Here is a 113,482-nt window from a genome sequence, read left to right on the forward strand (position 1 = left end):
AGGGCGATTCAGTAGCACGCTCAAGACCCGAAGCGGAGTGATCTAGCCATGGGCAGGTTGAAGCGGAGGTAAGACTTCGTGGAGGACCGAACCCACCAGGGTTGAAAACCTGGGGGATGACCTGTGGTTAGGGGTGAAAGGCCAATCAAACTCCGTGATAGCTGGTTCTCCCCGAAATGCATTTAGGTGCAGCGTCGTGTGTTTCTTGCCGGAGGTAGAGCACTGGATAGGCGATGGGCCCTACCGGGTTACTGACCTTAGCCAAACTCCGAATGCCGGTAAGTGAGAGCACGGCAGTGAGACTGTGGGGGATAAGCTCCATGGTCGAGAGGGAAACAGCCCAGAGCATCGACTAAGGCCCCTAAGCGTACGCTAAGTGGGAAAGGATGTGGAGTCGCAGAGACAACCAGGAGGTTGGCTTAGAAGCAGCCACCCTTGAAAGAGTGCGTAATAGCTCACTGGTCAAGTGATTCCGCGCCGACAATGTAGCGGGGCTCAAGCGTACCGCCGAAGTCGTGTCATTGCAGCAATAAGCCCCAACGGGTGCTGTGATGGGTAGGGGAGCGTCGTGTGCCGGGTGAAGCAGCCGCGGAAGCGAGTTGTGGACGGTTCACGAGTGAGAATGCAGGCATGAGTAGCGATACACACGTGAGAAACGTGTGCGCCGATTGACTAAGGGTTCCTGGGTCAAGCTGATCTGCCCAGGGTAAGTCGGGACCTAAGGCGAGGCCGACAGGCGTAGTCGATGGACAACCGGTTGATATTCCGGTACCCGCTTTGAAACGCCCAATATCGAGCCCATTAATGCTAAGCCCGTGAAGCCGTTCCGGACCCTTCGGGGAAAGGAAAGTGGTGGAGCCGGCGAACCAAGGTGGTAGTAGGTAAGCGATGGGGTGACGCAGGAAGGTAGTCCAGCCCGGGCGGTGGTTGTCCCGGGGTAAGGGTGTAGGCCGTGTGATAGGCAAATCCGTCACACATTAAGGCTGAGACCTGATGCCGAGCCGATTGTGGTGAAGTGGATGATCCTATGCTGTCGAGAAAAGCCTCTAGCGAGTTTCATGGCGGCCCGTACCCTAAACCGACTCAGGTGGTCAGGTAGAGAATACCGAGGCGTTCGGGTGAACTATGGTTAAGGAACTCGGCAAAATGCCCCCGTAACTTCGGGAGAAGGGGGGCCATCACTGGTGATCGGATTTACTCCGTGAGCTGGGGGTGGCCGCAGAGACCAGCGAGAAGCGACTGTTTACTAAAAACACAGGTCCGTGCGAAGCCGTAAGGCGATGTATACGGACTGACGCCTGCCCGGTGCTGGAACGTTAAGGGGACCGGTTAGTGACCTTTCGGGGTTGCGAAGCTGAGAACTTAAGCGCCAGTAAACGGCGGTGGTAACTATAACCATCCTAAGGTAGCGAAATTCCTTGTCGGGTAAGTTCCGACCTGCACGAATGGCGTAACGACTTCTCGACTGTCTCAACCATAGGCCCGGTGAAATTGCACTACGAGTAAAGATGCTCGTTTCGCGCAGCAGGACGGAAAGACCCCGGGACCTTTACTACAGTTTGATATTGGTGTTCGGTTCGGCTTGTGTAGGATAGGTGGGAGACTTTGAAGCCGTGACGCCAGTCATGGTGGAGTCGCCGTTGAAATACCACTCTGGTCGTGCTGGATGTCTAACCTCGGTCCGTGATCCGGATCAGGGACAGTGTCTGATGGGTAGTTTAACTGGGGCGGTTGCCTCCCAAAGGGTAACGGAGGCGCCCAAAGGTTCCCTCAGCCTGGTTGGCAATCAGGTGTTGAGTGTAAGTGCACAAGGGAGCTTGACTGTGAGACCGACGGGTCGAGCAGGGACGAAAGTCGGGACTAGTGATCCGGCGGTGGCTTGTGGAAGCGCCGTCGCTCAACGGATAAAAGGTACCCCGGGGATAACAGGCTGATCTTCCCCAAGAGTCCATATCGACGGGATGGTTTGGCACCTCGATGTCGGCTCGTCGCATCCTGGGGCTGGAGTCGGTCCCAAGGGTTGGGCTGTTCGCCCATTAAAGCGGTACGCGAGCTGGGTTTAGAACGTCGTGAGACAGTTCGGTCCCTATCCGCTGCGCGCGTAGGAATATTGAGAAGGGCTGTCCCTAGTACGAGAGGACCGGGACGGACGAACCTCTGGTGTGCCAGTTGTCCTGCCAAGGGCATGGCTGGTTGGCTACGTTCGGGAGGGATAACCGCTGAAAGCATCTAAGCGGGAAGCCTGCTTCGAGATGAGTATTCCCACCTCCTTGAGAGGGTAAGGCTCCCAGTAGACGACTGGGTTGATAGGCCGGATGTGGAAGCCCAGTAATGGGTGGAGCTGACCGGTACTAATAGGCCGAGGGCTTGTCCTCAGTTGCTCGCGTCCACTGTGTTAGTTCTGAAGTAACGAACACGCCCCCCACTTGGTCGGGGCGCGGCGGTTCAACTTCATAGTGTTTCGGTGGTCATAGCGTTAGGGAAACGCCCGGTTACATTCCGAACCCGGAAGCTAAGCCTTTCAGCGCCGATGGTACTGCAGGGGGGACCCTGTGGGAGAGTAGGACGCCGCCGAACAATCTTTAGCCTCAACCCCCGGACCTTGTCCGGGGGTTGAGGCATTTTTGCGATGGGTTACTTTTGGCCAAGGATTGACCGGGCCATGACATTTCTCGATCGTTGTGTCACCCTTCGTGCGCACTCCGAATCCGGGCGGCCGGCTCCGCCAGGCCGCTTGGGTTCCCCCCACCCACAACGCAGTGGCAAGGAGGAGCGACATGAAGTACACCCCCACACTGAGTGGATTGGCCGCGCTGGTGATCGCGGCCGGCATCGGTGCTTCTACGACGGCGTATGCCGACACCACCGAGGACCTCAAGGTCGACGGAGTGATCGTCGTCTCGGGGAACACCTGTAGCTGGACCAACGCCAGCAGCAGTGCGAATCCGCCGAGCGCGCTCACCGTGGACCGGGCGACGATCAACAAGCCGGGCGGCAATCTGGCCTGCGGCGGGGGCATCAGTGCCCAGCTCAACAACAACCCGGCCTTCACCTTCGACGACGCCGCCGGTACGGCGAGGACCGACGCCATCGACATCACCGGCAAGCAGTCGTTCGTCTCCTGCCGCTACAAGGCGACGAACATCGTCTGGAATCGTGACGGTGCCAGCAGGAAGTACCTGAACACGCCGTTCACGGCCACCAAGGTCTCAGGCTCGTTCCTCTGTCCCGGCTCCTTCAGTGCCGCGGCCGGGGAGGCTTCTGTCGTATTCCGTTGATCCAGTGATCGGATCGGTGGCCGGTTCTGGGTTTCCCAGGGCCGGCCACCGGTCGTTGGGGGCACTACAGGCGGCCGGCGGCCTTGAGGGCGAGATAGGCGTCCGCCAGGGCGGGGGCGAGGTTCTCCGGGGTGGCGTCGACGACTGTGACGCCGTAGCGGCGGAGCTGGTCCGCGGTGCGGTGGCGCTGGGCCTCGGCCTGGGTCGCCGCAGCGGCTTCGTAGACGGCGTCGATCGTGCCGCGGTTGGTGGCCATGCGGTCGGTGTGCGGGTCGGCCACGGAGGCGACGAGCACGGTGTGGCGCTGCGTGAGCTGCGGCAGGACCGGGAGAAGACCCTCCTCGATCGGGGCGGCGTCGAGGCTGGTGAGCAGGACGAGGAGCGAGCGGCGCGGGGCCCGGGCCAGGGCCGTCGCCGCGAGGCCCCGGGCGTCCGTCTCCACGAGTTCGGGCTCGATCGGGGCCAGGGCGTTCACCACGGCGGGCAGGACGTCGCCGGCCGAGCGGCCTTGTACCTGGGCGCGGAGGCGGCGGTCGTAGGCCAGGACGTCGACTCGGTCGCCGGCGCGGGAGGCGAGGGCGGTGAGGAGAAGGGCGGCGTCCATCGCGGCGTCGAGGCGGGGGACGTCGCCGACACGGCCGGCGGACGTGCGGCCGGTGTCGAGGACGATCAGGATGTGACGGTCCCGCTCGGGGCGCCAGGTGCGGACGGCGACGGTCGTCTGGCGTGCGGTGGCCCGCCAGTCGATGGAGCGGGTGTCGTCGCCCGGGACGTACTCGCGGAGGCTGTCGAACTCCGTGCCCTCGCCGCGGATGAGGACGCTGGTGCGGCCGTCGAGCTCGCGGAGGCGGGCCAGCCGGGACGGCAGGTGCTTGCGGCTGGTGAAGGGTGGCAGGACGCGGACGGTCCAGGGCACCGTGTGGCTGCCCTGTCGGGCGGCGAGGCCTAGGGGTCCGTACGAGCGGACGGTGACGCGTGCGGCCTGGCGGTCGCCTCGGCGGGTGGGACGCAGCGATGTGGTGATGCGTCGGCGTTCGCCTGCGGGGACGTTCAACTTCTGGCGGGAAGCGGCCTGTTCGGTGCCGGGGAGCCAGCTGCTGGGCGGCCAGGCGTCTCGGATCCGGGCGCGGAGGCGCCGACGGGACGGGTTGGTCACGGTGAGCTGCACTTCGGCCCCGTCACCCAGTCGAACTGTTGTGTCACCACTTCGGGTGAACTGGAGCGTTCGCACTGGCGCGGCCATCGCGTAGTCGCACAGAATTGCGAGTGAGAGGGGCGCGTTCACCGCGAGCACCCCCGCCCAACTGGGGGCGAGGATGCCGACGGGGAGCGATCCGAGGGCGGCGATCAGCGCCGTTCGTCCGGTGAGGGCCATGGGGCGCCGTTCTCAGCGGGGTACGGGGACGTGGGCGAGGATCGAGTTGATGACGGAGTCGGCGGTGACGCCCTCCATCTCGGCCTCGGGCCGCAGTTGGACGCGGTGGCGGAGAGTGGGCAGCGCCAGGGCCTTCACATCGTCCGGGGTGACGTAGTCCCGGCCGGTGAGCCAGGCCCAGGCGCGGGCGGTGGAGAGCAGGGCGGTGGCTCCTCGGGGGGAGACGCCGAGGGTGAGCGAGGGGGATTCACGCGTGGCACGACAGATATCGACGACATAGCCGGCGATCTCGGGGGAGACCGAGGTCTTGGCGACGGCATCGCGGGCGGCCTCGAGTTCGGCGGGGCCGGCGACCGGGCGGACTCCGGCGGCCTTGAGGTCGCGGGGGTCGAAGCCGTTCGCATGCCGCGTCAGGACGTTGATCTCGTCCTCGCGGGAAGGCAGCGGGACCGTCAGCTTCAGCAGGAAGCGGTCGAGTTGGGCCTCGGGGAGCGGATAGGTGCCCTCGTACTCGACGGGGTTCTGGGTGGCGGCGACGAGGAACGGGTCGGGCAGGGGACGGGGGGTTCCGTCGACGGTGACCTGACGTTCCTCCATGGCCTCAAGAAGGGAGGCCTGGGTCTTGGGAGGCGTGCGGTTGATCTCGTCGGCGAGCAGCAGGTTGGTGAAGACCGGGCCTGGCTGGAAGGAGAACTCTGCGGTACGGGCGTCGTAGACGAGGGAGCCGGTGACGTCGCTCGGCATCAGATCGGGGGTGAACTGGACACGCTTGGTGTCGAGTTCGAGCGTGGCCGCGAGCGCGCGGACCAGCAGCGTCTTGGCGACGCCGGGGACTCCTTCGAGGAGGACGTGACCCCGGCAGAGCAGGGCGACGACGAGTCCGGTGACGGCGGGGTCCTGGCCGACCACCGCCTTCGCGATCTCGGTGCGCAGGGCCTCCAGGGAGGCGCGGGCGCTGTCCGAGTTCGTAGCGGTCTCGGGGGTCGGGGCGCTCATGAGGTGCGTACCTCTCTTTCGAGGGCGTCGAGTTGGTCCGCCAGGCGGATGAGAGCGGCGTCGTCGGCGGGAGCCGGGCCGAAGAGGAGGTCCCTGGCGTCCGTGGCGCTCCCGGCGAGCCGCGCGGAGAGTGCGGGGAGCAGGGTGTCGGGGGCATGGGCGTCCTGGGACGAGACGCCGAGGAGAGGGGCGATCCGGGTGCGGGTCGCGGTGCGCAGGACGGTGGCGGCGCGGTCACGCGCGTTGCCCTTGCGGTAGAGGCGGGCGCGGCCCTCGGTGGCTTCGGAGGCGCGGACGGCCACCGGGAGGGGTTCGGTCACCAGCGGGCCGAGGCGGCGTCCTCGCCAGACGGCGGCGAGGACGGCGGCGAAGGCGAGTTGAAGGGTGCCCCAGAGCCAGCCCGAGGGGACGAGTGAGAGGAAGCCGTCGGTGGTGCTCTCGGGGGTCCGGCCCTCGGGGGTGCCCTCGGTGGCGGACGGATCGGAGAGGGAAGGGAGGTACCAGACGAGATGAGGGCGGGAGCCGAGGAGTTGCAGGGCGAGCGAGGCGTTGCCCTGCTGGTCGAGACGCTCGTTGAGGAGGATGTCGGGGGAGCCGAGGAGGACGGTGTCGCCGCCTCCCGCAGCCGGGAGGACGACCAGGGTGGGCAGTCCGTCTCCGGGGTAGCAGGCGGTCGAGCCGGTGGTGTCGGTGCTGTAGCGCTCGCCGCCGATGTCGACGCGGCCGGCACTGACGGCGGCGGGAAGGGAGCAGCTGGGTTCACGGCCCGTCACCGACGTGCTGGTGCCGGCGGTGACGCCGGGGGCCAGGGTGTCGAGCGAGGCGTGGCCGGCACCGACGAGGACGGTGCGGCCGCCGGAGTCGTTCATGGCCTCTTGCAGGGTGGACTGCTGATGGCCGGTCAGCAGATCCGGTGTGGTGACCAGGAGGGTGCTGTCGGACCCGGTGGCGGCGGTGACCTCGTCGAGGGTCGTGACCACCTGGACCGTGACGCCCTGGGCCTTGAGGATCTCGGCGACGGCGCGGCTGCCGTTGGGGTCGGCGGAGCGGGGATCGAGGTGACCGTGGTGGTCCGTGGAGCGCACGGTCGCCAGGATGACGCCGCCGATGACGATCAGGCCGAGGACGAGAAGGACGCCGCGGGCTCGGCTCCAGATCTGGCGGGGGCCGAGCGAGGTCGAGGTGGCGCTGGTGCGCGGCCGGCTCATTCGAGGGCTCCCGCGGCGGCGGTGTCGAGCGTCGGCCTGGTCCGCTCCAGAGCGGTGTCGAGTTCCTCGATGCGGCGGTACGCGAGCTCGTCGGCGGTGCGGCCACCGTATGTGACGTCGTCGAAGGAGCGGGCCGCGGCGCGGAGCTCGTCGGAGCGCGAGGGCAGGCTGCGTGCCGCTTCGGCGGCGGCCTCGTCTGCCGTGCGACCAGGGCGGGGGTCGAGGAGGGTGCGCTCCTCCAGGGAGCGGACGATCGCCCGCATCCGTTCCTGGAGGGCCTGGTTCCAGCGGCCGGCGGCGGCGTGCCGGGCGGCGGCGGTCCGGTGCTCCTCGGCGGTGCGGGGGCCGTCGTCGAAGAGGGAGTCTCCGGTGGCGGGGGTGCGCTGCGGTGTGCCGAGCCGCCACCAGAGCGCGCCGACCAGGGCGAGCACGACCACGACGATCGCGAGAAGTCCGAGCAGGCCGCCGGGGGTTGCCCCCGAGGCGGCGTCGAAGAGTCCGCCGACCCACTTCCAGAGGTGGTCGAGGCCGCGTTCGAGCAGGCTCGGGTCGTTCTCGTGGTACATCGGTTTGGACAGTTCCCGCTCCGCCGCCTCCCGTGCGGGGACGCGGGGTACGTCCACCGGTACGTCGTCGGTGCCGCGTTGCGGCAGCCGCGCCGTGGTCATGCCCCCCGTGTGGATCACCCCGTCAGCCCCCGGTGGCCGGGTCGCCGGGGGCGGGGCCGTAACCGGGGACGCCGGCGGCACGGGCGAGTTCGAGGTCGAGGGCCTCGCGACGGATGCGCTGGTCGATGTAGAGGAGGACGGTCACACCGGCCGAGATCGGGTACGCGATGGCGTTGGTGACGACTCCGCCGATGCCGGTGATGATCAGGAACGTCCAGCCGAACTCCGGGGTGGAGTCGGAGAGCAGTCCGCTGAAGCCCTCGCCGTCGGCGGCGATCCCGATGATCGCGAACGGGATGGCGATGATCATCGCCATGATGAAGAGCAGCAGCTGCGTGAGCAGGGTGATGCCGAAGATCCGCCACCAGGAGCCCTGGACGAGCTTCGCCGAGCGCTTCAGGGACGAGACGATGCCCTGCCGTTCCAGCATGAGGGCCGGGGACGCCAGGCTGAAGCGGACCATCAGCCAGACGATGGCCACCATGCCGCCGAGAGCGCCGAGGGCGACGAGCAGTCCGCCGGCGGCGTCTCCGACGAGGGTGCCGGGCAGCAGGGCGACGAGCATGATGGCGGCGCCCATCAGGGGCAGCAGCAAGGTCAGCCCGAGCAGCTGGAGCAGGCGGGGACGGGCCTCGCGCCATGCGGCGCCGATCGACACCGGTCGCCCGAGGACGGCGCGGCTGATGACGACCGTGAGCAGGGCGGCGCTCACGAGGGTGGCCATCAGGAGGATGAGGATCGCCGGGACGGAGGCGACGAGGCTCCTCTGCAGGGTGTCGCCGAGCTGGGCCACGGCCTCGCCCGGGCTGGCGTCCGGGTTGATCTCGGGCGGCGCCGGGACGAGGTAGCGCTGGACGAGGATGTCGGCGATCTGGGAGATCACCGCGACGGTGACCGTGATCGCCAGGACCGTGCGCCAGTAGGTGCGCATCGTCGACACGGCGCCGTCGAGGATCTCGCCCATGCCCAGGGGACGCAGGGGGATCACGCCGGGCTTGGCGGCCGGCGGCTTGCCCCAGTTCCCGTACGGGGGCCGGCCGCCCCAGCCCTGGCCCGGTCCGGGGGTGGGGCCGGGTGCCTGGGCCTGGCCCGGGACGGGGGCGGTCGGGGGGGACCACTGTCCGGCGGGCGGCTGGTCCTTGGACCACTGGGGGGCGGAGCCGTTCGCGTCACCGGGCGTCGTGGGCCGGGGAACCCCGGAACCGTCCTGGCCGTCGGAGGGAGCAGATCCGGGCGAGGTCCAGCCCGGAGTGTCGTTCACGGTCGTCCACCTCGAGGAATGGTCGCGGGGCCGGCTCGGAGAGCCGACGCGGTCTCAGTGGCCGATCCCCGTGCGGGGCGGCGGGCCGTGAGCCATCGTGCCACGAGGGGCCCGCCGGTGGGCGGGGGCCGGTACCACCTTCTGACCTTGGTTCCGACCTCGTCGTCGGAGCGCCAGGGGTCAGACCGGGCGGATGCCTGACCAGTGCCCACAAACCCCGCGAGCCTGGGGCTACCCGGGGCGACCGTAGACGTGGCCCCTCACCAGGGGGCCCTCTCCAGAGGCGACGCGGCACTCGCGCCTGTCTGGCGGTCGGGGGCGAAGGTCAGGAGCATGGGGAGATGATCCTTGTCGTCTTCCGGGCCGTGGGGCGGGGGCTGTGGCGGGTTCGGTCGTGGGACTGGGGTGGGTGGTCGGGGTACGGTTCAGGACGGCCGACGGGGGCTTTGGGTCCATGTCTGACATCAGCGCCCACGGACAAGGGCGGCCTGCGGTGGACGATCACGGACGTTGCCGCTGGTCAGTGAGGTATCTCACCAGCCGCCTTGAGACTGATACGGAAATGGGATGATGTCGATATGAAGGGACGCGTTCTTGTCGTCGACGACGACACCGCACTGGCCGAGATGCTCGGCATCGTGCTGCGGGGTGAAGGGTTCGAGCCGTCGTTCGTCGCGGACGGCGACAAGGCGCTCGCCGCATTCCGCGAGGCCAAGCCGGACCTGGTGCTGTTGGACCTGATGCTGCCCGGCAGGGACGGCATCGAGGTGTGCCGGCTCATCAGGGCCGAGTCCGGTGTGCCCATCGTCATGCTGACCGCCAAGAGCGACACCGTCGACGTGGTGGTGGGTCTCGAGTCCGGGGCCGACGACTACATCGTCAAGCCGTTCAAGCCGAAGGAGCTCGTCGCCCGTATCCGGGCGCGGCTGCGGAGGTCGGAGGAGCCCGCGCCGGAGCAGCTCGCCATCGGCGACCTGGTCATCGACGTGGCCGGTCACTCGGTGAAGCGGGACGGGCAGTCCATCGCCCTGACGCCGCTCGAGTTCGACCTGCTCGTCGCCCTGGCCCGCAAGCCGTGGCAGGTGTTCACCCGTGAGGTCCTGCTGGAGCAGGTCTGGGGCTACCGCCACGCGGCCGACACCCGGCTGGTGAACGTACACGTCCAGCGGCTGCGCTCGAAGGTCGAGAAGGACCCGGAGCGGCCGGAGATCGTGGTGACCGTCCGCGGTGTCGGTTACAAGGCGGGGCCGAGCTGACATGAGCGTAGGCAGTACTGCTCCGAAGCCCGGGGACCCGGGAGTCCGGACGGGGCGGGCTGCCGGACCGGGACGGGGGGGCTCGCGATTCGGCCGTCTGCTTCAGGACGGGGCACCGGGTGGTTCGGCCCTCCGGCTCCTCGCCCGCTGGGTGCGCCGCCCGCTGCTCCCCGCCGTCCGGCTGTGGCGGCGGAACATCCAGCTGCGTGTCGTCGCGGGCACCCTGCTGATGTCACTCGGTGTCGTGCTGCTGCTCGGCCTGGTCGTCATCGGCCAGGTCCGTAACGGTCTCCTCGACGCGAAGGAGAGGGCCGCCCAGAGCCAGGCCGCCGGCGGGTTCTCCGCCGCCCAGGACAGGGCGGCGACCACGCCGACCGGGCCGGGCGGGCAGGACCGCGGGCGCGCGGGTTCCTCGCTGACCTGGCGCTCCACGCTGGTCGAGCAGCTCGCCAGTGGTGGCCAGAGCGCGTTCAACGTGGTCGCGCTCTCCATGGAGGACTCCGACGGGCCCGCCAGCCGGGGTGCGCGCGCCTCCGGCGAGGTCGATCCGGACACCAGCATCCCCGGCGACCTGCGGCACTCCGTCGCCCAGGGCGCGGGCACGTTCCAGAAGTACACGCGGATCCACTACACCAACGGCAAGGAAGCCGAGCCCGCGCTGGTGATCGGCAAGCGGCTCAACGATGCCGAGGGCACCCAGTACGAGCTGTACTACCTCTTCCCGCTGGCCCAGGAGGAGGACTCCCTCACCCTGGTCAAGGGCACCCTGGCGACCGCCGGACTGTTCGTGGTCGTGCTGCTCGGCGCCATCGCCTGGCTCGTGGTGCGCCAGATCGTCACCCCCGTACGGATGGCGGCCGGGGTCGCCGAGCGGCTCTCCGCCGGCCGTCTGCAGGAGCGGATGAAGGTCACCGGCGAGGACGACATCGCCCGGCTCGGTGAGGCCTTCAACAAGATGGCGCAGAACCTCCAGCTCAAGATCCAGCAGCTGGAGGAGCTCTCGCGGATGCAGCGGCGGTTCGTCTCGGACGTCTCGCACGAGCTGCGTACGCCGCTGACGACGGTACGGATGGCGGCCGATGTCATCCACGAGGCCCGCGTCGACTTCGATCCCGTCACCGCCCGCTCCGCCGAACTCCTCGGCGACCAGCTGGACCGCTTCGAGTCGCTGCTCTCCGATCTGCTGGAGATCAGCCGCTTCGACGCGGGGGCGGCGGCCCTGGAGGCCGAGCCGATAGACCTGCGCCAGGTCGTACGGCGGGTGATCGGCGGTGCCGAGCCGCTCGCCGAGCGCAAGGGCGGCCGGATCGTCGTGGTCGGCGACGAGCAGCCGGTCGTGGCAGAGGCGGACGCCCGGCGGGTCGAGCGGGTGCTGCGCAACCTGGTGGTCAACGCGGTCGAGCACGGCGAGGGCCGGGACGTGATCGTCAAGCTGGCTGCGGCCGGCGGAGCCGTCGCGGTGGCCGTGCGGGACTACGGGGTGGGGCTCAAGCCGGGCGAGGCGACCCGGGTGTTCAACCGGTTCTGGCGGGCGGACCCGGCACGCGCGCGTACCACCGGCGGGACGGGCCTCGGCCTGTCGATCGCGGTGGAGGACGCGCGGCTGCACGGCGGCTGGCTCCAGGCCTGGGGAGAGCCCGGCGGCGGCTCGCAGTTCCGCCTCACCCTGCCGCGCACCGCGGACGAGCCGCTGCGCGGCTCCCCGATCCCCCTGGAGCCGGAGGACTCGCGGCGCAACCGCGAGCAGGACCAGGCGCGGACCCCCGCCCAGGGGCGGGCCGGGGGGGAGCCTCGGGAGAACGGCCGGCGCCAGGTGGCGCTGCCGGTACAGCCCGGAGGGGACCGTCCCGCCCTGCCCGTACCGCCGCGGATGCCGCCGGCGCCGCGGGCCACGGCGGACCCGACGGCGCTGCCGGGCAGCGGTGCCCGGGTCGTCGCGCGGGCGGCGGCCGAGGCCGACAGCAGTGAGGCGAGGGCGTCGACGCACGCCGAGGGGGAGGACGGGACACGTGGGCGCTGACTTCCGAGGAGAGCGGAAGGCGGCCGACGACAGCGGGGCCGCTGCCGCGCGCTCGTCCGCCCGCCCGGCGCGGACGAGCCTGCTGCTGGCGTGCGGCGGGCTGCTGGTGGCCGGCTGCGCGACGATGCCCGACAGCGGGGACGTCCAGCAGGTGAAGGCGTCCAACCCTGGCGACTCGCAGGTCCGGGTCTACGCCGTGCAGCCGCGGGAGAACGCGCAGCCCGACGAGATCGTCGACGGCTTCCTGGAGGCGATGACCAGTGACGATCCCGGTTTCGCCACGGCCCGGAAGTATCTGACGAAGCAGGCCGCGCGGACCTGGAAGCCCGACCAGAGCATCACCGTGCTGACCACCGCACCGGACCGTGAGCAGGCCGACCGGCTCGCCGACGCCGAGAACGAGGGCCGCTCCTATCCGATCCGCGGCCGGCAGATCGCGACCGTGGACGCCCGGCACGCCTACCAGCCGAGGAACCCGGCCGAGTACAAGGACTTCATCCACGTCGTGCAGCAGCCGTCCGCGGACGGCAAGGGCAGGGAGTGGCGCATCGACCACCTGCCGCCCGGGCTCGTGCTCAGCGAGGCCGACTTCCAGCGCAACTACCGCTCCGTCAACACGTACTACTTCGCCTCCGAGGAGGACTGGGTCGTCGCCGACCCGGTGTACATCCGGCAGCGGCAGGACCCGGTGACCCGGATGGATCCGGTGACCCAGACGGTGAAGGCGCTCCTCGAAGGGCCGACGAACTGGCTGAAGCCGGCCGTCGATTCACGTTTCCCGTCCGGTACGGAGCTGAAGGACGGTGTCACCACGCTCGCGACGGACGACCAGTCCACGCTGAAGGTGCCGCTCAACGCCAAGGCCGACCGGGTGGGCGGGGAGGTGTGCCGGCGGATGGCGGCTCAGTTGCTGTTCACGCTCGGCGATCTGACGTCCGTACGGGTCGAGCAGGTGGAGCTCCAGCGGGGTTCCGACGGCGGGCGGCTGTGTGTGCTGTCCAAGGCGCAGGCCGAGGAGTTCGCGCCGGTGCGCGACTCGGGCCTGGCGGAGAACCCGTTCTTCGTCGACGAGCACGGCGCGCTGAAGACGCTGCCGGTCGGCGGCAAGGAGGACGCCGAGCCGGACGCGACGCTGGGGCCGTTCGGCAAGGGCGCGACGCCGCTGCGGTCGGTCGCGGTCGACCGTGACGAGAGCCGCGCGGCCGGGGTCGGCAAGGACGGGCGCGAGCTGCGCGTGGCATCGATCCTCACCGACCACGAGCTGCACCCTGCCCTGGTGACCAGTACCGCGGCCCGGCCCGAGGACCGGCTGTCCGCACCGAGCTGGGACGGCCGCGGGGACCTGTGGGTCGCCGACCGCAACCCCGCGAAGCCGCGGCTGTGGATGGTGCCGGACGGCGACGGCACGCCCGTGGAGGTACGGGCGCCCTGGCTGACGGCCGGCGCGCGCGTGGAGTCGCTGAGGGTCTCGGCGGACGGCGTGCGGGTGGCCATGGTCCTGAAGGAGAAGGACGGCAGTACCGCCCTGAAGATCGGGCGGGTGGAGCGTGAGGGCGACGGGACGGGGGCGACCGTGTCGGTCGCGGACCTCCAGCCGGTGGCGCCGCGCATGGAGGCCGTCACGGCCGTGTCCTGGGCCGGTCCGAGCAGGCTCGTGGTGGTCGGCAAGGAGGCCGGCGGGGTCCAGCAGGTCCGCTACGTCCAGACGGACGGGGCGACCTCGGCGACCTCGGTGCTGCCGGGGCTCAACGGGGTGACGGCGGTGGCCGCGCCGAACGACGACAAGGCCCCGGTGGTCGCCGACTCCGGCAACGACGGCATCGTGCGGCTGATGCCGGGCGCGAACTGGCAGCGCCTGGTCAAGATCGCGGGCTCCTCGCCGGTCTACCCGGGGTAGCCACCCGACCGGGCGAACCGGGGAAGCCGCTGCCTCTGGTCCCGGCCGTCTGTTGTCCACAGGGCCGTTGTCCACAGGGGTGGCCGGGCCGGTCCGGCAGGAGGACAGTGGAGCCATGCGGGGGTGGTGGCGCGAGATCGCCGGACTGGTCCTGCCGGTCGCCTGCGGAGGCTGCGGCAGGCCCCGTACGGAGTTGTGCCCGTCCTGCCGGGCGGAGCTGACCGACCGGGGGCCGCGCCGGGTCCGTCCGCTCCCCGAGCCGGCCGGGATGCCGAGGGTGCATGCAGCCGCGCCGTACGCCGACACCGTGCGCTCCGTGCTGCTCGCCCACAAGGAACGCGGCGCGCTCTCCCTCGCCGGGCCCCTCGGGTGCGCGCTCGCGGGCGCCGTGGAAGCCGCTGCCGGGCACTGTGAGGGCCCTGGGGTGCTCCCCCTGTTCCTTGTACCGGTGCCGTCGTCCCGTCGCTCGGTGCGGGCGCGTGGCCACGATCCGACCCGGCGCATCGCGCTTGCCGCCGCAGGCCGGCTGCGCCGTCAGGGTCGGGCCGCTCGGGTGACTCCGGTCTTGCGGCAGCGCCGCGCGGTCGCGGACCAGTCCGGGCTCACCGCCCAGGGGCGGTTCGCCAACCTGGCAGGGGCGCTGGAGGTCGTGGCGGGCGGCCGGCGGCTCGTCGAGCGCGGCCGGGTGGTGCTGGTGGACGATCTGATGACCACGGGCGCCTCGTTGGCGGAAGCGGCACGGGCACTCGGTGCCGTACATCCGCCGTTCATTTCGGGATTGGACGGAGACGGAATGGAGAGGCGATTCGTACAGACCGCGGCGGCGGTGGTGGCTTGTTCGCCATCGTCGTTCGATATAAACCGGAACGGACTGGCGACTTGCATCGTTGCAGGTGATGAGAGGTGAAAACACCCGTACGGAGGTATGTGGCTGCAGCGGGTGCCGACACCCGACCGAACGAGCTATGTTCGGTTGTGAGGAGTGGCGAAGGCTACGCCTCACCGAATGCACGGGTGCGCCTACAGGACAGGAGTTCAGGGCGAATTAACCTCAAGTTGGTGGGGTGGGGATCTTGCCGACTGGGGAGGAGGAGGTGAACGTCGCCAAGTCCGAGGCTCCGGCATTCACCGGAGTCTGGTGCAAAGGGAGAAGCTCAGCGGCACAGGAGCCGATCTGAGCGATCCGGGAACGGAGTTCTGCGTGGACATCGTCGTCAAGGGCCGCAAGACCGAGGTGCCCGAGCGGTTCCGCAAGCACGTGGCCGAGAAGCTGAAGCTGGAGAAGATCCAGAAGCTCGACGGCAAGGTGATCAGCCTCGACGTCGAGGTGTCCAAGGAGCACAACCCGCGGCAGGCCGACCGGTCCGACCGTGTGGAGATCACCGTCCATTCCCGAGGCCCGGTGATCCGGGCAGAAGCGGCGGCAGGCGACCCGTACGCAGCGCTGGACCTTGCCCACGGCAAGCTCGAGGCACGACTGCGCAAGCAGCACGACAAGAGGTACACGCGCCGCGGCAGCGGCAGGCTGTCGGCGGCCGAGGTCGCCGATGTGGTGCCGGGCGTCGCTCAGCTCAACGGAAGCGGCGAGCTGGTCGGCGAGGAGTCCGGAGCGGTGCCCACCACGATGATGGGCTCGATCGAAGTGCAGGGCGAAGGCCCCCTGGTGGTCCGCGAGAAGACGCACAGGGCCGCCCCGATGACCCTCGACCAGGCGCTCTACGAGATGGAGCTCGTCGGTCACGACTTCTATCTGTTCGTCGACTCCGACACGAAGCAGCCGAGTGTCGTCTACCGGCGGCACGCGTACGACTACGGCGTCATCCATCTGGAGAGCGACCCGCTCGCCGAGGGTGGCGGCGCCGGTGGTGCCCTCGGCGGCTGACCCACAGCCGCAGGACCACACCCATATCTGTCCGTCACGGTGCCCCTGGAGCGCCCCTTGCGCCCCCAGGGGCACCCCCGTGCTCCTACGGGAGCACCGCGTCGTCGCCCGGGCATGAAATCATGGCCTGCACGCCAACCTCTGGTCCAAGAGCAGAGGTTGAAGGACCGAACACGAATTCAGGCCACGGCCTTCAGGGGGAGGAACGATGGCGGACAGCTTCGGGCCGGTGCACAGCGGGCGGGAGTCCGATGGCGCGGCCCTCCCCGAGGGATCGGATTCGGACAGCGGGGACTCCCGCAAAGAGCCGATCCGGGTCCTTGTGGTGGACGACCATGCCCTGTTCCGCCGGGGCCTGGAGATCGTCCTCGCCCAGGAGGAGGACATCCAGGTCGTCGGAGAGGCCGGTGACGGGGCCGAAGCCGTCGACAAGGCAGCGGATTTGCTGCCCGACATCGTCCTGATGGATGTCCGGATGCCCAAGCGGGGCGGCATCGAGGCCTGCACGTCCATCAAGGAGGTGGCGCCCAGCGCGAAGATCATCATGTTGACGATCAGCGACGAGGAAGCCGATCTCTACGACGCGATCAAGGCGGGTGCGACCGGGTATCTCCTCAAGGAGATTTCCACCGACGAGGTCGCCACCGCGATTCGCGCGGTGGCCGACGGCCAGTCGCAGATCAGCCCCTCGATGGCGTCCAAGCTCCTCACCGAATTCAAGTCGATGATCCAGCGCACGGACGAGCGCCGGCTCGTTCCGGCGCCGCGGCTGACCGACCGCGAGCTGGAGGTCCTCAAGCTCGTCGCGACCGGAATGAACAACCGGGACATCGCGAAGGAGCTGTTCATCTCCGAGAACACGGTGAAGAACCACGTCCGGAACATCCTGGAGAAGCTGCAGCTGCACTCCAGGATGGAGGCCGTCGTCTACGCGATGCGGGAGAAGATCCTCGAGATCAGGTGAGGGCCGCCCGTGGGGGTGGGGTGAGGGCCGCCCGCGCGGTCAGGTGAGGGCCGCGGTCAGGGCGGGGGTCAGGTCCGGGCGGTTCGTACGCTCGATCCGTACGGCGTCACAGCCCACCCACTCGGCCGCCTCGCGCAGCGCCTGTGCCATCGGGCCGACCGCCTTGGCGGTGTCCAGCGACACCTGCCGGGCCACGAGCGTGCCGCCCTCGCGCGCGGGGTCGACCCGGCCCAGGAGCTTTCCGCCCGAGAGCAGCGGCATCGCGAAGTAGCCGTGCACACGCTTCTGCTTCGGCACGTACGCCTCCAGGCGGTGTGTGAAGCCGAAGATCCGCTCCGTCCGCGCCCGCTCCCAGATCAGCGAGTCGAACGGCGAAAGAAGCGTCGTCCGGTGGCGGCCGCGCGGCTCGGTCGCCAGCGCCGCCGGATCCGCCCAGGCCGGCTTGGACCAGCCCGCCACCGTGACCGGGACCAGACCCGAGGCCTCCACGACCGCGTCGAACTGCTCGGCCTTCAGCCGGTGGTAGTCGGCGATGTCCGCGCGCGTGCCCACGCCCAGCGCCTCGCCCGCCTGCCGCACCAACCGGCGAAGGCACTCGGTGTCGTCCAGGTCGTCGTGCAGCACGGTGTCCGGGATCGCCCGCTCGGCCAGGTCGTAGACCCGCTTCCAGCCCCGCCGCTCCGTGCACACCACTTCGCCGTACATCAGCGCCCGCTCGACGGCGACCTTCGACTCGGACCAGTCCCACCACTCGCCCTTGTTCTTCGCGCCGCCCAGCTCCGTCGCGGTCTGCGGCCCCTCGGTCCGCAGCTGCTTGATCACCGCGTCGTACGCACCGTCGGGCAGGTGGTGGTACCACTGCGGACGGGAGCGGTAGGCACGGCGCCGGAAGGCGAAGAGCGGCCACTCCTCGACGGGCAGGATGCAGGCGGCGTGCGACCAGTACTCAAAGGCGTGGACGTCGGTCCAGTACGCCTTCTCGACCGTCGTACGGCCCACGGCGCCCAGGCGGGCATAGGGAATCAGCTCGTGCGAGCGCGCCAGGACGGAGATCGTGTCGAGCTGCACCTGGCCCAGGTGGCGCAGGACGCCCCGCACCCCCGCGCGGCGGTCGGGCGCGCCCAGGAATCCCTGGGCGCGCAGGGCGATCCGGCGGGCTTCGTCCGCGGACAGTTCGGCGACGGGCGGCGGCACAGTGGTCATGATCCGCACCCTAGAGGGCGGCACTGACACTCGTGGGCCGGACCGGAAACGCCGGTTCGGGGGCTGGACCCGGGAGCCGCTCAGGCCCTGGGGGCCGAGAGCCGCTCGGGCCTGGGGGCCGGGGGCGGTCAGGCCTGGGACCCAGGAGCGCTCAGGCCTCGGACTCAGGAGCCGCTTCGGCGTCGGACCCGGGGCCGCTCAGGCCTCGGGGCGGGGAGCCGGCAGGTACGGGAGGGGGCTGGGGAGGCCGAGGTCCGAGGGGAGCAGGCCGCCGACCCAGGTGTCCCGGAGGACTCCCTTGTTCGGCAGCGCGGACCGCAGGACGCCCTCGATCCGGAAACCGGCCTTCTCGGCCGTCGCCCGCGAGCCGGTGTTGCCGACCTCGGCACGCCACTCCAGACGCGTACAGGCCAGGTCGGTGAAGGCCCAGCGGGCCAGGGCGAGGACGCTCTCCGTCATGTAGCCGCGGCCCCGGTGCTCCTTCGCCGTCCAGAAGCCGATCTCCCAGCCCCCCGCGCGCGGGTTGTGCAGCGCGACGGCGGCCAGGATCGGGCCGCCCTCCCGGAGCCGTACGGCGAACGAGTACTCGGAGTCGTTGCGCCAGCCGTCCGGGACGACGCGGTTCAGGAAGAACTCGGCGTCCTGGATCCCGTACGGCGACGGCACCGTCGTCCAGCGCTGGATGTCGGGGTCCTGGCAGATGGCGTGGACCTCGGCGGCGTCCTCCGGCCTGAACGTGCCGAGGGTCAGGCGATCCGTGGTCAGTGTCGTGGGCTCCATGACGGAATTCTGGTGACCGGACCGCCCTGGAGCGAACACTTTTCGGATCCCGGAAGCCCCCGCCCCGGAACGAATACTTCCGGATCCCGGAAACCCGGACGGGGAAACGAACACTTTTCGGGCCCGGCGGCACCTTCGGCGCGTCTCGAGCGTTCTCATTCCGGGCAGCGGTGACGCTCCGGACCTTCGGGCCTCCCGGCGCGGCGGCGGTCTCGCTTACGATGGCCGTTGCGGTGGGGACCACCTGCCGTGCCCGCGCCCGAGTCCATCACACGACCCAGTGCCAGGCCCGACCGGCAAGGAGACCAGCCTCAGTGTCCGTCTTCAACAAGCTCATGCGTGCAGGCGAAGGCAAGATCCTGCGCAAACTGCACCGCATCGCGGACCAGGTCAACTCCATCGAAGAGGACTTCGTCAACCTCTCCGACGCCGAGTTGCGGGCGCTCACCGATGAGTACAAGCAGCGGTACGCCGACGGTGAGAGCCTCGACGACCTGCTCCCCGAGGCCTTCGCGACCGTCCGCGAGGCCGCCAAGCGCGTCCTCGGCCAGCGTCACTACGACGTGCAGCTGATGGGCGGCGCCGCCCTCCACCTCGGCTACGTGGCCGAGATGAAGACCGGTGAGGGCAAGACCCTCGTCGGCACGCTCCCCGCGTACCTGAACGCGCTGTCCGGCAAGGGCGTGCACCTGATCACGGTGAACGACTACCTGGCCGAGCGCGACTCCGAGATGATGGGCCGCGTCCACAAGTTCCTGGGCCTCAAGGTCGGCTGCATCCTCGCCAACATGACGCCGGCCCAGCGCCGCGAGCAGTACGCCTGCGACATCACGTACGGCACGAACAACGAGTTCGGCTTCGACTACCTGCGCGACAACATGGCGTGGTCCAAGGACGAGCTCGTCCAGCGCGGCCACAACTTCGCCTGCGTCGACGAGGTCGACTCCATCCTGGTCGACGAGGCCCGTACGCCGCTGATCATCTCCGGCCCGGCCGACCAGGCCACCAAGTGGTACGGCGACTTCGCCAAGCTGGTCACCCGCCTCACGCGCGGCGAGCCCGGCAACCCGCTCAAGGGCATCGAGGAGACCGGCGACTACGAGGTCGACGAGAAGAAGCGGACCGTCGGCATCCACGAGTCCGGCGTCGCCAAGGTCGAGGACTGGCTGGGTATCGACAACCTCTACGAGTCGGTGAACACCCCGCTCGTCGGTTACCTGAACAACGCCATCAAGGCCAAGGAACTGTTCAAGAAGGACAAGGACTACGTCGTCATGGACGGCGAAGTCATGATCGTCGACGAGCACACCGGCCGTATCCTCGCCGGCCGCCGCTACAACGAGGGCATGCACCAGGCGATCGAGGCGAAGGAAGGGGTGGACATCAAGGACGAGAACCAGACGCTCGCCACGATCACCCTGCAGAACTTCTTCCGCCTCTACGACAAGCTCTCCGGCATGACCGGTACGGCCATGACCGAGGCCGCCGAGTTCCACCAGATCTACAAGCTGGGCGTCGTCCCGATCCCGACGAACAGGCCGATGATCCGCAAGGACCAGTCGGACCTGATCTACCGGACCGAGGTCGCCAAGTTCGCCGCCGTCGTCGACGACATCGCGGAGAAGCACGAGAAGGGCCAGCCGATCCTCGTCGGTACGACGTCGGTCGAGAAGTCCGAGTACCTCTCGCAGCAGCTCTCCAAGCGCGGCATCCAGCACGAGGTGCTCAACGCCAAGCAGCACGACCGTGAGGCGACGATCGTCGCCCAGGCCGGCCGCAAGGGCGCCGTCACCGTCGCCACGAACATGGCCGGCCGAGGCACCGACATCAAGCTCGGCGGCAACCCGGACGACCTCGCCGAGGCCGAGCTGCGCCAGGCGGGCCTGGACCCGGTCGAACACGTCGAGGAGTGGGCCGCGGCCCTCCCCGGCGCCCTGGAGCGGGCCGAGAAGGCCGTGAAGGCGGAGTTCGAGGAGGTCAAGGAGCTCGGCGGGCTGTACGTCCTCGGCACCGAGCGCCACGAGTCGCGCCGGATCGACAACCAGCTGCGCGGCCGTTCCGGCCGTCAGGGCGACCCGGGCGAGTCCCGCTTCTACCTCTCGCTCGGCGACGACCTGATGCGCCTGTTCAAGGCGCAGATGGTCGAGCGCGTCATGGCCATGGCCAACGTGCCGGACGACGTGCCGATCGAGAACAAGATGGTCACGCGCGCCATCGCCTCCGCGCAGTCCCAGGTCGAGACCCAGAACTTCGAGACGCGTAAGAACGTCCTGAAGTACGACGAGGTTCTCAACCGTCAGCGTGAGGTCATCTACGGCGAGCGCCGGCGCGTCCTGGAGGGCGAGGACCTGCACGAGCAGATCCAGCACTTCATGGACGACACGATCGACGACTACATCCGCCAGGAGACCGCCGAGGGCTTCGCGGAGGAGTGGGACCTCGACCGGCTCTGGAACGCGTTCAAGCAGCTCTACCCGGTGAAGGTGACCGTGGAGGAGCTGGAGGACGCGGCCGGTGACCGCGCGGGCATCACGGCGGAGTTCATCGCCGAGTCCGTCAAGGACGACATCCACGAGCAGTACGCCGCCCGGGAGAAGTCCCTCGGCTCGGACATCATGCGTGAGCTGGAGCGCCGCGTGGTCCTCTCCGTGCTCGACCGCAAGTGGCGCGAGCACCTCTACGAGATGGACTACCTCCAGGAGGGCATCGGCCTGCGCGCGATGGCGCAGAAGGACCCGCTGGTCGAGTACCAGCGCGAGGGCTTCGACATGTTCACCGCGATGATGGAAGGCATCAAGGAGGAGTCCGTCGGCTACCTGTTCAACCTGGAGGTCCAGGTCGAGCAGCAGGTCGAGGAGGTCCCGGTGCAGGACGCGGCCCCCTCCCTCACCAAGGACGCGGTGCCGGCTCCCGCCGGGCGTCCGGAGATCCGCGCCAAGGGCCTGGAGGCGCCGCAGCGTCCGGACCGGCTGCACTTCACCGCGCCGAAGGTGGACGGTGACGGCAGCGTCGTCGAGGGCGACTTCGTGAGCGAGGACGCTGCGGCCGGCGGGGACGGGCTGACGCGGGCGGAGCGCCGCAAGGCGCAGAAGAGCAGCGGCGGGCGTCGCCGCAAGAAGTAACCCCCGGTGGGGGAGGAGGGGCCGGACACCTGGTGAGGTGGCCGGCCCCTTCGTCATGGGCCCGGTGCTCACGACCGCGGTGCCCACGCCCCTGGTGCTCACGGCCGCGGTGCCCACGACCCTGATGCTCACGACCGCGGTGCTCACGACCCCGGTGCCGGTGACCCCGGTGCTCATCGTCGGGCCGGCTGGGAGGGCACGCGCGCGTGGAGGCCGTCCAGCTCGACGGCGGCGCAGCGCCAGCGGCGATCGGCGCCGAGCTCCAGCCGGAAGGCCATGGCGCGTACGCCCCGGTCCGTGGCGATGCTGGCGAACGCCTCCAGGGCGCCCAGGGCACCCCGGGCGGGCTGGGCGCGGCAGCTGCGGAGTACGGGGCGGATGCCGGGACCCCCGAAGGGGGTCGCCGGAGCGAGCTGGACCAGCTGCTCGTACGCCTCTCCCACGGTCTGGCCCAGCATCCAGTGGACGGGCCGCTGACCGCTCAGGACGAGCAGCAGGCGCTCGGCGAAGTGGGCATGGGTGGGGATGACGCGCGGGGCCGTACGGACGGGCGGGGACGCCGCTCCTGGGCGGGTTCCGGCCGAGCCGCGCGGGCGGGTGCCGGCGGGGCCGCGTGGAGCGGAGCGGGGGCGTGGGGTCCGGGGGCGGGTGGTTGCCATGGGGGTGGCGGTCGGGGCGGAGCGGCGCCCGGCGTCCGGAGTGGTGTCGGGCGTGGCTCCGGGCGTGCGCGTCGTCGTGGTGATGTCCATCGGTGGTCCGTCCCCGTTCCCTCGCGCCCGGCGTTCTACCGAGCGGTAACTTCTGTTGGGGATCTTGTACGGGGGCGGTTCGCGGCCTCGCAAGGCGGCGGGGGCGCCCGGGCGGCCGTTCGGCAGGTTCACCTATCAGAGTGACGGAGCGGCTCTCCGGGTCTGCCGGAGCGGGGCGCGGGGATCCCTCGGGTGGACCGACGAGACGGCCTCCTGAGCACCCCGAAGGGGGACTCCGCACGTATCCTGAGGGCGTTTCCGACTACGAAAGCGGCCAGCCATGCGCGTGTACGTCCCCCTGACCCTCCCCGGTCTCGCACAGGCGCACAAGGCGGGCGAGCTGGGCCCCGGCCCGCTGACCGCCTACGCCGTGACCCCCGTGCTGCGCGAGTGGTACGTCTCGGACGACATCGAGGAGCTCGAGTACGCGGCGCTGAGCCGGGCCGCGGCCGCGTCGCTGCGGCAGCTCGCCGGAGACCCCTCGGCCGCGCGGCGCCGGATCGTCGTCGCCGTCGACGTACCGGACAAGGACGCGGTCGTGGACCCGGACCGGGGGCTGGACGCCGGTTCGCTGGGCGAGGTCCGTATCGCCGGCCCCGTACCGCTGGCCAAGGCGGCCGCCGTGCACGCCGACGCGGACGACGCGGAGGCGGACGTCTCGGCGGCGGCGGACGCGCTGGGCGCCGCGGACCAGGGCGACGACGACGCGCAGTTCACGGTGGACGGGGCGGAGGATCACGAGCTGCTGTGGTTCGGGGTGCAGGAGATTCCGGGGCTGCTGGGCTGAGGGTCCCCTGTCGGTGCGGCCCGGTACCGTCTTCGCATGGGGAAGCACGGGAAGCACCTGGTCTGGGACTGGAACGGCACGCTGCTCGACGACATCGAGGCGGTCATCGGCGCGACGAACGCGGCCTTCGCCGAGCTCGGGCTCGAGCCGATCACGCTCGCGCGGTACCGGGACCTGTACACGGTGCCGGTGCCGAAGTTCTACGAGCGGCTCATGGGGCGGCTGCCCACCGAGGCCGAGTGGGCGCTGATGGACGGCGCCTTCCACCGGCACTACTGGCAGCGGGCCGAGGCGTGCGTGCTGACGGCCGGGGCGGCGGAGCTGCTGGCCGCGCGTCAGGAGTCGGGGTTCACGCAGTCGCTGCTCTCGCTGGCGCCGCACGCGGAGCTGGTACCGCTGGTGCGGAGGCACGGGATCGAGCCGCGGTTCGTGCGGGTGGACGGGCGGATCGGGTCCTCGACGGAGGGGAAGTCGGCGCACATGGTGCGTCACCTGGAGGCGCTCGTCGGTGTGCCCGCCGAGCGGGTGGTCGTCATCGGTGATGCCGCCGACGACGCGCGGGCGGCGGCGCATGTGGGGGCGCGGGCGGTTCTGTACACGGGTGGCTCGCACAGCCGGGCGTCGCTGGCGGCGGTCGGGGTGCCGGTCGTGGACTCGCTGGCGGAGGCGGTCGCCGTGGCGGAGGAGCTGATCTGAGCGGCGGGGGGTGGCGGGGCGGGGGCGGCGCCCGACCGGGGCGTGCGCCCGGCCTCCGGCCGGGCTGGGGTCCCCACCCGCACCACCCGTACCACCGAGACGTCGACCGCGAGCCCCCTCAGGTGGCGGGCGCCGTCGGCGGCTGCAGGGCGGTGGGCGTACGCGACCACGTCCGGCTACGGGGCGGTGGGCGTACGCCCCGGGCCCAACCCGAAGCGCCCCGGAGCATCACCACGTCCGGCTACGGGGCGGTGGGCGGACGCCCCCTCCCTCCGGCGGGCTGTGCGGCTCGTCGTGAGTGTCTGGCCGCCGGGGCCTCCAGGTCACGTCGTCGTGCGCAGGACCTTCAAAAACTCCCGCATCCAGGCCGGGTGGTCCGGCCAGGCCCGGGAGGAGATCAGAGTGCCGTCCACCACCGCCTCCGTGTCCTGGAACGTGGCGCCCGCTGCCTGCATGTCCAGTTCCAGCGCGGGGTACGAGGTGACTCTGCGGCCCTCCAGGCCGCCGATCGCCGCCGTCAGGAGGGGGCCGTGGCAGATCTGGGCCACCGGCTTGTCCGCGTCGAAGAAGGACTTCAGGATCTTGCGGAGCTCCGGGTCGTTGCGCAGGTACTCCGGAGCGCGGCCGCCCGGGATCACCACGGCCACGTAGTCGCCCGGGTCCACCTCCGAGAACGCCAGGTCCGCGGGCCAGCTGTAGCCCGGCTTCTCGGTGTACGTGTCGTAGCCCGGCTCGAAGTCGTGGACGACGAAGCGGAGCTGCTTGCGGGCCGGCGCCGCGATATGGACCTCGTACCCCTCCTCCAGAAGCCGCTGGTAGGGGTACATGACCTCCAGCGACTCCGCCGCGTCCCCGGTCACGATCAAGATCTTTGCCATGGCGACTCCCGGATCTCGGTCTCGGCTCCCTGCCCCAGGACACTGTGTCGCTGTCCATAACGTCAAACTTCCACCCCCTCTTTTGTACACATACGGACCATGACGATCGGGGGGGCGGGAGCGATAGGCTTTTCCCGTGATCAGCGCGATACGCCGAGGGGGCAGCGAAGCCCCCGGCCATCGCCCGGAGCGCCACGGCGTCCGGGCGGACATGGCGTTCGCCGATTCTCCCGTCCTGAGCGCGGCGCCAGAAATGGCCGATAACGGCTCGGACATCTCTCATCGCGGCATAACGTCGACTCCGACCGGTAACACCGCGTCGTGGCGTTGTGTCCTTTCTTCCACCGACGTCACGCAACGGCGCGCGACAGGAGCCAGAGGACATGCAGACCAAGCTGGACGAAGCCAAGGCCGAGCTGCTCGCACGGGCCGCCCGGGTAGCTGAGACCGGCCCGGTCGGGGGGCAACTTCCGACGGGGCCCGAGAACGGGAAGCGCCCGGACGGGGACACCGTGCTCGACTACCTCCAGCGCTACTACCTGCACACCGCGCCCGAGGACCTCACCGACCGAGACCCGGTGGACGTCTTCGGCGCCGCTCTCTCGCACTACCGGCTCGCGGAGAACCGCCCCCAGGGCACCGCGAACGTCCGCGTCCACACGCCGACGGTCGAGGAGAACGGCTGGACCTGCAGCCACTCCGTCGTCGAGGTCGTCACCGACGACATGCCCTTCCTCGTCGACTCCGTGACGAACGAGCTGTCCCGCCAGGGCCGCGGCATCCACGTCGTGATCCACCCGCAGGTCCTCGTCCGCCGTGACCTGACCGGCAAGCTCATCGAGGTCCTGACCAACGAGCCCAAGGGCGACCTGCCCCACGACGCGCTCATCGAGTCCTGGATCCACGTCGAGATCGACCGTGAGACCGACCGCGCCGACCTCAAGCAGATCACCACCGACCTGCTGCGCGTCCTCTCCGACGTCCGCGAGACCGTCGAGGACTGGGAGAAGATGCGCGACGCCGCGCTGCGCATCGCCGAGAACCTCCCCGACGAGCCCACCGCCGACGATCTGCGTCCCACCGAGGTCGAAGAGGCCCGCGAGCTGCTGCGCTGGCTCGCCGCCGACCACTTCACCTTCCTCGGCTACCGCGAGTACGAGCTGGTCAACGGGGACGCGCTGGCCGCCGTCCCGGGCACCGGCCTCGGCGTCCTGCGCTCCGACCCGCAGCACGGCGGCGACGACGACCACCACGCCCACCCCGTCTCGTCCTCCTTCAGCCGGCTGCCCGCCGACGCCCGCGCCAAGGCGCGTGAGCACAAGCTGCTGATCCTCACCAAGGCCAACAGCCGCTCCACCGTGCACCGCCCCTCGTACCTCGACTACGTGGGCGTGAAGAAGTTCGACGCCGACGGCAACGTGGTGGGTGAGCGGCGCTTCCTGGGCCTGTTCTCCTCGGCCGCGTACACCGAGTCCGTCCGTCGGGTTCCGGTCATCAGCCGCAAGGTCCAGGAGGTCCTGGACGGTGCCGGTTTCTCGCCGAACAGCCACGACGGCCGTGACCTGCTCCAGATCCTGGAGACGTACCCCCGCGACGAGCTCTTCCAGACCCCGCCCGACGAGCTGCGCGAGATCGTCACCAGCGTCCTGTACCTCCAGGAGCGGCGCCGGCTGCGGCTCTACCTGCGCCAGGAGGAGTACGGCCGGTTCTACTCGGCCCTCGTCTACCTCCCGCGCGACCGTTTCAACACGACGGTCCGTGAGCGTCTGACCGACATCCTCAAGGAAGAGCTCCAGGGCACCAGCGTCGACTTCACGCTGATGAGCACCGAGTCGGTGCTCACCCGGCTGCACTTCGTCGTCCGCGTCGCCCCCGGCACCGAGCTGACCCACCTCACCGACGCCGACCGGGAGCGCATCGAGGCCCGGCTCGTCGAGGCCGCCCGCTCCTGGGCCGACGGCTTCGCCGAGGCGCTCAACGCCGAGACCGGCGAGGAGCGCGCGGCCGAGCTGCTGCGCAAGTACGGCAACGCCTTCCCCGAGGGCTACAAGGCCGACCACTCGCCGCGCGCCGCCGTGGCCGACCTGGTCCACCTGGAGCAGCTGAGGCACTCCGGCAAGGAGTTCGCGCTCTCGCTGTACGAGCCCGTCGGCGCCCGTCCCGGCGAGCGACGCTTCAAGATCTACAAGTCCGGTGACCAGATCTCCCTCTCCGCCGTGCTGCCGGTGCTCAACCGGCTCGGGGTCGAGGTCATCGACGAGCGTCCGTACGAGCTGCGCTGCTCCGACCGCACGCACGCGTGGGTCTACGACTTCGGTATGCGCATGCCCGCCCCGACCGCCAACGGCGCCTCGTTCAGCGACGACGCCCGTGAGCGGTTCCAGGAGGCGTTCGCCGCGACCTGGACCGGCGAGGCCGAGAACGACGGCTTCAACTCGCTGGTGCTCAGCGCCGGGCTGACCTGGCGCCAGGCCATGGTCCTGCGCGCCTACGCGAAGTACCTGCGCCAGGCCGGCGCGATGTTCAGCCAGGACTACATGGAGGACACCCTCCGCAACAACGTCCACACCACCCGGCTGCTCGTCTCGCTCTTCGAGGCCCGGATGTCGCCGGAGCGCCAGCGCGCCGGAGTCGAGCTGACCGACGCGCTCCTCGAAGAGCTGGACGCCGCCCTGGACCAGGTCGCGAGCCTGGACGAGGACCGCATCCTGCGCTCCTTCCTGACCGTCATCAAGGCGACCCTGCGGACGAACTTCTTCCAGAACGCGGCGGACGGGAACCCGCACTCCTACGTGTCGATGAAGTTCGACCCGCAGGCCATCCCCGACCTCCCCGCGCCCCGCCCGGCGTACGAGATCTGGGTGTACTCCCCGCGTGTCGAGGGCGTCCACCTGCGGTTCGGCAAGGTCGCCCGAGGTGGCCTGCGCTGGTCCGACCGCCGCGAGGACTTCCGTACCGAGATCCTCGGCCTGGTCAAGGCGCAGATGGTGAAGAACACCGTCATCGTGCCCGTCGGCGCCAAGGGCGGCTTCGTCGCCAAGCAGCTCCCGGACCCGTCCGTGGACCGCGACGCCTGGCTGGCCGAGGGCATCGCCAGCTACAAGACCTTCATCTCGGCGCTGCTCGACATCACCGACAACCTGGTCGCGGGCGAGGTCGTCCCGCCGGCCGACGTCGTCCGTCACGACGAGGACGACACCTACCTCGTCGTCGCCGCCGACAAGGGCACCGCGACCTTCTCCGACATCGCCAACGAGGTCGCGGTCTCCTACGGCTTCTGGCTCGGCGACGCCTTCGCCTCGGGCGGCTCGGCCGGCTACGACCACAAGGGCATGGGCATCACCGCCCGCGGCGCCTGGGAGTCCGTCAAGCGGCACTTCCGCGAACTCGGCCACGACACGCAGACCGAGGACTTCACCGTCGTCGGCGTCGGCGACATGTCCGGCGACGTCTTCGGCAACGGCATGCTGCTCTCCGAGCACATCCGCCTCGTCGCGGCCTTCGACCACCGCCACATCTTCATCGACCCGACCCCGGACGCGGCCGTCTCGTACGCCGAGCGGCGCCGCCTCTTCGAGCTGCCCCGCAGCTCCTGGGCCGACTACAACACCGAGCTGCTCTCCGCGGGCGGTGGCATCCACCCCCGTACCGCGAAGTCGATCCCGGTCAACGCGCAGATGCGCGCGGCCCTCGGCATCGAGGCCGGCATCAGCAAGATGACCCCGGCCGAGCTGATGCAGGCGATCCTCCACTCGCCCGTCGACCTGCTGTGGAACGGCGGCATCGGTACGTACGTCAAGGCGTCCACCGAGTCGAACGCGGACGTCGGCGACAAGGCGAACGACGCCATCCGCGTCAACGGCGAGGCCCTGCGGGTCAAGGTCGTCGGCGAGGGCGGCAACCTCGGTCTGACCCAGCTCGGCCGCATCGAGTTCGCCCGCAAGGGCGGCCCCGAGGGCGAGGGCGGCAAGGTCAACACCGACGCCATCGACAACAGTGCCGGCGTGGACACCTCCGACCACGAGGTCAACATCAAGATCCTGCTCAACGGGCTCGTCACCGACGGCGACATGACCGTGAAGCAGCGCAACAAGATCCTCGCCGAGATGACCGACGAGGTCGGCGCGCTCGTCCTGCGCAACAACTACGCGCAGAACGTCGCCCTGGCCAACGCGGTCGCCCAGTCGCCGTCCCTGCTCCACGCCCACCAGCGCTTCATGCGCCGCCTGGGCCGCGACGGCGCCCTGGACCGCTCGCTGGAGTTCCTGCCCAACGACCGGCAGATCCGCGAGCTGCTCAACACCGGCAAGGGCCTGAGCCAGCCGGAGATCGCCGTCCTCCTCGCGTACACCAAGATCACGGTGGCCGACGAGCTGATCGGCACCGAGCTGCCGGACGACCCGTACCTGCGCGGGCTGCTCCACGCGTACTTCCCGACGCAGCTGCGCGAGAAGTTCGCGGACGCGGTGGACAACCACCCGCTGCGCCGCGAGATCGTCACCACGGTCCTGGTCAACGACACCGTCAACACCGGAGGCTCGACCTTCCTGCACCGCCTCCGCGAGGAGACCGGGGCGTCGATCGAGGAGATCGTCCGCGCGCAGACCGCCGCCCGCGCCATCTTCCGGCTCGGCGAGGTCTGGGACGCCGTGGAGGCGCTCGACAACCAGGTTCCGGCCGAGATCCAGACCCGGATGCGGCTGCACTCCCGCCGGCTGGTCGAGCGCGGTACGCGCTGGCTGCTCGGCAACCGGCCGCAGCCGCTCCAGCTCGCCGAGACGATCGAGTTCTTCGGTGAGCGCGTGGAGGAGGTCTGGGGCGAGCTGCCGCAGCTGCTGCGCGGCGCGGACCTGGAGTGGTACCAGTCGATCCTGGAGGAGCTGACCTCCATGGGCGTGCCGGAGGAGCTCGCCCTGCGGGTCGCCGGCTTCTCCTCCGCCTTCCCGACGCTCGACATCGTCGCGATCGCGGACCGCACGGCCAAGGACGCGATGGCGGTCGCCGAGGTCTACTACGACCTGGCCGACCGGCTGCGGATCACCCAGCTCATGGACCGCATCATCGAGCTGCCGCGCGCCGACCGGTGGCAGTCGATGGCCCGCGCCTCCATCCGCGAGGACCTGTTCGCCGCCCACGCCGCCCTCACGGCCGACGTGCTCGCGGCGGGCAACGGGACCTCGACGCCGGAGGAGCGGTTCAAGGCCTGGGAGCAGAAGAACGCGGCGATCCTCGGCCGGGCGCGCACCACCCTGGAGGAGATCCAGGGCTCGGAGACGTTCGACCTGGCGAACCTGTCGGTGGCGATGCGGACGATGCGTCAGCTGCTGCGCGCGCACAGCTAGGCGTCGTCGGCAGGACGTACGTGTGAAGGGCCCCGCCGGTCGTCCGGCGGGGCCCTTCCGCTCGTCATTCCCGCGGCTGCGAGGCCGGTGGCGGGGGCTCCGGCCGCGTCGTCGAGGTCCACAGGCGGCGCGCGGCAAGGAGCGCGCACGCGAGCAGCAGCCCGTTGCGGACCACCATGACCGCCACGCCGGGCAAGGAGCCGGCCACCACCTCGTCGTAGAGGACCGGGTACGCGAGCGAGCTCAGCCCGGCCGCGGGCAGAAGCATGAGCGCCACCGGGCGCATCACGGTCCGGCGGGAGGTCAGACAGACGGCGGCGAGGCCGAGCAGCCAGATCATGTACTGAGGGCTGATCACCCGGCTCGTGACGGTGAAGAGCAGGACGGCGGCGAGCGCCGCGTCCAGCGGGGTCGCCTCGGTCCAGGTACGCGCCCGCAGCCGCCACACCAGCACCCAGACGAAGGCGAGGACGGTCAGGAGCAGCGCGAGCCGGCCGACGCTGGAGACGTACGGGCCGACGTACTCGAAGGCGCCGTAGCGGTACTGGGCCGTGCCCGGCCAGGCACCGGCCCACTGCGCGAGCGCGAGCGCCGTGCCGCCCAGCGACTCGATCTGGACGCCCCTGCTGCCCTGCTGGCGCAGGAAGCCGAGCGAGTGCGAGAAGAAGAGGGCGAGGGTCGCGAGGAGCGTGGCGGCCGTGGCGGCGGCAGCGATCCAGGCGTCGCGGGTGGTACGGCCCCGGGGGGTGCCGATCAGGGCGAGAACCGGCCACACCTTGACGAGTGCGCCGAGCCCGGCGAGTACGCCGCCGAGCATGCCGCCGAGGCGGGGGACGGCGGGCGTGCGCGAGGTCAGGGCGAGCAGCGCCAGGACGGCGAGGGCGGTGACCTGGACGTCGTAGCGGGCCAGCGGGATGTGCAGGAGCAGCGGCAGTCCGCAGACCCAGACCCAGGCCCCGTGGGTGACGCGCCTGCTGTCGGCGCGGGCGAGGGCGAGGGTGACGGCGGCGTCGGCGAGGAGCGTGAGGGCGACGAAGGCCTGGAAGTACGTGAGCCAGGGCAGCGCGCCGGGCGACATGATCACCAGGCCGGCACCGGGCGGGTACTGCCAGGTGACGTCGTTCACGGGGAAGGTGCCGTGGCCGAACTGCCGGTACCAGTGCTGGTAGAGGACGTACACCTCGCGGCCGACCCCGCCGACGCCCAGGCTGTCGCGCAGCAGGAGCAGGAGCATGCCGGCCCGGGTGAGGGTCCAGACGACGGTGAGGGAGAGGGCGGGGCCGCGGCCGACCTGGACGAAGGTGGCCGAGGTGAAGGTGTCCGAGTCGAAGGGGGAGCTGGTGAGGGCGGTGGGCGGCGGGGCGCAGGTGGCCTTGGTGCCTGTGTCCGTGCCCGTGCCCGCGCCGGGCCCGGGGTCAGCCCCCGCGCCGGGCCCGGGGTCAGCCCCCGCGCCGGAGCCGGGTGCGGTGCCGGGGTCTGAGGACGGTGAGGCGTGCGGGCCTGTCCCCCGTGCGGCGTCCGGGCCGGAGTCCGGGTCGGGAGGGGGCGGCGGGGTGCGGTTGCGATGCGTCGTCATCGAAACCGCACTCTATTGCCGATTGGGTGGATATCAGGTGTTTTGTCAGCCCTTCTTGGTGAACGCCTCGTATGCCGCCACCACCTCCTTCGCCGGACCGTCCATCCGCAGCGTGCCCGCCTCCAGCCACAGCGCCCGGTCGCAGGTCTGCGTGATCGTGGAGTTGGAGTGCGAGACCAGGAAGACGGTGCCCGCCTCGGCGCGTAGCTCGTTGATCCGCTCCTGGCTGCGGCGGCGGAACCGGGCGTCGCCCGTGGACAGCGCCTCGTCGATCAGCAGCACGTCGTGGCTCTTGGCCGCCGCGATGGAGAAGCGGAGGCGGGCGCCCATGCCGGAGGAGTACGTCCGCATGGGCAGCGAGATGAAGTCGCCCTTCTCGTTGATCCCGGAGAAGTCCACGATGTCGTCGTAGCGGGCGTCGACCTCCGCGCGCGTCATGCCCATCGCGAGCCCGCCCAGGATCACGTTGCGCTCACCGGTCAGGTCGTTCATCAGGGCCGCGTTCACCCCGAGGAGGGAGGGCTGGCCGCGGGTGTAGATCCTGCCCTGATCGACGGGCAGCAGGCCCGCGACGGCCTTCAGGAGGGTGGACTTCCCCGACCCGTTCGAACCGATCAGGCCGATCGCCTCACCTCGGTACGCGGCGAAGCTGACGCCCTTGACCGCGTGCACCTTGCGGGCGCCGGGAGTGGCGCGGCGGGTGAAGATCCGGTTGAGCGCGGCGGTGGCGCCGCCCCTGCCGGTACGGGCGCCGTTGACGGTGTACGTGATGTGGACGCCGTCGGCGACGACGGTGGGGGTGCGCTCGGGCCGCGATGCCGCCGAGGTCGGGGTCGTCGGGGTCCTCGTCGGGCTCGTCGTCAGGGTCTGCTCAGCCACGGCCGTACGTCTCCTCTGCCTTCCAGAAGTAGATGAATCCGCCCACGAAGGCCACCAGTGCCCAGCCGGCGCCGAGCGCCCAGACGTGCGGGGGCAGACGGTCGGCGGTGAAGCTCTCGATCAGCGCGAAGCGCATCAGGTCGATGTAGACGCTCGCCGGATTGCACTGCAGGACCGTGATCGCCAGGTCGGGGATCCGGCCGCTCCGCGCCAGATGGTCGAGGGACCACATGACCCCGGAGGCGTACATCCAGGTGCGGAGGAGGAACGGCATCAGCTGCGCGATGTCCGGGGTGCGGGCGGCGAGCCGGGCCATGACGAGCGCGACCCCGGCGTTGAAGAGCGCCTGGAGGAACAGCGCGGGCACGGCGAGCAGCCAGCTCGGGCGGGGGAACTCGCCGAAGCAGAACAGGATCCCGACCAGTGCGGCGAGCGAGAGCACCAGTTGCTGGAGCTGTTGCAGCGCCAGGGCGAGCGGGAGGCTCGCGCGGGGGAAGTGCAGGGCGCGGACGAGCCCCAGGTTCCCGCTGACGGCCCGGGTGCCGGTCATGATCGACTGGGAGGTGAAGGTCCAGACGAAGACGCCGGTGATCAGGAACGGGACGTAGTCCGGGATGCCCTCCTGGACGTTCATCAGGATGCCGAAGATCAGGTAGTAGACCGCCGCGTTGAGCAGCGGGGTCATCACCTGCCAGAGCTGGCCGAGCTTCGCATGGCTGTACTGCGCCGTGAGCCGGGCGGTCGCGAAGGCGGAGATGAAGGCGCGGCGCGACCAGAGCTGTCGGACGTACGCGGGGAGGGCCGGGCGGGCGCCGCTGACTGTCAGGCCGTGGCGCTGGGCGAGCGCGCGCAGGTCCTGCGGGGCCCGGGAGTCGGGTTTCGGGAGCGTCTCGGTGGTCACGAGGTCGCTTTCGACGAGGGGGCGGGGCATCGCTGACGACGGAACGGGTCCGTATCGTCGCTACGGGGAGAGTAGGACGTGGAGACGTCGCAACGCAACCGTTTCGTCGTGACGTCCGGGTGCAGGTTGGTTAGGATCCGCCCATGACGACACGCCCCGGATCCCCCCGCCGCGCCCCCGCGGGAGCCGCCGTGCTCAGGGAGGACGTGACCGAGGCCATCCGCGCCGCCGTCTTCGAGGAGCTGGCCACCGTCGGTTTCGCCCGGATGTCCATCGAGGGCATCGCGCGCCGCGCGGGCGTCGGCAAGACCGCCGTCTACCGCCGCTGGAAGTCGAAGCTCTCCCTCGTCCTCGACCTGCTCGGCGCGTTCGCCACCCAGGGGCTGCCGGCGCCGTCGACCGGTTCGCTGTACGGGGACGTGCGCGCGCTCCTCGAGGTCGGCTCGCACGCCCTGCGCCACCCCGTGGCCTCCCAGGTCATCCCGGACCTGCTGGTGGAGGCCGCCAGGCAGCCGGAGATCGCCGACGCGATCAAGGCTGCCCTGCTCGACGGCCAGCAGGGCGTCGTCGCGCAGATCGTCCGCGAGGCCGTGGCACGCGGCGAACTGCCGGACGGAACGGACCCGGAGCGCGCCCTCGACCTGATCGTCGGGCCGCTCTACTGGCGACTCGTGGTGGTGCGCGGCGAACTGCCGAAGGGGTACGTCGACGACCTCGCGCGCTCGGCGGTGGCGGCCCTCACGGCGTAGGGCCGGCCCTCAGGGGGTCGCCCCGTACCGCGTGGCGATCGCGGCGGCGCGGTCGCGCAGCGAGGTGCGCAGCCACTCCGGGGCCAGCGCCTCGGCGTCCGGCGCGAGCTGCCACAGTGCCCATTCGGCATGCCTCGGATCCTGGAAGGTCACTTCGAGGCGCAGCCGGCCGTCCGCGTCGGTCTCCTCGGCGAGGACGGCCAGCGCGGTGCCCACCAGGTCCTCCCGCCGCGCCGGGTCCACCCGTACCTGCACGGCGACCTGGTCGCCGCCGGCCCGGAAGCGCGTGCCGCGTTCCTGCCAGGCCCGGTCCAGATCGACCCGGTCCGGTCGCTGAGCGGGTTCGGCCAGTTCCTCGGCGGCCAGGACCCGGGACAGCCGGTAGGTGCGGTCCGCGCCGGACCTCGTGGCCAGCAGGTAGCCCCGGTCCCGGACGGTGACCAGGCCGATCGGGTCCACCGTGCGCCACTTCGGGGGCTGGTCCACCGCCGCGTAGTGGATGCGCAGCTTGTGTCCGGCGAACACCGCGCGCAGGATCTCGGCCGTCACGGTGTCGGGCACCTCCTCGGCGAACAGCGGGCGCGAGAGGAGGTCGGTCTCCGGATCGATGAGCAAGCGCCCCGCGGCGCCGGCCGCGGTGTCCCGATAGCTCTCGGGCAGCGCGTCGACCACCTTGAGCATCGCCGAGGCGAGCGCCGAGCCCAGGCCGAACGCCTGCGCGCCGCGCCGTGATCCGGCGACCAGCAGGGCGAGGGCCTCGTCGTGGTTCAGCCCGGTGAGCTCGGTCCGGAAGCCGGGCAACAGCGCGAAACCGCCGTGCCGGCCGCGTTCGGCGTAGACCGGGACACCGGCCACCGACAGCGCCTCGATGTCGCGCAGCACGGTGCGCGTGGACACCTCCAGCTCGCGGGCGAGCGCGGTCGCGGACAGCCGGCCGTGCTGTCGCAGCAGCAGTACCAGCGAGACCAACCGGTCGGCGCGCATACGGCGACCCTACAGAAATACATGACAGAGGGTGTCGTGGTTCGCTGCGAGGCTGGTGAACACGACGAGGGAGCCGCCGGCTGCCGAGCCGTGGGGCGTACGCCGGTGGGACGTACGCCGTGGGACGTACGCATGCAAGGTCGACGAATCGAACGGAGCTGTGGTGGCGATGGAGCGAACGGCGGTCAACCCGTGGGCGTGGTCGGTGGAGCTGGGGTACAACCAGGGCGAGGTCGTCTCCGGGCAGACCCGGACCCTGTACTGCGCCGGGCAGACCGCGATGAACGGCGACGGCAAGCCCGAGCACGCCGGTGACATGGCGGCGCAGCTGGCGCTGAGCCTCGACAACCTGGAGGCGGTGCTCGGAGAGGCCGGCATGTCCCTCGCGAACCTCGTCCGGCTCAACGTCTACACCACCGACGTCGACCGGCTCTTCGCGCACTACGGCGTGCTGGCGTCGCGGCTGGGCGCCGCCGGGGTGGCACCGCCCACCACCATGCTCGGGGTGACTCGGCTCGCGATCCCCGATCTGCTGGTCGAACTCGAGGGGACCGCCGTCGCGTGACGCCACCTCGCCGCCGGGGACGCGGCCGGTCGGAGCGAGGACGAGAGTGGGAGGCGGGTGGGTGATGTCCGTGCTCGGAATGGTGACGATCGGCGTCTATGGCTTCGACGGCGCGTCCTTCCTGCAACGCCTGCGGGACGCGGACGTGCGGCTGCTGCTCGACGTGCGCCAGCGCCGGGGTGTCCGCGGGCCCGAGTACGCCTGGGCGAACTCGCGCCGCCTGCAGGCTGCCCTCGCCCGGGCCGGGATCGCCTACGAGCACCACCCTGAGCTCGCCCCCACGACCGAGTTGCGCCAACTCCAGTACGCCGAGGACGACCGCCAGGGAGTCGGCAAGCGCTCGCGCCGCGAACTCGCCGCCGAGTACACCCGCCGCTACACCGCCGAGATCCTCGACCGCGCCGACCTCGCGCCGGTCGTGTCGGGGCTGCCGGGGCGGGGGAGGGCGGCGCTGCTCTGTGTCGAGCGTGACCCCGAGGCCTGTCACCGCTCGCTGATCGCCCGGCGGCTGGCCGAGCGGCACCACGTCACGATCGAGCACCTGCGCCCGTTGTGACGTACGGCGCGGTACGGGTCCGGCCACGCCGCAGGGCCCGTACCGCCGCTCGCGTCGCCGCTACTTCACCGCCCCCGCCATCACGCCCGTGACGAACTGCCGCTGGAAGGCGAAGAAGACAGCCAGCGGGATCACCATCGACAGGAACGCGCCCGGCGCGAGCACGTCGATGTTGTTCCCGAACTGCCGCACCTGCTGCTGCAGCGCCACCGTGATCGGCGGCGACTCGGAGTCCGCGAAGATCAGCGCGATCAGCATGTCGTTCCACACCCAGAGGAACTGGAAGATGCCGAGCGAGGCGATGGCCGGCCCGCCCAGCGGCAGGACCACCCGGGTGAAGAGCCGGATCTCGCCCGCCCCGTCCAGCCGGGCCGCCTCCAGCAGCTCCTTCGGGATCTCCGCGAAGAAGTTCCGTAGCAGGAAGATCGCGAAGGGGAGTCCGAACGCGGTGTGGAAGAGGACGACCCCGAGCGTCGTCTCGAAGACGCCGATCGCGCCGAAGAGCTTCGAGACGGGCACGAGTGCGACCTGCACCGGCACCACGAGCAGCCCGACGACCACCAGGAACCACCAGTCGCGGCCGGGGAACTCCAGCCAGGCGAAGGCGTATCCGGCGAGCGAGCCGATGACCAGGACCAGGAGCGTGGCCGGGACGGTGATCTGGATCGTGGAGACGAGGGAACGGGTGATCGTCTCGTTGGAGAGGAGGGCGGAGTAGTTGTCGACGGTCAGCTGGGCCGGGGAGGTGAAGACCTGCCACCAGCCGCTCTCGCTGATGTCGGTGGGGCCGCGGAGCGAGGAGAGCAGCAGCCCGACCGTCGGCATCAGCCAGAAGAGACCGACGAGGATCAGGAAGACCCGCATCGCGCCTCCGGCGGCCCGCGCGGCCAGCCGGGAGCCGAGCGGGGCGACCGGCCGGGCCCCGGGCACGGGGAGCGGCCGAGACCCGTCCCGGGGGGCGGCGGCCGGTGGCGCTCCGGCACGGGAGCCCCGGGGGGAGCCGATCCGGGGTCCCGGAGCGGAGCCCGCCGGGGAGCCCGACGCCGCGGAAGGGCCGAGGCCCGGTACGGAACTGTCGCGCGACGCGGCGGGAGTGCTGTCGCCCGGAGCGGCGGCAGTGCCGTCGCCCGGTGTCGCGGGGCCGTCCTTGTCGTCCTCGTTCGTCGCCGTCACCTGCGGGCCTCCCTTCGCATCCGGCGGATGTTGAACGCCATCACCGGGATCACCAGCAGGAGCAGCAGGACGGCGATGGCGGAGCCGACCCCGAGATCCGCGTCCGTGCCGAAGGACGAGCGGTACAGCTGGAGCGCCAGTACGTTCGCGTCGTCCTGCGCCGAGCCCGGCGCGATGATGAAGACCAGGTCGAAGATCTTCAGCACATTGATCATCAGGGTGACGAGGACGACGGCGAGGACCGGCGCGAGCAGGGGGACGGTGATCCGGCGGAACACCTGCCACTCGTTCGCCCCGTCGACGCGGGCCGCTTCGAGGAGTTCGCGCGGCACGCTCGCCAGACCGGCCGCGATCAGGACCATCGCGAACCCGGCCCACATCCACACGTAACTGCCGATGACCGCCGGGGTGACGAGCGAAGGGCCCAGCCACTCCACGCCGTTGTACTGCTCGCGGAAGTTGCTCGCGGGCAGCCGCAGGACCGCGCCGTCGGCGGAGGCGGGGAGCGTGAACGAGCCGTCGGCCGCCGCCCGGGTCGCGGCCACCACCGTCCCGTCCCTCACGGCCTCGATCCGCAGCCCCTTGAGCCCGACCTCCTTCGGGTCCACGGCGTTCGGCTTCCCGCCGCCGCCCTTGGTGAAGTCCAGCCACGCGGTACCGGTGATCCCGCCCTCCCGCGACGGCGCCGGTTCGTGCGCCGGGCGGGCGTCCTTCGGCATCTGCGCCGGCGCGACACCGATCAGCGGGAGCAGCGCCGGCTCTCCCGTACGGACCGGGCTCTTCGTCACGAACGCGCCGCCGCCCGCCGCCTCCAGCGGGTGGACCGGCAGAGGGCGCGCCCGCGGGAAGCCCGAGGACTCGGCGAAGGTGTCGTGGACGCCGACCCAGACGGCGTTGGCGACACCCCGGTCCGGATCCTGCTCGTACACCAGCCGGAAGATGATCCCGGCGGCCAGCATCGAGATCGCCATGGGCATGAAGACGATCAGCTTGAACGCCGTGCCCCAGCGCACCCGTTCGGTGAGCACCGCGAAGATCAGGCCGAGGGCGGTCGCGACGGTCGGGGCGACGACCGCCCAGATCGCGTTGTTCCGGACGGCGGTGAGGATCGTGTCGTCGGTGAAGAGGGCGATGTAGTTGTCGAGTCCGGCGAAGGAGTCCCCGGACCTGTCGAAGAACGAACGCTGGACGGAGTACCCGATGGGGTAGACGACGAGCGCGCCGAGCAGGACCAGCGCGGGGAGGAGGAACCCCGCCGCGACGGTCCTGCGCGTGCCCGTGACCGTGGGGGCCTTGGGGGCCCTGGACGCGGACGCCACCCGTCAGCTCTTGTACGCCTTGGCCGCGTCGGCCTCCAGGCGCGCCTGGGTCCCCGCGACGTCCTTCGGGTTCTTCAGGAAATCCTGCAGCGCCTTCCACTCGCCCTTGCCGGGCGTGCCGCCGAAGGACTGCGGCATCTGGTCCGACATGTCGAAGCGGAAGTCGTCCCCGGACTCCAGGAGCGCCTTGGCGATCTCCCGCTGGACCTCGTTCGGGTACGCCGCCAGGTCCAGGTTCTTGTTCGGCGAGAGGTAGCCGCCCGCGCCGGCCCAGATCGCGGCCGCGTCGGGGGAGGCGAGGAAGGTCAGCAGGGCCTGGGCCCCCTTGGTGTCCTTCAGGGCCACCGCCGCGTCGCCGCCGGTGACGACCGGGGACGCCGAGCCGACCGCCGGGAAGGGGAAGACCTTCGCGTCCGTACCGATCTTCGCGCTCGTCTGCGCGATGTTGATGGCCGAGAAGTCGCCCTCGAAGACCATCGCCGCCTTGGGCTGGTCGCCGCCGGTGAAGGTCTGGGTGACCGAGGTGGGGAACTCCGTCTGCAGCGCGCCGGCCGCGCCGCCCGCGATCAGTTCCGGCTTGCCGAACAGCTCGCCGAGGGTGGTGAGTGCCTGGGTGACGGACACGTCCGTCCACTTGATCTCGTGCTTGGCGAGCTGGTCGTACTTGGCCGGGCCCGCCTGGGAGAGGTAGATGTTCTCGAACCAGTCGGTGAGCGTCCAGCCGTCCGCGCCGCCGACGGAGACGGGAGTGACGCCGGAGGCCGAGATCGTCTCCGCGGTGGTCAGGAACTCCTTCCACGTCTTGGGCTCGGTGGCGCCCGCGTTCTCGAAGGCGGCGTTGTTGTACCAGATCAGGGACTTGTTGGCGGCCTTGAAGTACACGCCGTACTGCGTGCCGTCCACGGCGCCGAGGTCCTGCCAGCCCTGGGAGTAGTTCTTGGCGAGCTGCTCCTTGGCGTCCGGGCCGACGGGCTTCAGCCACTTCTGGGCGGCTGCCTGCTGGATCGCTCCGACCTGGGGGAGCATCGCGATGTCGGGCGGGGAGCCGCCGGCGATCTTCGTGCCGAGGAAGTTCACGATCGGGTCCTGGGCGGGCACGAAGGTGACGGTGGCGCCGGTGCGTTTCTCGAACTCCTTCAGGACCTTGGTGAAGTTCTCCTGCTCCGGGCCGGTCCAGACGGCGGCCACCTCGATCTTCTCGCCCGTGAGCGAGGGCAGCTTCAGGGAGCTGCTCGACGCGGCCGGTGGGCCGGGTTCCTTGGTGCCGTCGCCCTTGTCCTCGCCGCCGCCACAGCCGGCGAGCGCGAGTGCGAGGGTGAGCGCGGTGACCGTGGCGACGGTCGGTGCGGCCCTGCGTGTACGAAGAGTTGTACGCATTTCTGCCCCGTCTCTCCTGTGCGCGGTGCGTGTCCCGTGCGCTCAGGTCTACGCCGGGGGCACCGGCCCCGCAATACCGCCTTCCGTGTCAAGTGGGTGATCGTGATTCGCTCGTGACGTTCCGTCAGGATCGCGCCGCGGGCGTGAGGGGGGAGAGGGGGGTCGCGTCGAGGGAGCGTGCGGCGCGGTCGAGGGCGCTGGCGAGGAGGGCCAGATCGGTCGGGCCGTTGCCGAGTTCGCGGACGGGTCTGCGGGTGGGCGGGTCGCCCATCCGCTCCCACTCCAGCGGGACGACGGTCGGGCGCAGGGTCGCCGTGCGCGGGATGCGGCCGGTGACCCGGCCGGCCTGGAACGGCGTCACGCGGCCGTCCGGGTGCCCGAGCCGTCCCCGGCCGGGCGCGGGGTCGTCGGGCCCGGGCGCGACGGGCGGCGCGTCGAGCACGATCCGCAGGCGGGCGCCGGGGCCGTGGGCCAGCTCCGTGTCAGCCGTCCGGTCGGGGCGCGCGGAGGTCGCGACCAGGTGGACGCCGAGACGCGCGCCGCCGCGTGCCACGGCTTCCAGAGCCCGTACGACGGACCCGGCGGCGGGCCGCCCGGGCGACCCGAGCGCGGGCGCGACGAGCGCGTCGAAGTCGTCGACGAGCACGACGAGCCGGGGCAGCGAGGCGGCCTCGTCACCCGCTCGCGGATCGTGCTCCCTGCTGGGGCGCGGCACGAGCCCGGCCGCCGACTGGCCGGGTTCCTCGGCCGCCGCGGGCCGGAGGACGCGTCCACCGGCCCGGTCGGCGAGGTCGTCGGCACCGGGGCGGGGGGTGCGGCTGCTGGGCCGGTCGCCGAGGGTGCCGTCGCCGGCGCGGGCCGTGCGGCCGCTGGGGTGGTACGTGAGGTCGTCGGCGCCCGTGCGGGTGGTGCGGTGGTCGGCGTCCGCGCCGGTGCGGGTGGTGCGGTGGTCGGTGTCCCCACCCGTGCGGGTCGTCCGGCCGCTCGGGCGGTACGTGAGGTCGTCGGCGCCCGGGCGGGTGCCGCGGTCGTCCGTGCCCGCGCCCGTACGGGAGGTGCGGTGGTCGGTGTCCCCACCTGTGCGGGTCGTCCGGCCGCTCGGGCGGTACGTGAGGTCGTCCGCGCCCGCGCCCGTACGGGTCGTCCGGCCACTCGGGTGGTACGTGAGGTCGTCGGCGCCCGGCCCGGGGCCCCGGCTGCCGGTGTCCGTGCCCGGGCGGTCGCCGATCAGGCCCTCGCCCGTACGCAGCGTCCTGCCGCTGGGGCGGTCGGCGACGTCGGCGGCGCGGGCCTCGGGGATACGGGAGGACGCGCGGGCGCCCTGGGGCATCGTCTCCGCCGCGCTCGGGCCGCGCTGGCCGATCATGCGCGCCGCCGCCTGGCGGTCGGCGAAGTGCCCGTCGCCCAGGATCTCCGCCCGGCGCTTCAGCTCCGCGCCCAGCGCCTGGGCGAACTCCCGCATCCGTACCGGGTCCGAGGCGACCAGGTGCTCCGTGACGTGCGGCAGCTCCGTGCACGCCGCGAGCCCCTCGCCGCGCTCACCGCCCGCGCCGTCGACCAGCAGCAGCCCCAGCCGGTCAGGGCGGCCCCCGGCCGCCAGGGACGCCGCGATCGAGCGCAGCAGCTCCGTGCGCCCACTGCCCGCGGGCCCCTCGATCAGCAGATGGGGGCCCTCCTCCGTGAGGTCGACCGAGACCGGCCCGCGCGGCCCTGCGCCCAGGACGGCCGTCCCGTCGCCCGCCGCCGCCCACCGCGCCAGCAGCGAGGCGGGCGTGGCCCGGGCGAGCCCCAGCTCGTCGAGGAGCCGGGAGGACCGGGGCAGCGCCGTCGCCGCCGTCCGCCCGTGCGTGGCGGGGGCGTCCGTGCGCAGCGGCGCGACCGCCCGCCCGAAGCGTTCCGCCCAGGCGACCGACACCGCGTCCACCACGCCGACCGTCCCGTGACCCGCGGCCCGTCCCCCCGCCGTACGCAGCAGCCGCAGCGCCGTCGCCACGTCACCGCTCAGCAGGGCGACCGCCCCGCACTCACGGAAGGCGAGGGAGGCCGCGCACGCGCTCTCGTACGTCGCCGCCACCGGCGATACCGGCGACGCGGCAGGCGCCTCGGCCAGACAGACCAGATGGATACCGGCGGCCGCCCCCGCCCCGGCGAGCCGCGCGGTGGTCTCGCGCAGCGCCGCCGACCCGGGGTCGCCGTCCACGATCACGACCGTGACCGGCCCCTCGTACCGCGCCGCCGCCTCCGCGACCGCCGGGCGGTCGGCGCTCGGCCAGCCGGGGCCGAGCGGGCCGTCGTCGAGCCGCCGGGTGAGCTCCGCCGTACGGGCATGGGCCTGATCGCGGTCGTACGCGAGGAGCAGACGGCAGTCCTGGCCGTGCGCCGGGCGGAGATGCGGGAGCCAGCCCAGCCAGCCCCAGGCCCGCCGCCGCTCCTCCAGGGAACGGCTCCGGTCCGCGCTGATCAGCACGATCTCCAGATCGGCGGGGGAGTGCAGGGCGGCGAGCTGGGCCACCACGGAACGGGCGAGTCCGGCCAGGCGGTCGCCAGGGCCCGCGAGCCCGAGGGAACCGGCCTCGCGCAGTCCGACGGTGACCGGCACCCCGGACAGTTCGGCGCGGTCGGTCGTACCGAGCCGGACGACGAGGGCCTCGGGGTGGTCCGGGCCGCGCTCCCAGAGCCGGGGGCCGGGGCCGAGCGCGGTGAGCAGCACGGCGGCCGGGTCGGGCCAGGTGTCGGGGCTCGGCGGGGGACCGGAGGCCCGCTCGCCGGCGAACCCGGCGTCGGTGTCCGCGCCGAGGTCGGCGCCGGGGACCGGCAGGTCCTCCCTGGCACCGGCGAACCGGCGCGCCCATGCTCCTATCCCTCGCTTGCCGCGCGGGGGAGCGGCCTGGCGCGGGGTCTGCCGGGTCCTGCTGTGCGCCTCGCCTCCCGAAACCGCGCCGTCCACGGGCTCCTCGGCACGCGCGTGTGCGGGCGAGCCTCCGTGCGTCGCGTCTGCGGAGACGGAGAAGGCGCTGCCGCCGAGAGCCGTACCCGGACCGGGCGTACTCGTACCTGTCGTCTGACGCGGAGGCCCCGGCTCGGAGCCGGACACGGCCTCCGGTCCGGCCCCGCCCGCCGCCCCGAAATCCACCCGCAGGTGCCCCTCGCCGTCCGGGGTCGTCGGCAGGGAGTCCGTACCGGGGTCGCCCGGGCCCGTCAGGCGGAGGGCGGACTCGCCGAGGCGCAGCAGCGCACCGGGCGCCAGCCGGACGGGGCGGTCGCCGACCGCCACGCCGTCCAGCGTCGTCCCGTTCGTGGAGCCGAGGTCGGCGACGGTGACGCGGCCGTCGTCCCCGACCGTGACCGTGCAGTGCACCCGGGAGACGTCGGGGTCGTCCAGCGGAACGTCCGCGTCCAGGGAGCGACCGATCCCGACCGGGCCGCGGTGCAGCAGGTGCACACCGCCCGCGTCGGGCCCCGCGACCACGTGGAGCCGGGCCGAGGTGGCCTCGTCCGGCCGGTCGTCCTCGCCGGGGACCTGGAGCGTCAGCACCGCGCCGTCGACCAGCGGGGGCTCGCCGAGCGAACAGCGCCGCGCGTCGAGCCGCTCCCGGCCCGCGTAGAGCACGGTCGAACCGGAGAGGGAGGTGTCGGGCCCGGAGACGGCGGCCGCGAGACCGGAGGCGACGGCGGCCAGCGCCGTCCCCGCCGGAGCGGTGACAAGCACGTCGCAGGCGCGCCCCGCGCCGTGGCCGGCGTGCGGCGCGAGGACGGTCAGCCGGATCTGCATCGCCGTCAGCGGTCCCTTCTGCGCGTGGTGCCCGGCAGGGGGACCGCCCGGTGCCTCCCCCACCCGGCACGGACACGTCGTCCGGTACAGGTCGGCACGGCGCGGGGGCTCCCGACCCTCGACGCGCGTGCTGTGTGCATCCTCGCACCTGCCGCTGACAACCCGCCCGCGGGTCGCCTCCAAGTGATCTTGAATGGTCGGCTGTGGACGTAAAAGTGCCTGGTTGAGTACGCCTTCCGATCTCGGTGGCAACCAGCGGTGCGCGAGGAGCGTCTTGTTTTCGGACAAGTCCGGCGTGGGAATCAGCCGTCTTGGGGTCGACCCCCGACTCGTTCGGCGGCACTAAAGTGGGTCGGACACCCGGACGGGTCACAACAGAGGACAGAGACCCGGGACCCCCAGGACCACGATCAGCAGGGAGCGCGTGACGTGCGGCCAATCGGCAGCAAGTACCTGCTCGAGGAGCCGCTCGGACGCGGCGCCACGGGCACCGTCTGGCGAGCCCGCCAGAGGGAGGCCGCGGGCGCCGAGGCGGCCGTGCAGGGCCAGCCCGGCGAGACCGTGGCGATCAAGGTCCTCAAGGAGGAGCTGGCCAACGACGCGGACATCGTGATGCGCTTTCTGCGCGAGCGGTCCGTGCTGCTCCGGCTCACCCACCCCAATATCGTGCGCACCCGCGACCTGGTCGTCGAGGGCGATGTCCTCGCGCTGGTCATGGACCTCGTCGAGGGCCCGGACCTGCACCGCTACATCCGCGAGAACGGCCCGCTCACCCCGGTCGCCGCCGCGCTGCTCACGGCCCAGATCGCCGACGCGCTCGCCGCCAGCCATGCCGACGGCGTCGTCCACCGCGACCTCAAGCCCGCCAACGTGCTGGTCTCGGAGCAGGGTGGCCAGATGCACCCGATGCTGACCGACTTCGGCATCGCGCGCCTCGCCGACTCCCCGGGCCTGACCCGTACGCACGAATTCGTCGGCACGCCCGCGTACGTCGCGCCGGAGTCCGCCGAGGGCCGTCCGCAGACCTCCGCCGTGGACATCTACGGCGCGGGCATCCTGCTCTACGAGCTGGTCACCGGCCGTCCCCCGTTCGCCGGCGGCACGGCCCTCGAAGTGCTGCACCGCCACCTCAGCGAGGAGCCGCGGCGCCCCTCGACCGTCCCTGGCCCGCTCTGGACGGTCATAGAGCGCTGCCTGAGCAAGGACCCCGACCGGCGGCCCAGCGCCCAGAACCTGGCCCGCGGCCTGCGTGCCGTCGCCGCCGGCATCGGTGTGCACGCCACGCCCGCGCAGATCGAGGCCGCCGACGGTGTCGGCGCGCTGCTCGCCCCTGACCCGGCACCCGCGCCGGTCCCGGAGACCCCCGGCGCCGCCGACCCGACCCAGGTGCTGCCCAGCGGGGCGGGCTCGCACTACGACCCGGCCGCGCCGACCAGCGTCATGCAGACGTCCGGCCCGATGGGCGGCGCGGACCCGACCGCGGTCATGCCTCCCGTACCGCCGCAGCCGCCGCAGGGCGCTCCGAACGAGGAGCAGCCGCACCCCTGGCAGAACCAGCTGCGCGCGGCCCGCGACCGCAACGAGCAGACGCAGGTCCAGTACCTGGACCCGAGCGAGGACCCGCTGCGCCGCCGTCCGCAGCGCCAGCCGCAGCCGCCGCAGCACCAGCAGGCGCCGCCGCAGCCGTACCAGCAGCCCCAGCAGCCCCGGTACCAGCAGCAGCCGCCCCAGCAGCAGTACGCGCCTCAGCAGCCCCAGCGCCAGCAGCGCCAGCCGCAGCAGTACGCAGGGCCCCAGCAGGCGTACAACCCGCCGCAGCCGCCTCCGCGGACTCCGCAGCCGCCGGCGCCCCGCGAGCCGCGTGCGCCGCGCCGGCGCGGCGCCAACCCCATGCGGATCCCCGGGCTCGGCTGCCTGAAGGGCTGTCTCTTCTCGGTCCTGCTCTTCGTGGTCGCGGGCTGGCTCATCTGGGAGCTGACCCCGCTCCAGAGCTGGATCGCCGAAGGCAAGGGTTACTGGGAGGCCCTCGGTGACGGGATCTCGTCCTTCACCGACTGGGTTTCCGGCCTGGCGGACTCGACGGGCACCGGCAGTGGTACTACTACCGGCGGTACGGGGCAGTAGTACTGCCGATTTATCGACTTCCGAGGGGTGATTTCCCCTGGGAAGTGACGACCGGCGGCCGCGGACGCGTAACTTTGACGCGTCCGCCAGCCGCTGAGGGAGCAGTCTTGGCACGGAATATCGGCAGCCGCTACACGGCCCACCAGATCCTCGGTCGGGGCAGCGCCGGCACGGTGTGGCTCGGCGAGGGCCCCGAGGGCCCCGTCGCCATCAAGCTGCTGCGCGAGGACCTGGCCTCGGACCAGGAGCTCGTCGGCCGCTTCGTCCAGGAGCGCACCGCCCTCCTCGGTCTCGGCCACCCCCGGGTGGTCTCCGTCCGCGACCTCGTCGTCGACGGCAACGACCTTGCCCTCGTCATGGACCTGGTCCGCGGCACCGACCTGCGCACCCGCCTCGACCGCGAGCGCAGGCTCGCCCCCGAGGCGGCCGTCGCGATCATCGCCGACGTCGCCGACGGACTCGCCGCCGCGCACGCCGCGGGAGTCGTCCACCGTGACGTCAAGCCGGAGAACATCCTGCTCGACATGGAGGGCCCGCTCGGCCCCGGCGGCGCCCACCCGGCGCTCCTCACCGACTTCGGCGTCGCCAAGCTCATCGACACCCCGGGCCGCACCAAGGCGACCCGGATCATCGGCACGCCGGACTACCTCGCCCCGGAGATCGTCGAGGGCCTGCCGCCGCGCGCCGCGGTCGACATCTACGCCCTCGCGACCGTCCTGTACGAGCTCCTGGCCGGCTTCACGCCCTTCGGCGGCGGCCACCCGGGCGCCGTGCTGCGCCGCCACGTCACCGAGACGGTCGTACCGCTGCCGGGCATCCCCGAGGAGCTGTGGCAGCTGATCGTCCAGTGCCTGGCCAAGGCCCCGGCCTCCCGGCTGCGCGCCTCGGAGCTGGCCAGCCGGCTGCGGGAGTGCCTGCCGCTGCTGGCCGGGCTGCCCCCGCTGGACGTGGACGAACCCGACGACGCGGAGCAGCAGGCGCCGGAGCCGCGCGAGGAGGACCCGTACCCGACGGGCGGCGGGCGCGCCGCCCCCCGCCGGGCCGCCGTCCCGCTGGTCCCCGGCGCCACTCCCGACTCCAACCGGGACACCCACACCTCCATGCGCGTCCCCGCCCCCGACGAGCTCGCGGGCGGCCCCCTGGGCACCGCCCGCGCCCCGCGCTCGGCGAGCGCCCGGCGCCCCGGCTCGGCCCGCCACAAGGCCGGGACGGTCCGCAAGCGCCGGATCACCCTCTCGATCGCGGCGGTCGTCGTCGCGGGCGCGCTGGGCGTGGGCGGCTACCTGGCGACCGCCGAGGACGGCGCCGCACCGCCGCAGGACTCGAAGACGACGACGGAGCCGTAGCCGCGGCCGCAGGGTGAGGTCCGTGGGGTCGGCGGCGAGGCCGGTGGGTTCGGCGGAGGTCGGCGGGGTCTGGCATTTGCGGTGAGCCGTTACGCTGGACGCGTGGCAGTCGTCGATGTATCCGAAGAGCTGAAGTCCCTCTCCTCGACCATGGGGTCGATCGAGGCCGTACTGGACCTCGAACAGATGAGGGCAGACATCGCCGTGCTCGAAGAGCAGGCCGCGGCCCCGTCCCTCTGGGACGACCCGGAGGCGGCGCAGAAGATCACCAGCAAGCTTTCGCACCTCCAGGCCGAGGTCCGCAAGGCCGAGGCCCTGCGCGGCCGGATCGACGACCTCGGGGTGCTCTTCGAGCTCGCCGAGGAGATGGACGACCCGGACACGCGCGTCGAGGCGGAGACGGAGCTGGTCTCCGTCCGCAAGGCGCTGGACGAGATGGAAGTCCGTACGCTCCTCTCCGGCGAGTACGACGAGCGCGAGGCGCTGGTCAACATCCGCGCCGAGGCGGGCGGCGTCGACGCGGCCGACTTCGCGGAGCAGCTCCAGCGCATGTACCTGCGGTGGGCCGAGCGGCACGGCTACGGCACGGAGGTCTACGAGACCTCGTACGCGGAAGAGGCCGGCATCAAGTCGACCACGTTCGTGGTCAAGGCGCCGTACGCGTACGGCACGCTCTCGGTCGAGCAGGGCACGCACCGTCTGGTCCGTATCTCCCCGTTCGACAACCAGGGCCGTCGTCAGACGTCGTTCGCCGGCGTCGAGATCCTGCCGGTCGTCGAGTCGTCCGACCATGTCGAGATCGACGAGTCCGAGCTGCGCGTGGACGTCTACCGCGCCTCGGGCCCGGGCGGCCAGGGCGTCAACACGACCGACTCGGCGGTGCGCATCACGCACCTCCCGACGGGCATCGTGGTCTCCTGCCAGAACGAGCGCTCCCAGATCCAGAACAAGGCGAGCGCCATGAACGTCCTCCAGGCCAAGCTCCTCGAGCGCCAGCGCCAGGAGGAGCGCGCCCGGATGGACGCCCTGAAGGACAGCGGCAGTTCGTGGGGCAACCAGATGCGCTCGTACGTCCTGCACCCGTACCAGATGGTCAAGGACCTCCGTACGGAGTTCGAGGTCGGCAACCCGCAGTCGGTCCTGGACGGCGAGATCGACGGCTTCCTGGAGGCCGGCATCCGCTGGCGCAAGCAGCAGGAGAAGTAGACCGAACGGCACGCACGACGGCGCCGGCCCCTCCGAGGGACCGGCGCCGTCGTCGCATCTCCGAGCGCGGATGCCGTTTACGGGCGCAAGCGGGGAACGGCCGTATCTGACGCTTTGTCGACAAGGGAACTGGCCTCACCAGGGCGGCAGTTCCACGTTTACGTCACAGTTGCATCCCCGCATGGCAGGCAACTCGTGATCTTTCGGGCATCGCACGCGCAACGACCTTGACGCGTATGCGGAAACTCGGAAGGGTGGCACGCGGCATGCGTATCTATGGGGCGTGTGTGACCGGGGGCTGGTTGAGTGATCACGCCGCCCCCGTGCCCGTGGCCCCGAACGCGGCTCCATGACGAGATTGAGCTACTGGGGGTAGCAGGCACATGACGAAGAAGACGCGGGTCCGTTTCGCACGGATAGCCGCAGGTGCGGTGATCGCCGCCGGTGCGTCCCTGACCGCGGCCGGCGCCGCTCAGGCTGTGGGTGTCGACCTGAACATCGGCGTCCAGGCCGAGCTGCCTGAGGTCGACCCCACCTGCATCCCGGGCACGCCCGGCTGTGACACCAACCCGCCCACCACGCCGCCGGTCACCACGCCGCCGGTCACGACTCCGCCGGTGACCACGCCGCCGGTGACGACCCCGCCGGTGACCACGCCGCCGGTGACGACCCCGCCGGTCACGACTCCGCCGGTGACCACGCCGCCGGTGACCACGCCGCCGGTCACGACCCCGCCGACGACGGCCCCGCCGACGACGACGCCGACCAAGCCGGGTGAGACGCCCTCGCCGACGGCGCCGAGCGACGACTCCACCGACGACGCCGGCACCTGCATCGTCGATGTCGACGGCGCCGAGTGCGTCAACAACAACCCCGACACCGACAACGCCGGCTCGCAGCCCGTCGAGCAGGGCAAGGCCAAGGAGGAGCTGGCGGAGACCGGCGCCGCCGAGACCTCGTTCCTGATCATCGGTGCCGCGACCATGATCGCCGGTGGCATCGGCTTCCGGATGCTCCCGCGTCTGGTCGGCGGTGGCCGCGCCGCCGTCTGAGCGGTTCGGTGACCGTCAGGTCGTAAGGGCATGAAAGAGAGGGCCGGGGGCGCACCCCCGGCCCTCTCTCGTGTCCGGCTCGTATGCGGGGGGCCCTGCGGGGCCCTACGCGGTCTGAAGCGCCGCGAGCAGCGCCACCATCGCCACCAGGGCGACCACGAGCGCCAGCAGCATCGCCGGGGTCAGGCCCGTCGACGGGTCGAGGCGTTCCCGGTTCGCGCGGCAGACAGGGCAGCGGCCCTCTGCGACGGGGGCCGCGCAGTTGGCGCACACCAGTCGGTCATAGGTCATGCGCTCTCCTCCTCCCGCACAGGGTCCACATCAAGGACAACGCCCGGTGGCACCCGCGCGTTCCCCCTACCACTGTGCCAGCTCCGAGGCGTTTCGGCGCGCCCCGTCGGATTACACCCGGATCGCATCGCTTCCGCCCCGAAGGGCGAAAAGGATAAAGCACGCAAGCCGGGACCGCGACTGCGCGCGCCATCGTCGGTCGCGTAAGGTCGCGCACACCTACTCCCGGCCGACCGTGGTGCATCCGTGATCCGATTCGACAACGTCTCCAAGTCCTATCCGAAGCAGAACCGCCCCGCGCTCCGGGATGTATCCCTGGAGATCGAGAAGGGGGAGTTCGTCTTCCTCGTCGGTTCCTCCGGCTCCGGAAAGTCGACTTTCCTCCGGCTGATCCTGCGCGAGGAGCGCTGCAGCCATGGCCAGGTGCACGTCCTCGGCAAGGACCTCGCCCGGCTGTCCAACTGGAAGGTGCCCCACATGCGGCGCCAGCTCGGAACCGTCTTCCAGGACTTCCGGCTGCTGCCCAACAAGACCGTGGCCGAGAACGTCGCCTTCGCCCAGGAGGTCATCGGCAAGCCGCGCGGCGAGATCCGCAAGGCCGTGCCCCAGGTCCTCGACCTCGTCGGCCTCGGCGGCAAGGAGGACCGGATGCCCGGCGAGCTCTCCGGCGGTGAGCAGCAGCGCGTCGCGATCGCCCGCGCGTTCGTCAACCGCCCGATGCTGCTGATCGCCGACGAGCCCACCGGCAACCTCGACCCGCAGACCTCCGTCGGCATCATGAAGCTGCTCGACCGCATCAACAGGACAGGGACCACCGTCGTCATGGCGACCCACGACCAGAACATCGTCGACCAGATGCGCAAGCGCGTCATCGAGCTCGAAAAGGGCCGCCTCGTCCGCGACCAGGCGCGCGGCGTCTACGGATACCAGCACTGAGCAGGTAGGGGATAGAACACCATGCGCGCTCAGTTCGTGCTCTCCGAGATCGGCGTCGGCCTCCGGCGCAATCTCACGATGACCTTCGCCGTCATCGTCTCCGTGGCCCTCTCGCTCGCCCTGTTCGGCGGCGCGCTGCTCATGCGCGAGCAGGTCAGCACGATGAAGGACTACTGGTACGACAAGGTCAACGTCTCCATCTTCCTCTGCAACAAGAACGACGCGGCCGCCTCCACCAAGTGCGCCAAGGGCGCGGTGACCGCGCAGCAGAAGGAACAGATCGAGGCCGATCTGAAGAAGATGGACATCGTCGAGACCGTGCACCACGAGTCCACCGACGAGGCCTACAAGCACTACAAGGAGCAGTACAGCGACACCGCCATCGCGTCGGTCATCACGCCCGACCAGATGCAGGAGTCGTTCCGGGTCAAGCTCGACGACCCGGAGAAGTACAAGGTCGTCGCCACGGCCTTCGCCGGTCGGGACGGCGTGGAGTCCGTCCAGGACCAGCGCGGCATCCTGCAGAACCTCTTCGACCTGATGAACGGCATGAACGTCGCCGCTCTCGGCGTCATGGCGCTGATGCTGGTCATCGCGCTGATGCTGATCGTCAACACGGTGCGCGTCTCCGCCTTCAGCCGACGGCGTGAGACCGGCATCATGCGACTGGTCGGCGCCTCCAGCTTCTACATCCAGATGCCGTTCATCATGGAGGCCGCCTTCGCCGGTCTCCTCGGCGGCGCCGTCGCCTGCGTCATGCTCCTGGTCGGGCGGTACTTCCTGATCGACCACGGCATCGCGCTCGCCGAGAAGATGCAGCTCGTCAACTTCATCGGCTGGGACGCCGTCCTCTCGGTGCTGCCGCTCGTCCTCGTGATCGGTCTCCTGATGCCGTCCCTTGCGGCCTTCGTCGCACTGCGCAAGTACCTCAAGGTGTGAGAAGAGACCCCTGAGTGTCCCGGGCGCCGTACGGTCAACCACCGTACGGCGCCTTTCGCTTGTCCTAGAGTGGGCGCCATGTCGGCCGTCGACCCGGGCTCCCGCCCCGACCTCTGTCTCCGGCCCCGCGGAGTTCTCCGTGGGGCTGCCCTGACGCTGGTCTTCGCCGGAGTGCTCGCCACGGCCGCGGCCACCGGCTCCCTGCCCCGGCAGGAGGCCGCCACCGTGAAGCGCGCCCAACAGACCGCCGTGCGCGACACCGTCGACCCCGCCGACCTCTCCCGAGCCGCCGCCGAGGCCATGGCCGACGGCAAGTCCGGCCAGCAGGCCGCCGAGGAGTTCGTCAGCCGCAGCGGCGACCGCTGGGGCGCGGTGTACGGACCCGCCGAGTTCGAGGAGTTCGAGCAGGCCCTCGACGGCTCGTACACCGGCGTCGGACTCTCCGCGCGGAAGGCGGGCACCGGCCGGATCGAGATCAGCCGCGTCCAGGCCGGCGGACCGGCCGCACTGGCCGGGCTGCGCGCCGGCGACCGCCTCCTCACCGTCGACGGACGCGACACCGCCGCCCTCTCCGTCTCCGAGGTCGTCTCCCTGCTGCGCGGCGACGGCGCCGCGCAGGCCGGCTCCACCGTCGCCCTCCGTGTCGAGCGCGGCCGCTCCGCCTGGACGCAGACCCTGACCCGGGCCCGGCTCGCCACCGACGACGTCACCGTGCGCCGTCTCGACGACGGGACGGTACTGATCAAGGTGACCGCCTTCACCAAGGGCGCGGGCGAGCGGGTACGGGACGCGGTACGGCGCGCCCCGGCCGGCGCCGGAGTCCTCCTGGACCTGCGGGGCAACGCCGGCGGCCTGGTCGCCGAGGCCACCGTCGCCGCCTCCGCCTTCCTCGACGGCGGCCTGGTCGCCACGTACGACGTCGACGGCGAGCAGCGGGCGCTCTACGCGCAGAGCGGAGGCGACACCCGGCGGCCCGTGGTGGCGCTGGTCGACGGGGGCACGATGAGCGCGGCCGAGCTGCTCACCGGCGCTCTGAAGGACCGCGGCCGGGCCGTCACCGTCGGCTCACGCACCTTCGGCAAAGGCTCCGTGCAGATGCCGAGCGCGCTGCCCGACGGCTCCGTCGCCGAGCTGACCGTCGGCCACTACCGCACCCCCTCCGGACACGGCGTCGACGGCCTGGGCATCACACCCGACCTGGTCGTCAGTGACACCACCGGTGAGCGGGCCGAGGAGCGGGCCAGAACAGTATTGAGTGGCCTCGGAGGGGGCTCGTAGTGCGAAAATGGCCGCACTATGGCAAAGGGACTCGTGAACGTGCAGGGCAAGCCTGCCAAGAAGAAGGACCCGGAGAAGGGTCCTGAGCGCAAGATCATCGCGCAGAACAAGAAGGCGCGCCACGACTACCACATCATCGACACCTACGAGTGCGGTGTGGTGCTCATGGGCACCGAGGTGAAGTCGCTCCGGATGGGCCGGGCGTCGCTGGTCGACGGCTTCGTGCAGATCGACGGGCACGAGGCGTGGCTGCACAACATCCATGTGCCCGAGTACATGCAGGGCAGCTGGACCAACCACTCGGCGAAGCGGAAGCGCAAGCTGCTCCTGCACCGCGCCGAGATCGACAAGCTGGAGGCGAAGTCCCAGGAGACGGGTCACACGATCGTGCCCCTCGCCCTGTACTTCCTGAAGGGCCGCGTCAAGGTCGAGATCGCGCTCGCCAAGGGCAAGAAGGAGTACGACAAGCGGCAGACGCTCCGGGAGAAGCAGGACACGCGCGAGACGAACCGGGCGATCGCGGCGGCGAAGCGGCGCCAGCGGGCGGCGGCCGTCTAGGCTCCCTGCCGCCGCCTCCCCTTAATGCGCTGGCAACCGTGCGCGGTCGTCACGTAGCATGGGGCCTGCACCCCACAGCGGGTGCACACCTTGAAAAATCAACATGGGGATGATCGGTTTCGACAGCGGATGTCGAAGCAGGGGAAGCGTGTCGAGGAAGCGGCAATGATCTCGTAAACCATATGTCGCAACCAATAATCGCCAACTCCAAGAGCGATAACTCCCGCTTCGCCCTCGCTGCCTAATTTTAGGTAACGAGTAGAAGCCTCTGTGAGGAGCGTCAGCCCGGGGAAGGTCCCGACCCGGATCCTGGCGTCATTTAGGGATCTAAACCTCTAGCCCCGGTCACGGGGGCCTGAGGGAAATCAAACAGTGACTGAGCCCGTCGGAGACTTGTCCGCGTGATCTCCGGGGCTGAGAAACTCCTAGCGGACTGCACACGGAGAAGCCCTGATTCTGCACCGTTGGACGCGGGTTCGATTCCCGCCATCTCCACTCATCCCATGTGGGCACAGGCCCGGCAGTCGTCACGACGACCGCCGGGCCTCTGTCATTCCCGGACGGCGCCCCGCGCCCGCCTCGTGCGCGTCGCCTCCAGCACGAGGGCCAGAGCCGCCGCGGCCGGCGGGATCAGGAAGGCGTACGCCGTCGACGGCGCGTGCTCCGCAGCCCAGCCGCCGGTGGCCGAGCCGACCGCGACGCCCGCGAGGAGGGCGGTAACGGCGAGGGTCATGCCCTCGTTGAGCCGGCCCGGCGGGGTCAGACGCTGGACCAGGGCCATGCCCGTGACCATCGTCGGGGCGGTCGCCATGCCCGCCACGAGCAGCCCTGCCGCCAGGGCGAGCAGGGAGCCGGTCGAGGCGCCCAGGAACGGCAGCGTCATCAGACAGGTCATCGCCACCAGGCAGGTGCGCAGCCGGCCCGAGCGGCCCGTACGGCCGTAGACCAGGCCCGCCGCGCAGGAGCCCGCGGCCTGCAGGGCCAGGATCGGGCCGGCCAGGGGTCCGTCCACATGCGCGAGCGTCACGACCTCCATCGCGCCGAAGACCGCGCCCGTGGCCAGGAAGACGCCGAGCAGCCTTACCGTGCCGGACCCGCGCAGGAGCGAGCCGGGCGCGGTCGTGGAGCGGGGCGCGACCGGGGGTTCGGTGGAGCGCTGGGCCGTGAAGACCAGCACACCGGTGAGGAGCAGGACCGCGCCGACCAGCGTGCCCGCCTCCGGGAACAGGGCCGTGCACAGGAACGCGGCCAGGACCGGGCCCAGCATGAAACACAGCTCGTCGACGGCCTGCTCGAAGGCGTTGGCCGTGTGCAGCGTGGCGTGGTCGTCGCGCAGGAGGTGGGCCCAGCGGGCGCGGGACATCCCGCCGGTGTTGGGGCTCGTCGCGGTCGCCGCGTACGCGACGAACAGTGTCCAGACCGGCGCCCTGTGGTGCACGCACAGCAGCAGCGCCAGCGAGCCGAGCACGGCGAGCGCCGTGGCGGGAACGGCGACCCGGGCCTGCCCGTGCCGGTCGACGAGCCGCGCGGTCCAGGGGGCGACGACGGCGGTGGCGGCCATGCCCGTCGCGGTGACGGCTCCGGCGAGCGCGTACGAGCCGTACGCCCCCGCGATCATGATCACCGCGCTGACGCCGAGCATCCCCATGGGCAGCCGGGCGACGAGGTTCCCGAGGGTGAACGCGCGGGCGCCCGGGACGGCGAAGAGCCGCCGGTACGAGCCGGTGCGGGGGGTCGCGGGGGTGCGGGGCTTCGGGATGGCGGCCTTCGCGGGGGTGCGCGTCGTCGGTGGGGAGGTGCGCGGCTCGGGGGTGTTCGGCTCCCGGTAGCGCGGGGCGAGCGCCGGGCCCGCCGGGGTGAGCATCAGATCGTGGTGCGGCATGCTCCCAGCCTCCGGGCAGCCCTCGGCCGCGGTCCAACACCTGATCCATGGCCATTGACGCGCCCGTGTTGTTAAATGCCGGGTGGTCACTTCGTACGACATAGAACCCCGGCTCCTGCGCGCCTTCACCGCCGTCGCCGAGGAGCTGCACTTCACCCGCGCCGCCACCCGCCTGTACGTCGCCCAGCAGGCGCTCTCCCGCGACATCCGGCGGCTGGAACGTGACCTGGGCGCGGACCTGTTCGTGCGGACGACCCGTCAGGTCACGCTCACCCCGGACGGCACGCGGCTCCTCCCGTACGCCCGCAGGGTGCTGGCCGCCTGCGACGAACTCGCCGACGCCTTCCGGGCGGCCGCGAGGCCCCTGCTCGTCGACCTCAACAGCACCGGCCTCGCCGCCCGGGGCCGTGTCATGGAGCGGGCCCGCGAACTCGCCCCCGAGCAGGAGCTGATGGCCCGCTACGAGAACGGGCTGAGCGGGGCCGCCGCCGAGATCCTCGCCGGGCGCCTCGACGTCTCCTTCGGCCGGTACGGCGGGCTCGACGCGTCCACGCGGGGCCGGCTCGCCTCGCAGTTCGTCCGGTACGAGCCGATGGCGATCGTGCTCCCCGACGACCACCGGCTCGCGCACCTGGCGGAAGTGCCGCTGGCCGCCCTGGAGGGCGAGAGCGTCTACGCGGGCGCCGGCAACGACCGGACCCCGGAGTGGACCGACCTGGCCGCCCGGCTCTTCGCGGGGCGTGGCATCTCCGTCGCGCCGCCCGCGCCGATGGCGGTGGGGAAGGAGGAGTTCCAGCGGATCATGGCCAAACTCCGTACCCCCGTCCTCGCGGTCGTCGACTTCCCGCCACTGGAGGGCTCCGTACTGCGGCCCCTCGTCGACCCCGTGCCGCTCTCCCCGGTGAGCCTGGTGTGGCGCAAGGGGCTGCGCCACCCTGGCCTGGACGCTCTGCGCACCGCCGCGGCCGAGATCGGCGCGCGGGACGGCTGGCTGGACCGCCCCGCTGACTCCTGGCTCCCGGAGGGCGAGCCGGGGGTGCCGGGCACATAAAGGGGAGCGGGCCTGCGCGGGGAGCGGGCCTATAGGGGCAGCGGGCATGCAGGGGAAGCGGGACCTCCGTACTCACACCGGATCCGCACGCCGGGTGAGAGCAAGGTTCCGCACCCGTCACTTTCCGCCACCGCCCCGAAACGCGGCCTCCCTAGGGTCGTACCCCAAGAGGTCCAGAGCATCTGGACGCTCGGGACCCGACACCGTGGAGGTACGTGATGGGCGGCCGGTGGATCGAACGGTGGGAGCCGGAGGACGAGACCTTCTGGCGTGAACAAGGAGAGCGGATCGCCCGGCGCAATCTTCTCTTCTCCGTCTTCTCCGAGCACATCGGGTTCTCCGTATGGAGCCTGTGGTCGGTCATGGTCCTGTTCATGGGGCCGGAGTACGGCATCGACCCGGCGGGGAAGTTCTTCCTGATCGCGACCGCCACCTTCGTCGGCGCGCTGATCCGCGTCCCGTACACCTTCGCCGTCGCCCGCTTCGGCGGCCGCAACTGGACGATCGTCAGCGCGCTGCTGCTCCTGCTGCCGACCGGCGTCGCCTACGCGGTGATGGAGCCGGGCACCTCGTACGGCACCTTCCTGCTCGTCGCCGCGCTCACCGGTGTCGGCGGCGGCAACTTCGCCTCCTCCATGACCAACATCAACGCCTTCTTCCCGCTACGGAAGAAGGGCTGGGCGCTCGGCCTCAACGCGGGCGGCGGAAACATCGGTGTCCCCGTCGTCCAGCTCGTCGGGCTCCTGGTCATCGGCACCGCAGGAGCCCTGCACCCGCGGATCGTCCTCGGCGTCTACGTCCCGCTCGTCGTCGTCGCGGCCCTCTGCGCCGCGCTCTTCATGGACAACCTCGCCCCGGTCAAGAACGACACCGGCGCCGCGAAGGAGGCCGTGAGGGCCGGCCACACCTGGATCATGGCCTTCCTCTACATCGGCACCTTCGGCTCCTTCATCGGCTACAGCTTCGCCTTCGGGCTCGTCCTGCAGACCCAGTTCGGACGCACCCCGCTCCAGGCCGCGTCGCTCACCTTCATCGGCCCGCTCCTCGGCTCGCTGATCCGGCCGCTCGGCGGCTCCCTCGCCGACAAGCACGGCGGTGCCCGCATCACGCTCTGGAACTTCGGCGGGATGGCCGTGGCGACCGGTGTGGTCGTGTACGCCTCCGTCATCGAGTCGCTGACCGTCTTCCTCGTCGGCTTCATCGCCCTCTTCGTCCTCAGCGGGCTCGGCAACGGCTCCACGTACAAGATGATCCCGGCGATCTTCCTCGCCCAGGGGCACCGCAAGGGGCTGTCGGGCGAGCAGGCCGAGGCGTACGGGCGCAGGCTCTCCGGGGCCGCCATGGGGCTGATCGGGGCCGTGGGCGCGCTCGGCGGGCTCGGCATCAACCTGGCCTTCCGGCAGTCGTTCCAGACCGCCGGCACCGGCACCGCCGCCTTCGTCGCCTTCCTGCTCTTCTACGCGGCCTGCATGGTCGTGACCTGGGCGGTATACCTTCGCCGGCCCGCGGTCGTCCCGGACACGGCCGAGGGCGCGGACGCCGAGGGCGAGACGACGTCGCAGCGCGGATACGCCGAGGTGTGACCGGAAATGGTCCGTAACGGCCAGGAAATACCGGCGAACCGAGCCTGTCACGGATCCACGTCAGGCTCGGTCGTCATGAACGAGCAAGAGCAGGGGCCCCTCGCGGGGTTCACCGTCGGGGTCACCGCCGCGCGGCGCGCCGACGAGCTGAGCACGCTTCTCCGTCGCCGGGGCGCGGCCGTGGTCCACGGCCCGGCGCTGCGGATCGTGCCGCTCGCGGACGACACGGAACTGCTCGCCGCGACGAAGGAACTCATCGACCACGCCCCGGACGTCGTCGTCGCCACGACGGCGATCGGTTTCCGGGGCTGGGTCGAGGCGGCGGACGGCTGGGGCCACGGCGAGGCGCTCCTCGACTGCCTGCGGGGCGTGGAGCTGCTCGCCCGGGGCCCCAAGGTCAAGGGAGCGGTACGGGCGGCCGGGCTCACCGAGTCGTGGTCGCCGTCCTCCGAGTCCATGGCCGAGGTGCTCGACCGGCTGCTCGCCGAGGGGGTGACGGGGCGTCGGATCGCACTCCAGCTGCACGGGGAGCCGCTGCCGGGGTTCGTGGAGGCGCTGACGGCGGGCGGCGCGGAGGTCGTCGGCGTCCCGGTCTACCGGTGGATGCCGCCGGAGGACATCGGTCCGCTCGACCGGCTCCTGGACGGGGTGCTGTCCGGCACCCTGGACGCGGTGACCTTCACCAGCGCACCGGCCGCCGCGTCGCTGCTGACGCGGGCGGAGGACCGGGGAGCGCTGACCGAACTCGTCGAAGCACTGCGCCATGACGTGCTCGCGCTGTGCGTGGGGCCTGTGACGGCGCTGCCGCTGCAGGCGCACGGCATCGACACGTTGCAGCCCGAGCGCTTCCGGCTCGGGCCGCTGGTGCAACTGCTCTGCCAGGAACTGCCGTCCCGGGCCCGTACGCTCCCGGTGGCGGGCCACCGCATCGAGATCCGGGGGCACGCGGTCGTCGTCGACGGCTCGCTGCGGCCGGTCCCGCCGGCCGGGATGGCGCTGCTCGCCACCCTGGCCCGGCGCCCCGGCTGGGTCGTCTCCCGCGCCGACCTGCTCCGCGCCCTGCCCGGCTCGGGCCGCGACGAGCACGCGGTGGAGACGGCGATGGCCCGGCTGCGGACGGCACTCGGTATGCCGAAACTGATCCAGACGGTGGTCAAGCGGGGGTACCGGCTCGCCCTGGACCCGGTGGCGGACACGAAGTACGACCAGTAGGGGCGGGATGCGGCGCGGTCACCGCGCCCGGCGCACCGCGAGCGCACGCAGCAGGCAGACGAGGCCCGCCGTCGTCAGGACCGCGCGGACGAGGTTCCAGGCCACCCACGGGGCCTCGAACTCCGCGCGGGCCCGTACCGGGTCCGTGGCAGCCGCGAGGGCGTCGTTGAGCGGGACGTTCACCGCGGAGGTGACCACGAGGACGGCGACGTACAGGGCAAGCGCCGTGAACGCCCAGACCCGCGCCGGGGTGCTCCGCAGCTGCCATGCCGCGACCGCCGTCAGGATCAGCGCCCCGAAGAAGGGCGTGAAGAAGACCGGGTTCTGAATCACGTCGTTGATGTTCCGCATCACCTCCACGAAGACCCGGTCGTCGCTGCGGGCCAGCGCCGGCATCACCGAGCACACGTACGCGAACCACACCCCGGCGACCAGTCCCGTCGCCGCCGTCGCCGCGCCCAGGACCGTGCCGGCCGCCGTCCCACCCCTGTTGTCCGTCATGACGCCCAGTCAAGCGGCCACGGGCCGGGGGAACCATGGATGGGCGTCCACGCTCCATACGCGGACGTCCACGGTGCCGGTCGACCCCCGGTCCGTCCGCGGGCCGCGCTCCCGTCAGCCGCACTCGCTCACCGGGCACAGCTCGGCCTCGCCGAATCCGGGCAGCAGCCCGATCTCCTTCCTCAGCTCCTCGCGCCGCGCGTCGGGCAGGTCGTCGGGGAAGCGGACCTCCAGGTACGAGCCCGCGTCCGACTCCGATCCCGTCACCTGGGTCGCCCCGAACGGCTTGAGCCGCTCCTCCGTGTCTCCGATGCCTGCCGGCGCGTCGGATTCGGCGACCGCCCGGAAGGTGTGCGGCTCCGCCAGGGCCGGACCGATCGTGAAGTGCCAGAGGTAGACGCCGCCGGCCGCGAGAACCGCGGCCGTCACCAGGGCGCCGACGCCGAAGGTCACCTTCGCGACGACCGGCCGTCTGCGCGCGTCCGCGAGCGCGGCCAGGAGAAGGAGCAGCGCCGACGGCCAGAAGAGGAACATCCCGAGGAGGACCCCGACCGCCCCCCAGACGAGGAGCAGCAGCCCGATCGTCACGCAGGCGCCCCGGAAGGCCGCCCGGCTGTACGCGAGGAACAGCGGGAACGCCGTGGCAACGCCGGTCAGGACGAACATCGCGGCGAAGTACGAGGGCAGCCCCCACAGCACCACCGGAGCGGCGGCGACGACCGCGCAGACGGCGAGCGCCCGCTGTGCCCGGTGGGTGCCTGCGTAGCCGTCCCGCCCGATCTCCGTGCCCACACCCATGACGGCCCCCATCGCATTATTTGAACGCGTTCATTTGAACGCGTTCAAGCTAGCAGGGGGAGGGTGCGCGCCGCGACACCTCCGGGCAGGAACGGCGGCCCGCCCTCTAGCGGGGGCCGCCCGTGGTGGGCACTCTGGTCGCAGCGCCCCGCCGGCTCCCCGCCGGCCCCACGACCGCGAGGTGGTGACAGGGTCATGACCGTACGGTTCGACTCCGGGCGGATCTGCCTGGATCTGGCCGCCCACGTGCTCGACCGCACCGACGCACTCGACGACTTCCTGCGCGCCGCCGGACTCGTCCCCACCGCCGTGCCGCTCCGCGCGCTCGACACCGCCTGGCTCGTACGCTTCCGCGAACTCCGCGACTGCGTCCTCGAGCTGGTGCACGCTCAGCTCGACGGGCGGCGCGCAGGGCCCGCCCTGGAGCGGCTCAACGCCCTCGCCGCCGCCTCCGCGCCCCCCGCGCCCCGCGCCGTACGCACCGAGACCGGCGGGCTCGTACGGGCCCTCAGCGACGAACCCGACTGCCGCGCACTCCTCGCCGCCGTCGCCCGCGACGCCGTCGACCTGCTCACCGACCCCGACGCCCGCGCCCTGCTCCGCCGTTGCGAGAGCGACGACTGCCGTCGCTGCTACCTCGACACCTCCCGCGGGCGCCGCCGCCGCTGGTGCTCCAGCGAGACCTGCGGAAACCGGGAACGCGTTGCCCGGCATCGGGCAGCCCGACGGGCGAAGGCAGGCGTCTGAAGAATCTCGTGAAAACTTCGCACGGCGTTGAGTCGAACCCGCCCGGACTCCGTACCTCTCCACGACAGACAGGGACTCGACCGGGAGGTTCGTGGTGCGCAAGGATGCGGCCGTGGCCGATGAACGTCCGCATCGGGCCCGGCATCGCAGCGAGGTGTCACGCCACCGACCCGACGTCCCTGACGAGGAGTTGATGCGTGCTCTCTACCGCGAACATGCCGGGCCCCTGCTCGCCTATGTACTTCGCCTCGTCGCCGGCGACCGCCAGCGTGCCGAGGACGTCGTGCAGGAGACGCTCATCCGTGCCTGGAAGAACGCCGGCCAGCTCAACCGGGCTACCGGCTCCGTCAGACCTTGGCTTGTGACGGTTGCCCGGCGCATCGTCATCGACGGCCACCGAAGCCGGCAGGCCCGGCCCCAGGAGGTCGATCCGTCACCGCTCGAGGTCCTGCCCGCGGAGGACGAGATCGACAAGGCGCTGTGGCTGATGACGCTCTCTGACGCTCTCGAAGATTTGACGCCCGCCCACCGGGAAGTGTTGGTCGAGACCTACTTCAAGGGGCGTACGGTCAATGAGGCGGCCGAGACCCTCGGCATACCTGCCGGGACCGTGCGTTCCCGAGTGTTCTACGCACTTCGTTCCATGAAAATCGCGCTGGAGGAGAGGGGGGTTTCGGCATGAGCAGCGGCATGACACCGCCGCACGACGCCGCGGGTGCGTACGTACTCGGCATCCTGGACGATGTCGACACCGCCGCCTTCGAGGCGCACCTGGCGGGTTGCGAGCTCTGCGCCGCGCACGTGGAGGAGTTCGCCGGGATGGAGCCGATGCTCGCCATGCTGGCGGACGCGGACGCCCCGGCGGCCTTCGGCTCGTCGGCGATCGATCCGTACGCGGACAAGGCGTTCGACGACTTCGCACCCAGGCCGCCCGCCCCGCCCGGCCCCCGCCGCGCCCCGGGTACCCCCGTCGCGCTGCACGCCGTCGGCGCCCCGCCAGGACCCGAGCTCCTGGACCGGCTCATCGACGAGGTCGGCGCCAAGCGCGCGAGCCGTCGCCGCCGCTCCCTGTACCTCGTCGCTGCCGCCGCCGTCCTCGTCATCGGCGGGCCCGCCGTCGCCGTCGTGGCCACCTCCGGCGGCGAGCGTGAGAACCGGGCGGTCGAACCGCACCCCACCAGCCCGGCCGAGGACGCCTTCTTCAACCACATGGACGAGAAGATCCAGGCCACCGACCCGACGACGAAGATCAGCGCGACCGTCGGCCTGGAGAAGAAGGGCTGGGGCACACACACCGTCCTGGAGCTCAAGAACGTCAAGGGCCCCCTGAAGTGCCGGCTCGTCGCCGTCTCCAAGAGCGGTGAGGAGGAGACCGTGACCTCCTGGGCCGTCCCGAAGTGGGGGTACGGCATCCCCGGAGCCACCCAGGAGAGCGCCAAGAACCCGCTCTACGTCCACGGCGGCGCGGCCATGGACCGCAACGACATCGACCACTTCGAAGTCCGGACCTTCGACGGCGAACGCCTCGTGGAGGTCGAGGCCTGACATTTTGCCCCCCTGTGGCGTACGCTCGACGGCTGCCCAGTGCACGTCAGAAGGGGGCCTCAGTGGCCGCGCAGGAAGCCGTGGAGGCCATGGCCGCCATGGACGCCACCGACACGGTCCGGGACCGTGAGATCGGTGTCGAGCAGGAACATCTGGACAAGGTCTACCGCCGCCTCGAGGAGAAGATCCACGAGGCGGAGTTCCTGATGAACGACGCCGCCAAACGCGGCCAGGTCGGCACCCCCGGCGCGCTCGCCGAGCGGGACGCCCAGGTCTTCCGGGCCGGCGTGCACCTCAACCGGCTCAACAACGAGTTCGAGGACTTCCTCTTCGGCCGGATCGACCTGCTGTACGGCAAGGACGGCAAGAAGGGCCCCGACGGCGCCTACACGTCCGTCGAGCCCGCCGAGGACGCCGTACGGCCCGACAACACGGCCGAGATCGGCGAGACCCTCCACATCGGACGGATCGGCGTCCTCGACTCCGACTACGCGCCGCTCGTCATCGACTGGCGCGCGCCCGCCGCCGCGCCCTTCTACCGCTCCACACCGGTCGACCCCGGCCGCGTCGTGCGCCGCCGCGTCATCCGCTCCAAGGGGCGCAAGGTCCTCGGCGTCGAGGACGACCTGATGCGCCCCGAGCTGACCGCGACCCTCGACGGGCGCGACCTGCCGGTGATCGGCGACGGCGCCCTGATGGCCGCGCTCGGCCAGGCCCGCAGCCACACCATGCGCGACATCGTCTCCTCCATCCAGGCCGAGCAGGACCTGGTCATCCGCGCGCCCGCCGCCTCGATCACGTACGTCGAGGGCGGGCCGGGCACCGGGAAGACGGCCGTCGCCCTGCACCGGGCCGCCTACCTGCTCTACCAGGACCGGCGCCGGTACGCGGGCGGCATCCTGATCGTCTCCCCGACCCCCCTCCTCGTCTCGTACACCGAGGGCGTCCTGCCCTCGCTGGGTGAGGAGGGCCAGGTCGCGATCCGCGCGCTCGGCTCGCTGGTGGACGGCGTCGAGGCCACCACGTACGACGAACCGGCCGTCGCCCGGATCAAGGGCTCCTCCCGCATGCTCGCCGTCCTGCGCAAGGCGGCCCGCGGCGCCCTGGAGACCCCCGCGCCCCGCGCCCAGGCCCAGCCGGCTCTCGGCGAGGAGGAGGCCGCGCCGGCCCCCGCCGGCACCCCCACCCGCCTGCGGGTCGTCGCCTTCGGCCGCCGCCTGGAGCTGGAGGCCGACGAGCTCCAGCGCATCCGCCACAACGTGCTCGGCGGCTCCGCGCCCGTCAACCTGCTGCGTCCGCGCGCCCGCAAGCTGCTGCTCGACGCCCTGTACGCCAAGTCCGGCGCCGCGGGCCGGCACAGCGACCCCGAGCTCGCCGCCGAGCTGCGCTCCTCCTTCGACGAGGACGTCTCCACCGAGGACTCCTTCCTCGGCTTCCTCGACGCCTGGTGGCCCGAGCTCACCCCCCGCCAGGTCCTCGGAGCGATGGCCGACGAGAAGCGCCTCGGCCGCTGGGCCCGGCGCGTCCTCAACCCGGGCGAGGTCCGGCGGCTCGCCCGCTCGCTGCGCCGCGACGGACTCTCCGTGCACGACGTGGCGCTCCTGGACGAGCTGAACACCCTCCTGGGCACCCCGGCCAGGCCGCGCAAGAAGCGGGAGTACGACCCGCTGGACCAGCTGACGGGCCTCGAGGAGCTCATGCCCGTACGGGAGGAGACGCAGCGCGAGCGGGCCGAACGGCTCGCGGCGGAGCGCACCGAGTACGCGCACGTCATCGTCGACGAGGCCCAGGACCTCACGCCCATGCAGTGGCGGATGGTGGGACGGCGCGGCCGCACCGCCACCTGGACGGTCGTCGGCGACCCGGCGCAGTCCTCCTGGTCGACCCCGGACGAGGCCGCCGAGGCCCGTGACGAGGCGCTCGGCAGCCGCCCGCGCCGCCGTTTCGAGCTGACCGTGAACTACCGCAACCCCGCCGAGATCGCCGAACTGGCCTCCAAGGTGCTCGCCCTCGCCATGCCGGGCAAGGAGTCCCCGCGTGCGGTCCGGTCGACCGGTGTGGAGCCCCGCTTCGTGGCGGTGGCCGGCAAGGACGATCTGGCCGGAACCGTACGGGCGGAGGCGCAGCGTCTGCTCGAACGGGTGGACGGCACGGTCGGTGTCGTGGTCGCCATGAACCGCCGTGAGCAGGCGGCCGGCTGGCTCGCCGACCTCGGCGACCGGGTCGTGGCGCTGGGCTCCCTGGAAGCCAAGGGCCTGGAGTACGACGCCACCGTGGTCGCCTCGCCCGCGGAGATCGCGGACGAGTCCCCGGCCGGCCTGCGGGTCCTGTACGTGGCGCTGACCCGCGCCACCCAGCAGCTCACGGTGGTCTCGGGCGCCCGAGACGTCCCGGACGCGGACGGGGTGCCGGACCTGCTCAGGGACTGATTTCAGGTCAACATGCGTCGCAGGAATCACTTACCAGGGTGGTTTGTTAGCCTGTCTATGGCACCGGCTCGATCCAAGCCCCCGGGCCCAACCTTCGTCCCTTAGAGGGACCACTTGCCGCGAGGCGAGCATGGCGGGTCGGTGCCATCTTGTACGTACATACAGAAGAGGTCCGCGTCACCCACGGGTGATCGCGGACCTCTTCTGTTTCCCCCCAGCTTCTCGTATGGTGGAAACTACTTTCCGAAAACAAAATGACCGCATTACCTGCTACCGGCTGGTAGGTGCGACGATCGGAGGGCGCCGCCGGGCAACCAGCCGGGGCGGCGTAGCAACGAAGCTCAGGGAAAGCAGAGGAACTCGGCCATGGCAACGGCGCCCAGCGTCTCGTACTCGATGACGGTCCGGCTGGAGGTTCCCGCCAGCGGAACCGCGGTCTCCCAGCTCACCACGGCGGTGGAGTCCCACGGCGGTTCCGTCACCGGCCTCGACGTGACCGCCTCCGGCCACGAGAAGCTCCGGATCGACGTCACCATCGCCGCGAGCTCGACCGCGCACGCCGACGAGATCGTCGCGCAGCTGCGCACCATCGAGGGCGTCGTCCTCGGCAAGGTCTCCGACCGTACGTTCCTGATGCACCTCGGCGGCAAGATCGAGATGGCGTCCAAGCACCCCATCCGCAACCGTGACGACCTCTCCATGATCTACACCCCGGGCGTCGCCCGGGTCTGCATGGCGATCGCCGAGAACCCCGAGGACGCCCGCCGCCTCACCATCAAGCGCAACTCCGTCGCAGTCGTGACGGACGGCTCCGCCGTCCTCGGCCTGGGCAACATCGGCCCCAAGGCCGCCCTGCCCGTGATGGAGGGCAAGGCGGCCCTCTTCAAGCGCTTCGCCGGCATCGACGCCTGGCCGATCTGCCTGGACACCCAGGACACCGACGCCATCGTCGAGATCGTCAAGGCCATCGCCCCCGGCTTCGCGGGCATCAACCTGGAAGACATCTCCGCCCCCCGCTGCTTCGAGATCGAGGCCCGCCTCCGCGAGGCCCTCGACATCCCGGTCTTCCACGACGACCAGCACGGCACGGCGATCGTGGTCCTCGCCGCCCTCACCAACGCGCTGCGCGTGGTCGGCAAGGGCATCGGGGACGTACGGGTCGTCATGTCCGGCGCGGGCGCCGCCGGTACGGCCATCCTGAAGCTCCTCATCGCCGCGGGCGTCAAGCACGCCGTCGTCGCCGACATCCACGGTGTCGTCCACGCCGGCCGCGAGGACCTCGTCGAGGCCGCGACCGGCACCCCGCTGCGCTGGATCGCCGACAACACCAACCCCGAGGGCGTCACCGGCACCCTCAAGCAGGCCGTCGTCGGCGCGGACGTCTTCATCGGCGTGTCGGCCCCGAACGTGCTCGGCGCGGACGACGTCGCCGCCATGGCGGACGACGCGATCGTGTTCGCGCTCGCGAACCCGGACCCCGAGGTCGACCCGGCAATCGCCCGTCAGACGGCGGCCGTTGTGGCCACCGGCCGCTCCGACTTCCCGAACCAGATCAACAACGTGCTGGTCTTCCCGGGTGTCTTCCGCGGCCTCCTCGACGCCCAGTCCCGTACCGTCAACACGGAGATGATGCTCGCGGCCGCCTCGGCGCTCGCCGACGTCGTCACCGAGGACGAGCTGAACCCGAACTACATCATCCCGTCGGTCTTCAACGACAAGGTCGCGGGCGCCGTCGCGGGCGCCGTGCGCACCGCCGCGAAGGCGGCCGGCGCGGGCGCCGGCAACGGGACGAACGGGCTCTGAGAAGGGCCCCGACACAACGTGCGGCGGGCCGTGACGGGGCCGTGAACGGTCCCGGGCCCGCCGCCGGAACGGCGCGTCGGCAGGCGCCGCGCCGTAGATCCGCCGTAGGGTGGCGCTTCGGCTCCAAAGAGTTTCGGCGGAGTCGACGGAACGTCACCACGCCAGAGCCCGTGGCGCTTTTCGTGTGACCCCAGAGGGTGCCGGATTGGCGTTCCCGCCGCTGGTGGGGGCAGGATGCCTATTCGGGCGCGAGGGTCTGTCACCAGACCCGGGTCCGGGGACTGTCCGAGGGCCCTGGCAGCATCGGCTTCGCTGTGCCCATACATGCGGCTCCGCCGCGTGGCACGCCTCACAGGCAAGAAGAACACGGGAGTAACAACATGAACCGCAGTGAGCTGGTGGCCGCCCTGGCCGACCGCGCCGAGGTGACCCGCAAGGACGCCGACGCCGTGCTGGCCGCTCTCGCCGAGACCGTCGGCGAGGTCGTCGCCAAGGGCGACGAGAAGGTCACCATCCCCGGCTTCCTGACCTTCGAGCGCACCCACCGTGCCGCTCGCACCGCTCGTAACCCGCAGACCGGCGACCCGATCAACATCCCGGCCGGCTACAGCGTGAAGGTCTCCGCGGGCTCGAAGCTCAAGGAAGCCGCCAAGGGCAAGTAAGCCTGTAGGCACACCGCCGAAGGCGCCCACGCGGGCTTCTAGGCAACAGAGAGGGCGGCCACCCTGTCAGGGGGTGGCCGCCCTCTTGTTCGCCCGCGAGCGCGCCGCCTGAGGCTGCGACGAGGCCCCCGTACCCCTGATGGGGGTACGGGGGCCTCGTCGCGTGTGTGCGAGTGGCGCGTCAGACCAGTGCGCTGCCCGGGAGCTCGACCTTCGCGCCCAGTTCCACGAGCTTCTCCATGAAGTTCTCGTAGCCGCGGTTGATCAGGTCGATGCCGTGGACCCGGGACGTGCCCTGGGCCGCCAGTGCCGCGATCAGGTACGAGAAGCCGCCGCGGAGGTCCGGGATGACCAGGTCGGCGCCCTGGAGCTTCGTCGGGCCCGACACGACCGCCGAGTGCAGGAAGTTCCGCTGGCCGAAGCGGCAGTCCGAGCCGCCCAGGCACTCGCGGTACAGCTGGATGTGCGCACCCATCTGGTTCAGCGCCGAGGTGAAGCCGAGCCGCGACTCGTACACCGTCTCGTGGACGATGGAGAGGCCCGCGGCCTGCGTCAGCGCCACCACCAGCGGCTGCTGCCAGTCGGTCTGGAAGCCGGGGTGCACGTCCGTCTCCAGGGCGATCGCGTTGAGCGAGCCGCCCGGGTGCCAGAAGCGGATGCCCTCGTCGTCGATCTCGAAGGCGCCACCCACCTTCCGGTACGTGTTGAGGAAGGTCATCATCGAACGCTGCTGCGCGCCGCGGACGTAGATGTTGCCCTCGGTCGCCAGCGCCGCCGACGCCCAGGAGGCCGCCTCCAGGCGGTCCGGGAGCGCGCGGTGCGTGTAGCCGTCGAGGCGGTCCACACCGGTGATCCGGATCGTCCGGTCCGTGTCCATGGAGATGATCGCGCCCATTTTCTGCAGGACGCAGATCAGGTCCTCGATCTCCGGCTCCACGGCCGCGTTGGAGAGCTCGGTGACGCCCTCCGCCAGGACGGCCGTCAGCAGCACCTGCTCGGTCGAGCCGACCGAGGGGTACGGCAGCCGGATCTTGGTGCCGCGCAGCCGCTGCGGGGCCTCCAGGTACTGGCCGTCCGCCCGCTTCTCGATCGTCGCGCCGAACTGACGCAGCACGTCGAAGTGGAAGTCGATGGGCCGGCCGCCGATGTCGCAGCCGCCCAGGCCCGGGATGAAGGCGTGGCCGAGGCGGTGCAGCAGCGGGCCGCAGAACAGGATCGGGATGCGCGACGAACCGGCGTGGGCATCGATGTCAGCCACGTTGGCGGACTCGACGTGCGTCGGGTCGAGGACCAGCTCGCCCGGCTCCTCGCCGGGGCGGACCGTCACCCCGTGCAGCTGGAGGAGTCCGCGGACCACGCGGACGTCACGGATGTCGGGCACATTGCGCAGTCTGCTCGGCCCGCTGCCGAGCAGGGCGGCGACCATCGCCTTGGGCACGAGGTTCTTCGCGCCGCGAACGCGGATCTCGCCCTCCAGCGGGGTGCCGCCGTGGACAAGCAGTACATCGTCTGTGCCGGTCATGAATCTCGCGTTCCGGTCGGGTCGGGCAGGGGGCCAGGGAAAAGGGTAAGGGGCACAGGCCCCCCGCTAGGAAGCCTCAGGGCGCTCGACAGATGTAATGAATTCGGCACAACACCCTCTGTTCACGCGATCTTGCGGAGTGTCACCGTCCGTTTGTGGCTCCGGACGTCCGGCGCTGCCCCTCTGAACTGCACGGGTCGTCGGTCTGTCCGTACTCTGCCGGTCGTCCCCCGCCGAAGGCGAAGATGCGGGATCATGTGTCGCATGACCGAGGTGTCCTCGCTCACAGGACGGCTGCTCGTCGCCACCCCCGCCCTCGCCGACCCCAACTTCGACCGCGCGGTGGTGCTTCTCCTCGACCACGACGACGAGGGCTCCCTCGGCGTTGTCCTCAACCGGCCGACTCCGGTCACGGTCGGTGACATCCTCGAGCCGTGGGCCGACCTGGCGGGTGAGCCGGGCGTGGTCTTCCAGGGCGGCCCGGTCTCCCTGGACGCGGCGCTCGGCCTCGCGGTGATCCCCGGCGACGAGGGCCCCCTGGGCTGGCGCCGGGTCTTCGGCGCGATCGGTCTGGTCGACCTGGAGACCCCGCCCGAACTGCTCGGTCCCGCACTGGGCTCCCTCCGGATCTTCGCCGGCTACGCGGGCTGGGGCCCGGGCCAGCTGGAGACGGAACTGGGCGACGGCGCCTGGTACGTGGTCGAGTCCGAACCCGGCGACGTCTCGTCGCCGCGCCCGGAGACCCTGTGGCGCGAGGTGCTCCGCCGCCAGCGGAGCGACCTCGCGATGGTGGCGACGTACCCGGACGACCCTTCGCTCAACTGACTGCACCCGTCCCCAGTACCCTTGGTTCTCATGAGCACTCTCGAGCCCGAGCGCGGGGCAGGTACGGGAACCCTCGTCGAGCCGACGCCGCAGGTGTCCCACGGTGATGGTGACCACGAGCGCTACGCCCATTACGTCCAGAAGGACAAGATCATGGCGAGCGCCCTCGACGGCACTCCCGTGGTGGCACTGTGCGGGAAGGTCTGGGTGCCGGGGCGCGACCCCAAGAAGTACCCCGTCTGCCCGATGTGCAAGGAGATCTACGAGTCCATGGGCTCCGGCGGCGGAGACAAGGACAAGGGCGGCAAGGACAAGAAGTAGGACGGTCCTGGCGGTCGGGACGGCCCCCGGCGCGCGCACTTCGGTGCGCGCGCCGGGGGCCGTTCGCGTTGCGGGCCTCTTCGGTGCCGCGTTGCACGGGGTGCTTCCGCCGGTCACAGAGTGGTTGAGACCACTTGTCCGGGAGTTGGTCCGCCCCTAACCTCTCGCGTGTTGTGCAGCACGAAACGCCCGTTGCGTATGTTGCAACACTCGGAGGGGACCCGTCATGAAGCTTCCTGCCCGTATCGCCGCCCCCGTCACCGCGCTTGCGCTCGTCGGCCTCACCGCCACCGCCTGCGCCCCGCAGACCTCCGACGGCAAGGCCTCGGCGGACGAGAAGACCGGCACCCTGCGCGTCTGGCTCTTCCAGGAGGTCGACAACACGCCGAAGAAGCAGATCGTCGACGCCGCCGTCGCCGCCTTCGAGAAGCGGCACGAGGGGGCGGAGGTCGAGGTCGAGTACATCCCCGTCGAGACCCGCGCCCAGCGCGTCAAGGCCGCCTTCAACGACCCGAAGTCCGCGCCCGACGTCATCGAGTACGGCAACACGGACACCGCCGGCTACGTGAAGGACGGCGGACTCGCCGACATCAGCGCCGAGTTCGGCGCCTGGGACGAGGCCAAGGACACCGACCCCACCGCCAAGTCCTCCGTCACCGTGGGCGGCAGGATCTACGGCGCACCCCTCTTCGTCGGCGTTCGCGCGCTGTACTACCGCACCGACGTCTTCAAGGACCTCGGCCTCACCGCGCCCAAGACGCAGGACGAGCTGATCTCCACGGCGAAGAAGATCCACAAGGAACGGCCCGAGCTGTACGGCATGGCCGTCGGCGGCGCCAACACCTACGGCGCGATGCCCTTCCTCTGGGCCAACGGCGGTGAACTCGCCACCCAGGACGGCGGCGCGTACCGCGGCGCCGTCAACTCGGAGGCCGCCCGCAAGGGCATCACCTCGTACACCTCGCTCTTCGGCGACGACAACTGCCCGGCCGCCAAGTGCGCCCAGATGGGCGGCAACGCCACCGTCACCGCCTTCGCCTCCGGCAAGGCCGCGATGGTGATCGGCGGCGACTTCGTCCGCGCGGCGGTCGACGCGGGCGCCGCGAAGGGCAAGTACGCCGTCGTACCGCTGCCCGGTCTGACGCCCGGCTCGATCGCCCCGGCGTTCGCGGGCGGCAACAACATCGGTGTGATGAAGAGCAGTTCCCACCGGACCCTCGCCGTCGACCTGATGAAGTCCCTGGCCGGCAAGGAGACCCAGGGCAAGCTCTTCGACGCCATGGGCTTCCTGCCCACCTTCACAGACGTACGGACGCGGGCGGCCGAGAAGGAGCCCTTCGTGAAGCCGTTCATCGACACGCTCGGCGCCGGCACCAAGTTCGTCCCCGCGTCCCCCGGCTGGGGCCAGATCGACGCCTCGCTGGTGCTTCCGACGATGTTCCAGGAGATCGTCAGCGGCCGTAAGGACGTGAAGGCGGCCTCGGAGGACGCGGCGAAGAAGATGGACGCGGCGTTCGCGGCCGCGGGCTGACCGGCATGACCCTGACCACCACGAAGACCACGGCGGTGGAGGCGGCGCCGGCCACCCGCCCGCCCCGCCGCCCCCGGGGGCGGTCCGGCTGGACGCCCTGGCTCTATCTGCTCCCCGCCCTCGTCGTCCTCGGCGGGCTCCTCGTCTACCCGATCTACCAGCTCGGGCTCATCTCCTTCCTGGAGTACACCCAGGCCCAGGTCAGCGGCGGCGAGCCCACCTCCTTCCAGGGCTTCGGCAACTACGCCGCGCTCTTCTCCGACCCGCAGTTCTGGCAGGTCCTCCTCGCCACGGTCCTCTTCGCCGCCGCCTGCGTCGTCGCCACGCTCGCCGTCGGCTGCGCGCTGGCGGTGCTCCTGACCCGCGTACGGGCCGTGCCCCGCCTCGCGCTCATGCTCGCCGCGCTCGCCGCGTGGGCCACGCCGGCGGTCACCGGCTCCACGGTCTGGGTCTTCCTCTTCGACCCCGACTTCGGCCCGGTCAACCGGCTGCTCGGGCTCGGCGACTTCTCCTGGACGTACGGGCGGTACAGCGCTTTCGCCCTGGTCCTCTTCGAGGTCGTCTGGTGCTCGTTCCCGTTCGTGATGGTCACCGTCTACGCGGGCATCAAGGCCATCCCCTCGGAGGTGCTGGAGGCGGCGGCGCTCGACGGCGCCTCGCAGTGGCGGATCTGGCGCTCGGTCATGGCGCCGATGCTCCGGCCGATCCTGGTCGTCGTCACGATCCAGTCGATCATCTGGGACTTCAAGCTCTTCACCCAGATCTACGTGATGACCAACGGCGGCGGGATCGCCGGCCAGAACCTCGTCCTCAACGTGTACGCGTACCAGAAGGCCTTCGCCTCGTCCCAGTACAGCCTGGGTTCGGCGATCGGCGTCGTCATGCTGTTGATCCTGCTGGCGGTGACGCTGGTCTACCTCCGTCTGCTCCGACGCCAGGGAGAAGAACTGTGAGCGCCTTCCGCGTCCGGACCCCGATACGCCGCCCCGGGCGGCTCGCGGCCGAGGCCGTCGCCCTGCTCGTCGCGGCCGTGGTCGCCTTCCCCGTGTACTGGATGGTCCTCTCGGCCTTCAAGCCGGCCGGCGAGGTCCAGTCGGCGCACCCGCGGCCGTGGACCCTGTCCCCGTCCCTCGACTCCTTCCGGCGCGTCTTCGAACAGCAGGAGTTCGGCCGGTACTTCCTCAACTCGCTGATCGTCGCCTGCACGGTCGTCGTCGCCTCCGCGCTGATCGCGTTCCTGGCGGCGACGGCGGTGACCCGCTTCCGCTTCCGGTTCCGGACGACGCTGCTCGTGATGTTCCTGGTCGCCCAGATGGTGCCGATCGAGGCGCTGACGATCCCGCTCTTCTTCCTGATGCGGGACCTCGGCCAGCTCAACACGCTGGGCTCGCTGGTCCTTCCGCACATCGCCTTCTCGCTCCCGTTCGCGATCTGGATGCTGCGCGGCTTCGTCAAGGCGGTCCCGGAGGCGCTGGAGGAGCAGGCGGCGCTCGACGGCGCGAGCCGTACACGTTTCCTGTGGCAGATCCTCTTCCCGCTGGTCTTCCCTGGGCTCGTGGCGACGAGCGTCTTCTCGTTCATCTCGACCTGGAACGACTTCCTGTTCGCGAAGTCGTTCCTCATCAGTGACACCTCGCAGTCGACCCTCCCGATGGCGCTGCTGGTCTTCTTCAAGCCGGACGAGAACGACTGGGGCGGCATCATGGCGGGTTCGACCGTGATGACGATCCCGGTGCTCGTCTTCTTCGTACTCGTACAGCGCCGCCTGGTCTCGGGCCTGGGCGGGGCGGTGAAGGACTGACGCGATGACTGACACGGCGACTGGCGCGACGACCGACACGGCGACTGGCGCAATGCCTGCCGGGCACGACCTGATCCCCGCGCCGCGGAGCATCGAGGGGCCGCACCGCCGCGGCCTCGGCCTGGACCGGCGGACCACCCTCGACGCGGCCCCCGGAACCGAGACCACCGAGCGCTGGCTGCGCGCCACGCTCGGCGCAGCCTTCGCGCTCCCGCTGACCGCCGCGGCCGGCGAGAACGCGTCCCACAGCATCCGGCTGCGCATCGACGACGCCCTCGCCCCCGAGGCGTACCGGCTCCACGTCCTGACGGACCAGGCCGTCGAGATCACGGGCGGCGGCCCGGCCGGGGTCTTCTGGGGCGCCCAGACGCTCCGGCAGCTCCTCGGTCCTGAGGCCTTCCGCAAGGCACCCGTGAACCGCGAGGTCACCCTCGCCCTGCCCGTACAGGGCATCGAGGACGCGCCCCGCTTCGCCTGGCGCGGGCTCATGCTCGACGTCGCCCGGCACTTCATGCCCAAGGACGACGTCCTGCGGCAGCTGGACCTGATGGCCGCGCACAAGCTCAACGTCCTGCACCTCCACCTCACCGACGACCAGGGCTGGCGCATCGAGATCAGGCGGCACCCCCGGCTCACCGAGGTCGGCGCCTGGCGCGCCCGTAGCAAGTGGGGGCACCGGGCCTCGCCGCTCTGGAACGAGACGCCGCACGGCGGGTTCTACACCCAGGACGACATCCGCGAGATCGTCGCGTACGCAGCCGAAAGGCACATCACCGTCGTCCCCGAGATCGACGTCCCGGGCCACTCGCAGGCCGCCATCGCCGCGTACCCGGAACTGGGCAACACCGACGTCGTCGACACGGCCGCCCTCACCGTCTGGGACACCTGGGGCGTCAACCCGAACGTCCTCGCCCCCACCGACGCGACCCTCCGCTTCTACGAGGGCGTCTTCGAGGAGGTCCTGGACCTCTTCCCGTCGACCTTCGTGCACATCGGCGGCGACGAGTGCCCCAAGGACCAGTGGAAGGCGTCCCCGACGGCCCAGGCGCGCATCAAGGAGCTGGGGCTCGCCGACGAGAACGAGCTGCAGTCCTGGTTCGTCCGTCACTTCGACCGCTGGCTCGCCGACCGCGGCCGCCGCCTGATCGGCTGGGACGAGATCCTGGAGGGCGGCCTGGCGCCGGGTGCGGCCGTGTCGTCCTGGCGGGGGTACGGGGGCGGGGTCACCGCCGCCGAGGCCGGGCACGACGTCGTCATGTGTCCCGAGCAGTACGTGTATCTGGATCATCGTCAGGCGCCGGGCGAGGACGAGCCGATGCCCATCGGGTACGTACGGACCCTGGAGGACGTCTACCGCTTCGAGCCCGTGCCGCCCTCCCTGAGCCCCGAGGCCGCCGCCCACGTCCTGGGCGCCCAGGCCAACGTCTGGACGGAGGTCATGGAGAACCGCTCCCGCGTCGACTACCAGGTCTTCCCGCGCCTCGCCGCCTTCGCCGAGGTCGCCTGGTCCGCGCTGCCCGCCCCCGAGGACCGGGACTTCACCGCCTTCGAGCGCCGGATGACCGCCCACTACCGGCGTCTGGACGCCCTCGGCGTCGGCTACCGGCCGCCCACCGGCCCGCACCCCTGGCAGCAGCGCCCCGGGGTGGCCGGCCGGCCCCTCGAAGGAGCGCCCCCGAACGTGTGAGGCAGGTCGCGTCCCCACGTCACCCAAGAGCGGCAAAACGGAAGTTACCGTCGGCGGTACGGCTTCCTGGACGGAACCGTCCTTCGCGGACCCTCGCGTCGGACGGCTCGGAAGATGTGCCAGAGTTGCCACGTCCGGGCTGTGAGCACGTACGGTACGGCCACACAGGCGCGACAGCCGGGGACGAGTCGGGGACCGCCGGGGACACCGGGAAGGGGCAGCGGGTTGACCACGCACGCACCACAGACGGCGCAGTCCGTGACGCTGCCCGCCTCGCTCGACGAGGCCGTGGCGGCACTCACCGCCATGCCCGCCGCCGTACCGGTCGCGGGCGGCACGGACCTCATGGCCGCCGTCAACAAGGGCCAGCTCAGGCCCGCCGGCCTGGTCGGCCTCGGCCGCATCAACGAGATCCGCGGCTGGCAGTACCAGGACGGCCACGCCCTCCTCGGCGCCGGTCTCACCCACGCCCGGATGGGGCGCCCCGACTTCGCGGCCCTCATCCCCGCCCTCGCCGCCGCCGCGCGCGCCGCCGGGCCGCCCCAGATCCGTAACGCGGGCACGCTCGGCGGCAACGTGGTCACCGCGGCCCCCACGGGCGACTCCCTGCCCGTCCTGGCGGCCCTGGAGGCCGACCTCGTCGTCATGGGCCCGCTCGGCACGCGCGAGATCCCCGTCTCCCATCTGCTGGCGGGCCGCGACCTGCTGGCCCCCGGCGAGCTGGTCGCGTTCGTCCGCGTACCCCTCCTGCACGCCCCGCAGGTCTTCCTCAAGGCGACCGGTCGCACCGGCCCGGCGCGCGCCACCGCGTCCGTCGCGGTCGTCCTCGACCCGGCGAGGCGCGGCGTGCGCTGCGCGGTCGGCGCGATCGCGCCGATGCCGCTGCGGCCGCTGGAGGCGGAGCACTGGATCGCCTCGCTGGTCGACTGGGACGGCGACCGGGGGCTCGCCCCGGAGGCGCTGACGGCGTTCGGCGAGTACGTGGCGGCCGCCTGTATCCCGGACCCGCCGGGCGACGAGCAGCTGCCACCGGCCGTACTGCACCTGCGGCGCACGGTCGCCGCGCTGGCTCGACGGGCACTGGGGAGGGCGCTGTCGTGAGCGACGAACCGAACGGGAACGCGAGCGGGGGCGGCTGGGAGCCGATCCCGCAGAGCGAGGGGTACGACAACGACGCCACGGCGTTCGTGCAGCTGCCGCCCGAGTTCATGCTGGACGGCGTCCCGCTGGAGGCGCCGGGCCACGGCTACGTCCCGCCGATGATCGTGCCGCTGACGCCGCTCACCCCGGCCGCGGGGACGGACCCGGCGGCGACGGGCCAGTGGGTCGTGCAGGTGCCGACGGCCGCGGAGACGACGGCTCCGGAGGCGCCGGAGCAGCCCGTGGACCCGCACGCGACGGGGCAGTGGGCCTTCACGGAGCACACCGCGGAGCCCGATCCGCACGCGACCGGCCAGTGGAACTTCGCCGGGGCGGCCGAGACGCCGGACGCGTCCTCGACCGGGCAGTGGACGATCCCTGTGGTGACGGACGGTTCGGACACGTCGGACGAATCCGGCGAGTACACCACGTCGATGCTGGCGCAGTACGCGAGCAGCGCGCCGGCGACCCTGCCGGGGGGCGCTCCGGCGCCCTGGGCGGTCCAGGAGCCCGCCGCCGAGGCCGCGGAGGCCGCGGAGGCGGACAAGGCCGGCCCGGCCGCTCCCGAGGAGCTCGAGGCGCTCTCGGGCGGCCTGGAGGCCCCTGGGGCTCATGGTGCTCCTGAGGCTCACAGTGGCTCTGGGGCTCACGGTGACCCTGAGGCTCACGGTGCCCCCGAGGCTCATGGTGCCCCCGAGGCCCAGGAGATGCCCGAGGCCTCTCCCGTCGCCGACGTCCCGGTCGTCTCCACGGGCAACAGCGCGGACAGCGACGAGCACCCGCACATCTCGTACGTCCTGCGTGTGAACGGCGCCGACCGTCCCGTGACGGAGTCCTGGATCGGCGAGTCGCTGCTCTACGTCCTGCGCGAGCGGCTCGGCCTGGCCGGCGCCAAGGACGGCTGCTCGCAGGGCGAGTGCGGCGCGTGCAACGTCCAGGTCGACGGCCGGCTCGTCGCCTCCTGCCTGGTGCCCGCGGCGACGGCCGCCGGCAGCGAGGTGCGTACGGTCGAGGGCCTGGCGACCGACGGCGAACCGTCCGACGTCCAGCGCGCCCTCGCCCGCTGCGGGGCCGTCCAGTGCGGCTTCTGCGTACCGGGCATGGCCATGACCGTGCACGACCTGCTGGAGGGGAACCACGCTCCGACCGAGCTGGAGACCCGCCAGGCGCTCTGCGGCAACCTCTGCCGGTGCTCGGGCTACCGGGGCGTGCTCGACGCCGTACGGGAGGTCGTCGCCGAGCGCGACGCCCAGGCGGCCGCCACGGCCGACGAAGCACGCATCCCGCACCAGATTCCGCACCCGCACGACGGAGGCACGGCGTGAGCAGCGACGCGACCACCGCCACCACACCCGCGGCGCCCGCGACGGCGCTCGACGTCGAGCAGGAGCCCATGGCCCACGGCCTGGGCACCTCCCTCCCGTCGGCCGACGCCCGCGCCAAGACCGAGGGCACCTTCCCGTACGCCTCCGACCTGTGGGCCGAAGGCCTGCTGTGGGCGGGGATCCTGCGCTCGCCGCACCCGCACGCCCGGATCGTCTCGATCGACACGACGGCGGCCGCCGACATGCCCGGCGTCCGGGCCGTGGTGACCCACGCCGACCTGCCCGGGGACGCGACGTACGGCAGGACCGTCGCCGACCGTCCCGTCTTCGCGTCCGACCTGGTCCGTCACCACGGCGAGGCGATCGCGGCCGTGGCCGCGGACCATCCGGACACGGCCCGGCTCGCGGCGGCGGCGATCGCCGTCGAGTACGAGGTCCTGGAGCCGGTCACGGACCCGGAGAAGGCCTTCGCGGCGGAACCGCTGCACCCGGACGGCAACCTCATCCGCCACATCCCGCTGCGGTTCGGCGACGCGGAGGCGGCGGGCGAGGTCGTGGTCGAGGGCCTGTACCGGATCGGCCGCCAGGACCCGGCCCCCATCGGAGCGGAGGCCGGCCTCGCCGTGCCGCGCCCCGACGGCGGGGTCGAGATCTACACGGCCTCCACCGACCCGCACACCGACCGGGACCTGGCGGCGGCCTGCTTCGGGCTCGCGCCGGACCAGGTCAAGGTGGTCGTGACCGGCGTCCCGGGGGCGACGGGCGACCGTGACGACCCGGGCTTCCAGATCCCGCTGGGCCTGCTGGCGCTCCGCACCGGCTGCCCGGTCAAGCTCACCGCCACGCGCGAGGAGTCCTTCCTCGGCCACGCCCACCGTCACCCGACGCTGCTGCGCTACCGCCACCACGCGGACGCGGAGGGCCGGTTGGTGAAGGTGGAGGCGCAGATCCTGCTGGACGCGGGCGCCTACGCCGACGCGTCCTCGGAGTCGCTCGCCGCCGCCGTGGCCTTCGCCTGCGGCCCGTACGTCGTCCCGCACGCCTTCATCGAGGGCTGGGCGGTCCGTACGAACAACCCGCCCTCCGGCCATGTGCGGGGCGAGGGCGCGATGCAGGTGTGCGCGGCGTACGAGGCACAGATGGACAAGCTGGCGGCGAAGCTGGGCGTGGACCCGGTCGACGTACGGCTGCGCAACGTCCTGGCCACCGGGGACATCCTCCCGACGGGCCAGACGGTGACCTGCCCGGCCCCGGTGGCGGAACTCCTGACGGCAGTCCGTGACTTCCCCCTCCCCTCCCTCCCGATGGACACTCCGGAGGAGGACTGGCTGCTGCCGGGCGGCCCGGAGGGCGCGGGCGAACCGGGCGCGGTGCGCCGGGGCGTCGGCTACGCGCTCGGCATGGTGCACATGCTCGGCGCGGAGGGCGCGGACGAGGTCTCGACGGCGACGGTGAAGGTCCAGGACGGCGTGGCCACGGTCATCTGCTCTGCCGTGGACACGGGTTCGGGCTTCTCGACGCTGGCGCGCCAGATCGTCCAGGAGACGCTGGGCCTGGAGGAGGTCCACGTCGCCTCGGTCGACACGGACCAGCCGCCGGCGGGCCCGGCGACGCACGGCCGTCACACGTGGGTGTCGGGCGGGGCGGTGGAGCGCGCGGCGAAGATGGTCCGTACGCAGCTGCTACAGCCCCTGGCGCACAAGTTCGGCATGTCGACGGAGCTGCTCCAGATCACGGACGGCAAGATCACGTCGTACGACGGCGTCCTGTCGACCACGGTCACGGAGGCGATGGACGGCAAGGAGCTCTGGGCGACCGCCCAGTGCCGCCCCCACCCGACCGAGCCCCTGGACGACTCGGGCCAGGGCGACGCCTTCGTGGGCCTCGCCTTCTGCGCGATCCGCGCGGTCGTGGACGTCGACATCGAGCTGGGCTCGGTCCGCGTGGTGGAGATGGCCGTCGCCCAGGACGTCGGCCGCGTCCTCAACCCGGCGCAGCTGGCCACCCGTATCGAGGCGGGCGTCACCCAGGGCGTCGGAGCGGCCCTCACGGAGAACCTCCGCACGGCCCGCGGCCTGCTCCGCCACCCGGACCTGACGGGCTACGCGCTCCCGACGGCCCTGGACGCCCCGGACGTCCGCATCGTGAAGCTCGTCGAGGAACGCGACGTGGTGGCCCCGTTCGGCGCGAAGGCGGCGAGCGCGGTCCCGGTGGTCACCTCCCCGGCGGCGGTGGCCTCGGCGGTCCGCGCGGCGACGGGCCGCCCGGTCAACCGCCTCCCGATCCGCCCCCAGGCGGCGGTGGGCGCGGTCACGACGTAGCCCCTCGCTCCCCATCCGGGGGCGGCGGGGCCCGCGGTCAGTCCGTGACCGGGCCCTCCGTCCGGCGTCGGCCGCCGAGCAGGGACAGGATCAGGATCGACGTGCGGGTGATCAGGGCCGCGAGGAGGATCGTGCCGAGGCCGTCCACGCCGATCATGCCGCTCTCGCTGCCCAGCCAGGACAGCAGCCACCAGATCAGGGCGTCCTGGATGAAGCCTGCCGCCGCGAAGGCCAGCAGAGGGAGGGCGGGGACGGGCTCCGAGGGGCCGATGTAGATCAGCTGGGTGAGAACGGCGATCACCAGGCCGGCCAGGACCGCGGAGAGCATCGCGTCCGCGGTGTCCTCGCCCAGGGTGATGCCCGGCAGCACCGCGCCGGAGGCGACGGCCCCGACGAGCGCGCCCAGCCTGCGTCTCGCACCGATGTCAGTCATGGGCGGACTCTGGCACACCCCCGACGGGTTGTGAAGATCGTGTGGACGCACCGCACGGCACCGAACGGGATGCCGGACCGAGCAGCTACAGGTACGGGGTCACGGGGCAGTGGTCATGACCCGGTGACCCGGTGACCGTCCCAGGAGGACCCCTGATGCGCAGAGTGACCTATTCGATGGGCGTCTCACTCGACGGCTACATCGTCGGGCCGGACGGCGACTTCGACTGGACGGAACCCGGCGACGACGTCTTCCGCTTCTGGATCGATGAGATTCGGGGGGTCGGCGTCCACCTGCTGGGGCGGCGGCTGTACGAGACGATGCTCTACTGGGAGACCGCCGACCAGGATCCGTCGCTCGACGACGCGATGCGCGAGTGGATCTCGCTCTGGAATCCGCTCCCCAAGGTGGTGTTCTCCACCACTTTGTCGACGGTGCAGGGCCATGCCCGCCTGGCTTCCGGCAGCGTGGCGGAGGAGATCGAGCGGTTGCGGGCCGAGCCGGGGGAGGGCGACATCGCGATCGGCGGCGCGACTCTCGCCGCCGAGGCGGCTGCGTCCGGTCTGATCGACGAGTACCAGGCCATGGTCTACCCGGTGTTGGTCGGCGGAGGCATCCCGTTCTTTCCCCGGCACGAGCGCCGGGTGGATCTCGAACTCGTCGACACCCGTACCTTCAGCTCGCGAGTCGTCTACCTCCGCTACCGCGTCGCGCGTTAGCCGGCGCGTCCGCCCGGCCCGGAGGCGCGGACCGGGGAGCCGCAGGCCGCCTAACGCCTGTGGCTCTCGCTGAACCACAGGTCGGCGGATGGTGATGATGGAGGCCGTGGCGGGAATTGAACCCGCGTAACTCGCTTTGCAGGCGAGCCCCTGAACCACTCGGGCACACGGCCGTGTTGAGCACGTGTACGAACCTAGGGCGGGCGCCGGTGGGGCTCAAGGGATTCCCGGGCGCCGCAACACGACTGCCATACCGCGTTCACGGGCGCCCCGTCGGGCGGTCCGCCGGCCCCGTCGGCCGGTCGGGCGGCCCGTCGGGCGGTCCGGCGGTCGGGCAGCCCGGCGGCTCGTCGGCCGTCGGGCGGTCGTACGACCAAGGGACCAGGCCGGACCCTCCTCCGGACAGGGTCCATTCCGCGTTACGCCCCTTACGCTGGGTGCATGAGCGCCCTCGAACCCCGCGACGCCGACTCCGGCGTCGCGTCGACCACCGCAACCGCCGTCCCCTCCCCGGGCGGCGGTTCCGTGCTCGACCGCGAACACCGGGCGCTCAGTATCGGCATCGTCTCCGTCGTGCTGCTCATCGCCTTCGAGGCGACCGCCGTCGGGACGGCCATGCCGGTCGCGGCGCGCGAGCTCAACGGGATCCCGCTCTACGCCTTCGCCTTCTCCGCCTACTTCACCACCAGCCTCTTCGCCATGGTCCTCTCCGGGCAGTGGTCCGACCGCAACGGGCCCCTCGCCCCGCTCACCGTCGGCATCAGCGCCTTCGCCGCCGGGCTGCTGCTCTCCGGGACCGCCGGCACGATGTGGCTCTTCATCGTCGGGCGGGCCGTCCAGGGGCTCGGCGGAGGGCTGGTGATCGTCGCGCTGTACGTCATCGTCAGCCGCGCGTACTCGGAGCAGCTACGCCCCGCGATCATGGCCGCCTTCGCGGCGAGCTGGGTCATCCCGTCCGTCGTCGGACCGCTCGCCTCCGGGACGATCACCGAGCACCTGGGCTGGCGCTGGGTCTTCGTGGGGATCCCCGCTCTCGTCGTCTTCCCCCTCGCGCTCGCCCTCCCCGCCATCCGCCGCACCGCCTCCGGTCCCGCCGACCCGGCCGCGCCCCTCCCGCCGTACAACCGGCGGCGGATCCGGCTCGCGCTCGGCATCTCGGCCGGCGCGGGGCTGCTCCAGTACGCCGGTCAGGAGCTGCGGTGGCTCTCGCTCCTCCCCGCGGCGGCGGGCACGGCCCTGCTCGTGCCGGCCGTGCTCGGGCTGCTGCCGCGCGGGACCTACCGGGCGGCGCGCGGGCTGCCGTCCGTGGTGCTGCTGCGGGGGATCGCGGCGGGTTCCTTCATCGCCGCCGAGTCCTTCGTACCGCTCATGCTGGTCACCCAGCGGGGCATGAGCCCCACGCTCGCGGGGCTGTCGCTCGCGGTCGGCGGGGCGACGTGGGCGCTCGGGTCGTGGATCCAGTCGCGGCCCTGGACGGAGCCGTACCGCGAACGCCTCGTCGTGGTCGGGATGCTGCTCGTCGCGGCGGCGATCGGCACGGCGCCGACCGTCCTGATCGAGTCGGTCCCGGTGTGGGTGGTGGCGGTCGCGTGGGGATACGGGTGCCTGGGCATGGGCATGGTGATCGCCTCCACGAGCGTGCTGCTCCTGAAACTCTCCGCTCCGGAGGAGGCGGGCGCGAACTCGGCGGCGCTGCAGATCTCGGACGGCCTGTCGAACGTGCTGCTGCTGGCCGTGGGCGGCGCGGCGTTCGCGGCGCTCGGCGGGGGAGCGGTGGGGCATGCAGCCGCCTCCGCCGAGGGCGCGAGCTCGCACCCCGCGGCCTTCGCGGCGGTGTTCCTCCCGATGGCGGGGGTGGCCCTGGTGGGGGCGTGGGTCGCTACGCGGCTGGGGCGCGAGAAGTCGGTCGCCCCGGCGGCGGGCACACCCCTCGCCTGAGCCCGTGATCCGCCCGCCCCTCACCGTCACCCTTCCCGTCGACGACGATCTCGCCGACCTGGCCGATGCCCGAGGCGTCGGCGTCGAGGAGCTCGCCGCCGAGGCCCTTCGCCGCCACGTGTCCACGGAGGCCGCCCTCGTACGGCGGACCGCCCTGCGGCTGGCCCTACGTCACGCGCCCCTGCTGCGGAGGCTCGGCGAATGAGCAGCCGCTTCCTCACACTCGCCGAGGTGACCGAGATCGCCGGGATCGCCTTCGGCGGCGACGGCGCGCCCGAACTCCGGGCGCCCGGGCTGCTGGAGTCCGCCGTGCACCGGCCCCGGGCGCGGATGTTCGGGCAGAGCGCCTACGGCGACGTCTACGAGCAGGCCGCCGCCCTGCTGCACGCCGTCGCCGCCAACCACCCCTTCGTCGACGGGAACAAACGCGCGGCCTGGCTCTCGGCCGCAGTCTTCCTCGGGATCAACGGAGTCGATCTCGCCGGGGCGGACCAGGAGCAGGCGTATGCGCTGGTCATCGATGTGGCGGGCGGTGAGGTGGAGGAGATCTCGGCTGTCGCGGAGCGTTTGCGGGGGCTGTGAGGACCGTCTCATGGGCCCCCGCCACGGCCTCGCCCAGGCCGGGTCGCCGTGGCCGCACCGGTAAGGTGGCCCGGTTGTCATATCTGGACGAGCGTCGAACCGGAGACCGTGACTACCACCGCCACCTCCTCCCACCATCTCTCTCCCGCCTTCCCCGGGCGGGCCCCCTGGGGCACCGCGAACAAGCTGCGAGCCTGGCAGCAGGGCGCCATGGAGAAGTACATCCAGGAGCAGCCCCGCGACTTCCTCGCGGTCGCGACGCCCGGCGCCGGAAAGACCACCTTCGCGCTGACCCTCGCGTCCTGGCTGCTGCACCACCACGTCGTGCAGCAGGTCACGGTCGTCGCCCCCACCGAGCACCTGAAGAAGCAGTGGGCGGCGGCCGCCGCGCGGATAGGGATCAAGCTCGACCCCGACTACAGCGCCGGGCCGCTCAGCAAGGAGTACCACGGCGTCGCCATCACCTATGCCGGTGTCGGCGTGCGCCCCATGCTCCACCGCAACCGCTGCGAGCAGCGCAAGACCCTCGTCATCCTCGACGAGATCCACCACGCCGGTGACTCCAAGTCCTGGGGCGAGGCCTGCCTGGAGGCGTTCGACCCGGCGACCCGGCGCCTCGCCCTGACCGGTACGCCCTTCCGGTCCGACACCAACCCCATCCCCTTCGTCACGTACGAGGAGGGGAACGACGGCATCCGCCGGTCGTCAGCCGACTACACCTACGGCTACGGCAACGCCCTCGGCGACGGCGTCGTGCGGCCCGTCATCTTCCTCTCCTACAGCGGCAACATGCGGTGGCGCACCAAGGCCGGCGACGAGATCGCCGCCCGCCTCGGCGAGCCCATGACCAAGGACGCCGTCTCCCAGGCCTGGCGCACCGCCCTCGACCCGCGCGGCGACTGGATGCCGAACGTCCTGCGCGCCGCCGACCAGCGCCTCACCGAGGTCCGTAAGGGCATCCCCGACGCCGGCGGGCTCGTCATCGCCTCCGACCAGGACTCCGCCCGCGCCTACGCCAAGCTCATCCGCGAGATCACCGGCACCAAGGCCACGGTCGTCCTCTCCGACGAAGCCGCCGCCTCCAAGCGGATCGACGAGTTCAGCGAGAACAACGAACGCTGGATGGTCGCCGTCCGCATGGTGTCCGAGGGCGTCGACGTCCCACGCCTCGCGGTCGGCGTGTACGCGACGACCATCTCGACCCCCCTCTTCTTCGCCCAGGCCGTCGGACGTTTCGTACGTTCGCGCAGGCGCGGCGAGACCGCTTCCGTGTTCCTTCCCACCATCCCCAACCTCCTCGGCTTCGCCAACGAGATGGAGGTCGAGCGCGACCACGTCCTCGACAAGCCGAAGAAGGACGGCGAGGAGGACCCGTACGCCGAGTCCGAGAAGGAGATGGCGGAGGCCGAGAAGCAGCAGGACGAGGACACCGGCGAGCAGGACATGCTGCCCTTCGAGGCGCTGGAGTCCGACGCCGTCTTCGACCGTGTGCTCTACGACGGCGCCGAGTTCGGCATGCAGGCCCACCCGGGCAGCGAGGAGGAGCAGGACTACCTCGGCATCCCCGGGCTCCTGGAGCCCGACCAGGTTCAGCTGCTCCTCCAGAAGCGGCAGGCGCGCCAGATCGCGCACAGCCGCAAGAAGCCGGACACCGAGGCCGATCTGCTGGAGCTTCCTGCCGAGCGGCGGCCCGTCGTTTCGCACAAGGAGCTGCTCGAGTTGAGGAAGCAGCTCAACACGATGGTCGGCGCGTACGTCCACCAGAGCGGCAAGCCCCATGGCGTGGTCCACACCGAGCTGCGGCGGGTGTGCGGCGGTCCGCCGAGCGCGGAGGCGACCGCAGGGCAGATCCGCGAGCGGATCAAGAAGGTCCAGGAGTGGGCCACCCGGATGCGGTGAGCGGGAAGGCGGGCGGGTCCGTATTCCCTTGGCGGGGCCGTACACCCGTGAGCGGGAGGCTCCACGGACCGTGAGCGGATGGGTCCGTACACCGGTGAGGGGAGGGCCTTGCCCCGGTGAGCGGAGGGTCCCTGCACCGGTGAGCGGAGGGTCCCTGCACCGGTGAGCGGACGGCCCGTGCACCGCTCAGAACGGGCCGCGCACCGCTGAGCGGACAGATCCGCGCACCGCTGCGGGCCGGTCCGCGCACCGCTCAGCGGACAGCCTCGCGCCCTCTCGTCGGCCGAACCGCTGTGACCGGCCGACTTCCGTCTCGGACCGACTGGATCCAGCCGCACGCGCCCGGATTCTGGACGAGGTCTTCCGCTGAGCGGAGTGGCTCGCTACTGTCCCCGCAATGCAAACGCCCCGTGGCAGCGCCGCCGCGGAGCGCAGCCGGTGCGCATGGCCTGCCGGCGGCCTCTGACGTGCGTCGCCGCGGGACCGGCGCCGCTGCTCTCGTTTGAAGGTCCGCCGTCACTCACTCCGAAGGAGAGGGCGTCGTGACCGCGGAAACCTCCCAGACGCTCGACCGGGGCCTCAGGGTCCTCAAACTGCTCGCCGACACCGACCACGGCCTGACCGTCACCGAGTTGTCCAACCGACTCGGGGTCAACAGGACCGTCGTCTACCGTCTGCTCGCCACACTCGAACAGCACGCGCTCGTACGCCGGGACCTGGGCGGTCGCGCCCGGGTGGGACTCGGCGTGCTGCGGCTGGGCCGCCAGGTCCATCCGCTCGTACGGGAAGCGGCGCTGCCCGCGCTGCGCTCCCTCGCCGAGGACATAGGCGCGACCGCCCACCTCACCCTCGTGGACGGGGCGGAGGCGCTGGCGGTCGCCGTCGTCGAACCGACCTGGACCGACTACCACGTGGCCTACCGGGCCGGGTTCCGGCACCCGCTGGACCGGGGCGCGGCCGGCCGCGCCATCCTCGCGGCCCGGCAGGGCAGCCTGATCGAGCCCGGGTTCACGCTGACCCACGGCGAGCTGGAGGCGGGCGCGAGCGGCGCGGCGGCCCCGCTGGTCGGCATCACGGGCATCGAGGGCAGCGTGGGCGTCGTGATGCTCGCGGACGCGGTCCCGGAACGGGTGGGGCCGAGGGTGGTCGACGCGGCGCGGGAGGTCGCCGACGCCTTGCGCTAGGACGCCCGGCCGGCCTGGGGCGGCACGCCCCCGTCAAAGGCGCCGGACTCCGGGCGTTGTGCCCGCCTGCCCCGCCCCCGGGGCCACCCCCGGACGGAGTTCGGGGGTGGGACGTACGCCCACAACGGGGCCGAGAAGCAGGTCGCCCAACGCCGTCCTCCGGTGTTCCACCGCTCTGCCCGCCCTCGTCGTCGTGACCAGCCCCGCCCCGCGCAGCGCCGACGCGTGGGACGAGGCCGTCGCGTTGCTGATGCCCAGACGGCGGGCCAGGGATGTCGTCGTGTGCGGAGTGGTCAGGGCGCGGAGGAGGTCGAGGCGGGTCCGGCCCAGGACCGCCGCCAGGGACTCTTCCGTACCGGGTGCCAGGTCCGGGGTGAGCGGCAGGCCCGGGCCCGCCGCGTACGTCACGACCACCGGTCGGTCCGGCAGGTCCTGGACGAGCGGCCGGCCGGTCCAGTGGAAGGTCGGCAGCAGGACGAGACCGCGCCCGGCCGGCCGGATCTCCCGCTCGGCCGCCGCCGAGTCGGGCGCCGCCCACTCCCAGACGCCGTCCCGCAGCCGTGTGCCGGGGACCAGGGCCTGCAGGGCCGCGCCGATGCCGTGTTCGGCGACCGTCAGGGCGTGGCGGGTGAACTCCGCACGGTGCAGGTCCTGCACCAGCGGCCACACCGGTGCCGCGACCGTCTCGAACGCCGCCTGCTGGGCGCGGCGCAGCACGCGCCTCGCGCCCTTCTCGCCCGCGTGGAGCTCGCGGATCCACCGCGGGGCCCGCCGCCCGGCGTAGATCCGCTCCAGCTCCGACCGCACCAGCCCCGCCGGGGCCGCCTCCACCAGGTCCAGGCCCTCCGCGGGCGTCTCGCCGAGCACGTCGAGGAAGCGCGGGGGATCGCCCGCCGGGACGAGGTCCGCGAGCGGTGCCACGGCGTCCGGCAGGGACCCCAGCACCCGTCGGCGCCAGCGTCCGTGGAGCAGCTCGCCGCCGCCGACGAGCAGCATCATGAAGGCCGCGTTCAGCTCCGCCAGCGGGGCGGGCCGGGCGGCGAACCGTACCCGGGCGATGTCCTCCGCCGTGAATCGGACCCGCATCGAAACCGCCCCCGTTCCGCTCGCCGCGCAAGCCTTTCGATCACAGCCTCAACCATCGTCCGGAGCAACGCCCCGACGCCAGCCTGTGCCCATGACATCTGCCCACATGACCCGACGGACCGTCACCACAGCGGGCCTCGCCGCCGCGCTCGCCCTCACGCCGAGGGCGGCCGCCCGCGCCTCCGCGGCTCCCGCCTCCGCCGCTCCCGCCTCCGCCGCTCCCGCCTCCAGTGCCCTGCGACTGCCCGCGCCCACCGGCCCGTACCGGATCGGCGCCACCGTCCTTCACCTCGTGGACCCCTCCCGCAACGACCCCTGGGTGCCCGCGATCGGCGTACGCGAGGTCATGGTCACCGTCCTCCACCCCGCCCGTACCGTCCGCGGATATCCACGCGCACCGCAGCTCACCCCCGGCGCGGCCGGGCTCTTCACCTTCCTCGCACCCGAGATCCACGGGCTGCCCGCGGCCGGCGTCGACTGGGCTGCCACCCTCACGCACTCCCACACCGGCGCGCCCGTCCTCCCCGGCCACTGGCCCGTACTGCTCTACAGCCCCGGGGGCGGCGAGGCCCGCACCATGGGCACGTACCTCGCCGAGGAGCTGGCGAGTCACGGCTGGGTCGTCGTCACCGTCGACCACCCGGGGGACGCGAGTCAGGTGGAGTTCCCCACCGAGCGGCCGGGCCGCGACCTGGTGCGCCCGACCGTCTTCTTCCGCCCGCCCGACGCCGAGCAGTTCCGCACGATGATCGACACCCGGCTCGCCGACCTCCGTCTCGTCCTCGACCGCCTCGAAGCCCTGGAAGGCCCCCTCGGTCGCGCGCTCGACCTCGGGCGGGTCGGGGTCTACGGGCATTCCGCCGGCGGCACCGCCGCCGCTCAGGCTCTGTACGACGACCGGCGGATCGCCGCCGCCGTGAACCTGGAGGGGTATCTGGACCAGGTCGACGGCGCGCTCTTCCCGGTGGCCCGGAACGGCGTCGACCGGCCGTTGCTCCTGCTCGGCACCGACGGTTTCCGTGACGCCCGGATCGACCGCTCCTGGGGCGCGATGCTCGCCCACCCCGGGGGCCGCACCCGGCGACGGCAGCTCGACGACGCCGCGCACCAGGTGTTCACCGACTACGCGGCCCTCGTGCCCCAGCTCCGGTGCGCCGGGCTGATGACCGCCGCCGACCGGGTCCGGCTGGTCGGTGCGATCGGGCCGGGGGCTGCCGTGCGTGCCGTGCGTCACCAGGTGCGGGGGTTCTTCGGCCGTCGGGTGCCGGTGGGCGCCCAGTAGATTGGGTGCGTGCTCACCAGTCTCACGCGTAACCGTGCGCTCGCCCTCTGCGCCCTGCCCGTCGCCGCGCTCTTCGCCGCCGTCGGGCTCGCGCCGCTGCCGTACGCGATCGCCTCGCCCGGTTCGACGGCCGATGTGCTCGGGGCCGTCGACGGGCGTCAGGTGATCACGATCAGCGGGGCGCCCGTCCGGGACACCGAGGGCAAGCTGCTGATGACGACGATCGTGGCCACCGGGCCGAGCGTCGACAACGACTTCGCCGACATCGCCGACGCCTGGTTCCGTACCGACCAGGCCGTGCTGCCGCGCGACTCCGTCTACCCGCCGGGCAAGTCGGACGATGAGGTGGAGAAGCACAACCTCGGGCAGATGAAGGAGTCGCAGGACGCCGCCACCCTGGCCGCTCTCGACTATCTGAAGCTCGACCCGAAGGACGTCGAGGTCACGCTCCACCTCGCCGACGTCGGCGGGCCGAGCGCCGGGTTCCTGTTCTCCCTCGGGATCGTCGACAAGCTCGCCGGTGACGGCGCCGACGGCGACCTCACCGGCGGCAGGACCGTCGCCGGTACGGGCACGATCGAGCCGGACGGCACGGTCGGCGCCGTCGGCGGGGTGTCGCTCAAGACCCAGGCCGCCGCGCGGGACGGGGCGAGCGTCTTCCTCGTACCGGAGGCGGAGTGCTCCGACGCGCAGGCCGAGCTGCCGAAGGGGATGCGGCTGATCCCCGTCGAGACGCTCACCGACGCCGTGGCGTCGCTCCGGGCGCTGGAGCAGGGGCAGGACGCGAAGGTTCCGAGCTGCTGAGGTCCTTCGGGGCGGGGTCCATCTCGCGCCAGGCGGGGAAGACCACCGGGGCGAGCGTGGCCAGGAGGTAGACCCCGCCGAGCGCGAGCAGCGCGGTCACCAGGCCGGTCCGCTCGACGAGCAGGCCGGCGGCGAGACCGCCGAGCGGGGTGGCCAGAAGCACCCCGGCCGTGGTCACGCCGGAGACCCGGCTGCGCAGCCGGTCCGGGATGATCTCGTACAGCACCGTCGTCAGGATCGGGTTGAGTACGCCGGCCCCCAGCCCTCCCACCGCCATGGTGACGAGCAGCGGCGCCGTGGTGTCGGTGAAGGCGGCCACCGCGTACGGCGGCGCGCCGCAGAGCACGAAGCCGGCCGTGAGGGCGGCCCGGCGCGGGAAGCGGTGGCCGAACGTCCCGTAGAGCAGCGCTCCGAGCAGTGCCGCGCCGCCGAAGACGGCGACGAGCAGGCCGAGGGCCGCCGAGCCGCCGAGATTCTCCCGGGCGTGGACCGGCAGCAGGACCGAACTCCAGCCCTGGCTGAGGCCGTTGGTGGCCATCACCATCACGACGACACCGAGCAGCAGCCGGGAGCGGAGCACGAAGGTGTACCCCTCGCGCAGCTCGGCCCGGTAGCCGGACAGCGAGAAGGGTGCCGGGTCGGGCAGGGGCGCGGCGGCCGGCACGCCCCGCAGGCCGATGAGGATCAGCAGGGCGGAGAGCCCGAAGGTGGCGGAGTCGAGCAGCAGCACGGTGTCCGCGCCGAGTACGGCGATCAGGACGCCGGCGAGGGCGGCTCCGGCCATCCGGGCGCCGCGCGAGACGGCGTCGAAGAGGCTCGCGGCGCGGGACAGGGGAGTCCCCGCGAGGCGGGCGAGGTCGGGGACGAGGACGGAGCGGGCGGTCTCGCCGGGCGCGTGGAAGAGGCCGGTCACGGCCATCAGCGCGCACAGCATCCAGAACTCCAGCACGCCCGCGCGGTGCAGGAGCGGGATCGCGGCCATCGCGAGGGCGCAGACGAGGTCGGAGGCGACGCTGATCCGGCGGCGCCCGATCCGGTCGATGACCGGGCCGCCGACGATCGCGGAGACGACGACGGGCAGGGCCGCGCAGAACGCGACCAGGCCCGCCTTGCCGGGGCTGCCCGTGGTGTCGAGCGCGAACCACGGGACGCCGATGAGGGTGAGCGCGTTGCCGGTGATGGAGATGGCGTTGGCGGCCAGGACGGTGGCCAGTGGAGCACGTCCCCCCGGGGTGCTCATACGGCCAGTGTGACCCGTCGGGCGGTGGCGGGCGCGGCCGGAACGGCGAGGCGCAGGCCCAACGCGACCAGTGCCCAGCCCAGTCGGAAGCGGACCGGGGTGCGGGGGAGGGAGTCGGCGGCGGCACGGCGGAGTTCGGCCGCGTCGAGATGGTGGAGCTGGAGGTGGATGTCGGGGTGCATGGCTTCGTGATCCCTTCTCAGTTCTCGTACTGGGGGAACGCGTGCAGGTGCATCCGTACGCGGGCGGCGCCCGGTGCGTCGGGGTCGGCTTCTTCGCTGTAGGAGTTGATCAACTCATGGATCTTGGCGTTGAGTTCGCGCAGCCGCTCGGGCGGTACGCGCAGGCTGAAGTCGCTCATGTCGGAGGCGCCGAGCCAGCTCTCGTCCCATTGGTGCCGGTTTCCGAGGTAGGTGTTCAGCTCCTGGGTGTGGATGGTCGCGATCTCGTGGAGATAGACCTCCACCGCGCCCTGCACCTCGGGGTCCTCGTTCCGGTACAGCGACTCGTCGAAGCTCGTGCCCTGCTGGGACGCCTTCCACCACCGCTCCCGGCCCTTGCCCCGCGTCGGGTCGTCCTCGACGAAGCCGTGCGCGGCGAGCTGGCGGAGGTGGTAGCTGGTCGCCCCGCTGGACTCGCCGAGCCGCTCGCCCAGTTGGGAGGCGGTGGCGGGGCCGTGGTGGCGCAGGGCGCGCAGCAGCTGGATCCGGAGCGGGTGGGCGAGCCCGCGGAGTGAGCGCGGGTCGAGTGTGCGGCTCTGGGGCTTCTCGGGCTCGGGCATGGCACGAGCATAGAGTTGCAAAGGAATGCTTGCAAGCAGTTCTTTGCAACTACTTCTTTGGAACTCGGGACGGTGCCGTGGGGGGCTACGCGGGGCCGTCCTCCGCCGCCTGTTCCACCAGCGGGATGACCCGGAGCGGTACGGGGTTCTCCATCACGATCGCCGTGGACGCCCGCACGATCCCCTCGAAGCCGACGACCCGGTCGATCACCCGCTGGAGGTCGGCGTTGGAGCGGGCCACCAGCCGGCAGAGCATGTCGCCGTGGCCCGTCGTCGTGTGCAGTTCCAGCACCTCGGGCACGGTCGCCAGATGCTCCCGTACGTCCGGCCCCTGCCCCTGCTTGATCTCGAGCGTCGCGAAGGCGGTCACCGGGTAGCCGAGCGCCGCCGGGTCGACCTGCGGGCCGAAGCCGCGGATCACCCCGTTCGCCTGAAGGCGGTCCAGGCGCGCCTGCACCGTGCCGCGCGCCACGCCCAGCCGGCGCGAGGCCTCGAGCACTCCGATCCGCGGCTCTCGCGCGAGCAGCACGATCAGCCGGCCGTCCAGATGATCGATCGCCACAGCGGCCTCCTCATGGTCATCCTGTACAAGTCTTCCGGCCATACTGACCCGCGGCTGTACACATTGCCCAGCCGCCCGGCGAACTATTGCGCAGCTTGCCAATCGGCGGGACTCTGCCGCTATGACTGAGACCATCGATCACACCCCTTCCACGGCGCGGCAGGCCGATCCCTTCCCCGTGAAGGGCATGGACGCGGTCGTCTTCGCCGTCGGCAACGCCAAGCAGGCCGCGCACTACTACTCCACGGCCTTCGGCATGAAGCTCGTCGCCTACTCCGGACCGGAGAACGGCAGCCGCGAGACCGCCAGCTACGTCCTGACGAACGGCGCCGCCCGCTTCGTGTTCACCTCCGTCATCAAGGCCTCCACGGACTGGGGCCGCTTCCTCGCCGAGCACGTCGCCGAGCACGGTGACGGCGTCGTCGACCTGGCGATCGAGGTGCCCGACGCGCGCGCCGCGTACGCCTACGCCGTCGAGCACGGCGCGACCGGCATCACCGAGCCGTACGAGGTGAAGGACGAGAACGGCACCGTCGTCCTCGCCGCCATCGCGACGTACGGCCAGACCCGCCACACCCTCGTCGAGCGCTCCGGCTACGACGGCCCCTACCTGCCTGGCTTCGTCTCCGCGAACCCGATCGTCGAGCCGCCGGCCAAGCGCACCTTCCAGGCCATCGACCACTGCGTCGGCAACGTCGAGCTCGGCAAGATGAACGACTGGGTCGGCTTCTACAACAAGGTCATGGGCTTCACGAACATGAAGGAGTTCGTGGGCGACGACATCGCGACCGAGTACTCGGCCCTGATGTCGAAGGTCGTCGCGGACGGCACCCTCAAGGTGAAGTTCCCGATCAACGAGCCGGCGATCGCGAAGAAGAAGTCGCAGATCGACGAGTACCTGGAGTTCTACGGCGGCGCGGGCGTCCAGCACATCGCGCTGGCCACCAACGACATCGTCGCGACGGTCCGCTCCATGCGCGCGGCCGGTGTCCAGTTCCTCGACACCCCCGACTCGTACTACGACACGCTCGGCGAGTGGGCCGGCGAGACCCGCGTGCCCGTCGAGACCCTGCGCGAGCTGAAGATCCTCGTCGACCGCGACGAGGACGGCTACCTGCTGCAGATCTTCACCAAGCCGGTCCAGGACCGTCCGACCGTCTTCTTCGAGATGATCGAGCGGCACGGCTCCATGGGCTTCGGCAAGGGCAACTTCAAGGCCCTGTTCGAGGCGATCGAGCGCGAGCAGGAGAAGCGCGGCAACCTGTAGTCCGCGAAGACCGACGGGCCCGGGCGGGTGTCTGCCCCGGGCCCGTCACCGCGAGAAAGCTCCCCGGCGACGCCCGGGGCCGGCCGGCGCCGGGCACGCCACGGCGCCCGCGGGGTTGGCGCCGACGCGCGCCCGGCGCGGGTCCGTGTGGTCCGGCTGGCGCGGTGGCGCCGCAGCGGGCCCGTGTCGGCATTCGTCCCGCTGCGGCGGTGGGGGTCCGTTGTCCACGACCCCGGTGGGTACGGGCTATCTGGATTGCGGTTCTTCGGCCGGGTTCGAGGCCGCAGCAGCCGCAGGCGCTTCCGGTGCTTCCGGCGACTTCGGCGCTTCCGGCGACTTCGGCGCCGCCGGTCGCAGTTCCTCCGGGAGTTCGTCCGGCGGGTCGCCCAGCTCCCGCACCGACTGCCGGGCCTTCGGGGCGAGCAGCGGCGAGAAGTCCGGGTTGATCCGCAGCGCCTCCGCCAGATGGCGGCGGGCCGGCCCGTACTTCCCCACGGCCCGCTCGATCTCGCCCCGGTGGTACGAGAAGAGCGCGCTGCGCAGCCCCTCGTCCGTCGCCCTCTTCGCGTACTCCAGCGCCTCCTTCGGCTCCCCGGCCCGGAAGAGCGCCCATCCCAGCGCGTCCGCCACCTGCACCGACCGGTGCCCGCGCGCCCATTCGGCCTTCAACAGCCGCACCGCCGCCGGGTCGCCGTGGTCCGCCTCGAAGAGACCGAGGACGACCTCCCCGCCGACCCAGGACCTCGACCGCAGCAGCTCGTACTGCGCGTGCGCCTCACCGTCCAGGCCCAGCGACTCGTAGAGCTCGCCCGCCTCCAGGACGTACTCCGGCCGAGGCAGCCGCGCGAGCGCCGCCTGGTAGTCGAGCATCGCCTCGTCCGTACGGTCCAGCGCCGCGAGCGCCCGCGCCCGCCCCGCCAGCGACGGACCGTGATCCCGTACGAGACGCAACGCCGACCCGTACTGCGTCACCGCCTCCTGCGGCTCGCCCCGCTCCCACGCCAGATCCCCGAGCCGCGCGTACGCCGCCGCCTTCTCCGCGCCGGTCTCCGCCCGCAACACCGCGTCGTGCGCCGCGGCCGCCGCGTCCTCGCGCCAGCCCCGGTTGCGGTACCCCTGCGCCACCCGCGTGCTCACCGCCGCGCCCGAGTGCAGCTTCTCCAGCGAGGCCAGGGCCTGCTGGGCGGCCTTGTAGTCGCCGAGCCCGTTGTACGCGTCGATCAGCACCGGGTACACCGGCCAGCGCTTGGGGGACTTCTCGCGGACCGCCTCGCCCCAGGTCCGCGCCGTCCTCCAGTCGCCCCGCGCGTTGGCCAGGGCGCCGAGCCCCAGCTGCGCGTCCAGGTTCCCGCGCGCGGCCGGCCGTACCTCCAGCGAGCGCTTCAGGGCACGCTCGGCCCGCGGGTAGTACCTGGCGTCGCCGAGCCGCGTACCCCGCTCGGTGTACGCCGCCCCGAGCACGGCCCAGGACTCCTCGTCCTCCGGATGCTTCCTCAGCCACTTCTCACGGTCGCCGATCAGCGCTCCCAGGTCGGTCAGCGAGGCCTGCGCCCCCGCGTTCGCCGCGAGCACCGCGCGCTCCGCGGGGCCGGGGGCCGCCGGTTTCCCGTCGCCGAACAGACCGGGTGCGAGATCGGGGGCGTACAGCAGCGCCGTCGCCGCGAGCACCGCACCCACCCCCGCGGCCAGGACCGCCCTCGACACGTTCTCCGTCTTCATGCCGCTCACTGTGCGCCTGTACGAAGAGCACACGAAGCGCCCACTCCGGCGGGTTCACACCGATGGCCCCGGGTGCCAGGCTGGACGCATGGACGATCTTCTGACGCGGCTCCACCACGAGCTGCGCGCGGGCCTTCCCGCCGAGGCGCTGATCACCGACCCCGACGTCAGCGCCTCCTACGCGAACGACATGGCGAGCTTCTGCCCGGCCGGTACCCCCGCGGCCGTCGTGCTCCCGCGCACCGTCGAGCAGGTCCAGCACGTGATGCGCACCGCGACCGCACTGCGCGTCCCGGTCGTCCCGCAGGGCGCCCGCACCGGTCTGTCCGGCGCCGCCAACGCCTCCGAGGGCTGCATCGTGCTGTCCCTGGTCAAGATGGACCGGATCCTGGAGATCAACCCGGTCGACCGGATCGCCGTCGTGGAACCCGGCGTGGTCAACGCCGTGCTGTCCCGCGCCGTCAACGAGCACGGTCTGTACTACCCGCCGGACCCCTCCAGCTGGGAGATGTGCACCATCGGCGGCAACATCGGCACCGCGTCCGGCGGTCTGTGCTGTGTGAAGTACGGGGTGACGGCGGAGTACGTCCTCGGCCTGGACGTCGTCCTCGCCGACGGGCGGCTGCTCTCCACCGGCCGGCGCACCGCCAAGGGCGTCGCCGGATATGACCTGACCCGGCTCTTCGTCGGCTCGGAGGGCAGTCTCGGCATCATCGTCGGCGCGACCCTCGCGCTCCGCCCGCAGCCGCCGCAGCAGCTCGCGCTGGCCGCCGAGTTCCCCTCTTCGGCGGCCGCCTGCGAGGCCGTCTGCGCGATCATGGAGCGCGGGCATACGCCGTCTCTGCTGGAGCTGATGGACGGCACCACCATCCGCGCCGTCAACAAGCTGGCGAACATGGGGCTGCCCAACACCACCGAGGCGCTGCTCCTGTGTGCGTTCGACACCCCGGACCCCGCGGCCGATCTGGCGGCCGTCGGCGAGCTGTGCGCGGCGGCCGGGGCCACCGAGGTCGTACCGGCGGAGGACGCGGCCGAGTCCGAACTCCTCCTCCAGGCCCGGCGGCTCTCCCTGACGGCCCTGGAGACGATCAAGTCCGCGACGATGATCGACGACGTCTGCGTGCCGCGCACGAAGCTGGCCGCGATGCTCGACGGCACGGCCGCCATCGCCGAGAAGTACGACCTGACCATCGGCGTCTGCGCGCACGCGGGCGACGGCAACACCCACCCCGTCGTCTGCTTCGACCAGGCGGACGAGGACGAGTCGCGGCGGGCGCGGGAGTCCTTCGACGAGATCATGGCGCTCGGTCTGGAGCTGGGCGGCACGATCACCGGCGAGCACGGCGTGGGCACCCTGAAGAAGGAGTGGCTGGCACGGGAGTTGGGGCCGGTGGGGGTGGAGATGCAGCGGGGCATCAAGCGGACCTTCGACCCGCTCGGGATCCTGAACCCCGGAAAGCTGTTCTGACCTCGTCGCCTCCCCGTTCACACCTCACCGTCCTGCGACTCGTCCGAGGGCCACGGGTCGTGCAGCCAGAGGTCGTCGGCGACCGAGGTGGTGGCCAGCAGCTCGGCGAGGCCGTCGTCGATGCCGAGCTGCTCGGACTCGGTGCCCGGCGGGACGGCGCGCAGGGTCCGCTCCAGCCATGCGGACACCTGCGCGGAGGGTGCTTCGAGCAGCGCGTCGCCGTCGGGGGACGAGAGCGCCATCAGGACGATGTCGCGTCCGTCGACCTTCGTGGGCCAGATCCGGACATCGCCGTGGCCGCAGGGCCGGAAGACACCCTCGACGAGCAGTTCGCGGGCGAACGTCCAGTTGACGGGGTACTCCGAGCCCACGTGGAACGTGATGTGCACGGCGTACGGGTCGTCGGTGCGGTAGGCGAGCCGCGCCGGGACGGGGATGGAGCGCTCGGGGGAGAGCACCAGCTTCAGCTCCAGCTCGCGCTCGACGACGGTGTTCTCGGTGTTCTGCATGGCTGACGTCCTCTCCGGTACGGGGCCCCGGGCGGGCCCGCACGGGGAGAGAGCGCGAGGGCGGTCCGCCATTACGCGACTTCGGAGAATTTTCTTCGGGAGATTCTTCCGGGGCCCGCGGGGCTTCCAGCGAGCTCCGAGTGGCTCCTGCGGGGTCTTCGACGGGCGGACCGTCGGCCTGAGCGTGACGGTCAGTGGCGGGTTCTGTGGGTATGTCGCTCGAAGGCGGGTTTCTCGCGGCCTCTTTCTTCTTGTGGCGTGGTTCTTCGTTACTGTCCTCCTTGGGCCTAGGGGCCCGAGGTCGTTGAAGCGTCGTCACGGAACGGAGTCGGGGCAGTGGCTACTCCTCCTGGAGCCGGCGGGGAGGTACCGCAGGCCGGGTACTACCCGGACCCCTCCATTCCCGGATACATCCGGTACTGGAACGGGGGAGCCTGGGTGCCCGGGACGAGCCGGCCGGCCCCCCGTGAGGGTGAACTCCCGCCGGCCGCCCCGGTCTCGGCGATGCCCCCGGGTCCGGCCCTGGCTCCGAACCCCTCGCCCGCGCCCGCGGCCTCCTCGCAGGCACCCGTGCCCGCCGTGGAGGAGACGGGACCCGTCTTCTTCGACGAGGAGCCCGCCGCCGAGACCGCGCCCGAGCCGGCCTCGGCGTGGCAGGCGGACGTGTCGCGGCAGACCGGCTTCGGCGGCGACCGGGACCGGAAGGTCTCCTGGGGCTCGCCGGAGGCCGAGCCCGCCGCGAGCGCCGGTCCGGCCGTGCCGCAGGACCCCCGTGTGGCCGCCGCCCGCACCACGGACCCCGAGCCCAAGCCGGCCGGTCCGCAGGCCCGGTTGGGCGGGATGCCGGTGACCCCGGCGTCGGCCGCCGACCCGACGGGCGGTGCGCTGCCCGGCGTACGACAGGCGAAGGCGGAGGCGCAGGCTCCCGTGCCGGAGGGCACGATGACGATCCGCGCCCTCCCTCCGCAGGGCACGCCCGCCCCCACGCAGAACGCCCAGAGCGCGCGGAGCCCCCAGAGCTCTCAGGCCGCAGAGACCCCGCAGGGCACGCGTGACGCGCTCGGGCCGCAGGGTCCCCAGGCCCTCAGGACCCCGCAGAGCGGCGGCGCACAGCCCGCCCAGGCCTCCCGCGCGCCCCTCCCGCACGTCCCCGGCCAGCCCCAGGCACAGGCGCAGACCCCTGCCGCCTCCCAGGCCGCCCAGCCCGCCCCCGCCCCCGTCACCTCCGGTCCCGGCGGCGGCGCCCCCTCCTGGCCCCAGCAGGTCCACCAGCTCGCGCAGCCCTCGGCCGCCGCGGCCCCGGCGGCCCACCAGGCTCACCCGCAGTCCCAGCAGTCCCAGCAGGCCCGGCACGCCCCGCAGGCCGAGCAGGAGCAGCCGGTCCTCCCCTGGAAGCCGCCCGTCGAGGACCCGTTCCTCCAGGCCGCCCGCGCCCAGGCCGCCGCCCGCCCCGCCGGTCTCGGCAAGCGTCTCGTCGCCCGGCTCATCGACACCCTCGTCCTCGGCGCGCTCGTCGGCGGGGCGTCCTTCCCGTTCGTGACCCAGGCGCTCGACCACATCGACGCCAAGATCGAGGCGGCCAAGCAGACCGGCACCACCGTCCAGGTCTGGCTCCTGGACGGCACCACCTCCCTCAACTTCGGGATCGCGCTCGCCGCCCTCCTCGTCCTCGGCGTGCTGTACGAGGCGCTGCCCACGGCCAAGTGGGGCCGCACCCTCGGCAAGAAGCTCTGCGGTCTCCAGGTGCGGGACATCGAGGCGCACGAGCCGCCGACGTTCGGCGCGGCCCTGCGCCGCTGGCTGGTCTACAGCGTCCTCGGGCTCCTCGTCCTCGGTGTCCTGAACGTGCTGTGGTGCCTCTTCGACCGCCCCTGGCGCCAGTGCTGGCACGACAAGGCGGCCCACACCTTCGTGGCCGGCTAGCCGCCGCCCGCGGGGACCCGTACGGCGGTCCCCCGAACGGTCGGCGATTCCTTGCGGGGCCCTGCCACGCGGGATGCACTGCCCCCATGAGCAACGACCAGCCGACGCCCGGCCAGCCGCCCGAGGACGACCCGTTCCTCAAGAAGCCGCAGGAGCCCACGCCGCCGTCGGCGGGCTCTCCGTACGGGAGCGGGAGTCAGCCGCCACCCCCCGAAGAACCGCCGCCGGGCGGCCCTCCTCCTGGCGGCCCTCCTCCCGAGGGCCCGCCTCCGGGGGGTCCGCCTCCCGGCGGCCCGCCGCCCGGTTCGCCGTACGACAACATGCCGCCCCCGCCCCCGCCGTACGGCTCCCAGCCCTACGGAGGCGGAGGAGGCTACGGGGGCGCGGATCCGCTGGCAGGGATGCCGCCGCTCGCCGACTCGGGCAAGCGCATCCTCGCCCGGATCATCGACTGGCTGATCGTCGCCATCCCGCTCGCCGTCATCGGCATCCCGTTCAACGTCTACGACCGGGCGACCGACGGGGACGACTTCGGTGACACCATCACGGCGACCAGCACGGGTACTGGTCTCGTCTTCCAGCTCATCACCATCGTGGCGTACGTCGGCTACGACACCCTGATGGTGGCGAAGGGCGGCCAGACTTTCGGCAAGAAGTGGATGAAGCTGCGCGTCGCGATGCTCAACGACGGCTCCACACCGCCGATGAACGCCTCGCTGATCCGCGCCGTCGTGCTGTGGCTGCCCGCGCTGATCTGTTGCGCCTGCCTGTGGCCGCTGCTGCTGCTCATCCTGATCCTGGTCGACAAGCCCTACAAGCAGGGCCTGCACGACAAGGCTGCCAAGACGGTGGTGGTGTCGGTCCCGCAGTAGCTACGACGCCGGCGTCACGTACCGATCCGGGTATCGGCCCCCGCACCCACGCGGACGGCCGGTACCCGGATCTCGTCCGTCCGGGGGAGGGGCTGCACGGGTGCCGGGGCGGCCTTGCGGGGCGCGGGCATCGTCACCGCGACCAGCAGCCCGAGAAGGAGCCCGGCGGCGCTGATGACGGCGATCCCGAGCGGGGTCGTCGTACGGGACAGCAGCAGCAGGGCGACGGTCGAGAAGACGACGGTGGCCGAACCGTAGGCGAGCTGTGCGGCGTTCGGACGCGGCATGACGGGTACCGTCCCTCGAAGCATCGGCGGGTCGCTCCCCCCTGGCTGGCGCCGGGGATTCCCGGCAAGCGACTCTACGACGGTGGATGCCCGAGCGAAACGGGTAGTAAGCGTGACCTAACCCACGGTGTGGGTGCACGGGGGGCGCATGGAGTCACCGTTCCTCTCGACGACCCCTTCCGGTGCGCCCGGTTGACGTTCGGATAACGGAAATCGACTCCTGCATAGTGCAGTTGGTCTGTTCAAGTCAAGGTCTGTCTTTTCTCTCGTAACTCCGGTCGAATGTCGTCACTTGTGACGCGCGACCCCGCCCGCGGACACCCCACCCTCGGTCCGCGCGGTCGCGGGCGCCGGGGAGGAATCATCAAGTGACCAACAGACGACGGGCGATCAGAGCGTCCGCAGTCGTCGTGGCGCTCGCGGCTACCGCCGCCAGCGCCTCGACCTTCGCATTCGCCGACGAAAAGGGTCCGGGCGCACCGGCCTCGATCGAGCGCCAGGACCCGGCACCGGGTGCCGGCGTCGACAAGACGGCGGTCGACCACGACCTCGAGGGCCCTTACAGCAAGCAGCAGGAGCAGCAGCGCAAGGCCGCGCTCGAGCAGGTGCTGACCGGCGAGAGCAAGGTCGAGCGCCGCGGGGGCTCCCAGGTCGTCAAGCTCGACAGCAAGAAGTACGTCGAGCTGGGCCGGGAGAAGACCGACAAGATCTTCACGATCCTCGTCGAGTTCGGCGACAAGGTGGACAACACCACCCTGGTCGACCGCGCGGACGACGACACGGCCGAGCCGAAGCCGAAGTTCGGCGGCACGCCCGGCCCGCTGCACAACCAGATAGCCCAGCCGGACCGTTCGAAGGACAACTCGACGGCCTGGCAGAAGGACTACAACCAGCAGCACTTCCAGGACCTGTACTTCGGCACCGGCAAGGACAAGAAGGGCCAGCCGAAGCAGTCCCTGAAGACCTACATGGAGAAGACCTCCTCCGGCCGGTACTCGGTCGAGGGCGGCGTCTCGGACTGGGTCAAGGTCGAGTACAACGAAGCCCGCTACGGCTCGAACTACTGCGGCAACAGCAACTGCGCCAACGTCTGGGACGCCGTCCGCGACGGTGTCACCGCGTGGACCGCGGACCAGAAGGCCAAGGGCCGTACCGACGCCCAGATCAAGGCCGACATCGCGCAGTACGACAAGTGGGACCGGTACGACTTCGACGGCGACGGCAACTTCAACGAGCCCGACGGGTACATCGACCACTTCCAGATCGTCCACGCCGGTGAGGACGAGTCGGCGGGCGGCGGCGCCCAGGGCGGCGACGCCCTGTGGGCCCACCGCTGGTACGCGTACGGCACGGACGCGGGCAAGACCGGCCCGGCGAGCAACAAGTCCGGCGGCACGCAGATCGGCTCCACCGGCATCTGGGTCGGCGACTACACGATGCAGCCCGAGAACGGCGGCCTCGGCGTCTTCGCCCACGAGTACGGTCACGACCTCGGTCTGCCCGACCTGTACGACACCTCGGGCAAGGCCGGCGCCGAGAACTCGACCGGCTTCTGGTCCCTGATGTCCTCCGGCTCCTGGCTCGGCCGGGGCAAGGACTCCATCGGTGACCTGCCCGGCGACATGAACGCCTGGGACAAGCTGCAGCTCGGCTGGCTCAACTACACCAAGGTGAGCAACGAGCAGCGCGGTACGAAGTCCACCCACAAGCTGGGCGTGGCCGAGTACAACACCAAGAACCCCCAGGCGCTCGTCGTCGAGCTGCCGAAGAAGAAGGTCACCACCGATGTCGTCGCGCCCGCCGAGGGTGCCACGCAGTGGTGGAGCGACATGGGTGACGACCTCAAGAACACCCTGACCCGCTCCGTCGACCTGACCGGCAAGTCGAAGGCCACCCTGGAGCTCAAGGGCTGGTACGACATCGAGCTGGACTACGACTACCTCTACACCGAGGTGTCCACGGACGGCGGCGCCAACTGGACCGCCCTGGACGGCACGGTGGACGGCAAGCCGCTGCCGCGCGACGCGAGCGGCGCCCCGGCGCTGACCGACGTCTCCGGCGCGTACAAGCCGCTCGTCTTCCCGCTCGACGCCTACGCGGGCAAGAAGTTCGACCTCCGCTTCCGCTACCAGACGGACGGCGGCGCCGGCGGCAAGGGCTTCGCGGCCGACGCCATCACGCTGACCGCCGACGGTGCCACCGTCTTCTCGGACAACGTCGAGAACGGCGACAACGGCTGGACGGCGAAGGGCTTCTCGCGGATCGGCAAGGGCTTCACGAAGGAGTACGAGCAGTACTACCTCGCGGAGAACCGCCAGTACGTCTCGTACGACGAGACCCTCAAGGTCGGCCCGTACAACTTCGGCTTCACGGGCGACAAGGCCAGCTGGGTCGAGCACTACCCGTACCAGAACGGTCTGCTCATCTGGCAGTGGGACACGTCGCAGAAGGACAACAACACGGCCGTCCACCCCGGCCAGGGTCTGATCCTTCCGATCGACGCGCACCCGACGCCGCTGAAGAACGCCGACGGCACCCTGATGCGCAACCGCGTCCAGGCGTACGACTCGACGTTCGGCACCTACCGCACCGACGCGATCCGGCTGCACAAGGCGGGCGTGCCGGCCTGGGTGAAGTCGCAGCCCGGCGTCCCGGTCTTCGATGACCGGCGGGGCACGTACTGGTACACCCAGACCGAGCGCGCCGGTGTCCAGGTAACTGACACCAACACCAAGATCGCGGTCGTCAAGGAGCCGAAGGACGGCCAGACGATCACCGTCCAGGTGGGTCCCTCGCAGAAGTAATCTGCATCGTCGCAGGTCAAAGCATGATCGGCCGTCGCCCTCTAGCGGGCGGCGGCCGATCGTGTTTAGGTGCCTCTGACCAGTTCTTATTGACAGCAAGCTCACAGGGGGAGTGGTTCCGGCATGCCCGGTGGAGGTTTCTGCAAGTTGCCAGGCGGGAGCGTCGTCGTCGCGATAGGGCTCCCGAGCCCGGCCGGCGACGGGGCCACGGTCCGCTTCCTGGTCCACGCGGCCAACCGCGCCCGCGCCCTGACCCGGCTGCGGAACCTGGGCCTGAGGGCGGTCTACCTCCGCGGCAACGCGGAACCCCCGACCCCCGACGAGATCACCGCCGTCCTCCACCACCCGGACGGCCTTCTGTGGCGTTCCACGACGAGCGCGACGCAGGAGCTGTGGCACTCCATACGGACCCTGCCCACGGCCTCCTAGGCGACGGGCGCCGGGCCCGGCCCCCGGGCCCGGACGACAGCGCGCGCCCGGGCCACGGTGCGCGCCTAGACCACGGGCTTGCCCGTGAGCTCGACCCCGGCGCCGCGCAGCTCCTCCAGGGCCCGCTCGGTCGTCTCCTTCGCGACGCCCGCCGTGAGGTCCAGGAGGACCTGCGTACGGAAGCCCTCGCGCGCCGAGTCCAGCGCCGTCGCCCGTACGCAGTGGTCCGTCGCGATGCCCACGACGTCGACCTCGGTCACGTCGTGTGACCGCAGCCACTCGGCGAGCGTGACGCCGTTCTCGTCGCGCCCCTCGAAGCCGCTGTACGCCGCCTCGTACGCCCCCTTGTCGAAGACCGCGTCGATCGCCCCGGAGGCGACCGCGGGCGCGAAGTTCGGGTGGAAGCCCACGCCCTCCGTGCCGGCGACGCAGTGCACCGGCCAGGACGTCACATAGTCGGGCGTGGCGGAGAAGTGGTCTCCCGGGGCGACATGGTGGTCGCGGGTGGCCACCACGTGCTGGTACGCGGCGCCCGCCGCCTCGCCGACCAGGTCGGTGATGGCGGCGGCGACGTCCGCTCCCCCCGCCACCGCGAGGCTGCCGCCCTCGCAGAAGTCGTTCTGAACGTCCACGACGATCAATGCGCGGTGCATGGCGGGTGTCCTTCGGTGGGCCGGCGGAGGGAACGGTGGGGTGTCGAAACGGGGAATGGCATCGAGCCTAGAGACTTCCCCCTTCCTTCGGGAGGGGGCCTCGCAGGGTGTTACACGTACCCGGGCAGGGTGTTACACGTACTCCGTCGGCAGTACCGGCTCGCCCCGCGAGAGCTGGAGGGCCGACATCGGCAGTCCGTCCAGCGCCGCGATGTGCCGCGCCCTCGCCGCCTCCAGCGGCTCCCGGGCCACGACGTCGCCCCCCTTGACCAGCTCCACGAGCAGCTGACGGCCGGCGAGCTCGGCGGGCACTGGGCCGGTGCCGATCACCTCCGCCTCCGCGACGCCCTCCGCGTCCGTCCGCCGCGCCGCCCACTTGCGGCCACCGACGGAGGCCTTGCCGCCGACCGACTTCTTCGCCACCGCGGTCAGCGGCGCCTTGGGGTCGGCCGACCGGGCGCGGGCGACCAGCTTGTAGACCATCGAGCAGGTCGGGTGGCCGCTGCCGGTGACCAGCTGCGTGCCCACCCCGTACGCGTCGACCGGCGCCGCCGCCAGCGAGGCGATGGCGTACTCGTCCAGGTCCGAGGTGACCACGATCTTGGTGTTCGTCGCGCCCAGCTCGTCGAGCTGCGCCCGGACCCGGTGCGCCACGAGCAGCAGGTCCCCGGAGTCGATCCGTACGGCTCCGAGCTCCGTACCGGCCACCTCGACGGCGGTACGGACGGCCTCGGTCACGTCGTAGGTGTCGACGAGCAGCGTCGTACCGCGGCCCAGCGTCTCGACCTGGGCCTGGAAGGCGTCCCGCTCGCTGTCGTGCAGCAGCGTGAAGGCGTGCGCGGAGGTGCCGACGGTCGGGATGCCGTAGCGGAACCCGGCCGCGAGGTCCGAGGTGGAGTCGAAGCCGCCGACGTAGGCCGCCCGCGCCGAGGCGACGGCCGCCAGCTCGTGGGTGCGCCGGGCGCCCATCTCGATCAGCCGCCGCCCGCCGGCCGCGCCCGACATCCGGGAGGCCGCCGCCGCGATGGCCGAGTCGTGGTTGAGGATCGACAGGATCACGGTCTCCAGGAGCACGCACTCGGCGAAGGAGCCCTCGACCCGCAGGATCGGCGAGCCGGGGAAGTACACCTCGCCCTCGGGGTAGCCCCAGATGTCGCCCGAGAAGCGGTAGTTGCCCAGCCACTGGAGCGTCGGCTCGTCGACGATGCCCTGCTCGCGCAGGAAGCCGAGGACACCGGCGTCGAAGCGGAAGTTCTCGACGGCGTCCAGGACGCGTCCGACACCGGCCACCACGCCGTAGCGCCGCCCCTCGGGCAGACGACGGGTGAAGACCTCGAAGACGGAGCGCCGGTCGGCGGTGCCGGCCCTGAGGGCCGCCTGCAGCATGGTCAGCTCGTACTGATCGGTGAAGAGCGCGGTCGACGGCACGTCCACCGGCAGCCCAAGGTCCGCAGCGTTCATGTCAGCGATGCTACCGCAGAAATCGTCACTCTGACGATTTCTCGGCGCGCGGGCTGACCCGTTTGTGCGACGCCCCTCCCGAGGTGGCAGCATGGGGTAAGTGAGCGTCGCGCCTATTGAGATCGAACGCACGGAATCGGCTGAAGAGACCTTCGCCGTCGTCGAGCCCGACGTGCCGTGGGTGACTCTCGTCCACAACGATCCGGTCAATCTGATGAGCTATGTGACCTACGTCTTCCAGGCGTACTTCGGTTACTCCAAGGACAAGGCGCACAAGCTGATGCTCGACGTGCACAACAAGGGCCGCGCGGTGGTCTCCAGCGGGACGCGCGAGGAGATGGAGCGGGACGTGCAGGCGATGCACGGCTACGGGCTGTGGGCGACCCTCACCCAGGACCGCGGCTGATGGCCGGACGCTTCGAGGTCCTGCCCGGCGGTGGTGCCGCCGTCGCGCTCGACGAGGTCGAGATCTCCATCCTGCGCTCCCTCGCCGTCCAGCTCATGGAGCTGATCGGACCGGGCGACGAGCCCGTGGAGGGCGAGGACCCGCTCGCCGCGCTCTTCGCCGAGGGCCCGAGCGAGGCCCCCAGCGACCCCGCGCTCAAGCGCCTCTTCCCCGACGCGTACGGGGACGAGGACGAGGAGCTGCGCGCGGCCGCGGCCGACTTCCGCCGCTACACCGAGAACGACCTGCGCGCCCGCAAGCGCCAGGACGCCCTCGCGGTGATCCGCAGCCTCGACGGACTCTCCGCGACCGGCGACGACGCGGTGGTCCTCAAGCTCACCGTCGACGAGTCCCGGGCCTGGCTCGGCGCGCTCAACGACCTGCGGCTCACCATCGGGACCCGTCTGGAGGTCACCGACGAGGACGAGAGCGGGGACCTGTACCGGCTGCCCGACTCCGACCCGCGCAAGCCGATGGTGATGGCGTACCTCTGGCTGGGCGCCCTTCAGGAGTCACTCGTCGAGACGCTGATGTCCGGGGAGTGATGTCCCACGGCCTGATACCGGCCGGTAGGACGCCGTTCGCTCAGCGGACACTCAAATCCGGATAACGAATACGTCACCAAAGTCTTCTCACTGGTCCTCTTGAGTGGCTTTTGCCCCCTTTTTCATGTGGCCTGCGCCACATTCGCTCTCCTCGATCACTGTTTCCCCCGTGATAAATCTTCACGACCACCCGGGGACGCCACCCCTGTTCCCGGGGGCGCTTTGGCCGGCTGACCGCCGGTAGCACTCCATCCATATCCGGGGGGATCAGGACCTGATCCGCAGCCAGACGCAGTCGGCGCGGAACAGCATGGAGAAAGGCGCACCACCATGACCTCAGTGCAGGTCGACAAGCAGCACGACGGCAGTGAGGCCGCGGACTCCGCCGACGGCGAGGGTTACCACCGGGCACTCGGCGCCCGCCAGATCCAGATGATCGCGATCGGCGGCGCCATCGGCACGGGCCTCTTCCTGGGCGCGGGCAAGGGCATCTCCAAGGCGGGACCCAGCCTGATCCTCGCGTACGCCATCGCGGGCCTCGTCATCTTCTTCATCATGCGGGCGCTCGGCGAGCTCCTCATGTACCGGCCCGTCTCCGGCTCCTTCTCGGAGTACGCACGGGAGTTCATCGGCCCCTTCGCGGGCTTCGTGACCGGCTGGACGTACTGGCTCTTCTGGGTCGTCACCGGCATCACCGAAGTGACCGCCGCCTCCGAGTACATGCAGTACTGGACCAAGAACACCGACGGCATCCTCAATCAGCCGCAATGGGTCTTCGCCCTGATCTTCACGGTCGTCCTGTTCCTCGCGAACCTGATCTCCGTCAAGCTCTTCGGCGAACTCGAGTTCTGGTTCTCGATGGTCAAGGTCACCGCGATCGTCGGCATGATCCTCATCTGCGCCGGCATCCTCACCATCGGCTTCTCCGACGCCGGTGACACCGCCTCGATGACCCTGCTCTGGTCCGAGGGCGGGTTCTTCCCCAAGGGCATCGGCTCCACCCTGATGACCCTGCAGATGGTCATGTTCGCCTTCCTCGCCGTCGAGCTGGTCGGTGTCACGGCGGGCGAGTCCAAGGACCCGAAGACCGTCCTGCCCAAGGCCATCAACACCGTGCCGTGGCGTATCGCAGTCTTCTACGTCGGCGCGCTGATCATGATCCTGTCGGTCGTCCCGTGGACCCACTTCCAGCCGGGCGTCTCCCCGTTCGTCGCGGCCTTCGAGAAGATGGGCCTCGGCGTCGGCGCCGCGATCGTGAACTTCGTCGTCCTGACGGCCGCGCTCTCCTCCTGCAACTCGGGCATGTACTCCACCGGCCGCATGCTGCGCGACCTCGCGCTCAACGGCCAGGGCCCGAAGTTCTTCACCAAGCTCACCAAGAACGGTCTGCCGCTGGTCGGCACGTCCTTCTCCGCCGGGCTGATGATGGTCGGCGTCTGGATCAACTACCAGTGGCCCGGCGACGCCTTCAACTACGTCGTCTCCTTCGCCACCATCTCCGGCATGTGGGCCTGGATCATGATCCTGATCTGCCAGGTCCGCTTCCGCCTCAAGGCCGACCGCGGCGAGCTGCCCCAGTCGTCCTTCAAGGCGCCGGGCGGCATCTGGTGCAGCCTCTTCGCCCTCGCCTTCATCGGCATGGTCATCGTGCTGATGGGCATCGACAAGGACGCGCGGATCTCGCTCTACTGCGCGCCGCTGTGGGGCCTCGTCCTCGCGGTCGCGTACCTGGTCCTGAAGTCCCGCAACCCGCAGGGTGCGGCCTTCGCCAAGCGCTCGTAACGCGTTCTCTGTCCAGCATTCGGGCCGTCCCGTACCACTCCTCGGTACGGGACGGCCCCTTTGCTTATCCTGTCCGACATGCTGACCATCACCCGGGCCCTGTACGACCAGATCGTGGAGCACTCCCGCGCGGACCACCCCGACGAGGCCTGCGGCGTGGTCGCGGGTCCCGCCGGCAGCGGCCGCCCGGAGCGGTTCATCCCGATGCTGAACGCCGCGCGCTCGCCCACGTTCTACGAGTTCGACTCCGCCGACCTGCTGAAGCTCTACCGCGAGATGGACGACCGGGACGAGGAACCCGTGATCATCTACCACTCGCACACCGCCACCGAGGCCTACCCGTCCCGTACCGACATCTCGTACGCCAACGAGCCCGGCGCGCACTACGTCCTGGTCTCGACCGCCGACACCGACGGCGCGGGCCCCTTCCAGTTCCGCTCCTACACGATCGTCGAGGGCGTCGTGACCGAGGAGGACGTGAAGGTCGTCGAGGAGTACGCCGTCTGAGACACTGACGCGACCATCAGGGCGGCAGGACCCAGGAAGCCGGTGCGAATCCGGCACGGTCCCGCCACTGTGTCCGGCCCCTCCGGGGGCCGGAAGCCAGGAACTGACCTGCCGCCTCTCACCACCGACTGGGGACGTGGAAATCCCCGGAGGAGGCTCGTCCGCCATGACCTGGCGCCGCCGTACCCTGCTGCCCGCCGCCGCCCTCGTCCCGCTGCTCGCCGCCTGCGCGGCCCCCGCGGAGAAGGGCGCCCCCGCCGCCGAGGCCGCACCGGGGTTCCCGTACACCGTCGCCAACTGCGGTGTGAAGACGACGTACCAGGCCCCGCCGCAGCGGGCCGTCACCATGAACCAGCACGTCACCGAGGTCATGCTCGCCCTCGGCCTGGAGAAGTCCCTCGTCGGCACGGCCTACCTCGACGACCGGATCCTCCCCGCGTACAAGAAGGCGTACGACGCGGTGCCGGTGCTCGCGAAGGAGTACCCCTCCAAGGAGGCCCTGCTCGCCGCGAACCCCGACTTCGTCTACGGCGGTTACTCCAGCGCCTTCGACGCCAAGGCCGGACGGAGCCGGGACGACCTGAAGGCCGCGGGGGTCGACAGCCGCCTCAACATGGAGTACTGCCCCTCCGGCTCCTCCTCCCTCGCCGACCTCTACCGGGAGGTCGACGAGGTCGCCCGGACCTTCGGCGTCCCCGACCGCGGCACGCGCTGGACGGCCGAGGCGAGGAAGACGGTCGCGGCGACCGAGAAGAAGGTGGACGGGGTCGCCCCGGTCTCGGTCTTCGTCTACGACAGCGGCGACAAGTCGGCCTTCACCGCCGGAGGCAAGGGCATCGGCAACGAGCTGATCACCCGGGCGGGCGGGCGGAACGTCTTCGCCGACCTCGACAAGCCCTTCGGCGACGCGACATGGGAGCAGGTCGTCGCCCGCAAGCCGGACGTGATCGTCATCTACGACTACGGCTCGACGACCGTGGAACAGAAGAAGAAGCGCCTCCTGGAGGACCCGGCCCTCAAGGACGTCCCGGCGGTCGAGAACCGCCGTTTCGCCGTGCTGCCGCTCTCCGACGCGGTCCTCGGCGTCCGGGTCCCGGCGGCGATCGAGAAGCTCGCGACCCAGCTCCACCCGACCCGATGACGGCCACCCCGCTCCCGAACGCCGGAGCGGCCGAGGACGCGAACCCGAAGGACCCGACGGCGCCAGGCCGGACCCGGCCCGGTCCGACGCCGTCCGGTCCGGCGCCGTCCGGTCCGGCCTCGTCCGGTCCGGCCTCGTCCGCCGCGGTCGCCGCGACGGCGGTCGCCGGCCGGTTCGGACGGGCGGGGCGCGGCGGCCCGCCCGCGCCGGCCGGTCCCGGGCGGTACCTGCTCGTTCTCGGCGGGCTCGTCGCCGCCCTCGCGGTCGCCGTCGTCGCCGGGGTCGCCCTCGGGTCCGTGCGGATCCCCGTGGGCGACGTCGTCGAGATCCTCACCGGCCGCGCCGCGCCCTCCCCGTACCGCACGATCGTGCTCGACGTCCGGCTTCCGCGCGTGCTCCTCGGCGCGATCGTCGGCGCCGGGCTCGCCGTCGTCGGCGCCGTCCTCCAGGCCCTGGTCCGCAACCGGCTCGCCGACCCCTTCCTCCTCGGGATCTCCTCCGGCGCCTCCACCGGGGCCGTCCTCGTCCTGGTCCTCGGCATCGGCGGCGGGATCACCACCACCGTCGCCCTGCCCGCCGGAGCCTTCGCCGGCGCCCTGCTCGCCCTGGTCCTCGTCTACGCGCTCGCCCGCCACGGCTCGACGATGACCGGCTCCCGGCTCGTCCTCGCCGGGGTCGCCGTCTCGTACATCCTCTCCGCGCTGACCACCCTGCTCCTCGTCCTCGCGGGCCGCCCCGAACACTTCCAGGAGGCGATGTTCTGGTCCCTCGGCGGCCTCGGCAGCGCCCGCTGGGACATGCTCGCCCTGCCCGCCGCAGTCCTCGTCCTCGGCGTCGCCGCCCTGCTCACCCTCGCCCGCCCCCTCGACCTGCTCCTCGTCGGCGAGGAGGGCGCGACCGTCCTCGGCCTCGACACCGCCCGCTTCCGCGCCGCCGTCTTCGTCCTCGCCTCCCTCGTCACCGCCGTCATGGTCTCCGTCAGCGGAGCCGTCGGCTTCGTCGGCCTGATGGTCCCCCACGCCGCCCGGATGGCCGTCGGCGCGCCGCACCGCCGCCTCCTGCCGGTCGCCGCGCTCGGCGGCGCGCTCGCCCTGATCCTGGCCGACCTCGCCGCCCGTACCGCCGCCGCGCCCCAGGACATCCCCGTCGGCGTCCTCACCGCCCTCACCGGCGGTCCGTTCTTCCTCTGGCTCATGCGCCGCCGCGCGGAAGGGAGCCCGGTATGACCGAACTGCGCCTCCAGGGACTCTCGTACGGGACACGGCTGCGCGACGCCGACCTCACCGCACGCCCCGGCGAGACCGTCGGGCTCGTCGGCCCCAACGGCAGCGGCAAGACCACCCTCCTGCGCTGCGTCTACGGCACCCTCACCCCCACCTCGGGCCGCGCCCTCCTCGACGGCGACGACCTGGCCGCACTCGGCCCCAAGGCGCGCGCCCGCCGGATCGCGACCGTCCCCCAGGACGGCTCCACCGAATTCGAGCTGACCGTCCGCGAACTCGTCGCCCTCGGCCGTTCCCCGCACAAGCGCTTCTGGGAGGGCGACGACGCCTCCGACCGGACCCGCGCCGACGCCGCCCTCGCCCGGGTCGGCATCGCCGAGCTGGCCGACCGGCCCTACCCCACCCTCTCCGGCGGCGAACGCCAGCGCGCCCTCGTCGCCCGCGCCCTGGTCCAGGAGCCGGCGCTGCTCGTGCTGGACGAGCCCACCAACCACCTCGACATCCGCTACCAGCTCGAAGTCCTCCGCCTCGTCCGCGACTTGGGCACCACCAACCTGCTCGCCCTGCACGACCTCAACCTCGCCGCCGCCTACTGCGACCGCCTCTACGTCCTGGAGCGCGGCCGCGTGGTCGCCGAGGGCGCCCCCGCCGACGTGCTCACGCCTATGCTGTTCAGGGCGGTGTACGGGGTGGAAGCCGAGGTCATCCCGCATCCGAGGACCGGCACGCCGACCGTCTTCTACCTGCCTGGTCCGCCAGTCGAGCGTGAACCGTCCGCCATGTGAGATCACATTCCGAAACCCGGACCGGGAATCGATACGATGACCGCATGGTTTCCCACGACGTGAGCGAAGTGACGACGCCGGGCAGCGCGCTGCTCGTGGCGCGGCTGCACGTCGACCTGTGCCGTTTCGCCAGCGCGATGTGAGCGGGTGCGCCCGCGGCGCACCCCAGCACCACCCCGCGCGGGGGCCGACAGCCGCGCGCCTTCCACGCCACTCCCGACTCCCGAAACAGGAGCCCACGCCATGGCCATCGAGGTCCGCATCCCGACCATCCTCCGCACCTACACCGACGGCGAGAAGGCCGTCCAGGGCAGCGGTGCGACGCTCGCCGAGCTCTTCGCCGACCTGGAGACGCGCCACGCCGGAATCGAGGCCCGCATCGTGGACAACGGCCAGCTGCGCCGCTTCGTCAACGTGTACCTCAACGACGAGGACGTCCGCTTCCTCGACGGCATCGACACCAAGCTCACCGACGGCGACAACGTCACGATCCTGCCGGCCGTGGCCGGCGGCATGGTCTGAT

Annotated in this window: 96 protein-coding genes, 1 tRNA gene, 2 rRNA genes, 1 other RNA gene and 1 riboswitch; of the genes, 66 read left to right on the forward strand and 34 right to left on the reverse strand. The window is 71.5% G+C overall.

The window, feature by feature from the left end:
- The 3 genes from ACFY8U_RS17580 to ACFY8U_RS17590 form a co-directional block, all read left to right on the forward strand.
- A 23S ribosomal RNA gene (locus ACFY8U_RS17580) occupies positions 1-2,375 on the forward strand; the annotation flags it as partial.
- 85 nt (positions 2,376-2,460) lie between these two features.
- A 5S ribosomal RNA gene (rrf, locus tag ACFY8U_RS17585) occupies positions 2,461-2,577 on the forward strand.
- Positions 2,578-2,777: 200 nt separating this feature from the next.
- Positions 2,778-3,278, forward strand: a complete 501-nt coding sequence (locus tag ACFY8U_RS17590) for a hypothetical protein (RefSeq protein ID WP_389570967.1) — start codon at positions 2,778-2,780, stop codon at positions 3,276-3,278.
- 64 nt (positions 3,279-3,342) lie between these two features.
- Here ACFY8U_RS17590 and ACFY8U_RS17595 read toward each other — a convergent pair whose 3' ends face one another.
- The 5 genes from ACFY8U_RS17595 to ACFY8U_RS17615 are packed head-to-tail and all read right to left on the reverse strand — an operon-like array spanning position 3,343 to position 8,786.
- Positions 3,343-4,653, reverse strand: a complete 1,311-nt coding sequence (locus ACFY8U_RS17595; RefSeq protein WP_389570969.1) for a DUF58 domain-containing protein — start codon at positions 4,651-4,653, stop codon at positions 3,343-3,345.
- Between the two features lie 12 nt (positions 4,654-4,665).
- Positions 4,666-5,649: a MoxR family ATPase gene (locus ACFY8U_RS17600; protein ID WP_361439357.1), complete on the reverse strand. Its 984-nt coding sequence runs from the start codon at positions 5,647-5,649 to the stop codon at positions 4,666-4,668.
- Positions 5,646-6,857, reverse strand: a complete 1,212-nt coding sequence (locus ACFY8U_RS17605; protein WP_389570972.1) for a DUF4350 domain-containing protein — start codon at positions 6,855-6,857, stop codon at positions 5,646-5,648. Before ACFY8U_RS17605 ends, ACFY8U_RS17600 begins: the two co-directional genes overlap by 4 nt.
- Positions 6,854-7,525 (reverse strand): DUF4129 domain-containing protein, encoded by a 672-nt coding sequence (locus ACFY8U_RS17610; protein WP_389570975.1) that lies wholly within the window; start codon positions 7,523-7,525, stop codon positions 6,854-6,856. The genes ACFY8U_RS17605 and ACFY8U_RS17610 overlap by 4 nt, the downstream gene beginning before the upstream one ends.
- A gap of 22 nt (positions 7,526-7,547) precedes the next feature.
- Entirely contained in the window at positions 7,548-8,786 is a 1,239-nt protein-coding gene (locus tag ACFY8U_RS17615) for a hypothetical protein (protein ID WP_389570978.1), read from the reverse strand.
- A gap of 578 nt (positions 8,787-9,364) precedes the next feature.
- Between ACFY8U_RS17615 and mtrA the strand changes: the two genes are divergently transcribed.
- The 6 genes from mtrA to ACFY8U_RS17645 all read left to right on the forward strand — a co-directional run bounded on the left by mtrA (position 9,365) and on the right by ACFY8U_RS17645 (position 16,805).
- Positions 9,365-10,042: a two-component system response regulator MtrA gene (gene mtrA, locus ACFY8U_RS17620; protein WP_009333493.1), complete on the forward strand. Its 678-nt coding sequence runs from the start codon at positions 9,365-9,367 to the stop codon at positions 10,040-10,042.
- 1 nt (position 10,043) lies between these two features.
- Complete coding sequence (mtrB, locus tag ACFY8U_RS17625; protein ID WP_389570982.1) at positions 10,044-12,062, forward strand: MtrAB system histidine kinase MtrB; 2,019 nt, start codon at positions 10,044-10,046, stop codon at positions 12,060-12,062.
- A gap of 124 nt (positions 12,063-12,186) precedes the next feature.
- Entirely contained in the window at positions 12,187-13,959 is a 1,773-nt protein-coding gene (locus ACFY8U_RS17630; protein ID WP_389572051.1) for an LpqB family beta-propeller domain-containing protein, read from the forward strand.
- A gap of 115 nt (positions 13,960-14,074) precedes the next feature.
- Positions 14,075-14,866, forward strand: coding sequence for a ComF family protein (locus ACFY8U_RS17635; protein WP_389570985.1), 792 nt, complete (start codon positions 14,075-14,077; stop codon positions 14,864-14,866).
- A gap of 294 nt (positions 14,867-15,160) precedes the next feature.
- Complete coding sequence (gene hpf / locus ACFY8U_RS17640) at positions 15,161-15,841, forward strand: ribosome hibernation-promoting factor, HPF/YfiA family (RefSeq protein WP_361673807.1); 681 nt, start codon at positions 15,161-15,163, stop codon at positions 15,839-15,841.
- Positions 15,842-16,049: 208 nt separating this feature from the next.
- Positions 16,050-16,805: a response regulator gene (locus ACFY8U_RS17645; RefSeq protein ID WP_389570989.1), complete on the forward strand. Its 756-nt coding sequence runs from the start codon at positions 16,050-16,052 to the stop codon at positions 16,803-16,805.
- A 39-nt stretch (positions 16,806-16,844) separates the two neighbouring features.
- Here the strand turns inward: ACFY8U_RS17645 and ACFY8U_RS17650 are convergent, their stop codons facing one another.
- Both ACFY8U_RS17650 and ACFY8U_RS17655 read right to left on the reverse strand, forming a co-directional pair.
- Positions 16,845-18,008 (reverse strand): winged helix-turn-helix domain-containing protein, encoded by a 1,164-nt coding sequence (locus ACFY8U_RS17650; RefSeq protein ID WP_389570992.1) that lies wholly within the window; start codon positions 18,006-18,008, stop codon positions 16,845-16,847.
- A 198-nt stretch (positions 18,009-18,206) separates the two neighbouring features.
- Complete coding sequence (locus tag ACFY8U_RS17655; protein WP_389570995.1) at positions 18,207-18,788, reverse strand: GNAT family N-acetyltransferase; 582 nt, start codon at positions 18,786-18,788, stop codon at positions 18,207-18,209.
- 314 nt (positions 18,789-19,102) lie between these two features.
- Between ACFY8U_RS17655 and secA the strand changes: the two genes are divergently transcribed.
- Entirely contained in the window at positions 19,103-21,910 is a 2,808-nt protein-coding gene (gene secA, locus ACFY8U_RS17660) for a preprotein translocase subunit SecA (RefSeq protein ID WP_361439378.1), read from the forward strand.
- 173 nt (positions 21,911-22,083) lie between these two features.
- On the opposite strand, the gene ACFY8U_RS17665 is transcribed toward secA, so the two are convergent.
- Positions 22,084-22,569, reverse strand: a complete 486-nt coding sequence (locus tag ACFY8U_RS17665; RefSeq protein WP_389572054.1) for an Rv3235 family protein — start codon at positions 22,567-22,569, stop codon at positions 22,084-22,086.
- A gap of 370 nt (positions 22,570-22,939) precedes the next feature.
- Here ACFY8U_RS17665 and ACFY8U_RS17670 point away from each other — a divergent pair, with 370 nt between their 5' ends.
- Both ACFY8U_RS17670 and ACFY8U_RS17675 read left to right on the forward strand, forming a co-directional pair.
- Positions 22,940-23,446 (forward strand): DUF6912 family protein, encoded by a 507-nt coding sequence (locus ACFY8U_RS17670; RefSeq protein ID WP_361603332.1) that lies wholly within the window; start codon positions 22,940-22,942, stop codon positions 23,444-23,446.
- Between the two features lie 36 nt (positions 23,447-23,482).
- Complete coding sequence (locus tag ACFY8U_RS17675) at positions 23,483-24,142, forward strand: HAD family hydrolase (RefSeq protein WP_389570999.1); 660 nt, start codon at positions 23,483-23,485, stop codon at positions 24,140-24,142.
- A gap of 323 nt (positions 24,143-24,465) precedes the next feature.
- Here ACFY8U_RS17675 and ACFY8U_RS17680 read toward each other — a convergent pair whose 3' ends face one another.
- Complete coding sequence (locus ACFY8U_RS17680) at positions 24,466-25,020, reverse strand: DJ-1/PfpI family protein (RefSeq protein ID WP_361439386.1); 555 nt, start codon at positions 25,018-25,020, stop codon at positions 24,466-24,468.
- 383 nt (positions 25,021-25,403) lie between these two features.
- Here ACFY8U_RS17680 and ACFY8U_RS17685 point away from each other — a divergent pair, with 383 nt between their 5' ends.
- Complete coding sequence (locus ACFY8U_RS17685) at positions 25,404-30,362, forward strand: NAD-glutamate dehydrogenase (RefSeq protein WP_389571002.1); 4,959 nt, start codon at positions 25,404-25,406, stop codon at positions 30,360-30,362.
- Positions 30,363-30,426: 64 nt separating this feature from the next.
- Here the strand turns inward: ACFY8U_RS17685 and ACFY8U_RS17690 are convergent, their stop codons facing one another.
- From ACFY8U_RS17690 to ACFY8U_RS17700, 3 genes are read right to left on the reverse strand one after another with little or no spacing between them, the layout of a single operon-like run.
- Complete coding sequence (locus tag ACFY8U_RS17690; RefSeq protein WP_389571005.1) at positions 30,427-31,938, reverse strand: glycosyltransferase 87 family protein; 1,512 nt, start codon at positions 31,936-31,938, stop codon at positions 30,427-30,429.
- A 45-nt stretch (positions 31,939-31,983) separates the two neighbouring features.
- Positions 31,984-32,802, reverse strand: a complete 819-nt coding sequence (locus ACFY8U_RS17695) for an ABC transporter ATP-binding protein (RefSeq protein WP_389572056.1) — start codon at positions 32,800-32,802, stop codon at positions 31,984-31,986.
- A 7-nt stretch (positions 32,803-32,809) separates the two neighbouring features.
- A complete protein-coding gene (locus tag ACFY8U_RS17700; RefSeq protein ID WP_389571007.1) occupies positions 32,810-33,748 on the reverse strand; it encodes an ABC transporter permease in 939 nt (312 codons plus the stop codon).
- A gap of 113 nt (positions 33,749-33,861) precedes the next feature.
- Here ACFY8U_RS17700 and ACFY8U_RS17705 point away from each other — a divergent pair, with 113 nt between their 5' ends.
- Positions 33,862-34,467, forward strand: a complete 606-nt coding sequence (locus ACFY8U_RS17705) for a TetR/AcrR family transcriptional regulator (protein ID WP_389571009.1) — start codon at positions 33,862-33,864, stop codon at positions 34,465-34,467.
- 9 nt (positions 34,468-34,476) lie between these two features.
- Here ACFY8U_RS17705 and ACFY8U_RS17710 read toward each other — a convergent pair whose 3' ends face one another.
- Positions 34,477-35,451 (reverse strand): helix-turn-helix transcriptional regulator, encoded by a 975-nt coding sequence (locus ACFY8U_RS17710; protein ID WP_389571011.1) that lies wholly within the window; start codon positions 35,449-35,451, stop codon positions 34,477-34,479.
- Positions 35,452-35,620: 169 nt separating this feature from the next.
- Between ACFY8U_RS17710 and ACFY8U_RS17715 the strand changes: the two genes are divergently transcribed.
- Positions 35,621-36,016: a RidA family protein gene (locus tag ACFY8U_RS17715; RefSeq protein WP_389572059.1), complete on the forward strand. Its 396-nt coding sequence runs from the start codon at positions 35,621-35,623 to the stop codon at positions 36,014-36,016.
- 64 nt (positions 36,017-36,080) lie between these two features.
- A complete protein-coding gene (locus ACFY8U_RS17720; protein ID WP_389571014.1) occupies positions 36,081-36,572 on the forward strand; it encodes a DUF488 family protein in 492 nt (163 codons plus the stop codon).
- Positions 36,573-36,632: 60 nt separating this feature from the next.
- On the opposite strand, the gene ACFY8U_RS17725 is transcribed toward ACFY8U_RS17720, so the two are convergent.
- The 4 genes from ACFY8U_RS17725 to ACFY8U_RS17740 form a co-directional block, all read right to left on the reverse strand.
- Entirely contained in the window at positions 36,633-37,502 is an 870-nt protein-coding gene (locus ACFY8U_RS17725) for a carbohydrate ABC transporter permease (protein WP_361603398.1), read from the reverse strand.
- A 239-nt stretch (positions 37,503-37,741) separates the two neighbouring features.
- Positions 37,742-39,064, reverse strand: coding sequence for a carbohydrate ABC transporter permease (locus ACFY8U_RS17730; RefSeq protein WP_389571017.1), 1,323 nt, complete (start codon positions 39,062-39,064; stop codon positions 37,742-37,744).
- A 3-nt stretch (positions 39,065-39,067) separates the two neighbouring features.
- Complete coding sequence (locus tag ACFY8U_RS17735) at positions 39,068-40,441, reverse strand: ABC transporter substrate-binding protein (protein WP_389571019.1); 1,374 nt, start codon at positions 40,439-40,441, stop codon at positions 39,068-39,070.
- A gap of 124 nt (positions 40,442-40,565) precedes the next feature.
- Positions 40,566-44,213, reverse strand: coding sequence for an FHA domain-containing protein (locus ACFY8U_RS17740; protein WP_389571020.1), 3,648 nt, complete (start codon positions 44,211-44,213; stop codon positions 40,566-40,568).
- Between the two features lie 429 nt (positions 44,214-44,642).
- Here ACFY8U_RS17740 and ACFY8U_RS17745 point away from each other — a divergent pair, with 429 nt between their 5' ends.
- From ACFY8U_RS17745 to ACFY8U_RS17760, 4 genes are all read left to right on the forward strand, one after another.
- Positions 44,643-46,337, forward strand: coding sequence for a serine/threonine-protein kinase (locus ACFY8U_RS17745; protein WP_361603299.1), 1,695 nt, complete (start codon positions 44,643-44,645; stop codon positions 46,335-46,337).
- A 107-nt stretch (positions 46,338-46,444) separates the two neighbouring features.
- Positions 46,445-47,683, forward strand: a complete 1,239-nt coding sequence (locus ACFY8U_RS17750; RefSeq protein WP_389571023.1) for a serine/threonine-protein kinase — start codon at positions 46,445-46,447, stop codon at positions 47,681-47,683.
- Positions 47,684-47,785: 102 nt separating this feature from the next.
- Entirely contained in the window at positions 47,786-48,889 is a 1,104-nt protein-coding gene (gene prfB, locus ACFY8U_RS17755) for a peptide chain release factor 2 (RefSeq protein ID WP_361603293.1), read from the forward strand.
- A gap of 383 nt (positions 48,890-49,272) precedes the next feature.
- On the forward strand, positions 49,273-49,941 hold the full coding sequence (locus tag ACFY8U_RS17760) for an LPXTG cell wall anchor domain-containing protein (RefSeq protein WP_389571025.1): 669 nt from the start codon (positions 49,273-49,275) through the stop codon (positions 49,939-49,941).
- A 105-nt stretch (positions 49,942-50,046) separates the two neighbouring features.
- Here ACFY8U_RS17760 and ACFY8U_RS17765 read toward each other — a convergent pair whose 3' ends face one another.
- Positions 50,047-50,232, reverse strand: coding sequence for a hypothetical protein (locus ACFY8U_RS17765; RefSeq protein WP_260229592.1), 186 nt, complete (start codon positions 50,230-50,232; stop codon positions 50,047-50,049).
- Between the two features lie 246 nt (positions 50,233-50,478).
- On the opposite strand from ACFY8U_RS17765, the gene ftsE reads away from it, so the two are divergent.
- From ftsE to ssrA, 5 genes are all read left to right on the forward strand, one after another.
- Entirely contained in the window at positions 50,479-51,168 is a 690-nt protein-coding gene (ftsE, locus tag ACFY8U_RS17770; RefSeq protein WP_215071052.1) for a cell division ATP-binding protein FtsE, read from the forward strand.
- 21 nt (positions 51,169-51,189) lie between these two features.
- Complete coding sequence (gene ftsX / locus ACFY8U_RS17775; protein ID WP_361603287.1) at positions 51,190-52,107, forward strand: permease-like cell division protein FtsX; 918 nt, start codon at positions 51,190-51,192, stop codon at positions 52,105-52,107.
- A gap of 78 nt (positions 52,108-52,185) precedes the next feature.
- Positions 52,186-53,385 (forward strand): S41 family peptidase, encoded by a 1,200-nt coding sequence (locus tag ACFY8U_RS17780; RefSeq protein WP_389571028.1) that lies wholly within the window; start codon positions 52,186-52,188, stop codon positions 53,383-53,385.
- 18 nt (positions 53,386-53,403) lie between these two features.
- Positions 53,404-53,943 (forward strand): SsrA-binding protein SmpB, encoded by a 540-nt coding sequence (gene smpB / locus ACFY8U_RS17785; protein WP_260229596.1) that lies wholly within the window; start codon positions 53,404-53,406, stop codon positions 53,941-53,943.
- A gap of 105 nt (positions 53,944-54,048) precedes the next feature.
- Positions 54,049-54,441: a transfer-messenger RNA gene (ssrA, locus tag ACFY8U_RS17790) on the forward strand.
- Positions 54,442-54,493: 52 nt separating this feature from the next.
- On the opposite strand, the gene ACFY8U_RS17795 is transcribed toward ssrA, so the two are convergent.
- Positions 54,494-55,825 (reverse strand): MFS transporter, encoded by a 1,332-nt coding sequence (locus ACFY8U_RS17795; protein WP_389571031.1) that lies wholly within the window; start codon positions 55,823-55,825, stop codon positions 54,494-54,496.
- A gap of 82 nt (positions 55,826-55,907) precedes the next feature.
- On the opposite strand from ACFY8U_RS17795, the gene ACFY8U_RS17800 reads away from it, so the two are divergent.
- The 3 genes from ACFY8U_RS17800 to ACFY8U_RS17810 all read left to right on the forward strand — a co-directional run bounded on the left by ACFY8U_RS17800 (position 55,908) and on the right by ACFY8U_RS17810 (position 59,671).
- Complete coding sequence (locus ACFY8U_RS17800; protein WP_389571033.1) at positions 55,908-56,876, forward strand: LysR family transcriptional regulator; 969 nt, start codon at positions 55,908-55,910, stop codon at positions 56,874-56,876.
- A gap of 218 nt (positions 56,877-57,094) precedes the next feature.
- A complete protein-coding gene (locus ACFY8U_RS17805; protein ID WP_389571035.1) occupies positions 57,095-58,459 on the forward strand; it encodes a nitrate/nitrite transporter in 1,365 nt (454 codons plus the stop codon).
- Positions 58,460-58,534: 75 nt separating this feature from the next.
- Complete coding sequence (locus tag ACFY8U_RS17810; RefSeq protein ID WP_361439427.1) at positions 58,535-59,671, forward strand: uroporphyrinogen-III synthase; 1,137 nt, start codon at positions 58,535-58,537, stop codon at positions 59,669-59,671.
- Positions 59,672-59,689: 18 nt separating this feature from the next.
- Here the strand turns inward: ACFY8U_RS17810 and ACFY8U_RS17815 are convergent, their stop codons facing one another.
- Both ACFY8U_RS17815 and ACFY8U_RS17820 read right to left on the reverse strand, forming a co-directional pair.
- Positions 59,690-60,172, reverse strand: coding sequence for a DUF1772 domain-containing protein (locus tag ACFY8U_RS17815; RefSeq protein WP_389571037.1), 483 nt, complete (start codon positions 60,170-60,172; stop codon positions 59,690-59,692).
- Between the two features lie 114 nt (positions 60,173-60,286).
- Positions 60,287-60,970: a hypothetical protein gene (locus tag ACFY8U_RS17820; RefSeq protein ID WP_389571040.1), complete on the reverse strand. Its 684-nt coding sequence runs from the start codon at positions 60,968-60,970 to the stop codon at positions 60,287-60,289.
- Positions 60,971-61,165: 195 nt separating this feature from the next.
- Here ACFY8U_RS17820 and ACFY8U_RS17825 point away from each other — a divergent pair, with 195 nt between their 5' ends.
- The 6 genes from ACFY8U_RS17825 (at position 61,166) to ACFY8U_RS17850 (ending at position 68,156) form a co-directional block, all read left to right on the forward strand.
- Positions 61,166-61,717 carry a CGNR zinc finger domain-containing protein gene (locus ACFY8U_RS17825; RefSeq protein WP_389571041.1) on the forward strand — a complete coding sequence of 184 codons (552 nt, stop codon included), beginning with the start codon at positions 61,166-61,168 and terminating at the stop codon, positions 61,715-61,717.
- Positions 61,718-61,811: 94 nt separating this feature from the next.
- Positions 61,812-62,399, forward strand: a complete 588-nt coding sequence (locus ACFY8U_RS17830; RefSeq protein ID WP_361439904.1) for a sigma-70 family RNA polymerase sigma factor — start codon at positions 61,812-61,814, stop codon at positions 62,397-62,399.
- Entirely contained in the window at positions 62,396-63,262 is an 867-nt protein-coding gene (locus ACFY8U_RS17835; RefSeq protein WP_361760470.1) for a zf-HC2 domain-containing protein, read from the forward strand. Before ACFY8U_RS17830 ends, ACFY8U_RS17835 begins: the two co-directional genes overlap by 4 nt.
- An 89-nt stretch (positions 63,263-63,351) precedes the next feature.
- Positions 63,352-65,691 (forward strand): UvrD-helicase domain-containing protein, encoded by a 2,340-nt coding sequence (locus tag ACFY8U_RS17840; protein WP_361760520.1) that lies wholly within the window; start codon positions 63,352-63,354, stop codon positions 65,689-65,691.
- Positions 65,692-66,057: 366 nt separating this feature from the next.
- Positions 66,058-67,494, forward strand: coding sequence for an NAD-dependent malic enzyme (locus ACFY8U_RS17845; RefSeq protein ID WP_389571043.1), 1,437 nt, complete (start codon positions 66,058-66,060; stop codon positions 67,492-67,494).
- A 380-nt stretch (positions 67,495-67,874) separates the two neighbouring features.
- Complete coding sequence (locus ACFY8U_RS17850) at positions 67,875-68,156, forward strand: HU family DNA-binding protein (RefSeq protein ID WP_017237029.1); 282 nt, start codon at positions 67,875-67,877, stop codon at positions 68,154-68,156.
- Between the two features lie 181 nt (positions 68,157-68,337).
- On the opposite strand, the gene murA is transcribed toward ACFY8U_RS17850, so the two are convergent.
- Positions 68,338-69,678, reverse strand: a complete 1,341-nt coding sequence (gene murA / locus ACFY8U_RS17855; RefSeq protein ID WP_158987783.1) for a UDP-N-acetylglucosamine 1-carboxyvinyltransferase — start codon at positions 69,676-69,678, stop codon at positions 68,338-68,340.
- A 264-nt stretch (positions 69,679-69,942) separates the two neighbouring features.
- Between murA and ACFY8U_RS17860 the strand changes: the two genes are divergently transcribed.
- The 9 genes from ACFY8U_RS17860 to ACFY8U_RS17900 all read left to right on the forward strand — a co-directional run bounded on the left by ACFY8U_RS17860 (position 69,943) and on the right by ACFY8U_RS17900 (position 80,629).
- Complete coding sequence (locus ACFY8U_RS17860) at positions 69,943-70,503, forward strand: YqgE/AlgH family protein (protein WP_361603257.1); 561 nt, start codon at positions 69,943-69,945, stop codon at positions 70,501-70,503.
- A gap of 30 nt (positions 70,504-70,533) precedes the next feature.
- Positions 70,534-70,824, forward strand: a complete 291-nt coding sequence (locus ACFY8U_RS17865; RefSeq protein WP_260229605.1) for a DUF3039 domain-containing protein — start codon at positions 70,534-70,536, stop codon at positions 70,822-70,824.
- 226 nt (positions 70,825-71,050) lie between these two features.
- Positions 71,051-72,355, forward strand: coding sequence for an extracellular solute-binding protein (locus tag ACFY8U_RS17870; protein ID WP_389571047.1), 1,305 nt, complete (start codon positions 71,051-71,053; stop codon positions 72,353-72,355).
- 5 nt (positions 72,356-72,360) lie between these two features.
- The gene (locus tag ACFY8U_RS17875) at positions 72,361-73,308 is read left to right on the forward strand and encodes a carbohydrate ABC transporter permease (RefSeq protein WP_389571050.1); all 948 of its coding nucleotides are present in this window, start codon (positions 72,361-72,363) and stop codon (positions 73,306-73,308) included.
- A complete protein-coding gene (locus ACFY8U_RS17880; RefSeq protein ID WP_361760462.1) occupies positions 73,305-74,156 on the forward strand; it encodes a carbohydrate ABC transporter permease in 852 nt (283 codons plus the stop codon). The genes ACFY8U_RS17875 and ACFY8U_RS17880 overlap by 4 nt, the downstream gene beginning before the upstream one ends.
- A 52-nt stretch (positions 74,157-74,208) precedes the next feature.
- Positions 74,209-75,843: a beta-N-acetylhexosaminidase gene (locus ACFY8U_RS17885; RefSeq protein WP_389571053.1), complete on the forward strand. Its 1,635-nt coding sequence runs from the start codon at positions 74,209-74,211 to the stop codon at positions 75,841-75,843.
- A 225-nt stretch (positions 75,844-76,068) separates the two neighbouring features.
- Positions 76,069-76,944, forward strand: a complete 876-nt coding sequence (locus ACFY8U_RS17890) for an FAD binding domain-containing protein (RefSeq protein ID WP_352187423.1) — start codon at positions 76,069-76,071, stop codon at positions 76,942-76,944.
- Positions 76,941-78,308 (forward strand): 2Fe-2S iron-sulfur cluster-binding protein, encoded by a 1,368-nt coding sequence (locus tag ACFY8U_RS17895; RefSeq protein WP_389571056.1) that lies wholly within the window; start codon positions 76,941-76,943, stop codon positions 78,306-78,308. The genes ACFY8U_RS17890 and ACFY8U_RS17895 overlap by 4 nt, the downstream gene beginning before the upstream one ends.
- Positions 78,305-80,629 (forward strand): xanthine dehydrogenase family protein molybdopterin-binding subunit, encoded by a 2,325-nt coding sequence (locus ACFY8U_RS17900; RefSeq protein WP_389571058.1) that lies wholly within the window; start codon positions 78,305-78,307, stop codon positions 80,627-80,629. Before ACFY8U_RS17895 ends, ACFY8U_RS17900 begins: the two co-directional genes overlap by 4 nt.
- Positions 80,630-80,666: 37 nt before the next feature.
- On the opposite strand, the gene ACFY8U_RS17905 is transcribed toward ACFY8U_RS17900, so the two are convergent.
- The gene (locus tag ACFY8U_RS17905; protein ID WP_389571060.1) at positions 80,667-81,062 is read right to left on the reverse strand and encodes a hypothetical protein; all 396 of its coding nucleotides are present in this window, start codon (positions 81,060-81,062) and stop codon (positions 80,667-80,669) included.
- A gap of 155 nt (positions 81,063-81,217) precedes the next feature.
- Here ACFY8U_RS17905 and ACFY8U_RS17910 point away from each other — a divergent pair, with 155 nt between their 5' ends.
- Entirely contained in the window at positions 81,218-81,781 is a 564-nt protein-coding gene (locus ACFY8U_RS17910) for a dihydrofolate reductase family protein (protein WP_389571063.1), read from the forward strand.
- A gap of 98 nt (positions 81,782-81,879) precedes the next feature.
- Here ACFY8U_RS17910 and ACFY8U_RS17915 read toward each other — a convergent pair.
- A tRNA-Cys gene (locus tag ACFY8U_RS17915) sits at positions 81,880-81,954 on the reverse strand.
- A gap of 268 nt (positions 81,955-82,222) precedes the next feature.
- Between ACFY8U_RS17915 and ACFY8U_RS17920 the strand changes: the two genes are divergently transcribed.
- The 5 genes from ACFY8U_RS17920 to ACFY8U_RS17940 all read left to right on the forward strand — a co-directional run bounded on the left by ACFY8U_RS17920 (position 82,223) and on the right by ACFY8U_RS17940 (position 87,384).
- A complete protein-coding gene (locus ACFY8U_RS17920) occupies positions 82,223-83,719 on the forward strand; it encodes an MFS transporter (RefSeq protein ID WP_389571065.1) in 1,497 nt (498 codons plus the stop codon).
- A 4-nt stretch (positions 83,720-83,723) separates the two neighbouring features.
- Positions 83,724-83,924 carry a hypothetical protein gene (locus ACFY8U_RS17925; RefSeq protein WP_389571067.1) on the forward strand — a complete coding sequence of 67 codons (201 nt, stop codon included), beginning with the start codon at positions 83,724-83,726 and terminating at the stop codon, positions 83,922-83,924.
- The gene (locus ACFY8U_RS17930; protein WP_389571070.1) at positions 83,921-84,301 is read left to right on the forward strand and encodes a type II toxin-antitoxin system death-on-curing family toxin; all 381 of its coding nucleotides are present in this window, start codon (positions 83,921-83,923) and stop codon (positions 84,299-84,301) included. Before ACFY8U_RS17925 ends, ACFY8U_RS17930 begins: the two co-directional genes overlap by 4 nt.
- Before the next feature lie 108 nt (positions 84,302-84,409).
- Positions 84,410-86,200: a DEAD/DEAH box helicase gene (locus ACFY8U_RS17935; RefSeq protein WP_389571071.1), complete on the forward strand. Its 1,791-nt coding sequence runs from the start codon at positions 84,410-84,412 to the stop codon at positions 86,198-86,200.
- 542 nt (positions 86,201-86,742) lie between these two features.
- Positions 86,743-87,384 (forward strand): IclR family transcriptional regulator, encoded by a 642-nt coding sequence (locus tag ACFY8U_RS17940; RefSeq protein WP_260229619.1) that lies wholly within the window; start codon positions 86,743-86,745, stop codon positions 87,382-87,384.
- A 33-nt stretch (positions 87,385-87,417) separates the two neighbouring features.
- Here the strand turns inward: ACFY8U_RS17940 and ACFY8U_RS17945 are convergent, their stop codons facing one another.
- Positions 87,418-88,470 carry a winged helix-turn-helix domain-containing protein gene (locus ACFY8U_RS17945; protein ID WP_389571074.1) on the reverse strand — a complete coding sequence of 351 codons (1,053 nt, stop codon included), beginning with the start codon at positions 88,468-88,470 and terminating at the stop codon, positions 87,418-87,420.
- 91 nt (positions 88,471-88,561) lie between these two features.
- Between ACFY8U_RS17945 and ACFY8U_RS17950 the strand changes: the two genes are divergently transcribed.
- Positions 88,562-89,752 carry an alpha/beta hydrolase family protein gene (locus ACFY8U_RS17950; protein WP_389571077.1) on the forward strand — a complete coding sequence of 397 codons (1,191 nt, stop codon included), beginning with the start codon at positions 88,562-88,564 and terminating at the stop codon, positions 89,750-89,752.
- A gap of 9 nt (positions 89,753-89,761) precedes the next feature.
- The gene (locus tag ACFY8U_RS17955; RefSeq protein WP_389571080.1) at positions 89,762-90,556 is read left to right on the forward strand and encodes a S16 family serine protease; all 795 of its coding nucleotides are present in this window, start codon (positions 89,762-89,764) and stop codon (positions 90,554-90,556) included.
- Here ACFY8U_RS17955 and ACFY8U_RS17960 read toward each other — a convergent pair.
- The 4 genes from ACFY8U_RS17960 to ACFY8U_RS17975 all read right to left on the reverse strand — a co-directional run bounded on the left by ACFY8U_RS17960 (position 90,489) and on the right by ACFY8U_RS17975 (position 93,139).
- On the reverse strand, positions 90,489-91,796 hold the full coding sequence (locus ACFY8U_RS17960) for an MFS transporter (protein WP_389571082.1): 1,308 nt from the start codon (positions 91,794-91,796) through the stop codon (positions 90,489-90,491). The two genes, ACFY8U_RS17955 and ACFY8U_RS17960, sit on opposite strands and share 68 nt — an antisense overlap.
- Positions 91,793-91,978 carry a hypothetical protein gene (locus tag ACFY8U_RS17965; RefSeq protein ID WP_389571085.1) on the reverse strand — a complete coding sequence of 62 codons (186 nt, stop codon included), beginning with the start codon at positions 91,976-91,978 and terminating at the stop codon, positions 91,793-91,795. The genes ACFY8U_RS17960 and ACFY8U_RS17965 overlap by 4 nt, the downstream gene beginning before the upstream one ends.
- Before the next feature lie 17 nt (positions 91,979-91,995).
- Positions 91,996-92,577, reverse strand: coding sequence for an ArsR/SmtB family transcription factor (locus ACFY8U_RS17970; protein ID WP_389571088.1), 582 nt, complete (start codon positions 92,575-92,577; stop codon positions 91,996-91,998).
- An 85-nt stretch (positions 92,578-92,662) separates the two neighbouring features.
- Entirely contained in the window at positions 92,663-93,139 is a 477-nt protein-coding gene (locus ACFY8U_RS17975; protein WP_361439470.1) for an Lrp/AsnC family transcriptional regulator, read from the reverse strand.
- Positions 93,140-93,260: 121 nt separating this feature from the next.
- Between ACFY8U_RS17975 and hppD the strand changes: the two genes are divergently transcribed.
- Positions 93,261-94,406 (forward strand): 4-hydroxyphenylpyruvate dioxygenase, encoded by a 1,146-nt coding sequence (gene hppD, locus ACFY8U_RS17980; protein ID WP_361603203.1) that lies wholly within the window; start codon positions 93,261-93,263, stop codon positions 94,404-94,406.
- Positions 94,407-94,652: 246 nt separating this feature from the next.
- Here hppD and ACFY8U_RS17985 read toward each other — a convergent pair whose 3' ends face one another.
- Complete coding sequence (locus tag ACFY8U_RS17985) at positions 94,653-96,125, reverse strand: tetratricopeptide repeat protein (protein WP_389571092.1); 1,473 nt, start codon at positions 96,123-96,125, stop codon at positions 94,653-94,655.
- An 88-nt stretch (positions 96,126-96,213) separates the two neighbouring features.
- Between ACFY8U_RS17985 and ACFY8U_RS17990 the strand changes: the two genes are divergently transcribed.
- A complete protein-coding gene (locus ACFY8U_RS17990) occupies positions 96,214-97,593 on the forward strand; it encodes an FAD-linked oxidase C-terminal domain-containing protein (RefSeq protein WP_361760412.1) in 1,380 nt (459 codons plus the stop codon).
- A 17-nt stretch (positions 97,594-97,610) separates the two neighbouring features.
- Here the strand turns inward: ACFY8U_RS17990 and ACFY8U_RS17995 are convergent, their stop codons facing one another.
- Positions 97,611-98,102 carry an SsgA family sporulation/cell division regulator gene (locus tag ACFY8U_RS17995; RefSeq protein ID WP_389571095.1) on the reverse strand — a complete coding sequence of 164 codons (492 nt, stop codon included), beginning with the start codon at positions 98,100-98,102 and terminating at the stop codon, positions 97,611-97,613.
- Between the two features lie 336 nt (positions 98,103-98,438).
- Between ACFY8U_RS17995 and ACFY8U_RS18000 the strand changes: the two genes are divergently transcribed.
- Complete coding sequence (locus ACFY8U_RS18000) at positions 98,439-100,025, forward strand: RDD family protein (RefSeq protein WP_389571097.1); 1,587 nt, start codon at positions 98,439-98,441, stop codon at positions 100,023-100,025.
- 86 nt (positions 100,026-100,111) lie between these two features.
- Positions 100,112-100,897, forward strand: coding sequence for an RDD family protein (locus ACFY8U_RS18005; protein WP_389571100.1), 786 nt, complete (start codon positions 100,112-100,114; stop codon positions 100,895-100,897).
- A 14-nt stretch (positions 100,898-100,911) separates the two neighbouring features.
- Here the strand turns inward: ACFY8U_RS18005 and ACFY8U_RS18010 are convergent, their stop codons facing one another.
- Positions 100,912-101,184, reverse strand: a complete 273-nt coding sequence (locus ACFY8U_RS18010; RefSeq protein ID WP_389571103.1) for a hypothetical protein — start codon at positions 101,182-101,184, stop codon at positions 100,912-100,914.
- Between the two features lie 368 nt (positions 101,185-101,552).
- On the opposite strand from ACFY8U_RS18010, the gene ACFY8U_RS18015 reads away from it, so the two are divergent.
- Together ACFY8U_RS18015 and ACFY8U_RS18020 are read left to right on the forward strand one after the other, a co-directional pair.
- Positions 101,553-103,988, forward strand: a complete 2,436-nt coding sequence (locus ACFY8U_RS18015) for an immune inhibitor A domain-containing protein (RefSeq protein ID WP_389571104.1) — start codon at positions 101,553-101,555, stop codon at positions 103,986-103,988.
- Positions 103,989-104,111: 123 nt separating this feature from the next.
- Positions 104,112-104,417 carry a hypothetical protein gene (locus ACFY8U_RS18020; RefSeq protein WP_361439488.1) on the forward strand — a complete coding sequence of 102 codons (306 nt, stop codon included), beginning with the start codon at positions 104,112-104,114 and terminating at the stop codon, positions 104,415-104,417.
- A gap of 65 nt (positions 104,418-104,482) precedes the next feature.
- Here the strand turns inward: ACFY8U_RS18020 and ACFY8U_RS18025 are convergent, their stop codons facing one another.
- Entirely contained in the window at positions 104,483-105,070 is a 588-nt protein-coding gene (locus tag ACFY8U_RS18025; protein ID WP_361439490.1) for an isochorismatase family protein, read from the reverse strand.
- 132 nt (positions 105,071-105,202) lie between these two features.
- The gene (locus ACFY8U_RS18030) at positions 105,203-106,531 is read right to left on the reverse strand and encodes a nicotinate phosphoribosyltransferase (protein ID WP_389571107.1); all 1,329 of its coding nucleotides are present in this window, start codon (positions 106,529-106,531) and stop codon (positions 105,203-105,205) included.
- A 100-nt stretch (positions 106,532-106,631) separates the two neighbouring features.
- Here ACFY8U_RS18030 and clpS point away from each other — a divergent pair, with 100 nt between their 5' ends.
- The 9 genes from clpS (at position 106,632) to ACFY8U_RS18075 (ending at position 113,481) form a co-directional block, all read left to right on the forward strand.
- A complete protein-coding gene (clpS, locus tag ACFY8U_RS18035; RefSeq protein WP_352187447.1) occupies positions 106,632-106,937 on the forward strand; it encodes an ATP-dependent Clp protease adapter ClpS in 306 nt (101 codons plus the stop codon).
- Positions 106,937-107,521, forward strand: a complete 585-nt coding sequence (locus tag ACFY8U_RS18040) for a DUF2017 domain-containing protein (RefSeq protein WP_361439495.1) — start codon at positions 106,937-106,939, stop codon at positions 107,519-107,521. Before clpS ends, ACFY8U_RS18040 begins: the two co-directional genes overlap by 1 nt.
- Before the next feature lie 330 nt (positions 107,522-107,851).
- The gene (locus ACFY8U_RS18045) at positions 107,852-109,303 is read left to right on the forward strand and encodes an amino acid permease (RefSeq protein WP_389571110.1); all 1,452 of its coding nucleotides are present in this window, start codon (positions 107,852-107,854) and stop codon (positions 109,301-109,303) included.
- A gap of 78 nt (positions 109,304-109,381) precedes the next feature.
- Positions 109,382-109,810: a Mov34/MPN/PAD-1 family protein gene (locus ACFY8U_RS18050; RefSeq protein WP_389571112.1), complete on the forward strand. Its 429-nt coding sequence runs from the start codon at positions 109,382-109,384 to the stop codon at positions 109,808-109,810.
- Between the two features lie 32 nt (positions 109,811-109,842).
- Positions 109,843-109,916, forward strand: a riboswitch (cobalamin riboswitch).
- A gap of 60 nt (positions 109,917-109,976) precedes the next feature.
- On the forward strand, positions 109,977-110,951 hold the full coding sequence (locus tag ACFY8U_RS18055) for an ABC transporter substrate-binding protein (RefSeq protein WP_389571115.1): 975 nt from the start codon (positions 109,977-109,979) through the stop codon (positions 110,949-110,951).
- The gene (locus ACFY8U_RS18060; protein ID WP_389571118.1) at positions 110,948-112,177 is read left to right on the forward strand and encodes a FecCD family ABC transporter permease; all 1,230 of its coding nucleotides are present in this window, start codon (positions 110,948-110,950) and stop codon (positions 112,175-112,177) included. Before ACFY8U_RS18055 ends, ACFY8U_RS18060 begins: the two co-directional genes overlap by 4 nt.
- Entirely contained in the window at positions 112,174-112,959 is a 786-nt protein-coding gene (locus ACFY8U_RS18065) for an ABC transporter ATP-binding protein (protein WP_389571121.1), read from the forward strand. The genes ACFY8U_RS18060 and ACFY8U_RS18065 overlap by 4 nt, the downstream gene beginning before the upstream one ends.
- Before the next feature lie 44 nt (positions 112,960-113,003).
- Complete coding sequence (locus ACFY8U_RS18070) at positions 113,004-113,102, forward strand: putative leader peptide (protein ID WP_352187453.1); 99 nt, start codon at positions 113,004-113,006, stop codon at positions 113,100-113,102.
- Positions 113,103-113,202: 100 nt separating this feature from the next.
- Positions 113,203-113,481, forward strand: coding sequence for a MoaD/ThiS family protein (locus ACFY8U_RS18075; protein WP_361439507.1), 279 nt, complete (start codon positions 113,203-113,205; stop codon positions 113,479-113,481).
- The last annotated feature ends 1 nt before the right edge of the window (position 113,482 follow it).

It is taken from the genome of Streptomyces sp. NPDC012508 (genome assembly GCF_042902595.1).
Taxonomy (GTDB): Bacteria; Actinomycetota; Actinomycetes; order Streptomycetales; family Streptomycetaceae; genus Streptomyces.

Excerpts from the sequence above, each read along its gene's own strand:
- ACFY8U_RS17870 (WP_389571047.1), top strand. The coding sequence starts at position 71,051 with ATGAAGCTTCCTGCCCGTATCGCCGCCCCCGTCACCGCGCTTGCGCTC.
- ACFY8U_RS18025 (WP_361439490.1), bottom strand. The coding sequence starts at position 105,070 with ATGCACCGCGCATTGATCGTCGTGGACGTTCAGAACGACTTCTGCGAG.
- murA (WP_158987783.1), bottom strand. The coding sequence starts at position 69,678 with ATGACCGGCACAGACGATGTACTGCTTGTCCACGGCGGCACCCCGCTG.
- ACFY8U_RS17665 (WP_389572054.1), bottom strand. The coding sequence starts at position 22,569 with ATGGCAACCACCCGCCCCCGGACCCCACGCCCCCGCTCCGCTCCACGC.
- ACFY8U_RS17815 (WP_389571037.1), bottom strand. The coding sequence starts at position 60,172 with ATGACGGACAACAGGGGTGGGACGGCGGCCGGCACGGTCCTGGGCGCG.
- ACFY8U_RS17910 (WP_389571063.1), top strand. The coding sequence starts at position 81,218 with ATGCGCAGAGTGACCTATTCGATGGGCGTCTCACTCGACGGCTACATC.
- ACFY8U_RS17950 (WP_389571077.1), top strand. The coding sequence starts at position 88,562 with ATGACATCTGCCCACATGACCCGACGGACCGTCACCACAGCGGGCCTC.
- mtrB (WP_389570982.1), top strand. The coding sequence starts at position 10,044 with ATGAGCGTAGGCAGTACTGCTCCGAAGCCCGGGGACCCGGGAGTCCGG.
- ACFY8U_RS17635 (WP_389570985.1), top strand. The coding sequence starts at position 14,075 with ATGCGGGGGTGGTGGCGCGAGATCGCCGGACTGGTCCTGCCGGTCGCC.
- mtrA (WP_009333493.1), top strand. The coding sequence starts at position 9,365 with ATGAAGGGACGCGTTCTTGTCGTCGACGACGACACCGCACTGGCCGAG.
- ACFY8U_RS17715 (WP_389572059.1), top strand. The coding sequence starts at position 35,621 with ATGGAGCGAACGGCGGTCAACCCGTGGGCGTGGTCGGTGGAGCTGGGG.
- ACFY8U_RS17885 (WP_389571053.1), top strand. The coding sequence starts at position 74,209 with ATGCCTGCCGGGCACGACCTGATCCCCGCGCCGCGGAGCATCGAGGGG.
- ACFY8U_RS18010 (WP_389571103.1), bottom strand. The coding sequence starts at position 101,184 with ATGCCGCGTCCGAACGCCGCACAGCTCGCCTACGGTTCGGCCACCGTC.
- smpB (WP_260229596.1), top strand. The coding sequence starts at position 53,404 with ATGGCAAAGGGACTCGTGAACGTGCAGGGCAAGCCTGCCAAGAAGAAG.
- ACFY8U_RS17820 (WP_389571040.1), bottom strand. The coding sequence starts at position 60,970 with ATGGGTGTGGGCACGGAGATCGGGCGGGACGGCTACGCAGGCACCCAC.
- ACFY8U_RS18060 (WP_389571118.1), top strand. The coding sequence starts at position 110,948 with ATGACGGCCACCCCGCTCCCGAACGCCGGAGCGGCCGAGGACGCGAAC.
- ACFY8U_RS17810 (WP_361439427.1), top strand. The coding sequence starts at position 58,535 with ATGAACGAGCAAGAGCAGGGGCCCCTCGCGGGGTTCACCGTCGGGGTC.
- ACFY8U_RS18070 (WP_352187453.1), top strand. The coding sequence starts at position 113,004 with ATGGTTTCCCACGACGTGAGCGAAGTGACGACGCCGGGCAGCGCGCTG.
- ACFY8U_RS18040 (WP_361439495.1), top strand. The coding sequence starts at position 106,937 with ATGGCCGGACGCTTCGAGGTCCTGCCCGGCGGTGGTGCCGCCGTCGCG.
- ACFY8U_RS18020 (WP_361439488.1), top strand. The coding sequence starts at position 104,112 with ATGCCCGGTGGAGGTTTCTGCAAGTTGCCAGGCGGGAGCGTCGTCGTC.
- ACFY8U_RS18030 (WP_389571107.1), bottom strand. The coding sequence starts at position 106,531 with ATGAACGCTGCGGACCTTGGGCTGCCGGTGGACGTGCCGTCGACCGCG.
- ACFY8U_RS18045 (WP_389571110.1), top strand. The coding sequence starts at position 107,852 with ATGACCTCAGTGCAGGTCGACAAGCAGCACGACGGCAGTGAGGCCGCG.
- ACFY8U_RS17945 (WP_389571074.1), bottom strand. The coding sequence starts at position 88,470 with ATGCGGGTCCGATTCACGGCGGAGGACATCGCCCGGGTACGGTTCGCC.
- ACFY8U_RS17865 (WP_260229605.1), top strand. The coding sequence starts at position 70,534 with ATGAGCACTCTCGAGCCCGAGCGCGGGGCAGGTACGGGAACCCTCGTC.
- ACFY8U_RS17655 (WP_389570995.1), bottom strand. The coding sequence starts at position 18,788 with ATGGAGCCCACGACACTGACCACGGATCGCCTGACCCTCGGCACGTTC.
- ACFY8U_RS17685 (WP_389571002.1), top strand. The coding sequence starts at position 25,404 with ATGCAGACCAAGCTGGACGAAGCCAAGGCCGAGCTGCTCGCACGGGCC.
- ACFY8U_RS17960 (WP_389571082.1), bottom strand. The coding sequence starts at position 91,796 with ATGAGCACCCCGGGGGGACGTGCTCCACTGGCCACCGTCCTGGCCGCC.
- ACFY8U_RS17995 (WP_389571095.1), bottom strand. The coding sequence starts at position 98,102 with ATGCAGAACACCGAGAACACCGTCGTCGAGCGCGAGCTGGAGCTGAAG.
- ACFY8U_RS17780 (WP_389571028.1), top strand. The coding sequence starts at position 52,186 with ATGTCGGCCGTCGACCCGGGCTCCCGCCCCGACCTCTGTCTCCGGCCC.
- ACFY8U_RS18055 (WP_389571115.1), top strand. The coding sequence starts at position 109,977 with ATGACCTGGCGCCGCCGTACCCTGCTGCCCGCCGCCGCCCTCGTCCCG.
- ACFY8U_RS17805 (WP_389571035.1), top strand. The coding sequence starts at position 57,095 with ATGGGCGGCCGGTGGATCGAACGGTGGGAGCCGGAGGACGAGACCTTC.
- ACFY8U_RS17710 (WP_389571011.1), bottom strand. The coding sequence starts at position 35,451 with ATGCGCGCCGACCGGTTGGTCTCGCTGGTACTGCTGCTGCGACAGCAC.
- ACFY8U_RS17670 (WP_361603332.1), top strand. The coding sequence starts at position 22,940 with ATGCGCGTGTACGTCCCCCTGACCCTCCCCGGTCTCGCACAGGCGCAC.
- ACFY8U_RS17835 (WP_361760470.1), top strand. The coding sequence starts at position 62,396 with ATGAGCAGCGGCATGACACCGCCGCACGACGCCGCGGGTGCGTACGTA.
- ACFY8U_RS17590 (WP_389570967.1), top strand. The coding sequence starts at position 2,778 with ATGAAGTACACCCCCACACTGAGTGGATTGGCCGCGCTGGTGATCGCG.
- ACFY8U_RS17700 (WP_389571007.1), bottom strand. The coding sequence starts at position 33,748 with ATGCCCCGCCCCCTCGTCGAAAGCGACCTCGTGACCACCGAGACGCTC.
- ACFY8U_RS18050 (WP_389571112.1), top strand. The coding sequence starts at position 109,382 with ATGCTGACCATCACCCGGGCCCTGTACGACCAGATCGTGGAGCACTCC.
- ftsX (WP_361603287.1), top strand. The coding sequence starts at position 51,190 with ATGCGCGCTCAGTTCGTGCTCTCCGAGATCGGCGTCGGCCTCCGGCGC.
- ACFY8U_RS17650 (WP_389570992.1), bottom strand. The coding sequence starts at position 18,008 with ATGACCACTGTGCCGCCGCCCGTCGCCGAACTGTCCGCGGACGAAGCC.
- ACFY8U_RS17740 (WP_389571020.1), bottom strand. The coding sequence starts at position 44,213 with ATGCAGATCCGGCTGACCGTCCTCGCGCCGCACGCCGGCCACGGCGCG.
- ACFY8U_RS17645 (WP_389570989.1), top strand. The coding sequence starts at position 16,050 with ATGGCGGACAGCTTCGGGCCGGTGCACAGCGGGCGGGAGTCCGATGGC.
- ACFY8U_RS17930 (WP_389571070.1), top strand. The coding sequence starts at position 83,921 with ATGAGCAGCCGCTTCCTCACACTCGCCGAGGTGACCGAGATCGCCGGG.
- ACFY8U_RS17680 (WP_361439386.1), bottom strand. The coding sequence starts at position 25,020 with ATGGCAAAGATCTTGATCGTGACCGGGGACGCGGCGGAGTCGCTGGAG.
- ACFY8U_RS17850 (WP_017237029.1), top strand. The coding sequence starts at position 67,875 with ATGAACCGCAGTGAGCTGGTGGCCGCCCTGGCCGACCGCGCCGAGGTG.
- ACFY8U_RS17990 (WP_361760412.1), top strand. The coding sequence starts at position 96,214 with ATGGACGATCTTCTGACGCGGCTCCACCACGAGCTGCGCGCGGGCCTT.
- ACFY8U_RS17825 (WP_389571041.1), top strand. The coding sequence starts at position 61,166 with ATGACCGTACGGTTCGACTCCGGGCGGATCTGCCTGGATCTGGCCGCC.
- ACFY8U_RS17860 (WP_361603257.1), top strand. The coding sequence starts at position 69,943 with ATGACCGAGGTGTCCTCGCTCACAGGACGGCTGCTCGTCGCCACCCCC.
- ACFY8U_RS18075 (WP_361439507.1), top strand. The coding sequence starts at position 113,203 with ATGGCCATCGAGGTCCGCATCCCGACCATCCTCCGCACCTACACCGAC.
- ACFY8U_RS17760 (WP_389571025.1), top strand. The coding sequence starts at position 49,273 with ATGACGAAGAAGACGCGGGTCCGTTTCGCACGGATAGCCGCAGGTGCG.
- ACFY8U_RS17845 (WP_389571043.1), top strand. The coding sequence starts at position 66,058 with ATGGCAACGGCGCCCAGCGTCTCGTACTCGATGACGGTCCGGCTGGAG.
- ACFY8U_RS17675 (WP_389570999.1), top strand. The coding sequence starts at position 23,483 with ATGGGGAAGCACGGGAAGCACCTGGTCTGGGACTGGAACGGCACGCTG.
- ACFY8U_RS17970 (WP_389571088.1), bottom strand. The coding sequence starts at position 92,577 with ATGCCCGAGCCCGAGAAGCCCCAGAGCCGCACACTCGACCCGCGCTCA.
- ACFY8U_RS17965 (WP_389571085.1), bottom strand. The coding sequence starts at position 91,978 with ATGCACCCCGACATCCACCTCCAGCTCCACCATCTCGACGCGGCCGAA.
- ACFY8U_RS17985 (WP_389571092.1), bottom strand. The coding sequence starts at position 96,125 with ATGAAGACGGAGAACGTGTCGAGGGCGGTCCTGGCCGCGGGGGTGGGT.
- ACFY8U_RS17595 (WP_389570969.1), bottom strand. The coding sequence starts at position 4,653 with ATGGCCCTCACCGGACGAACGGCGCTGATCGCCGCCCTCGGATCGCTC.
- ACFY8U_RS17600 (WP_361439357.1), bottom strand. The coding sequence starts at position 5,649 with ATGAGCGCCCCGACCCCCGAGACCGCTACGAACTCGGACAGCGCCCGC.
- ACFY8U_RS18065 (WP_389571121.1), top strand. The coding sequence starts at position 112,174 with ATGACCGAACTGCGCCTCCAGGGACTCTCGTACGGGACACGGCTGCGC.
- ACFY8U_RS17720 (WP_389571014.1), top strand. The coding sequence starts at position 36,081 with ATGTCCGTGCTCGGAATGGTGACGATCGGCGTCTATGGCTTCGACGGC.
- ACFY8U_RS17905 (WP_389571060.1), bottom strand. The coding sequence starts at position 81,062 with ATGACTGACATCGGTGCGAGACGCAGGCTGGGCGCGCTCGTCGGGGCC.
- ACFY8U_RS17705 (WP_389571009.1), top strand. The coding sequence starts at position 33,862 with ATGACGACACGCCCCGGATCCCCCCGCCGCGCCCCCGCGGGAGCCGCC.
- ACFY8U_RS17795 (WP_389571031.1), bottom strand. The coding sequence starts at position 55,825 with ATGCCGCACCACGATCTGATGCTCACCCCGGCGGGCCCGGCGCTCGCC.
- ACFY8U_RS17735 (WP_389571019.1), bottom strand. The coding sequence starts at position 40,441 with ATGCGTACAACTCTTCGTACACGCAGGGCCGCACCGACCGTCGCCACG.
- ACFY8U_RS17765 (WP_260229592.1), bottom strand. The coding sequence starts at position 50,232 with ATGACCTATGACCGACTGGTGTGCGCCAACTGCGCGGCCCCCGTCGCA.
- ACFY8U_RS17605 (WP_389570972.1), bottom strand. The coding sequence starts at position 6,857 with ATGAGCCGGCCGCGCACCAGCGCCACCTCGACCTCGCTCGGCCCCCGC.
- ACFY8U_RS17920 (WP_389571065.1), top strand. The coding sequence starts at position 82,223 with ATGAGCGCCCTCGAACCCCGCGACGCCGACTCCGGCGTCGCGTCGACC.
- ACFY8U_RS17875 (WP_389571050.1), top strand. The coding sequence starts at position 72,361 with ATGACCCTGACCACCACGAAGACCACGGCGGTGGAGGCGGCGCCGGCC.
- hppD (WP_361603203.1), top strand. The coding sequence starts at position 93,261 with ATGACTGAGACCATCGATCACACCCCTTCCACGGCGCGGCAGGCCGAT.
- ACFY8U_RS17630 (WP_389572051.1), top strand. The coding sequence starts at position 12,187 with ATGCCCGACAGCGGGGACGTCCAGCAGGTGAAGGCGTCCAACCCTGGC.
- ACFY8U_RS17610 (WP_389570975.1), bottom strand. The coding sequence starts at position 7,525 with ATGACCACGGCGCGGCTGCCGCAACGCGGCACCGACGACGTACCGGTG.
- ACFY8U_RS17840 (WP_361760520.1), top strand. The coding sequence starts at position 63,352 with ATGGCCGCCATGGACGCCACCGACACGGTCCGGGACCGTGAGATCGGT.
- ACFY8U_RS18005 (WP_389571100.1), top strand. The coding sequence starts at position 100,112 with ATGAGCAACGACCAGCCGACGCCCGGCCAGCCGCCCGAGGACGACCCG.
- ACFY8U_RS17690 (WP_389571005.1), bottom strand. The coding sequence starts at position 31,938 with ATGACGACGCATCGCAACCGCACCCCGCCGCCCCCTCCCGACCCGGAC.